Source organism: Sorangium sp. So ce1014, assembly GCF_051521505.1.
Lineage (GTDB): Bacteria > Myxococcota_A > Polyangia > Polyangiales > Polyangiaceae > Sorangium.
Genome location: NZ_CP150356.1, coordinates 6,325,585 through 6,440,927, shown reverse-complemented (window position 1 = coordinate 6,440,927; position 115,343 = coordinate 6,325,585). Strand labels below are relative to the sequence as shown.

At 72.1% G+C, this 115,343-nt stretch carries 87 protein-coding genes (1 of these 87 running past the window's edge); 34 read left to right on the top strand and 53 right to left on the bottom strand.

The genetic code is table 11. The annotated features are described in order from the left end of the window. Positions 1-402 precede the first annotated feature (402 nt). The 4 genes from WME75_RS24235 (at position 403) to ltrA (WME75_RS24220) (ending at position 5,538) form a co-directional block, all read left to right on the top strand. A complete protein-coding gene (locus tag WME75_RS24235; RefSeq protein WP_437475749.1) occupies positions 403-1,230 on the top strand; it encodes a reverse transcriptase domain-containing protein in 828 nt (275 codons plus the stop codon). A 506-nt stretch (positions 1,231-1,736) separates the two neighbouring features. Beyond that, the gene (gene ltrA, locus WME75_RS24230) at positions 1,737-2,990 is read left to right on the top strand and encodes a group II intron reverse transcriptase/maturase (RefSeq protein WP_437475748.1); all 1,254 of its coding nucleotides are present in this window, start codon (positions 1,737-1,739) and stop codon (positions 2,988-2,990) included. Between the two features lie 7 nt (positions 2,991-2,997). Further along, entirely contained in the window at positions 2,998-3,615 is a 618-nt protein-coding gene (locus WME75_RS24225) for a group II intron maturase-specific domain-containing protein (protein ID WP_437475747.1), read from the top strand. Between the two features lie 408 nt (positions 3,616-4,023). Further along, positions 4,024-5,538 (top strand): group II intron reverse transcriptase/maturase, encoded by a 1,515-nt coding sequence (gene ltrA / locus WME75_RS24220; RefSeq protein ID WP_437475746.1) that lies wholly within the window; start codon positions 4,024-4,026, stop codon positions 5,536-5,538. Positions 5,539-6,065: 527 nt separating this feature from the next. Here ltrA (WME75_RS24220) and WME75_RS24215 read toward each other — a convergent pair. Then, positions 6,066-7,145, bottom strand: coding sequence for a serine/threonine-protein kinase (locus tag WME75_RS24215; RefSeq protein ID WP_437475745.1), 1,080 nt, complete (start codon positions 7,143-7,145; stop codon positions 6,066-6,068). Positions 7,146-7,738: 593 nt separating this feature from the next. Beyond that, positions 7,739-8,356 carry a hypothetical protein gene (locus WME75_RS24210; protein WP_437475744.1) on the bottom strand — a complete coding sequence of 206 codons (618 nt, stop codon included), beginning with the start codon at positions 8,354-8,356 and terminating at the stop codon, positions 7,739-7,741. A gap of 411 nt (positions 8,357-8,767) precedes the next feature. Here WME75_RS24210 and WME75_RS24205 point away from each other — a divergent pair, with 411 nt between their 5' ends. After that, entirely contained in the window at positions 8,768-9,400 is a 633-nt protein-coding gene (locus WME75_RS24205; protein ID WP_437475743.1) for a hypothetical protein, read from the top strand. Positions 9,401-9,457: 57 nt separating this feature from the next. Then, a complete protein-coding gene (locus tag WME75_RS24200) occupies positions 9,458-13,084 on the top strand; it encodes an SNF2-related protein (protein WP_437475742.1) in 3,627 nt (1,208 codons plus the stop codon). Positions 13,085-13,090: 6 nt separating this feature from the next. Here the strand turns inward: WME75_RS24200 and WME75_RS24195 are convergent, their stop codons facing one another. The 3 genes from WME75_RS24195 to WME75_RS24185 all read right to left on the bottom strand — a co-directional run bounded on the left by WME75_RS24195 (position 13,091) and on the right by WME75_RS24185 (position 16,622). Beyond that, a complete protein-coding gene (locus WME75_RS24195) occupies positions 13,091-13,681 on the bottom strand; it encodes a Uma2 family endonuclease (protein ID WP_437475741.1) in 591 nt (196 codons plus the stop codon). A gap of 78 nt (positions 13,682-13,759) precedes the next feature. Beyond that, the gene (locus WME75_RS24190) at positions 13,760-15,190 is read right to left on the bottom strand and encodes an MATE family efflux transporter (RefSeq protein ID WP_437475740.1); all 1,431 of its coding nucleotides are present in this window, start codon (positions 15,188-15,190) and stop codon (positions 13,760-13,762) included. A 181-nt stretch (positions 15,191-15,371) separates the two neighbouring features. Beyond that, complete coding sequence (locus WME75_RS24185; protein WP_437475739.1) at positions 15,372-16,622, bottom strand: MFS transporter; 1,251 nt, start codon at positions 16,620-16,622, stop codon at positions 15,372-15,374. Between the two features lie 97 nt (positions 16,623-16,719). Between WME75_RS24185 and WME75_RS24180 the strand changes: the two genes are divergently transcribed. The 4 genes from WME75_RS24180 to WME75_RS24165 are packed head-to-tail and all read left to right on the top strand — an operon-like array spanning position 16,720 to position 22,134. Next, a complete protein-coding gene (locus WME75_RS24180) occupies positions 16,720-16,953 on the top strand; it encodes a hypothetical protein (protein ID WP_437475738.1) in 234 nt (77 codons plus the stop codon). Then, positions 16,946-17,440 (top strand): nucleotidyl transferase AbiEii/AbiGii toxin family protein, encoded by a 495-nt coding sequence (locus tag WME75_RS24175; protein WP_437475737.1) that lies wholly within the window; start codon positions 16,946-16,948, stop codon positions 17,438-17,440. The genes WME75_RS24180 and WME75_RS24175 overlap by 8 nt, the downstream gene beginning before the upstream one ends. Positions 17,441-17,497: 57 nt before the next feature. Continuing rightward, the gene (locus WME75_RS24170) at positions 17,498-19,900 is read left to right on the top strand and encodes a hypothetical protein (RefSeq protein WP_437475736.1); all 2,403 of its coding nucleotides are present in this window, start codon (positions 17,498-17,500) and stop codon (positions 19,898-19,900) included. Positions 19,901-19,947: 47 nt separating this feature from the next. Next, positions 19,948-22,134: a hybrid sensor histidine kinase/response regulator gene (locus tag WME75_RS24165; RefSeq protein ID WP_437475735.1), complete on the top strand. Its 2,187-nt coding sequence runs from the start codon at positions 19,948-19,950 to the stop codon at positions 22,132-22,134. Between the two features lie 26 nt (positions 22,135-22,160). On the opposite strand, the gene WME75_RS24160 is transcribed toward WME75_RS24165, so the two are convergent. The 7 genes from WME75_RS24160 to hisS form a co-directional block, all read right to left on the bottom strand. Then, entirely contained in the window at positions 22,161-22,451 is a 291-nt protein-coding gene (locus WME75_RS24160; RefSeq protein ID WP_437475734.1) for a hypothetical protein, read from the bottom strand. A gap of 191 nt (positions 22,452-22,642) precedes the next feature. Beyond that, on the bottom strand, positions 22,643-23,320 hold the full coding sequence (locus tag WME75_RS24155; RefSeq protein ID WP_437475733.1) for a trypsin-like peptidase domain-containing protein: 678 nt from the start codon (positions 23,318-23,320) through the stop codon (positions 22,643-22,645). A 340-nt stretch (positions 23,321-23,660) separates the two neighbouring features. Beyond that, positions 23,661-24,647, bottom strand: coding sequence for a hypothetical protein (locus tag WME75_RS24150; RefSeq protein WP_437475732.1), 987 nt, complete (start codon positions 24,645-24,647; stop codon positions 23,661-23,663). A 1-nt stretch (position 24,648) separates the two neighbouring features. Continuing rightward, positions 24,649-26,346 carry a MutS-related protein gene (locus WME75_RS24145; protein ID WP_437475731.1) on the bottom strand — a complete coding sequence of 566 codons (1,698 nt, stop codon included), beginning with the start codon at positions 26,344-26,346 and terminating at the stop codon, positions 24,649-24,651. Positions 26,347-26,594: 248 nt separating this feature from the next. After that, positions 26,595-27,227 carry a COMM domain-containing protein gene (locus tag WME75_RS24140; RefSeq protein WP_437475730.1) on the bottom strand — a complete coding sequence of 211 codons (633 nt, stop codon included), beginning with the start codon at positions 27,225-27,227 and terminating at the stop codon, positions 26,595-26,597. A gap of 103 nt (positions 27,228-27,330) precedes the next feature. Beyond that, complete coding sequence (locus WME75_RS24135) at positions 27,331-29,094, bottom strand: hypothetical protein (protein WP_437475729.1); 1,764 nt, start codon at positions 29,092-29,094, stop codon at positions 27,331-27,333. Positions 29,095-29,105: 11 nt separating this feature from the next. Continuing rightward, a complete protein-coding gene (gene hisS / locus WME75_RS24130; RefSeq protein ID WP_437475728.1) occupies positions 29,106-30,368 on the bottom strand; it encodes a histidine--tRNA ligase in 1,263 nt (420 codons plus the stop codon). Between the two features lie 137 nt (positions 30,369-30,505). Between hisS and ruvX the strand changes: the two genes are divergently transcribed. Next, positions 30,506-30,934 carry a Holliday junction resolvase RuvX gene (gene ruvX / locus WME75_RS24125; protein WP_437475727.1) on the top strand — a complete coding sequence of 143 codons (429 nt, stop codon included), beginning with the start codon at positions 30,506-30,508 and terminating at the stop codon, positions 30,932-30,934. Between the two features lie 46 nt (positions 30,935-30,980). Here the strand turns inward: ruvX and WME75_RS24120 are convergent, their stop codons facing one another. Then, a complete protein-coding gene (locus WME75_RS24120; protein WP_437475726.1) occupies positions 30,981-32,552 on the bottom strand; it encodes a serine/threonine-protein kinase in 1,572 nt (523 codons plus the stop codon). A gap of 386 nt (positions 32,553-32,938) precedes the next feature. Between WME75_RS24120 and rpsO the strand changes: the two genes are divergently transcribed. From rpsO to WME75_RS24095, 5 genes are all read left to right on the top strand, one after another. Continuing rightward, positions 32,939-33,205: a 30S ribosomal protein S15 gene (rpsO, locus tag WME75_RS24115; protein WP_437475725.1), complete on the top strand. Its 267-nt coding sequence runs from the start codon at positions 32,939-32,941 to the stop codon at positions 33,203-33,205. 521 nt (positions 33,206-33,726) lie between these two features. Then, positions 33,727-35,991 carry a polyribonucleotide nucleotidyltransferase gene (pnp, locus tag WME75_RS24110; RefSeq protein WP_437475723.1) on the top strand — a complete coding sequence of 755 codons (2,265 nt, stop codon included), beginning with the start codon at positions 33,727-33,729 and terminating at the stop codon, positions 35,989-35,991. Positions 35,992-36,269: 278 nt separating this feature from the next. Beyond that, positions 36,270-37,697 carry a pyruvate kinase gene (pyk, locus tag WME75_RS24105; protein WP_437475721.1) on the top strand — a complete coding sequence of 476 codons (1,428 nt, stop codon included), beginning with the start codon at positions 36,270-36,272 and terminating at the stop codon, positions 37,695-37,697. Then, positions 37,694-39,601 carry a protein kinase domain-containing protein gene (locus WME75_RS24100; protein ID WP_437475719.1) on the top strand — a complete coding sequence of 636 codons (1,908 nt, stop codon included), beginning with the start codon at positions 37,694-37,696 and terminating at the stop codon, positions 39,599-39,601. The genes pyk and WME75_RS24100 overlap by 4 nt, the downstream gene beginning before the upstream one ends. A gap of 84 nt (positions 39,602-39,685) precedes the next feature. Then, complete coding sequence (locus WME75_RS24095) at positions 39,686-40,744, top strand: hypothetical protein (protein WP_437475717.1); 1,059 nt, start codon at positions 39,686-39,688, stop codon at positions 40,742-40,744. 18 nt (positions 40,745-40,762) lie between these two features. Here the strand turns inward: WME75_RS24095 and WME75_RS24090 are convergent, their stop codons facing one another. Further along, complete coding sequence (locus tag WME75_RS24090; RefSeq protein WP_437475715.1) at positions 40,763-41,521, bottom strand: class I SAM-dependent methyltransferase; 759 nt, start codon at positions 41,519-41,521, stop codon at positions 40,763-40,765. 78 nt (positions 41,522-41,599) lie between these two features. Here WME75_RS24090 and WME75_RS24085 point away from each other — a divergent pair, with 78 nt between their 5' ends. After that, a complete protein-coding gene (locus tag WME75_RS24085) occupies positions 41,600-42,097 on the top strand; it encodes a hypothetical protein (protein ID WP_437475714.1) in 498 nt (165 codons plus the stop codon). Positions 42,098-42,120: 23 nt separating this feature from the next. Here WME75_RS24085 and WME75_RS24080 read toward each other — a convergent pair whose 3' ends face one another. Both WME75_RS24080 and WME75_RS24075 read right to left on the bottom strand, forming a co-directional pair. Then, positions 42,121-47,169, bottom strand: a complete 5,049-nt coding sequence (locus tag WME75_RS24080; RefSeq protein ID WP_437475712.1) for a translocation/assembly module TamB domain-containing protein — start codon at positions 47,167-47,169, stop codon at positions 42,121-42,123. 276 nt (positions 47,170-47,445) lie between these two features. After that, positions 47,446-49,152 (bottom strand): protein kinase domain-containing protein, encoded by a 1,707-nt coding sequence (locus WME75_RS24075; protein WP_437475710.1) that lies wholly within the window; start codon positions 49,150-49,152, stop codon positions 47,446-47,448. Positions 49,153-49,468: 316 nt separating this feature from the next. On the opposite strand from WME75_RS24075, the gene WME75_RS24070 reads away from it, so the two are divergent. Then, positions 49,469-51,019 (top strand): phytoene desaturase family protein, encoded by a 1,551-nt coding sequence (locus tag WME75_RS24070; RefSeq protein ID WP_437475708.1) that lies wholly within the window; start codon positions 49,469-49,471, stop codon positions 51,017-51,019. A gap of 59 nt (positions 51,020-51,078) precedes the next feature. Here WME75_RS24070 and WME75_RS24065 read toward each other — a convergent pair whose 3' ends face one another. After that, positions 51,079-52,272 (bottom strand): hypothetical protein, encoded by a 1,194-nt coding sequence (locus WME75_RS24065; protein ID WP_437475706.1) that lies wholly within the window; start codon positions 52,270-52,272, stop codon positions 51,079-51,081. 473 nt (positions 52,273-52,745) lie between these two features. After that, positions 52,746-53,339, bottom strand: coding sequence for a hypothetical protein (locus WME75_RS24060; RefSeq protein ID WP_437475705.1), 594 nt, complete (start codon positions 53,337-53,339; stop codon positions 52,746-52,748). Positions 53,340-53,876: 537 nt separating this feature from the next. On the opposite strand from WME75_RS24060, the gene WME75_RS24055 reads away from it, so the two are divergent. After that, the gene (locus WME75_RS24055) at positions 53,877-54,389 is read left to right on the top strand and encodes a GNAT family N-acetyltransferase (protein ID WP_437475703.1); all 513 of its coding nucleotides are present in this window, start codon (positions 53,877-53,879) and stop codon (positions 54,387-54,389) included. A gap of 68 nt (positions 54,390-54,457) precedes the next feature. Here WME75_RS24055 and WME75_RS24050 read toward each other — a convergent pair whose 3' ends face one another. The 14 genes from WME75_RS24050 to WME75_RS23985 form a co-directional block, all read right to left on the bottom strand. Next, entirely contained in the window at positions 54,458-55,285 is an 828-nt protein-coding gene (locus WME75_RS24050) for a ferritin-like domain-containing protein (RefSeq protein ID WP_437475702.1), read from the bottom strand. Positions 55,286-55,353: 68 nt separating this feature from the next. Continuing rightward, a complete protein-coding gene (locus tag WME75_RS24045; protein WP_437475700.1) occupies positions 55,354-56,325 on the bottom strand; it encodes a hypothetical protein in 972 nt (323 codons plus the stop codon). Positions 56,326-56,463: 138 nt separating this feature from the next. Then, the gene (locus tag WME75_RS24040; protein WP_437475698.1) at positions 56,464-56,802 is read right to left on the bottom strand and encodes a cytochrome C oxidase subunit IV family protein; all 339 of its coding nucleotides are present in this window, start codon (positions 56,800-56,802) and stop codon (positions 56,464-56,466) included. Between the two features lie 15 nt (positions 56,803-56,817). Continuing rightward, positions 56,818-57,483 (bottom strand): cytochrome c oxidase subunit 3, encoded by a 666-nt coding sequence (locus tag WME75_RS24035; protein ID WP_437475696.1) that lies wholly within the window; start codon positions 57,481-57,483, stop codon positions 56,818-56,820. Continuing rightward, entirely contained in the window at positions 57,458-59,116 is a 1,659-nt protein-coding gene (locus tag WME75_RS24030) for a cytochrome c oxidase subunit I (RefSeq protein WP_437475695.1), read from the bottom strand. Before WME75_RS24030 ends, WME75_RS24035 begins: the two co-directional genes overlap by 26 nt. Next, on the bottom strand, positions 59,113-60,198 hold the full coding sequence (coxB, locus tag WME75_RS24025) for a cytochrome c oxidase subunit II (protein ID WP_437475693.1): 1,086 nt from the start codon (positions 60,196-60,198) through the stop codon (positions 59,113-59,115). Before coxB ends, WME75_RS24030 begins: the two co-directional genes overlap by 4 nt. After that, positions 60,195-61,031, bottom strand: a complete 837-nt coding sequence (locus WME75_RS24020; RefSeq protein WP_437475691.1) for an SCO family protein — start codon at positions 61,029-61,031, stop codon at positions 60,195-60,197. Before WME75_RS24020 ends, coxB begins: the two co-directional genes overlap by 4 nt. Further along, positions 61,031-61,423, bottom strand: coding sequence for a hypothetical protein (locus tag WME75_RS24015; protein ID WP_437475689.1), 393 nt, complete (start codon positions 61,421-61,423; stop codon positions 61,031-61,033). Before WME75_RS24015 ends, WME75_RS24020 begins: the two co-directional genes overlap by 1 nt. Further along, on the bottom strand, positions 61,420-62,607 hold the full coding sequence (locus WME75_RS24010) for a hypothetical protein (protein WP_437475687.1): 1,188 nt from the start codon (positions 62,605-62,607) through the stop codon (positions 61,420-61,422). Before WME75_RS24010 ends, WME75_RS24015 begins: the two co-directional genes overlap by 4 nt. After that, complete coding sequence (locus tag WME75_RS24005) at positions 62,604-63,245, bottom strand: c-type cytochrome (RefSeq protein WP_437475685.1); 642 nt, start codon at positions 63,243-63,245, stop codon at positions 62,604-62,606. Before WME75_RS24005 ends, WME75_RS24010 begins: the two co-directional genes overlap by 4 nt. Continuing rightward, positions 63,242-63,775 (bottom strand): DUF3341 domain-containing protein, encoded by a 534-nt coding sequence (locus WME75_RS24000; protein ID WP_437475684.1) that lies wholly within the window; start codon positions 63,773-63,775, stop codon positions 63,242-63,244. Before WME75_RS24000 ends, WME75_RS24005 begins: the two co-directional genes overlap by 4 nt. Then, a complete protein-coding gene (nrfD, locus tag WME75_RS23995) occupies positions 63,775-65,118 on the bottom strand; it encodes an NrfD/PsrC family molybdoenzyme membrane anchor subunit (protein WP_437475682.1) in 1,344 nt (447 codons plus the stop codon). The genes WME75_RS24000 and nrfD overlap by 1 nt, the downstream gene beginning before the upstream one ends. Continuing rightward, a complete protein-coding gene (locus WME75_RS23990; protein ID WP_437475680.1) occupies positions 65,115-68,141 on the bottom strand; it encodes a TAT-variant-translocated molybdopterin oxidoreductase in 3,027 nt (1,008 codons plus the stop codon). Before WME75_RS23990 ends, nrfD begins: the two co-directional genes overlap by 4 nt. Positions 68,142-68,255: 114 nt before the next feature. After that, positions 68,256-68,906 carry a cytochrome c3 family protein gene (locus WME75_RS23985; RefSeq protein WP_437475678.1) on the bottom strand — a complete coding sequence of 217 codons (651 nt, stop codon included), beginning with the start codon at positions 68,904-68,906 and terminating at the stop codon, positions 68,256-68,258. A 290-nt stretch (positions 68,907-69,196) separates the two neighbouring features. Here WME75_RS23985 and WME75_RS23980 point away from each other — a divergent pair, with 290 nt between their 5' ends. Further along, on the top strand, positions 69,197-70,615 hold the full coding sequence (locus WME75_RS23980; protein WP_437475677.1) for a PQQ-dependent sugar dehydrogenase: 1,419 nt from the start codon (positions 69,197-69,199) through the stop codon (positions 70,613-70,615). A gap of 4 nt (positions 70,616-70,619) precedes the next feature. On the opposite strand, the gene WME75_RS23975 is transcribed toward WME75_RS23980, so the two are convergent. Together WME75_RS23975 and WME75_RS23970 are read right to left on the bottom strand one after the other, a co-directional pair. Continuing rightward, positions 70,620-71,732 (bottom strand): hypothetical protein, encoded by a 1,113-nt coding sequence (locus tag WME75_RS23975; protein ID WP_437475676.1) that lies wholly within the window; start codon positions 71,730-71,732, stop codon positions 70,620-70,622. 10 nt (positions 71,733-71,742) lie between these two features. After that, positions 71,743-73,239, bottom strand: a complete 1,497-nt coding sequence (locus WME75_RS23970; protein WP_437475675.1) for a serine/threonine-protein kinase — start codon at positions 73,237-73,239, stop codon at positions 71,743-71,745. Between the two features lie 274 nt (positions 73,240-73,513). Between WME75_RS23970 and WME75_RS23965 the strand changes: the two genes are divergently transcribed. Continuing rightward, on the top strand, positions 73,514-74,137 hold the full coding sequence (locus tag WME75_RS23965) for a TetR/AcrR family transcriptional regulator (protein WP_437475673.1): 624 nt from the start codon (positions 73,514-73,516) through the stop codon (positions 74,135-74,137). 131 nt (positions 74,138-74,268) lie between these two features. Then, entirely contained in the window at positions 74,269-79,587 is a 5,319-nt protein-coding gene (locus WME75_RS23960) for a trifunctional serine/threonine-protein kinase/ATP-binding protein/sensor histidine kinase (RefSeq protein WP_437475671.1), read from the top strand. A 90-nt stretch (positions 79,588-79,677) separates the two neighbouring features. Here the strand turns inward: WME75_RS23960 and WME75_RS23955 are convergent, their stop codons facing one another. The 10 genes from WME75_RS23955 to WME75_RS23910 all read right to left on the bottom strand — a co-directional run bounded on the left by WME75_RS23955 (position 79,678) and on the right by WME75_RS23910 (position 90,839). Further along, positions 79,678-80,838 (bottom strand): homogentisate 1,2-dioxygenase, encoded by a 1,161-nt coding sequence (locus WME75_RS23955; protein ID WP_437475669.1) that lies wholly within the window; start codon positions 80,836-80,838, stop codon positions 79,678-79,680. Beyond that, positions 80,838-82,001 (bottom strand): 4-hydroxyphenylpyruvate dioxygenase family protein, encoded by a 1,164-nt coding sequence (locus WME75_RS23950; protein ID WP_437475667.1) that lies wholly within the window; start codon positions 81,999-82,001, stop codon positions 80,838-80,840. Before WME75_RS23950 ends, WME75_RS23955 begins: the two co-directional genes overlap by 1 nt. Further along, complete coding sequence (locus WME75_RS23945; protein WP_437475665.1) at positions 81,998-82,975, bottom strand: fumarylacetoacetate hydrolase family protein; 978 nt, start codon at positions 82,973-82,975, stop codon at positions 81,998-82,000. Before WME75_RS23945 ends, WME75_RS23950 begins: the two co-directional genes overlap by 4 nt. Positions 82,976-83,254: 279 nt before the next feature. Next, positions 83,255-84,541, bottom strand: coding sequence for a hypothetical protein (locus tag WME75_RS23940; protein ID WP_437475663.1), 1,287 nt, complete (start codon positions 84,539-84,541; stop codon positions 83,255-83,257). Positions 84,542-84,720: 179 nt separating this feature from the next. Beyond that, positions 84,721-85,167 (bottom strand): DUF3237 family protein, encoded by a 447-nt coding sequence (locus tag WME75_RS23935; protein WP_437475661.1) that lies wholly within the window; start codon positions 85,165-85,167, stop codon positions 84,721-84,723. Next, complete coding sequence (locus WME75_RS23930) at positions 85,164-86,393, bottom strand: flavin-dependent oxidoreductase (protein ID WP_437475659.1); 1,230 nt, start codon at positions 86,391-86,393, stop codon at positions 85,164-85,166. Before WME75_RS23930 ends, WME75_RS23935 begins: the two co-directional genes overlap by 4 nt. Before the next feature lie 113 nt (positions 86,394-86,506). Beyond that, the gene (locus WME75_RS23925) at positions 86,507-87,706 is read right to left on the bottom strand and encodes an MFS transporter (RefSeq protein ID WP_437475658.1); all 1,200 of its coding nucleotides are present in this window, start codon (positions 87,704-87,706) and stop codon (positions 86,507-86,509) included. Positions 87,707-87,765: 59 nt separating this feature from the next. Then, the gene (locus tag WME75_RS23920) at positions 87,766-89,037 is read right to left on the bottom strand and encodes a DUF3237 family protein (protein WP_437475656.1); all 1,272 of its coding nucleotides are present in this window, start codon (positions 89,035-89,037) and stop codon (positions 87,766-87,768) included. A 76-nt stretch (positions 89,038-89,113) separates the two neighbouring features. After that, entirely contained in the window at positions 89,114-90,151 is a 1,038-nt protein-coding gene (locus tag WME75_RS23915) for an alpha/beta hydrolase family esterase (RefSeq protein WP_437475654.1), read from the bottom strand. A gap of 193 nt (positions 90,152-90,344) precedes the next feature. Continuing rightward, positions 90,345-90,839 carry a hypothetical protein gene (locus WME75_RS23910; RefSeq protein WP_437475652.1) on the bottom strand — a complete coding sequence of 165 codons (495 nt, stop codon included), beginning with the start codon at positions 90,837-90,839 and terminating at the stop codon, positions 90,345-90,347. Between the two features lie 477 nt (positions 90,840-91,316). On the opposite strand from WME75_RS23910, the gene WME75_RS23905 reads away from it, so the two are divergent. The 8 genes from WME75_RS23905 to WME75_RS23870 all read left to right on the top strand — a co-directional run bounded on the left by WME75_RS23905 (position 91,317) and on the right by WME75_RS23870 (position 101,302). Then, on the top strand, positions 91,317-91,919 hold the full coding sequence (locus tag WME75_RS23905) for an RNA polymerase sigma factor (protein ID WP_437475650.1): 603 nt from the start codon (positions 91,317-91,319) through the stop codon (positions 91,917-91,919). Next, on the top strand, positions 91,916-92,737 hold the full coding sequence (locus WME75_RS23900) for a hypothetical protein (protein ID WP_437475648.1): 822 nt from the start codon (positions 91,916-91,918) through the stop codon (positions 92,735-92,737). Before WME75_RS23905 ends, WME75_RS23900 begins: the two co-directional genes overlap by 4 nt. Before the next feature lie 49 nt (positions 92,738-92,786). Then, positions 92,787-94,604, top strand: coding sequence for an LA_2272 family surface repeat-containing protein (locus WME75_RS23895; RefSeq protein ID WP_437475646.1), 1,818 nt, complete (start codon positions 92,787-92,789; stop codon positions 94,602-94,604). A gap of 228 nt (positions 94,605-94,832) precedes the next feature. Then, positions 94,833-97,226 carry an endopeptidase La gene (lon, locus tag WME75_RS23890; RefSeq protein WP_437475644.1) on the top strand — a complete coding sequence of 798 codons (2,394 nt, stop codon included), beginning with the start codon at positions 94,833-94,835 and terminating at the stop codon, positions 97,224-97,226. A gap of 303 nt (positions 97,227-97,529) precedes the next feature. Next, a complete protein-coding gene (locus WME75_RS23885; RefSeq protein WP_437475643.1) occupies positions 97,530-98,834 on the top strand; it encodes a hypothetical protein in 1,305 nt (434 codons plus the stop codon). Continuing rightward, positions 98,831-99,415 carry a hypothetical protein gene (locus WME75_RS23880; RefSeq protein ID WP_437475641.1) on the top strand — a complete coding sequence of 195 codons (585 nt, stop codon included), beginning with the start codon at positions 98,831-98,833 and terminating at the stop codon, positions 99,413-99,415. The genes WME75_RS23885 and WME75_RS23880 overlap by 4 nt, the downstream gene beginning before the upstream one ends. Then, positions 99,405-100,013: a hypothetical protein gene (locus WME75_RS23875; protein WP_437475639.1), complete on the top strand. Its 609-nt coding sequence runs from the start codon at positions 99,405-99,407 to the stop codon at positions 100,011-100,013. Before WME75_RS23880 ends, WME75_RS23875 begins: the two co-directional genes overlap by 11 nt. 398 nt (positions 100,014-100,411) lie before the next feature. Further along, the gene (locus tag WME75_RS23870) at positions 100,412-101,302 is read left to right on the top strand and encodes a hypothetical protein (protein WP_437475637.1); all 891 of its coding nucleotides are present in this window, start codon (positions 100,412-100,414) and stop codon (positions 101,300-101,302) included. A gap of 21 nt (positions 101,303-101,323) precedes the next feature. Here WME75_RS23870 and WME75_RS23865 read toward each other — a convergent pair whose 3' ends face one another. From WME75_RS23865 to WME75_RS23855, 3 genes are all read right to left on the bottom strand, one after another. After that, on the bottom strand, positions 101,324-101,557 hold the full coding sequence (locus tag WME75_RS23865) for a hypothetical protein (RefSeq protein ID WP_437475635.1): 234 nt from the start codon (positions 101,555-101,557) through the stop codon (positions 101,324-101,326). After that, the gene (locus WME75_RS23860; RefSeq protein WP_437475634.1) at positions 101,554-101,757 is read right to left on the bottom strand and encodes a hypothetical protein; all 204 of its coding nucleotides are present in this window, start codon (positions 101,755-101,757) and stop codon (positions 101,554-101,556) included. The genes WME75_RS23865 and WME75_RS23860 overlap by 4 nt, the downstream gene beginning before the upstream one ends. 135 nt (positions 101,758-101,892) lie before the next feature. Next, positions 101,893-103,461 carry an aldehyde dehydrogenase family protein gene (locus WME75_RS23855; RefSeq protein ID WP_437475632.1) on the bottom strand — a complete coding sequence of 523 codons (1,569 nt, stop codon included), beginning with the start codon at positions 103,459-103,461 and terminating at the stop codon, positions 101,893-101,895. 338 nt (positions 103,462-103,799) lie between these two features. Here WME75_RS23855 and glgB point away from each other — a divergent pair, with 338 nt between their 5' ends. Both glgB and WME75_RS23845 read left to right on the top strand, forming a co-directional pair. After that, positions 103,800-106,046, top strand: coding sequence for a 1,4-alpha-glucan branching protein GlgB (glgB, locus tag WME75_RS23850; protein WP_437475631.1), 2,247 nt, complete (start codon positions 103,800-103,802; stop codon positions 106,044-106,046). Between the two features lie 337 nt (positions 106,047-106,383). Further along, the gene (locus WME75_RS23845; protein WP_437475629.1) at positions 106,384-106,953 is read left to right on the top strand and encodes a response regulator transcription factor; all 570 of its coding nucleotides are present in this window, start codon (positions 106,384-106,386) and stop codon (positions 106,951-106,953) included. 257 nt (positions 106,954-107,210) lie between these two features. Here WME75_RS23845 and WME75_RS23840 read toward each other — a convergent pair whose 3' ends face one another. The 6 genes from WME75_RS23840 to WME75_RS23815 form a co-directional block, all read right to left on the bottom strand. Further along, on the bottom strand, positions 107,211-107,834 hold the full coding sequence (locus WME75_RS23840) for a hypothetical protein (protein WP_437475627.1): 624 nt from the start codon (positions 107,832-107,834) through the stop codon (positions 107,211-107,213). After that, on the bottom strand, positions 107,831-108,394 hold the full coding sequence (locus tag WME75_RS23835) for an FMN-binding protein (protein WP_437475626.1): 564 nt from the start codon (positions 108,392-108,394) through the stop codon (positions 107,831-107,833). Before WME75_RS23835 ends, WME75_RS23840 begins: the two co-directional genes overlap by 4 nt. Before the next feature lie 117 nt (positions 108,395-108,511). Then, complete coding sequence (locus tag WME75_RS23830) at positions 108,512-109,885, bottom strand: protoporphyrinogen/coproporphyrinogen oxidase (protein ID WP_437475624.1); 1,374 nt, start codon at positions 109,883-109,885, stop codon at positions 108,512-108,514. 21 nt (positions 109,886-109,906) lie between these two features. After that, positions 109,907-111,244 carry a hypothetical protein gene (locus WME75_RS23825; RefSeq protein WP_437475622.1) on the bottom strand — a complete coding sequence of 446 codons (1,338 nt, stop codon included), beginning with the start codon at positions 111,242-111,244 and terminating at the stop codon, positions 109,907-109,909. Positions 111,245-111,341: 97 nt separating this feature from the next. Continuing rightward, positions 111,342-112,961 (bottom strand): hypothetical protein, encoded by a 1,620-nt coding sequence (locus WME75_RS23820; RefSeq protein WP_437475620.1) that lies wholly within the window; start codon positions 112,959-112,961, stop codon positions 111,342-111,344. Further along, the gene (locus WME75_RS23815; RefSeq protein ID WP_437475618.1) at positions 112,958-113,221 is read right to left on the bottom strand and encodes a hypothetical protein; all 264 of its coding nucleotides are present in this window, start codon (positions 113,219-113,221) and stop codon (positions 112,958-112,960) included. Before WME75_RS23815 ends, WME75_RS23820 begins: the two co-directional genes overlap by 4 nt. Positions 113,222-113,348: 127 nt before the next feature. On the opposite strand from WME75_RS23815, the gene WME75_RS23810 reads away from it, so the two are divergent. Continuing rightward, entirely contained in the window at positions 113,349-114,035 is a 687-nt protein-coding gene (locus tag WME75_RS23810) for an SMI1/KNR4 family protein (protein WP_437475616.1), read from the top strand. A gap of 161 nt (positions 114,036-114,196) precedes the next feature. After that, on the top strand, positions 114,197-115,343 hold the 5' portion of the coding sequence (locus WME75_RS23805; protein ID WP_437475614.1) for a serine/threonine protein kinase. Its footprint extends 413 nt past the window's final position; 1,147 of the gene's 1,560 nt are visible here — the first part of the coding sequence; its start codon is at positions 114,197-114,199; the stop codon falls past the right edge of the window.

The following is a 115,343-nucleotide window of genomic DNA, read 5'->3' as shown; positions in this document are numbered from 1 at the left end:
GGCAGACCCCGGGCTGCGAAGCGTAGACAGCGAGCGTGAAAGCCTTGTATTGAGCCTCGAAATGCAATGCTCGGCGGGTGCCCAAGCTGTCAAAGGAGCGGAAGGCAACACCGGCGCGCTGGAACGCCGCGCGCGGCGAAGGGCTCGGCGCGTTGGACCCCCCGGGGTCGGAGACCAGGGCGTGCACGCAAGGGTTCCCCAGGAACCTGGGAGGCCCCGTCGCCTCCGAGAAGAGCCCGCCGCAACGGCGGGTGCGGTACCGCCGAGCGAAGGGAACGAAGCGAGGCGGGAAGGGTGACGAGGCGTCCGAGCACCTCGTAGTACCGATGAAGCGGGGGAACCGTCCCGAGGGACCCCGTGGAGGGAAGGGGGTGCCGGGGCATGGGGCTGCTGGAGGGAAAGATGAAGGAGACACCGGGCTCCCAGAACATCTCCACGAAACTCGAGCAGATAGCGAAGCTGGCGAGGGAAGCGCCTGGTACGGCGTTCACGACGCTCGCGCACCACATCGATATCGAGTGGCTGCGCGAGGCGTACCGTCGCACGCGCAAGGACGGCGCTGTGGGCGTGGACGGGCAGACCGCGGACGAGTACGCGGCGCACCTGGAGGACAACCTCCGGTCGCTGCATGAACGCGCGAAGTCCGGCACGTACCGCGCGCCGCCCGTGAGGCGGGTCCTCATCCCGAAGGGGGACGGGTCGCAGACGCGGCCCATCGGCATCCCGACCTTCGAGGACAAGGTCCTGCAACGCGCGGTCGTCATGGTGCTGGAGGCGATCTACGAGCAGGACTTTCTACACGGCTCGTATGGCTTCCGGAGGGGGCGCTCGGCGCATCAAGCGCTGCACGCGCTCCGTGACCAGGTGATGCGCATGGGCGGCGGCTGGGTCCTGGAGGTCGACATCCGGAAGTTCTTCGACACCCTCGACCATGGCCACCTCCAGGAGATCCTTCGTCGAAGGGTGCGCGATGGGGTGCTGCTGCGGCTCATCGGCAAGTGGTTGCATGCGGGCGTGCTGGAATCCGGGGCCGTGTCCTTCCCGGAGTCTGGTTCGCCTCAAGGCGGCGTGATCTCGCCGCTGCTGTCGAACGTCTACCTGCACGAGGTGCTGGACGTGTGGTTCGAGCAGGAGGTGAAGCCGCGGCTGCAAGGCCGCGCGTTTCTCATCCGGTACGCGGACGATTGTGCGCCACGACGGCGCGGAAAGGAGGCCTTGATGGCCGCCTGAAGCAGCCTTGCTGCACGAGAGATGAGGGAGGACCCCTCGGGATCGGGTCGCAGGGCCAGGTCCCAAACCACCGGAAGCTGCTTGGGCCCAATGGCCCGGGTGGTGAGCGTTCACGGAAAAGGCGGGACAAACCCGTCAGGTGAGAGCCGGGAAGGCGAACGTGAGTGAACCGCTGACGACGTGTCGAAAGCGTAGGGACGTCATCGAAACCAGGCTCCAGTCGTTGGCCTGGGACAAAGCTCGGGGGATTCCTGCTTGCTGCCCGAGCGGTGACCGGCATGAAGGCGGCGCGAGCCCGGCTCAGGCTCTCGTGCGGAACGTGGGAACCTGTCGCTCCGATGCGAAGGGAGAACTCCGAGTGGTGGACCCACGAGGGGGAAGAGTACCGATGCGGGGCGCAGGGGCGGATGGGCTCGTAGTAGCGTTGAAGCCTGGTAACGCGGGCGGAGCGAAGGGGCCCAACGACCTGGCCGCGGGCATGGGTCAACCGGCAACGGGAGGAGCCCATGTCTGAGGCGAAGCCTTACGACATTCCGAAGCAGCTCGTCTGGGATGCGTACCAGCGGGTAAAGGCGAACCGAGGCGCAGCGGGCGTGGACGGCGAGTCGCTTGCGATGTTCGAGAAGGACCTGAAGGGCAACCTCTACAAGGTCTGGAACCGGATGTCGTCGGGCTCGTACTTTCCGCCGCCCGTGCGGCTCGTCGAGATTCCGAAGGGCAACGGAGGCACACGTCCCCTCGGCATCCCCACGGTGGGGGACCGCGTGGCGCAGACGGTCGTGAAGATGGTCCTCGATCCGGTCGTGGAGCCCATGTTCCATCCGGATTCGTACGGCTATCGGCCCGGTCGGTCGGCGCTCGACGCGGTGGCGGTGGCGAGGAGACGATGCTGGAGCGCCGACTGGATCATCGACCTTGACATCAAGGGCTTCTTTGATGCGCTGGTCCATGAGCTGGTCGAGCGCGCCGTGGCGCACCACACGGACAACCCCTGGATCCGGCTGTACATCGCCCGGTGGCTCCGCGCCCCCGTGCAGAAGCCGGATGGCACGGTGGAGCAGCGTACGAGGGGCACGCCGCAAGGCGGGGTCGTCAGTCCGCTGTTGGCCAATCTATTCCTGCATTATGCGTTCGATCACTGGATGCGGAGGACCTTCCCGAGCGTCCCGTTCGAGCGCTACGCGGACGATGCCATCGTCCACTGCAGGAGCGAGCGGCAGTCCCGCATGGTGCTGGAGGCCATCCGTCGTCGGTTCGAGCAGTGCGGTCTGGAGCTTCATCCGACGAAGACCCGGATCGTCTACTGCAAGGACGACGATCGGTGCGGGGAGTTCGAGCACGTCGCGTTCGACTTCCTGGGCTACACCTTCCAACCTCGACGGGCGAAGAATCGCTGGGGGAAGCACTTCGTGAGCTTCCTGCCAGCGATGAGCACCAAGGCAGCCAAGGCGGTCCGCGAGACCATCCGCAGATGGCGGATGGCGTCGACCAGGAACAACCAGCGCCTGGAAGATCTCGCGCAGCTCGTCAATCCGGTGGTGCGGGGTTGGATGAACTACTACGGGCGGTTCTACCGCTCGAAGTGCGTCCAGGTCCTTCGCCATCTCAACGAGGCCCTCGCAGCATGGGCGCGACGGAAGTACAAGCGGCTGCGACGTCGAGAGCGCGCGTCGATGCACTGGCTGGGGCGCATCGCGCAGCGGGATCCGAAGTTGTTCGTCCTGTGGCAGCTCGGCGTCCGGCCCGAGGCTGGGTCGTAGGAGCCGGATGAGGCGAGAGCTTCACGTCCGGTTCTGGGAGGGCCCGGGGGTGCGATTCCCCCGGGCTACTCGACTCGTCCTGGCGTTCTCGCACGAGGAAGACGCTCGTCGCGTTCTGGCCGTGCTCCCGAAGAGGTTCGGCAAGTACGGCCTTGCGCTCCACCCGGACAAGACCCGGCTCGTCGAATTCCGTCGGCCCGACCGTCGGCCTCCCCCGGAGGATCGATCGGATCGTGGACCCAACACGTTCGACCTGCTGGGCTTCACCCACTACTGGGGCTTGTCTCGTCGAGGCAGGTGGGTGGTCAAGCAGAAGACCGCCTCCGATCGCTTCCGCCGCGCGCTGAAGCGGATCGCGGAGTGGTGTCGGCAGCATCGGCACCAGGCGATCGGGGAGCAGCAGCGCTCGCTCTCGCAGAAGCTGCGAGGTCACTTCGGGTACTTCGGCATCACGGGGAACTCCGAGGCGATCAGCCGCTTCCGTGAGCGGGTCATCGGCATCTGGTGCAAGTGGCTCGGTCGTCGCTCCCAGAGAGCGCGGATCAACTGGGACCGCAGGCACATGCTGCTGGAACGCTACCCCCTCCCACTTGCCCGGGTCGCGAGGCCGTACTCACCCGCGTAGCGAATCCATGTCGCGAAGAGCCGGATGCGGTAGCCCCGCACGTCCGGATCTGGTGCGCCGGTGGAAAACCGGCATGAGAACGTAGGTGAGCACGATGAGAAGGAAACATCGACGAATCGAGCAAGTCCTACCCCAGGAGGAGTCCACCCCTGGGAAGTCCATTCCTTGCGCAGCGTGGGGCGACCCACGAGGCGAAGCGTAGGAGGGCACGTGAGCGAGCCGGGCGATCGAGCCTCGAAACGACTACATTTGGGGGAGCCAACGCATTCGGATCATGCGGATGGCCATGGCGAGGTTCCGAACAACGTGGACCTGGAACCGCCGCTCCCTCCGGGGTCAAAGAGTTCGGCACGGTCACATATGTCTCATGCACGGGAACCGGGAGACCTCGAAGGGGCTGGCGATCCGATGGTGGATCGGTGGCACGGGCGGGAAGGCAATGGCCGCAATCCGCAGCAGTCCTTCAAGGAGTCGGACGCGCGCACTGTACCAACCTGCAAGAAGTCGGCGAACTCGTGGGTAATGCCCGAGGAGTCGATGGAGGGAAAGCGCGCGGCCAACGGGAAACTCGCTCCACGAAACGCGCTCCGGGCTCAGGACCGGGCAGGCGCGCTCACGGCCACGGAGCGGGTCGGACAGCGAGCGAAGCAAGGAAAAGGGGAGCGGTTCACCAATCTGTTGAACCACCTCAAGGTGCCGCTGTTGAAGACGGCGTATGAACGCCTGAACAAGAATGCGGCGCCGGGCGTCGATGGGGTTACGTGGAGCAAGTACGGCGAGAATCTGGACGCACGACTGCGCGACCTTCAGGACCGCGTTCATCGCGGCAGCTATCATCCGCAACCGGTGCGGCGCGTGCACATCCCGAAAGGAGATGGTCGTACGCGGCCGCTCGGTATTCCCGCACTGGAGGATAAAATCGTCCAGCAAGCGGCGCGGATGATCCTGGAGCCCATCTATGAGCAAGAGTTTCTCGGGTTTTCGTACGGCTTCCGGCCTGGCCGGTCGCAGCACCGAGCCCTGGATGCTCTCGCGGTGGCAATCAGTAGGAAGGTGAGCTGGGTGCTCGATGCGGATATCCGTGCGTTCTACGACACCATCGAGCACGGATGGATGCAGAAGTTCTTCGAGCACAAGATCGCGGACCGACGCATGGTGCGGCTGCTGATGAAGTGGCTGCACGCGGGCGTCGTGGAGAAAGGCGAGCTGCGCGCGGTGGAGGAGGGAGCGCCGCAAGGGGGTGGGATCAGCCCCTTGATGTCGAATGTCTACCTGCATTACGCGCTCGATTTGTGGGTTCAGCAATGGCGCAAGCGGCACGCACGAGGTGAAGTCTACGTCGTGCGCTACGCCGATGACGTGGTGCTGGGCTTTCAGTTCGAACAGGACGCGCGCGCGATGCAGTCGGCCATGGCCGAACGCCTCGCGAAGTTCGGCCTGGAGCTACACCCGGAGAAGACCCGGGTGCTTCGGTTCGGGCGTTATGCCCGCAAGGACAGTGAGCGGGACGGGCACCCGCGGCCCGAGACGTTCGACTTTCTTGGATTCACCCACATTGCGACTGAGTCGCGATTGAGGCGTTTCATGCTGATGCGCCGCACTGCCAGGAAGAAACGCGCAGCGAAGATGATCTCGCTGCGCGAAGAGATGCGACGTCGGATGCACGAGCCCCTGAAGAAGCAGCATGGGTGGCTCTGCTCGGTGATCCGTGGGCACGACAATTACTACGGCGTGCCCACCAACCATCGAGCGCTTGCCTCGTTTCATCGAGAGGTGCAGCGGTGCTGGTACCGTCAGCTTCAACGACGGGACCAGCGCTCTCGATGGCCCGTCAGCAAGTTCAAGCACCTCGACGCTCGATACCCTCTTCCGCCTCCGCGCGTCGTGCACCCCTGGCCCGATCGAAGATTCGCTGGCCCGTAGACCGGAGGTGGGAGCCCGGTGCGGGAAATCTGCACGCCGGGCTCTGTCCGGGGGGCGACCCGAAAGGGTCGTCCCTACCGGGACTGGGGGCCCTGGGGGAGCAATCCCCCAGGGCTACCCGAGCGGCTTTGCGCCTTTGCGCCTTTGCGCCTTTGCGTTGAATTCTGGCTGCTCCGCAGAATATGCGCTGTGCGTACGAATAACGCCTGGGTCAGTTGGCGCCGAATCCGGATTTCCGGGCAGCGTGGCCGCGTGTCCGCTGTCGTGTGAGACAGGTCGCGCCATGCTCGCTGGACGGCCCCCCCCGGTTTCCTGGACGGCCCGGTCCATTTCCTGGACGGCCCCACCCGGTTCCTGGACGGCGCGCCTGGGTTCCTGGACGGCCCCACCCGGTTCCTGGACGGCCCCACCCGGTTCCTGGACGGCGCGCCTGGGTTCCTGGACGGCCCCACCCGGTTCCTGGACGGCGCGCCCGCTTCCTGGCGAGGCAGAAGCGGCGCGAGATCCACGATCAGGGCGTTTGTGCCCTAGCGTTCCAGGAGGCGCGCTGTCATCGCCTGCGCGGCGTCGGCGACCCGGGCGGCAGCGCGCGCCGCGTCGCTGACCACCTCGTCCACGCGGCGCGCGCCGTCGCTCCCGGCCCGCCCCCAGAGAAGCGCCGCGGGCACCGCGATCCCGAGCGCCACCGCCACCCCGGCCGCCGCGACGCGCCAGCGCCGCCCCCGCGCCGCGGCCGGCGGCGTCACCGGCGCCCCTGCCGCGGCCGCGAAGGCGGCGATCATCGCCTCCACGCTGGGGAACCGCTCCGACGGGCTGATGGCGAAGGCGCGCGCGAACCACGCCTCCAGGGCGGGCGGCGCGCCCGGGCACAAGGTGGCCAGCGGGGGGCGCCCGCTGACCAGGATGGCCGCGAGCACGGCGGCCAGGTTGCGCCCCGGGAACGGCTGCTGCCCGGTCAGCGCCTCGTGCGCGACGACCGCGAGCGACCACAGGTCGAGCTGCGGGCCCGCCTGCCCGTCGCACGTGTGCTCCGGGCTCAGGTACGCAGGCGTGCCGAGCACCACCCCGTCCGCGGTCCGGCGGCGGAAGTCGACAGGCCGATCCTGCCCGACCCACTTGGCGATCCCGAAATCGGCGATCTTGGCGCGGAGGTGCCCGTCGCTCCCCTCGATGAGCAGGATGTTCGCCGGCTTGATGTCCCGGTGCACGATGCCGAGGCCGTGCGCCACCGACAGCGCCTCTCCGAGCTGCCGGAGGAGCGCCGTCACCTCGACGGCCGGCATCGTTCCCCGCTCCTGGAGCAGCTGCCGCAGCGACCTGCCGCGCACGTACTCCATCACGAGGTACGGCCCCGCCGCCGGGTCCTCCCCCGCGTCGTGCACCGCGACGACGCCGCCGGTCTTCTGCCCGAGCTGCGCCGCGACCCGCGCCTCCAGGCGGAACCGCTCGATCGCGTCGAGGTTCCGGCCGCCCCGCGCGACAACGAGGAACTTCAGCGCGACGTCGCCGTGCCGGACGCTGTCGTGCGCGCGCCAGACCTCGCCCATGGCGCCGCGCCCGAGCGGGAGCTCGAGCCGGTAACGCCCGCCGACGAGGCGGCCTCGCATCCGTCCGGCGCGGCGCGAGGAGGCTGGGCGGGAGTCTGCGGGTCGATCAGCGAGCGCGGCCGCAGCGCGCGCGCCGTCTCTTCTCTGGGAATCGGGTTGTGGATCGAACGAGGATGGCTGGAACACGATCGAGCACCTCCGTGCCGCCTCTGTCTCCCAGACGCGTCGGTGTGCCTCTCGGGCGACGCGCTTGGGCCAGGGACCGGGGCATGCCCAGAGCGTATCCTCAAGACGGGACCCTGGGAATCCCGGACAGCGCTCCCGCAGAGCGCTTGTTGCGGCCTTGTGCTCACAAGGTCGCATGGCGGCGCTGTGCGTCGGCGTCTGCACCACATGGATCTCCCTCGGCGGTCGAAACCGAGCAGGGCGGAGGGCAAAGCGATCTTGCCGTGGATGACGGAGTGTAGAGAACGCGCGTGCGAGCGCGAAGCAGACCCATCCTGCCCGGCGGGGCATGGGGGCCTCGCGCCTCCACGCGTGGCGCGGCCGGCAAGCGGAGCGTACAGCACCGCCGTACACGGGCAGCGCGGCGAGGCGCTCGACCTTCGTGCTGTGTCAGAGCGGCTGTGGCGCGACCGGGGGCGCGCGCCGGATCAATGCGCCACGCAGATGCCGGCGCAGTCAGCGCTGCCGGTGGCCGTATCGCAGTCGTCGCCCGGGTCGTCGACGCACTCGAGCCCGTCGGGGCAGGGGAAGCCCGCGAAGCCGCCGCACATGACGGGCTTGGGCTCGACGCAGACGCCGGCGCAGTCAGCGCCGCCGTGCTCTGGGTCGCAGTCGTCGCCCGGGTCGTCGACGCACTCGAGCCCGTCGGGACAGGGGAAGCCCGCGAAGCCGCCGCACATGACGGGCTTGGGCTCGACGCAGACGCCGGCGCAGTCAGCGCCGCCGTGCTCTGGGTCGCAGTCGTCGCTCCGGTCGTCGACGCACTCGAGCCCGTCGGGGCAGGGGAAGCCCGCGAAGCCGCCGCACATGACGGGCTTGGGCTCGACGCAGACACCGGTGCAGTCAGCGCCGCCGTGCTCGGGGTCGCAATCGTCGGTCGGGTCGTCGACGCACTCGAGCCCGTCGGAACAGCTCGTCCCGAGGAAGCCGCCGCACTCCTGTGTTTTTTGCGGCTCCTGCGTCTCCCCGACGTCGCCGTCGCTCTCCGCCTGGCAGCCGACGAGTCCAATCATGATGAGCAAGAAAGCCAATCCTGTGTGGCGCATCAGAACCTCCGCATCGTGCTTGTTCGAGCCCTGATGCGGCCACCGGATCGGTGATCGCGCGGCAGCCTGGCGCGCAGGCGCCGCCAGGGGAGGACACCCCTGACGCCACCGCCCAGGCCACCTTCAGGGCTCCTGTCGTCTCTGCTCCCCGAGGCGCGTCCTTCGGGGAGCGGCGCGCCATCGTCGCGCCTGCCTTCGCCTGTCTTGAAGCAGCTTCGGTGCCAGCGGGATTTGGCACAGCTCGCGCGGAGATCGCGGCCTGCCGCGGGGGGGGCATCGCGGTTCGTTGTGTCTCACTTGTGTATCGACATGTCTCAGTGTGCCAACGGTGAGACAGTCGGCTCGTGAGCCTCGCACGGAGGCGACGGCGCCGCGGCCGGAGGACGCCTCCGCATCGAGACGTTCGAGGCGGTGCGGAACGCCTGGCCGGAGCGCCTGCCGCTCACCGTCCGGCTCTCGATCACGGACTGGGTGGATGGCGGGGTCACGGTCGAGGAGTCGATCGAGCTGACGAAACGGCTCAAGGCGTCCGGCCTCGATCTGCTCGACGCGAGCCACGGGGTCGTCGTCCCCGAGCTCTCCAGGGCCCCCTGGGGCCCGGCTTCCTGCTCCCGCACGCCGGGCGCGGCAGGTCGCGCAGGCGCTCTGCGCGGGAGAGGGCGGGGCGCGGATGGCGGCGGCGATCCGCTGCGCGCTGTCCACGACCACGACCACGACGACCACGACCACGACCGCGGAGGAGCCGTCGCTCGCTCCGGTAAGGAGCGCGAGGCGAAGCTCAGGGAGCAGGCTCGCCAGAACGCCGAGGCGCAGCAGAGGCACCAGGCGGCGAAGGTCGATCTCGAGCAGGACGTGCGCCGCGTCGCCGACCAGCTCACCCCCGGCGAGAAGAAGGCGCTTAACAGGCTGTATAAATCGAAGCACTTTCCCAGGGCAAAGCTCGATTCAACGTGGATGGGCTATCGCACCGACGACCAGAAGAAGGCGCGCCTGAAGGAGCTCCTCAAGGAAGCAGAGAAGAACGAGAACCCCAAGAAGAAATGAGGCGTAAAAATGCCCTTGAACCGGGCCCGCGCACCCACAACGTTACGCGGCCCGACCATGCCAGGAGACCCCCAGGCCGTCCCCCCCGCAGCCCCGGCGGCGCCGTTCGAGACCCGCGCGGCCCTCCTGTCCTGGCTCGCGCACCACGGCATCGCGCACGTCGCCCGGCTGAACCTCGAGGCGGCGGCCCCGCGCGTCGACCCCGCCCTCTGGCCCGAGCTGCGGATCCTCGGCGCGCGGCGGCGCCTCATCGACCTCGCGAGCGCCGACGAGCTCGCGTGCTCGCTCGACTGGCTCCCGCCCTCGCGCCTCCGCGACGCGCTGCCGCCCCTCGTCCTCCGCTTTCTCGAGGACGAGCGCGCCGGCGCGGCGCTCGCGCGCGCCGCCGTCCCCGCGCTGCTGCGGGCGCCCGACGAGCCGCGGGCCCTCCCGGCGCACGATCTGCTCTGCGCCCTGCGCGCCCGCGTCCCGGACGCCGTGGCCCCGCGCCCCGAGCGGGCGCTCCGGGCCGCCGCGCTGCGCTTCGACGCCGCGCTGCCCGGCTTTCGCCTCGACGACCCGCTGCCCTTCGAGTCGCAGCGCGTGGGCGCCGGCTTCGTCCGGCCCGAGGCGCGGCTGATCCTCGCGCCCGGGGCGCCCCGCGCCGAGTGCGGCTGCGGCGCGGTCGACTGCGTGCACGTGCTCGCGGCCATCGACGCGGCGCTGCTCTGGCTCCGCCAGCCCCCGGGCGACGCCTTCTCCCGGGCGCTCGACGAGCTCGGGCGCCCCGCCTGGGAGCGCACCTTGCTGGCGCTCGACAGGGCCCTCGACGACGGCCCCGGCGCGCGCGCCGGCGTCGAGCTCACCTTCCGGCTCGACGTCGTCGAGGGCGCCGGCGTCGCGGTCGCCCCCTGGATCCACCGGCTCGGCAAGAAGGGCCAGCGCGGCGCCGGCGCGCGGATCGGCCGGAAGCGCCTCCTCCTGGAGCACGGCGCGAAGCTCTCCTCCGACGACGCCCGCGTCGCCGCCCTCCTGCCCGACGGCGACGGGTTCGCGTCGCGGGCGCTGCTCGACGCGCTCATCGGCCACCCGCGCCTCTTCCTCGACGAGGCCCCCGACGTCGCGGTGCGCATCGAGCGCACGCCGGTGGGCCTCGTGGCCGAGGAGCGCCACGGCGCCGTGCGGGTGAGCGCCGGCGTCGAGGGCACCGCGCTGCCTCCGGCGCTGATCGAGCGCGTGCGCCGGGCCCGCCCCGAGGAGGTGGTGTTCCTCTGGGACTGGGACAAGGGCGCGCGCCGGCTCACGCTGCTCGACGTCAAGGCCGAGGTCCGGGCGCTCGTCGATGTGCTCCTGCGCGACGGCAACGTCTTCCCGCCCGAGAGCCACGCCGCCCTCCTCTCCGCGCTGTCGCGGTGGGCGCAGCGCGTGCCTGTCGCCATGCCGCGCAGCGTGATGGGCGAGTCGGTCCCGCCGGAGCTGCTCCCGGTGCTGCGGCTCACGGCCCAGCCCCGCGGCGCCGTGGAGGTCGAGCTGCGCATCCGGCCGCTCGCCGACGGCCCGGCCCTCGTGCCGGGCGCGGGCGCCCGCGACGTGCACGTGCGGCGCGGGGAGAAGGCCCTGCACGCGCTGCGCGACCTGCGCCGGGAAGAGGACTTCGCCGCCGCGCTCGCCGCCGCGCTCCCGCTCGCCGGCGCCGAGCCGTTCGAGGAGCGTCGCTTCCACTACCGCTTCGCCAGCGCGCACGGCGCGTTCGACCTGCTCGCGGCCTGCGCGGCGCGCGAGCCGCCGCCGGAGCTCGAGTGGGTGGGCGCGCCCCTGCGCGTCGTGGAGAGCCGCGGTCCCCACGCGCTCAAGGTCGCCCTCGAGCGGCGGCGCGAGTGGTTCGGCGTCCTCGGCGGCCTGCGCGTCGAGGGAGAGCGCGTGGAGCTGGCCCGGCTGCTCGATGCGGCGCGGCGCGGGGAGCGTTACGTGCAGGTCGAGGCGCAGACCTACGTCGAGCTGGGCGAGGCCCTGCGCCTCCACCTCGAGCGCCTGTCGGACCACGTGCACGCCACCCGGCACGGCCTCTCGGTGGGCCCCTCGGCCGCCGGCGTGCTGTGGGAGCTCGAGCGGGACGGCGCCGCGCTCGAGGCGGACGGCGCCTTCCGGCAGCTCGCCGAGCGCGTCGCCGCCGCCGGCGAGCTCTGCCCGGCCGTCCCTCCGGCGCTCGGGACCGAGCTTCGCCCGTACCAGCTCGACGGCTATCGCTGGCTCGTGCGGCTCGCGGCCTGGGGGGCCGGCGGCGTGCTCGCCGACGACATGGGGCTCGGCAAGACCGTGCAGGCGCTGGCCGTCCTGCTCGAGCGCAGCGCCCGCGGGCCGGCGCTCGTCCTCGCCCCGACCTCGGTGGCCTTCAACTGGAGGGACGAGGCGCAGCGCTTCGCGCCCTCCCTGCGCCTCACGCTCTACGCGGACGCGCCCGACCGCGACGACGCGCTCGCGCGGCTCGGCCCGGGCGACGTGCTGGTGCTCAGCTACGGCCTGCTCGTGCGCGACGCCGCGCGCCTCTCCGCCCGGCGCTTCGCCACCGTCGTCTTCGACGAGGCCCAGAACCTGAAGAACGCGACCACCCTGCGCGCGCGCGCCGCGAGGGCGCTCCAGGCGGACTTCAGGTTCGCGCTCTCGGGCACGCCGATCGAGAACCACCTCGGCGAGCTCTGGAGCCTCTTCGCGATCGTCTTTCCCGGCCTGCTGGGCGGCTGGGATTCGTTCCGCGACCGCTACGCCACGCCGATCGAGCGGCAGAGCGACCCGGCCGCGGCGCCCGCGCTCGCGCGCGTGCTCGCCCCCTTCCTCCTCCGGCGGACCAAGGCGCAGGTGGAGGCCGAGCTCCCGGCGCGCACCGAGGTGCGCGTGCCGGTCGTGCTCTCGGGCGCCGAGTGGCAGCTGTACGAGGACGCGCGCCTCGCGGCGCTGTCCGATCTCGAGACGCGCCGGTCGGTGCGGCGCGAGCAGGAGCGGCGCGTCGAGGTGCTCGCGGCGCTCACGCGCCTGCGGCTGCTCACCTCGCACCCGCGCCTCTACGACGAGCGCTCGGAGCTCGCCTCGTCGAAGCTCGCGCGCTTTCTGGAGCTCGTCGAGGAGCTGCGGGCCGAGGGGCAGCGCGCCCTCGTCTTCAGCCAGTTCACCTCGCACCTCGCGCTCGTGCGCGAGGCGCTCGAGGCGCGCGGCGTCGCGTACGTCTACCTCGACGGCGAGACGCCCCGGAAGGCGCGTGGCGAGCGGGTGCGCGAGTTCCAGGAGGGGGCGGCGCCGCTCTTCCTCATCTCGCTCAAGGCGGGCGGCTTCGGCATCAACCTCACGGCGGCGACCAACGTGATCCACCTCGATCCCTGGTGGAACCCCGCGGTCGAGGACCAGGCCTCGGATCGCGCGCACCGCCTGGGCCAGCGGCGGCCGGTCACCATCTACCGCCTCGTGGCGCTCGGGACGATCGAGGAGCAGATGCTGTCGCTGCACGAGCAGAAGCGGTCGCTCGTGGCCCAGGTCCTCGGCGGCAAGGACGCGGCGGGCAAGCTCTCGACGCAGGACCTCCTGGGGCTGCTCTCGGAGCGGCTTCCGGGGCCGGACGGCGGGGAGGGCGGCGAGGGCGGCGAGGGCGGCGAGGGGGAGGGCGCGATGGGGTTCGACGAGGACCACGGCGCCGGGGTGCCGGCGCCCGCCTGAGGGGCGCTACGTCGCCCAGAGCACGGCGAGCTCGATCTCGATCGCCTGGAAGGGCGCGGCGCGGACGCGCGCGGCGTCGCGGTGGGTGGCGACCGGGGTAAAGCCGCGGCCCGGGGCGAGCGAGAAGACCTCCAGGGTTCGCTGGAGGGGGTCGACAAGCCACGCGTGCTGCACGCCCGCGCGCGCGTAGAGGGGCATCTTCTCCTTGCGATCGTGCTGCTCGGTCGAGGGGCTCAGGACCTCGCAGATCCAGTCCGGAGCGAGCGAGAAATAGGGCGTGTCGGGCAGCTCGGGCATGCGCTGGCGCCGCCAGCCGGCGATGTCCGGCACGACCGCCTCCACGTCGCCCGGCGACTCCGGATCGGGGAAATGCAGCTCCGGCTCGTCCAGGATCCACCACCCGCCCGGTCCGTTCTTGCCGTGGTCGAAGGGACCACCGAGCTCGATGCCAAGGCTCGACGCCGCGCGCGCATGCCGCGGCGCCGGCCGCGGGAAGACGTGCAGCACGCCGCGGATGAGCTCTGCCACCTTGTTCGGCGGCACGGCCTCGAGGTCGGCGTAGGTGGCGCGGCGGGGCTTCTCGGCGGGGTGGCCCATGGGCTCAGCCTGCCTGCGGGAGCGCGGCCAGGCAAGCCGCCGCGCCGGGCGACCGGCCGGTGCGGCTGCCCGCCGTCCTCACGCCTCGCCGACCTCGTTCGCGAAGGTCTTTGCGGGGTCGGCCTGTCGTGTTGCGTCCTCCGGAGGGGCCGGCTGGACGAGGGACCGCTTCCATCGCCCCGAGAAATAGTAGGCCATGCTGGCGATCATCGACAGGAAGAAGCTCAGCGCGATGGCGTACCAGACGCCCTCCACGCTGTGCATCTCGCGGGAGAGCCAGTAGGCGAGCGGATTGCGGATCACCCAGAGGCTGAGCAGGGAGATCACGGTCGTGACCACGGTCGCGCCGGAGCCGTTGATGATGCCGTTGCTCACGAAGGAGAGGCCGAAGAAGAGATAGCACGCGCCCACGATATGCAGGTACGAGACGCCGAGCCCGATGACGACCGGATCGGTGATGAACACCCGGAGGAGCGCCTCGGGGAAGAGGATGGCCGCCGCCGAGATCAGGAGCGTCATCCCGCCGCTGAACACGCAGCCCCACGTGAAGACCTCGCGCACGCGGTCGTGGCGCCCGGCGCCCAGGTTCTGCCCGGCGAGCGTCGATATCGCCATCCCCAGGGTGATCGCGGGCAACACGGCGATCTGGTCGATCCGCGAGGCCGCGCCGAACGCCGCGGTCGCGACCTCCCCGAACCCGTTCACGATCCCCGTCACCACCACCATGCCCAGCGAGACCACCGACTGCTGGATGGACGCTGGTACGCCGATACGGCACGTCTTCCGGATCGTCGGACCGAGCTGGCGGAAGCGCGGCCACCTCGGCGCGATCGGCGATCTCCGGACGTGGAGATGGAGGTTGAGCGCCGCGAGCAGGAGGATCTGAGAGACGAGCGTGGCCCAGGCCGTCCCGTTCAGGCCGAGCTCGGGCAGCCCCAGCCGCCCGAAGATGAGCAGCGGATCGAGCACCGTCGTGAGCAGGACGGAGCCGAGCTGAAAATAGAGAGGCGTCTTCGAGTCTCCCGTCCCCTGGAGCATGCTCCGGAGCGCGAACATGCCGAAGCTGAAGGGCAGCGAGAGCAGGTAGATCCGGAGGTAGCTCACCGCCGGCTGGAGGACGTCTGGCGGCGTGTCCATCGCCCGGAGGATCTCGGGCGTGAAGACCTCTCCGAGGGCCGTCAGCACGATGCCGAGGCCGTAGATGAGCACCGTGGAGCCGTCCACCACGCGCCGCAGCTCGTCGAACCGCCTGGCGCCGAAGCTCTGCGAGACGAGGATGTTCGTCGCCAGGGTCATCCCCATCCCGACGCCGAAGATCGTGAAGATGACCGGAAAGCTCACGGTGACGGCCGCCAGGGCCCCGGTGCCCAGGAACTGACCCACCCAGATGGCGTTGATGAAGCTGTAGGCCGTCTGAAGGAAGCTCCCGAGGAGCATCGGGAGCGAGAACGTCACGAGGTGTCTGGGGATGCTGCCGGTCGTCAGATCGGTTCCGAACTTCGGTTTCATCGGGTTCCTCGCCCGCGGGGGGGCGGAAGGGGGAGCGTGGATGGCGGGTCGAGCGCGGCGTAACGTAGCCGACGCGCGGCGACAGTCCATTCCCGCTGGCCCGCGGCTCGCCGTCGGCGCCGGCGGCTGAGCGCGTCAGTCCTTTCTATGTGCGCGACGGCGAGAGGAGTGACTCGCGCGCTCACACCGCCCGCAGCCGCCACACCGCGGGGCGCAGCAGCAGGAGCGGCGCGGCGAAGCCGGCGATCACGCCGGCCCACACCGTCGCTTCCACGCCGATCCGGCCGGCGAGCCATCCGGCCGCCAGGGTGCCCGCCGGCAAGAGCGCGCCGGTGAGCACGTGGAGCGTGGCGTTGACCCGGCCGAGCACGTGCAGCGGCAGCATCGATTGCCGGACGCTCACCGCGTGGATCATGAACGCCACGAGGAACGCGTCCCCGAGGAGCTGGTGCAGCACGAGGGCAGGGACCGCGAGCGGCCCGAGCTGCACGGCCAGCGGGATGAGCGCCGTGCTGGCCTGACCCACGAGGAGGCTGAGGATCATCGCCGGCCCGGCGCCGAGGCGACGGCCCAGCCAGCCCGCGAGGACGCTGCCGCCCAGCGCGCCGACGCCGCCCACGCTGATGATCAGCCCGACCGCGGCGGGATCCAGCCGCAGGTGCTCCAGGAGATAGAGCATGTACAGCGCGAAGAACGCCCCTCCGCTCAGCAGGGCGTGCGCGCCCATGGCGAGGAACGTCGCCCCGATCACGGGGTGGCCGAGGCCGTGGCGCAACCCCACCCGGAGATCCTCGAGCAGCGAGGCGCCCCCCTCGGCCGCGTCGCCCCCGGCGGCGGCCGGCGCCTCGATCGCCCGGATGCGCCCGAGGAGCGCCGCCGACCCGAGATACGAGAGCGCGTCCGCCACCATCGTCAGCGGCGCGGTGAGCACCTGGATCAGGAGGCCCGCGGCGCCGGGGCCGGCGATCTCCGCGGCGGCCTCGGTCCCCTCCAGCCTGGCGTTCGCCTCGACGAGGCGGTCCTGCCCGACCAGCGCCGGCAAGTACGCGTTGTCGGCGATCTGGAACAGGGAGGTGGCCATGCCGACCAGCGCGGCCACCACGGAGAGGTGGAGGAGGGTGAGCGCGCCGGCCCAGGCCGCGATCGGCACCGAGAGGATCAGCGCGGCGCGCACGAGATCCGCGCCGATGAGCAACGGCCGCTTGCGCGACCGATCGACGAGCCCACCCGCGAAGAGCCCCACCAGGACGCCCGGCGCGGTGGACAGGGCCGAGAGCACCGCGACGCCACCCGCGTCGGCCCCGAGGCTCACGATGGCGATCACGGGCAGCGCCGTCCGGCTGACACGGCTGCCCAGCGCGCTCACCGCCTGCGCCGCCCAGAGACGCAGGAAATCGGGGTGGTGAGAGAGGCCGGCGGGGGGAGGGGACATCGCGGGGGGCGAGCAGAGCAGAGAAGAATGGAGACAAGAAGAATTGCGGTGGCTCACGAGCACCCGGCGGGCCCGGTGGGCATGCTACACGACAGGCATGGACCGCGACGATCGCACAGGCGAAGTCTTTCTCCGGGTCGTGGGTCGACGCACCGCACCGCCGCTCGGCGAGCCCCCACCCCCCGCGTCGCGCGACGCGCTCGCCGCCATGGCGCACTATCGAACACGGGCGCCCAAAGGGATCTTCGTGTACCGCAGCCACGCCGAGATGGAAGCCGACAGGCTGCGCTGGACCGTCGATGCCATGATCGATCGCGCGCGCCGTGGCTGAGTACACGCGCCCGGCCACGTGGGACGACGTCAAGCTGCTCGCCCGCTACCTCGATGAGGCAGGCGTACGCTGGGCGCTGATCGGTGGCTATGCGATCGCCGCGCACGGGTTCGTCAGGTTCTCGGAAGACGTCGACATCCTCGTCGATCCGTCCACCGAGAACGCGAAGCGCTGGATCGCGGCGCTCGCCCGGCTGCCCGACGGCGCGACGCGCGAGCTCGTCGGCGAGGAGGATGTCTTTGAACGCGAAGGTCCGTACGCCATCCGGGTCAACGACGAGTTCACCATCGACGTGATGCCTTCGGCCTGCGGCCACGGTTGGGCCGAGCTGGAGCCCTACGTGGAGGAGCGCTTCATCGACGGTGTCCGGCTGCGGATCCTCGGGCTCGAAGGATTGCTGAAGACCAAGGAAGGCATGCGCGACAAGGATCGCGCCGACGCCGCGGTGCTGCGCGCGGCCCTGGACGCGCTTCGCGCCGCGAAATGAGGGTCGCCTCTCCGGGCAGGCGCGGCTACTAAGGCAGCCCTGGAGGCTCCCGCGCCCATGCCCACGCTGCTCGGTTCACCGGCCGTAAGGCTCGGCGCAGCGCTCGTCGCGATCGCGATGGCGCTCGTCGGCTTCCTGCCCCTCTTCGACGGCCCCGGCTACGAGAGCGCGATCGCCGCGGGCCTCCTCGTGCCGAGCGTCGCGGCGATCACGACCGCCCTCGACGTCGCCGCCCACCGGCCCCTGCCGGTCGAGGCCTTCCGCCGGGGCGTCGCGAACGGCGCCCTGCTCGCGCTCGTCGCGTACGCCACCACGCTCGGGCACGGCCTCCGCGCCGGCTTCTGCGACGTGCTCGGCGGCTCCGCGCACTTCGCCCTCGGGCCCGTCCTCGGCGCGGCGCTCGGCGGCGCCTGGGGCGCGGTCGCGGGCGAGCTCGCCGCCGGCATCCGGCGCGAGGACGCCGCGCCCCCACCCCCGGCATGGCGGCGCCGGCTCGTCGCCGTCCTCGCCGCGCTCGCCGCCCCGCTCGCATCGATCGGCGTGAGCGCCGTCCGCTTCTACACGAGCCCGATCGTCTTCGCCTACGACCCCTTCGTCGGCTTCTTCAGCGGCACCCTCTACGACACGGTCGTCGACGCCTCCGGGCTGCTCACCTACCGCGCCGGGACGCTGGCCACCCTGTTCGCCGCGTCCGTGCTCGCGCAGCACCTCGTGCACGACGCGGGCGGCCGGATCTCGTTCCAGCCGCAAGGCCGCCCCGGGCTGCTCCTGCTCGGCGCGGCGAGCGCCGCGCTGAGCGCCGTGAACCTCCTCGGAGGCGCGCGCCTCGGCCACTTCCAGACCTCCGAGACCATCGCGGCCGAGCTCGGCGCGTTCTCGCAGGGCCAGCGCTGCGAGGTCGTCTACCCGCGCGGCATGCGCGAGGGCGACATCCAGCGCTTCGTGCGCGAGTGCGACGCCCACATCGAGGCCGGCGAGCGCTGGCTCGGCGCGCCCGCCGAGCGGGACGGCGAGCCGCTCCGGGTCCGCGCCTACCTGTTCGAGAGCGCGGCGCAGAAGGGCGCGCTCATGGGCGCGTCGCGCACGTACGTCGCGAAGCCGTGGCGCCGCGAGGTGTACCTGCAGGCCGCCGGCTTCCCGCACCCGACGCTCGGACACGAGATCATGCACGTGCTCGCCGGCGCCTTCGCCCGCGGCCCGTTCAAGGTCGCCGGGCGGCTCGGCGGGTGGCTCCCCGACCCGGGCCTCATCGAGGGGATCGCCGTCGCCGGCTCGCCCAGGGAAGGCGAGGACCTGAGCCCGCGCGAATGGGCCAAGGCCATGAGAGATCTCGGGATCTTGCCGCGGCTCTCGCGCCTCTTCGCGCTCGGCTTCCTGGCCGAGAACTCGTCGACCGCGTACACCGTGAGCGGCGCCTTCGTCGGCCACGTGCGCGCGACGTACGGCCCCGCCGCGGTGCGCGCCTGGTACGGCGGGGAGGCGCTGCCGGAGATCACCGGCGCCTCGTGGGAGCCGATGGAGCGCGCGTGGCACGCCGAGCTCGACGCGCTGTCGCTCCCCGACGCCGCGAGGGCGCAGGCGAAGGCCCGGTTCGATCGGCCCGCCGTCTTCGAGCGGCGCTGCCCGCACGTGGTCGACGCGTGCACGCAGGAGGCGGAGCAGCTGCGCGCGCGCGGCGACCACGAGGGCGCCATCGCCGAGTACCGGCGCGTCCTCGCGCTCGACCGGAGCCCCGCGGCGCGCGTCGCCATCGCGGAGACGCGGCTCGCCAGCGACGCGCCCGGCAGCCGGGGCGAGGGGGTCCGCGAGCTCTCGGCCCTCGCCGGCGACGCGTCGGTGCCGCGCCACCTGCGCGACCGCGCGGCGGAGCGGCTCGGCGACGTCGCGCTCTCGGCCGGCGACCGGGAGGGCGCGGTGGGCTGGTACCGCGAGGTCGCCGGCCGCCTCGTCGACGAGGACCGGCTCCGGACGCTCGACGTCAAGGTCGCCGCCGCGCACGACGAGCGGGCGCGCGCGGCCGTCGTCGAGCTGCTGATCGGGACCCGCGGCGGCGCGCCGGATCGGTTCCGGGCGGCGGAGCTCCTCGGCGCCTGGGCCGCGCAGGCCCCGGGCGACGGCCTGCCGAGCTACCTCCTCGGCCGCCACTACCTGAACGACGGCCGCTTCGACGAGGCGGCCGATCGCCTGGACCGGGCGCTCGGGGCCCACCTGCCCGTCCAGCGGGTCTGGATCGAGGCCAAGCGGCTGCGGCTCGTCGTCGCGTGCGGCGTCGACGACGCCGAGGTCGCCCGCCGGATGTTCGCCCAGTACGCCGCCCACGACGGGGCGGCCGGCGCCGGGCCCGCCGTGAGCGAGGAGCGCCGGGACGCCGCCCTTCGCCTGCTGGAGCGGTGCGACCGCGCGGCGCCCCGGCCCGCGCCCCCGGCGACCCCATCCGACCCGCCGGCCGGACAAAAATGAAGAATGCCTCTCGTCCCCGCGCGCTGACGTGGTGAGATGGCGTGGAAATGCACGATGCGCCTGCGAGCGAGAGGTACCGTCGCCTCGTCGCGCTGAACGCTGTCCTCACCGTCGTCGCCCGCCACTCGAACCTCCTCTTGCCGAGGCCGTTCGAGGAGCTCGCCGACGCCGTGGGCCGGTTCGCCGCGTTCCAGGTCCTGGCGATGCTGTTTCCGGAGCCCGAGGGCGAGCTCCGCGCGTACGCGGCCTTCCGCGGCGACACGCTCGCCGCCGCGCCGTTCAGCGCGCTGGTCCCCGCGCCCGGGGCGCTCTTCCGGCGGGTGTTCGGCGAGGGCAAGGCGTTCTCCTGCGTCGACACCCGCGCGGGCGACGCGCTCGAGGGGATGGGGGCCTCCGTGGGGTGCCTCTCGTACGTCGCCCTCCCGGTGCGGGCCACGCCGCCCGGCGGTGAGGCCTCCGCGCGCTCCGGGCCGTCCGGCGGCCCCGTCATCGCGGCGCTCGTCCTGGGCTACGCCGACGTCGCGGCGGGGGCCGCCGCGCCGATCGAGCTCCTGGAGCAGCTCGCCGACACGCTCGGCGCCGGCCTGGATCGCTCGCTGCGCGTCGTCGCCGGCGAGCGCGAGGCCGCCGAGCGGCTCCTCAGGATCCGCGAGCTCGAGGAGCAGCACAGGAACCTCCTCGACAACGCGCCGCTCATCATCTTCCGGCTGGATCCCGAGACCGGCGAGCTCTCGTTCCTGAACCGCCACGCCGAGCGGCTCCTCGGCGTGCCGGTGACCGAGGCGCTGAAGACGCCGGGCTTCCTCGGCGAGGCCCACGCCGATCCGGAGGGCGTGATGTGCTTCGAGGACGCGGTCGCGCGGGCCAAGCTCGGCGCCCCCTCGTCGTCCTACGAGGCGCGCCTGCGCCGGCGGGGCGGCGACGCGATCACCGCGCGCGGCACGGTGTATCCGCTCGTCTCGGATCGCGGCCGCGTCGTGGCGATCGAGGGCGTCCTCGCGGACGTGAGCACCGAGCACGCGGCGCGCACCCGGCTCATCCAGGTCGATCGCCTGTCGACGCTCGGCACGCTGGCGGCCGGCGTCGCGCACGAGATCAACAACCCCGCCGCGTTCATCCTGCTCGGCCTGGACATGCTCGATCGGCTGCTGCGCGGCCCGAACGTGCGCATGGAGGGCGCCGCCGCCTCGAGCGCGTCGGAGCTGCTCCGGGAGCTGCGCGACTCGATCAAGCGCATCGTCGACATCGTCCGCGATCTCAAGCTGTTCGCGAGCCCGCCGCAGCCCGAGGGGTCGCGGCGCGCGCTGACGGACGCGAACCGCACCGTCGAGTCGGCGCTGAGCCTCACGCGCGGCCAGATCATCGAGCGGGCGCAGATCGTGAAGAGCCTGTCGGAGGTGCCGCCGATCCTCATGGAGGACGGCCGGCTCGGGCAGGTCATCGTGAACCTCCTCGTCAACGCGGCGCAGGCGATCTCGAAGCCGGGCTCGAAGCACGAGGGGCGCGAGCAGACGGTGACGGTCGAGACGCGGAGCGACGGGGACACGGTCGAGATCGTGGTGACCGACACCGGCGCCGGGATCGCGGACGAGAACCTCCCGCGCATCTGGACGCCGTTCTTCACCACGAAGGGGCCCGAGGTCGGCACGGGGCTCGGGCTGTCGATCAGCCGCGAGATCATCGAGCGCGCGGGCGGGCAGATCACGGCGGAGAGCCCGGTCCCGGGGAGCGATCCGCCGGGCGGCGCGCGCTTCGTCATCTCGCTGCCCGCGGCGGGGCGCGCGGAGGAGGCGACGCCGAGCGTTGCGCCGGTGCCGCGGCTCGTGTCGACGCGGGCGCGGGTGCTCGTGGTGGAGGACGAGGCGTCGCTCGCGCGGGCGCTGTGCGAGCAGCTGGGCCGCGTGCACCAGGTGGCCGTCGCGCCGAGCGCGGACGCGGCGATGGGCATGCTCGCCGGCGGGCAGCGGTTCGACGTGGTGCTCTGCGATCTGCGGATGCCCGGCATGTCGGGCGACGTCTTCTACACGCGGATCCGCGAGAGCGATCCGGCGCTCGCGCAGGGGTTCATCTTCATGACCGGGGTCGGCTTCGGCGCCGACTTCGAGCGGTTCCTCGCGTCGTCGGGCCGCCCGCTCCTGGAGAAGCCGTTCTCCGCCGAGGACGCGCTGAGCGCGATCGCCGAGGTGGTCACGGCGAACCAGGCCGAGGAGCGGGAGAGCGCGAGATCGCGGTGACGCGCGCTCAGCGGTGACGCGCGGGGTCAGCCGAGGAGCTGCGCGCAGATCTGCTGGAGCTCCCGCAGCACGTCGGGGGTGGCCTGGAGGGTGATCCGGGCGTGGTGCTCGCCTCCAGCAGCGCTCGGCGCGCCCCAGCGGCCCCCGGCGCGTCGAAAAGCACGGTTGCGCCGCCGGGGAGCTGCACCAGCGCTCCCGGGACGCAGCCCGGCGGAGCCGGGGAACGGGACCAGCGGGCCGGGGAGCGCGGCCAGCGCGGCGGGGCAGCTGCACCAGCAGCTCGGAGGAGCGATATCAGCGCGGCGGGGCAGCTGCACCAGCAGCTCGGAGGAGCGAGACCAGCAGCTCGGGGAGCGCGGCCAGCAGCGCGGGGGAGCTGCACCAGCGGGTGCTGACAAGGGCTCCGGACGTGCTGGCGAGCGTCCATGACCTGCTGGCCGAGGCGCGGGCGCGCCGGCCGGAGGCCTTGGGGGTGCTCTCGATCACCCCGAGCGCAAGATCGCCTCCTCTACTCCGCCGCCGAGAGCCCTCTCATGAGGTGGGCGCGTAGGCTCTCCACAGGGTGGGCATTGCCCCACAGGACATCGCCGTCCGGACCGCCAGAGACCTGCAAGCCCACCACCTCGCCTCTGGCGTTCACCACCGGTGCTCCGCTTGTGGCGCGCAGCTCGAGGGTGGTGTCCTCGAACTGGTAGGCGAGCAGCATGGGTTTGGAATGGACCACGCGTGCCCGGTGCAGGTGCTGCCCCGCGGACGTTCCGCCGAGGACCTCGGCCACGAGCCACACGTCCTCGCCCGGCGCCGCGTTTCTGGGTGCGAGGCGCAGCGCGCGCGGGGAAAAGCTCGCGGGGGCGCGGAATGCCGCCACGTCGGTGGACCAATCCCCCGCCTCCTGGGAATGGCCGGCCGACGGCAGCACCACCATCGAGCCGGCCCGCTGCAGCCCCTCCTCGCCCGCGTCGATACCGGAGAAGTACACGGCGCGGACGAGCTGGCCGAGCTCCGTGGCGCTCACCTCCCGTTCGAGCCCTCCGGCCGTGCCGAACAGATGGTGGGCCGTGAGCCCGAGCGGACCGGCCTGCCCTGGGATGGCGGCGAAGAAGGCCGTCCCAGCGCTGATGCGCCCCTCTGCCGTGTCGAACTCGGGCCGCACGATGGCACCCCGGGGCAGCGACGGTGGTGTCACGGCCGCGGACAGGTTGCCGAGGGCCGACGTCAGGCCCGCATCGTTCTGCGCTGCCGGTAGGGATGAGTTACGGCACGCACCGAAGAAGGCAATCACGAGCAATGAGAGCCTGGGTGTGGGTCTCATGACGGTTCTTGCATCTCAAGGAACCGGGTGCGCGTCAATCGCGCGTCCTTGCCTGCCAAAGGCCGAGGCGTCCCGCGCGAAGGGTTTCCGGGTGCGGTCCGTCGTCGAGGACCGACAGGTCGAGATCGCGGAGCTGCTCTGGGCCGCCCATGACGTCGATCCGGGCGATTTTTCAGGCGCGCGCGCCGCGGATCGTGGACAGCGCAGAGCGATTCTACAGCTCCTCGACGCTGCGCCGCACCGCCAAGGCGAGGCCGCAACCCTCGATCTGCTCGCGATGGAGCACGCCCATCGGCGAGAGCCCTTGCTCGTCGACCCGCCGGCCCACGCGCAAAAGGACCTTCTTCGCCGCAAGATCCACGAGCGAGACGCGCGCCGAGCTCGCGAGCGTCTCGGTCTCGATCGGGCTCTCGACCACGACGATCAGGATCTCCGCGCCGGCCGCCTTCTTCGCCAGCTCGATCGGGGACTCCTCCAGCGCCTTGCGGAGCCGCCTCAGCGCCGAGAGCTCGGGGGCCGCCCGCACCGAGCCCTCGAACGCGGGGCCGAGCGCCGCGAGGCCGAGCCGCGCCTCGGCGAGCCGGCGGACGTTCGCGGTCTCCTCGTCGACCTTCGTCCCGCCGAAATACACGCCCCGCACCTTCGTGAGCCGATCGCGCTCCGAGGGGGAGGGCGGGGGCTTCATGAGGCACAGGAGGAACGCATCCTTGTCGGAGCCGCGCGCGGCGTCGTCGATCCCGCGAGCGTCGCGCAGCTCGGCGCGAGGAGCGCGCACGTACACCGCGGGCCGGCGGAGCAGGGCGTCGAGGGCCCCCGGAGCGCGGAGCGAGGGGTCGACGACGTCGGCGGGATCCCCGTCGCTGGCGGCCTCGCCGATCCAGCGATCCGTCGCCTCGACGAAGCTCTCGTGGCCCGCGGGGAGCCCCGCGCGGCGCTCGTCGAGCACGGTCAGCAGGGCGCGCCGTTCGGCCTCGACGGTGCGGCGATCGTGGACGTACATCGCGATCGCGAGGAGCCCGATGACCACCGCCGTCAGCAGCGTGAGCAGCCGTGCGCGCCCGAGCCGCTGCCCGCTCGCGAGCGTCCCCTCGATCCCGGATCGAGCCGCGTGATGGCGTGCGCGCGTCCCGTGGCTGACGGCCCGCTCCACGCGCGCGGTGAGCGCGGGGTTCATCCGCTCCGTCGTGAGGAACGTCGCCACGTCAGCTCTCCCCGGAGGGACCCGCGAACGCGGAGTCCCGATCCACGATGGAGAGCGCTCGGGAGGCGAGCAGGTTGCGATCGATGAGGCCCTCGAGCTCGCCGCGGGTCACGCCGAGCCGAGCCGCGGCCTGGGCCGCGAGCGAGGTCGCGGCCACGCCGGCGATGAACTGGTACGTGGGCTTCTGCGACGCGTCGAGCTCCACCTGGACGAACCGGAGGTTCCTGATCGCCTTCTCCCGCTCCAGCCGCGCCGCGAACGTCAGGAAATGCGTGGTGATGAACGCCTGCGGGCGGAGCTTCTCGAGCAGCGCGACGACGAGCTCGAAGATCTCCTCCCCCTCGGACGGGTTCGTCCCCGAGCAGAGCTCGTCGAGGATCACCATCGCTCCCGGGCCGAGCTCCTCGAAGAGCGCCCGGATCCGGAGGAGCTCCATGCCGAGCCGCCCCTCGCTCTGATCGAACTTCGTCTCCTGGATGAGCGACACGACGAGCCCCGGGACGCAGACGACGCTCGCCCTGCGCGCCGGCACGAACATGCCTGCCTGCGCGAGGAGCTGCGCCAGCGCCACCGACTGGAGCAGGCGAGTCTTTCCGCCCGAGTTCGGCCCCGTGACAAGGAGCGTCGTGTCGGCCCGATCGGTCACGACGTCGCACGGCACCGCCTTGCCTCCGTGGGCGACGAGGAGCGGATTGAAGAGGCCGAGGAGCACGCGCTCGCCCTCCGCGACGGACCGGAGCTCCGGCAGGCTGACCTCGAGCCCCGCCGCCGCGGTGAGATCCCGGAAGCCGAGCGCTCCCAGGTAGATCTCCATCTCTCCGACGAGCGGGACCAGCTTGACGACCTGATCCTCGATGCCCTCGAACACCGCGTCGATGAGCCTCGCCATGACCTCTCCGTCGCCAAAGCTGTACCCGCGGAAGAACATCTCGAGCTTCGCGAGCCAGCGCCGCACCGGCGACAGGACGAACGGGTTCTCCTGCCGCTCCCGGACGGTCACGACGTCGAAGCCGCGGATGCGTCCGTCGGCGCCGACGCGGATGTCCAGGCGGAGCGTCGCGAGGTGCTCGTCATAATCGAGGAGATCGGCCATCGATCGATATCCCTCGGTCGCCTGCACCGCCTGGCCGAAATCGCGCAGCCGGGAGAGGCCCGATCGAGCGCCCTCGAACGAAGCGCTCATCCGGTCGAAGACCTCTTTGACGATCGCGAGCACGTCGAGCTGCCGCCGCGTCGGATCGAACTTCTTCCCTGCCACCGCGCCCTCGAGCGCGCCCCGCAACCGGCACGAGGCCGTGTAGAGCTGCTCGAGCTGCCTGCGAAACGTGGGTGAGCTCGAGAGCTCGTGGAGGATCCCCCTCCGGAGCTCGGTCACGCGCGGGTCGCTCGGAGGCCGGGAGAGGACGCGGAGGATGAACCCTCGGTGGACGACGGCCTCGTGCCCCCCGACGCGGACGCGGAAGCACCGGGCCACGAACTCCTCCAGGAACAGGTCCGGCGCGAAGTTCTTCGGATCCCACGTGGAGGCCGCGATGGGCGCCCGATCGAGCGCCTGGCCGAAGAGCCCGCCGGAGACGCCGCTGGTGAACGCGAACGAGAGGGACTGTCGCAGCTCGTCGAGATCGGTCCGCGCGGGCGGATCCACGAAGAGCAGGCTGGGGATCCTGTCCGTGGACGGGAGCGCGGCCGCACAGGGCACGTCGGGCCTGTGGGGCGCGGGCGGACGGGCAATGCTCTCGGTGGGAATCTGCGCGTCGATCGGGTGCACGAGCAGACGACCCGCGCTCGCAGGAAAAGTTCCCCCGCGCAGGGAATACCCATGAAGATCGTCGCGAAACCGCGAGATTCCACGGCGGCTGGGGCGCTCCGGCGTCCCGGTGCTCCGAGGGGGTCACGGCCGACCGGGTCGAGGAGCGGGAGAGCGCGAGGTCGCGCTGACGCGCGCGGTCAGCCGAGGATCTGCGCGCAGAGCTGCTGGAGCTCCCGCAGCATGTCGGGGGTGGCCTGGAGGGTGATCCGGGAGCGGTGCTCGCCCTCCTGGTAGCTCAGCGTGAGCAGGACGACGGGCGACGCGATCTTCGCCCCGCGGCTCGCGGCCGCGATCGTGTCGATGCGCCAGTCGACGCCGGTGAGCAGCTTGCCGTGGTCGAGCAGCGCGCCGCGCACGATCTCCCGCCGCACGACCGCCCTGGCCTGGTCGTAGCCGGCGAGCAGGATCGCCTGGATCTCCTCGGCGCCCTCGCCGGGCGCGAGCGCCGCGAGGTCGGCCGCGAGCGCGGCGCGGTCGAGATCGCGCTTGCTCGCCTCGCGGACGAGGAAGCGGCACGCCTTGAGCACCCGCGCGAGCGCCTCGGCGTCGACCTCGTGCCGGCGGCAGAACGCGTCGAGGAGCCGCTCCACGGCGGCGGGCACCGGCTCGCCGAGGCTGGGCCCGAGCGCCTCCCAGAGGCGCTGCCGCGCGCCCTCGGGCAGCTCCAGGAGCCGGCGCAGGTCGGCGCCGAGCTCCGGGGGCGGCGGCGCGCCGTCGAGGCTCAGGAGCTCGGCGCGGGGGGAGGGTGCTTCGCGCGCGGGGGTGCTCATCGCGACCTCGCCCACGATTGCCGAGCTCCGCGGCGATGTCCATGGCCGCGCGCGCGCCGGCCGTACTGGCCCGCGAGCGCGGCCGGCGCGGCGCCCGCCCGGCTCACTTGCTCAGCTGGATCGGGACGTAGAGGGCGCGCATCTTCGACATCGTGCCCTCGCGCGTGTACCCGGCGAGCCCGTACAGGACGTTCCACCAGTGCCCCTGCGGCGTCTCGCCGTACGAGAACACAGGGAAGAAATGGAACTCCCACTCCTTGCCGGTGCGCACCCGCTGCTCGCGGTAGACCGTGTTGAGCGCGACCTGCGTCACCGAGTTCTGGTCCGCGAACCGGAAGAAGACCGGCAGGGCCATCGTGGTGCGCGACGTCGGCGACGCGAAGTCCCAGAGGAACGGCGCGACAACGAGGTGCGTGGAGCTGCGGTTTCGACCCGAGTAGAAGAACGGGTAGATGTCCGTCTCCCAGCCGGTGAGATCCTGCGTGTGCCGGACCAGCGGCGTGAGCCACGTTGTGTCGCTCAACCCGTGGCGCTTGAAGCGGCCATAGAACGGGAAGAGGACGAGATCATCGCTGCGCGGCGAGGTGTTCCGGTAATAGAACGGGAGCAGGAACGTCCGCTCGAGATCGATGTCCGGATCCCTGAATTGCCAGAAGAGCGGCGTGATCATGTCGAGCTCCGTCCGCCCTCGATAGCGAGCGTAGCCCCAGGTCGCGAAGGTGCTCTGCCCCTCCTCGCCGCGCGCCTTCACGAAGAGCGGCGTGACGAGCAGGTTCGAGTTGCCCTCGTATCCGTAATGGAAAAACGGGAACAGCGTGGTTCGATCGTGGTTCTTGCCCCAGCTGTGCCAGTAGAAGGGCATGATGTTGAACACGTCGCCCTCGCGCGAGTGCTGCCACATCAAGGGACCCCAGATGTTCGTCGAGCGGTCTCCGACGTCGCTGTAATGGTAGTAGTGCAGGAGCGGCGGGATGACCTCGTACTCGCTTGTCTCGTCACGACCGTAGAAGTAGAGCGGGGCCACGCCGAGATCGATCTTGTCGGCCGAGCGCGCGTCGCACGCGGGGCCGCCCTTCCAGCTGCAGAAGAGGGGGCCGACAAGGTTGAAGCCGCTCCGCGCGGTGTGGTGCGTGAAGGTGAGCAGGGGAGGGATGTGGAGGTAGCCGCTCCCATCGTCGCTCTTGCCCTCGAAGAAGAGCGGCGCGAGCCAGTTGTCGTGCCGGCCCGGCTCCGCCTTGCGGCCGGGGCTCGCGGGGCGGCCCTCGGACTCGCGGTGCATGAACGGGCCGACGATCGTCGTGTAGGTGTTCTGGTCCCGCAGCTTCCAGAAGAACGGGAAGAGGACGTCAGCGTCGACGTCCTTGCTCCGGCGGTTGTAATAGAGCGGCGTCACCATCGTGGCGCGGTCGCCGGGCATCTTGCGCTCCGCCCACAGGGGGAAGAGCGTCCGGAACTGGTAGCTGCCGCTCCGCTCGCCGTAATAGAGCCCGTACCAGTCGCGCTGGATCTCCTCGGCGCGCCCGACCTCCCACTCGCCGGGGTCGTTCGTGCCGATCTGCTTCTTGACCGACGGCGGCACGGCCAGCGGGTCCTCCGGCAGGGTCGGCTCCTGGGTCTGGATCGCGCTCTCCTCGGCGGTCGGCGCCGCGTGCGTCTCCGGCGTGCCGGGCGGCGGCTGCGGCGAGCTCGAGGGGGGCGGGCCCATGCCGGGCTGGCCGAAGCTGACCTGCGCCGCCGCGACGGACGGCGCGGCCAGCACGGCCAGCGCGGCGGCGAGCGAGAGCGCCGCGCCCGCGCGCCGCGCCCGGCCCTGTTCCTCGCCCGCCGGAGCGCCGCGCGCCCTTCGCGAGCGGCCCGGTGCTCCCATCGCCTCGGAGGTCAACGCGCTCCCCGCTGGCCGATGGGTGAAGCCTCGAGGGCCCGATCCGCGAGCACCCGCGCCGCCCCTTCGAGCGGGATCTCCTCCTGCACGTGCGCCACGAGATCCTTGATCTGGATGACGCCGCGCTCGACCTCCGAGTCGCCCAGGATCACGCAGAGCCGCGCGCCGAGGGCGTCCGCGCGCCGGATCATCGCCTTGAGCCGCCCGCCGCGCCCGTCCAGCTCGACCGAGACGCCGAGCGCGCGCAGCTGCTTCGCCAGGACGAGCGCCCGGTCCGCGCCTGCCTGGCCGAGCGGGGCGAGGAAGCAGCCGGGCCTGCGGCGCGAGGGGGCGTCGGGCATCACCGTGAGCAGCCGCTCCATCCCCATCGCGAAGCCGATCGCCGGCACGCTCGGCCCGCCGAGCCCGGCGACCATGTTGTCGTAGCGACCGCCGCCCGCGAGCGTGCTCTGGGCGCCGAGATCGCTCGAGGTCGCCTTCACCTCGAAGAGCGTGCGCGTGTAGTAGTCGAGCCCCCGCACGAGCGACCGGTCGATGACGTAGTTCACGCCGAGCACGTCGAGGCAGCGCAGCACGCCCTCCCAGTGGGCCCGGTCCGCGTCGTCGAGCAGGTCGATGATCGACGGGGCGTCGCGCGCCACCTCGTGGTCGCGCGGGTCCTTCGAGTCGAGGATGCGCAGGGGGTTCTTCTCGAGGCGGCGCTGCGAGTCCTCGCTGAGCTCGCCCTTGCGCGGTGTGAAGTGGGCGAGCAGCGCCTCGCGGTAGCGCTCGCGCGTGCCCGCGCTGCCGAGCGAGTTCACGTGGACGACGAAGTCGTCGACGCCGATGCGCTGCAGGAAGCCCGCGACGAGGTCGATCGTCTCGGCGTCGCAGAGCGGCCCGGGATCGCCGAAGAGCTCGCAGCCGGCCTGGTAGAACTGGCGGTAGCGCCCCTTGGCCGGCCGCTCGCCGCGGAACATCGCCCCGAGGTAGTACCAGCGGGTGACCGGCTCCTTGGCGTGCACGCCGTGCTCGACGTACGCGCGCGCGGCGCCCGCCGTGCCCTCGGGGCGAACGGTGAGCTGATCGCCGTGGCGCTCGAAGGAGTACATCTCCTTCTCGACCACGTCCGTCGTCTCGCCCATCTGGTGCCGGAAGAGCTCCGTCGGCTCGATCAGCGGCGTGCGCACCTCGGCATAACCGTGGAGCTCCGCGTGGAGGCGGAAGGCCCCCTCGAGCTTGTGCCAGCGCTCCACCTCTTCGGGGAGGATGTCGTTCATCCCCCGTACCGCACGCAGTTCCATCGCGCGGCGCTTATGGTCGGTGCTGGCGAGCGGGTCAAGCCGGTCGGATGCTTCCCGGTACGTTGGGTCTCGCCGCCTCACCGTCCGGGGGCTATGTGCTCTCTCCGAGAAGCATGGCGAAGGCGAAGACGCGCGCTGCGGCGATCGATCTTGGGAAGGCCCGCGTCGGCGTGGCCGTGACCGACGAGCTCGGGCTCTACGCGCACCCGCGGCCGCTGCTCGACGGGCGGAACCGGAAGGCGCTCCTGACGGCCCTCGCGGCGCTCGCCCGGGACGAAGGGATCACGCGGTTCGTGGTGGGGCTGCCGCTCGAGATGAACGGGGCCGAGGGGCCCGCCGCGCGGCGGGCGGTGGCCTTCGCGCAGGTGCTGGCCGACGCGGCCGGCGTCGAGGTGGAGCTCGTCGACGAGCGGCTGACGACGGTCGAGGCGGCACGGCGGCTGCGCGACGGGGGCGTCTCGGGACGAAAGAGCAAGGAGCGCGTCGACGGGGCGGCGGCGGCGCTGCTGCTCCAGGCCTGGCTCGACGGGCGGCGCGGTTAGCCGCGGCGTCTTCGGCGTTCGCTGGCGCTGGCGGCGCTCGCCGGCGCTAGCGGCTCTCGCTGCGGAGCAGCAGGTACGCGCCGGCGGCGCCGACCCCGCCGATCGCGAACAGCACGACATCCCACATGGGCCACGCGACGCCGGCCGCGCGCCGGAGGACGACGGCCTCGACGACCCGCACGAGCAGCGACGCGAAGCCGTACGCGCACAGCCCGACCACGATCGGCCGGCGGAGGTTGTCGGCCAGATCGACCGCCCTCATGCTGTTGTCCCACACGCTCCGGCGCACGTGGCGCGCGCCGATCAGCGCGGGGGTGATCAGCGCGAAGCCGATGCCGGACGCGAGCAGGACCGCCTCGAGGCCCGTCAGGTTGTCGGTCACGGTGCCGCCGCGCGAGAGGCGGATGATCGCGGTGACCAGCGTGATGAGGCCGCCGGCGATCCAGAAGATGCCGAGCACCGACAGCAGCAGGATGAGCGGCCTCGCCATGCTCACCTGCTGCGCCTGGCGGAGCTGCATCGTCATCGTCGGCGCGGCGCGCGGCGCCGACGGCAGCGAGTTGCGCGGCCCGGACTGGACGCCGGGGGAGCTCATCTCCTTCGGCTCGGCCTCGGTGCTGTCGTAGAGCGCGAGCTCCGCGTCGAGCTCCTCCATCGTCTGGTAGCGATGGACGGGCTCCTTCGCCATGGCCCGCTGGATGATCATCTCCAGCGGCTCGGGGATGCTCGGCTCGAGCGAGCGCGGGCGCGGCGGGTCCTCGGTGAGCACCGCGGTCAGCGTCGCGGTCGGGTCGTTGCGGTCGAACGGCCGGCTGCCGGTGAGGGCACAGTAGAGGATCGCGCCGACGGCGTAGATGTCCGCCCGGTGATCGACGCGCTCGCCGCGGGCCTGCTCCGGGGCCATGTACGACGGCGTGCCCATGATCATGCCCGTCTGCGTGAGCGCGGCGCCCGGCGCGTCGTCGACCTTGGAGATGCCGAAGTCGATCACCTTGGCGATGGGCATCGTGAGGTCGCCGGTGAGGAACACGTTCTCCGGCTTCATGTCGCGGTGCACCACGCCCTTCGCGTGGGCGGCGGTGAGCGCCTTGCAGATCTGCCGGACGATGCGCACGGCGGGGCCGATCTTCATCTTGCCGACCTCATTGAGGTAGTCGGCGAGCTCCCTGCCTTCGAGGAACTCGTTGACGAGGAACGGCCGCCCCTCCGCGGTGCGGTGGACGTCGAAGACGGTGACGACGTACGGGCTCTGCACCGCGGCGGCGGCCTCGGCCTCGCGCTGGAACCGCGAGATCACCTGCGGCTGCCGCGCGAACTCCGGGTGCAGCATCTTGATGGCGAAGCGCTTGCTCGCGATCCGGGTGTGGCGCGCCTCGTAGACGCGCCCCATGCCGCCCTCGCCGACGACGCGCATGACCGTGTACGTCTCGTTGATCGTCTTGCCGACGAGGTCGTCGCGGAGCGCGTCGTCCTCCGACTCGTCGAGCGTCGCGGCGTCGCGCGGGCAGACCCTGAACTCGGCCGGGTAGCGCACCCCGCAGGTGGGGCAGACCTTGGGGGTCGCGTTGTCGCTCCCGGAGGCCGGGAGCGCGGTGGCGGAGGTAGACAGGCTCGTCATCGCGTTCGCGATATGAAGGTCCGACTGCGAGCCCCGTGCGTTCGACTGCGGTCGGGAGCCGCGTGGGTCCGACTGGGGTCGGGAAGGGTCCGACTGCAGTCGGGGAGCGTCGTCAGGGGGCCGGAGGGTGCCGGGCATCGCGGACCGAGGGTAGCCAATCGGCCGTTCTGGGGGTGACAAATCGCGCGCCCATGTCGACCGCGTTGACGGACCGAGGCGTCTGCGTATACTCGCGCGCTCCTCAGCTCACTGGCCTGAACTTCGTGGGCTCCCGCCGCTACGGGCGCGAGGCTCGCCTTCAGGCGTCGCTTGGCCAGTCGCGGGCGTTGTAAGACGCCCCGGCCCGGACGCTCGGCAGCGCACCGGCAAGGCCATGGAGAGCCAGCATGCTGCACTCGATCCAGAAGACGGATATCATTCAGAAGTACGCGGTTCACGAGGGTGACACCGGGTCCCCCGAGGTCCAGATCGCGCTCCTCAGCGAGCGGATCAACCAGCTGCAGGATCACTTCCGCACGCACCAGAAGGACCACCACTCCCGCCGGGGTCTGCTGAAGCTGGTGAGCCAGCGCCGCAGGCAGCTCGACTACCTCAAGCGCATCAACATCGAGCGCTACCGCACCCTGATCGGTCGCCTCAACCTCCGCAAGTAGCGGATTTCTGGGCGGATCGCGCCGGCCCGCCGGCGTGATCCGCGGCGCGTCGAGCGGAGCGCCCGCGTGGCACGCCCGAGCGAGGCGCTCGACCCGCCGCCCCCACGTGACAGCGAGCAGGCGACGAGCCCTGGCGACAGCCCCCCGGGGTGGTCCGTTCCGCCGCGCCGCGCAGCTCCCTCCCACATCCGCGATCCATCGATCCAGCGACCGCGCCACGGACGACGGGCCGGCGTGCCGGTCCGTTCCGTTCGGGGGGTTGCGGCGCGCACCCCTGAACGCCTGCTTTTTGCGCTGGCGAGGGGGGAGCGAACGCTCTAAGGAGGTCATTCATTGACCACGGACCGGCGAGGCGATAGGGCTCGCCGTTTCCGAGCGCGGGCTCCGCGCGTCTTCGTCTTCGCTTCGTGCGCAGCAGCTCGGCTCCTGCGCAGGGACCGAGGAAGAAGAGCAGCCCCTCGCGCTCGGCGTAGCGCCGCACGCAGCGGCCCTCGCGATCGCGAGAGAGAGCTGAAATCCAAATGTTTGTTCGTGAATCCGTCATGGTGGGCGGCCGTGCCCTCACCCTCGAGACCGGCCGCCTGGCGAAGCAGGCTCACGGGGCCGTGCTCGTCACCTACGGCGACACCATGGTGCTCGTGACCGTCGTCTCGCAGGACGAGCGGCCGGGCCTCGACTTCTTCCCCCTCACCTGCGAGTTCGTCGAGAAGACGTACGCCGCCGGCAAGATCCCCGGCGGGTTCTTCAAGCGCGAGGCGCGCCAGCGCGAGGAGGAGATCCTCACGTGCCGCCTCATGGATCGCCCGCTCCGCCCGCTCTTCCCCGAGGGCTTCAAGCGGGACACGCAGATCATCGCCACGGTCCTCTCCAGCGACAAGCAGAACAAGGCCGACGTCCTCGCCCTGACGGGCGCGAGCGCCGCGCTGCACATCTCGGACGTCCCCTGGGAGGGGCCGATCGTCGGCGTGCGCGTGGGCCGGCTCGAGGGCGAGTTCGTCGCGTACCCGACGGCCGCCGACATCGAGAAGTGCGACATCGATCTCGTCGTCGCGTGCTCGCGCGACGCGATCGTGATGGTCGAGGGCGGCGCCGCGGAGGCGACCGAGGCCGAGATCATCGACGCGCTGATGTTCGCGCACGAGACGGCGCAGCCGGTCATCGATCTCATCGAGAAGATGCGCGCCGCGGTGGGCAAGCCGAAGCGCGAGTTCGTCGCCCCGTCGCTGCCGGAGGAGATCAAGCGGCGCGTCGCCCAGCTCGTCGACGAGGACCTCAAGGCCGCGACGCGGGTGACCGACAAGAAGGCGCGCTACGATGGCTACAGCTCGCTCAAGAAGAGGATGACCGAGACCCTGGCCGCCGAGCTCGGAGCCGAGAAGCTCCTGCCCATCCAGGGGCTCGTGAAGGCCGAGTTCGAGGAGCGCAAGGCGCACGTCGTCCGCACCTACGTCATCGAGGAGGGCCGGCGCATCGACGGGCGCGACGGCAAGAGCATCCGGCCGATCATGAGCGAGGTGGGCCTGCTCCCGCGCGTGCACGGCAGCGCCCTGTTCCAGCGCGGCGAGACGCAGGCGATCGTCACGACGACGCTCGGCACCTCGACCGACGAGCAGAAGATCGACGGCCTGATGGGGGAGACGTGGAAGCGCTTCTACCTCCACTACAACTTCCCGCCCTTCTCGACCGGCGAGACGAAGCCGATGCGCGGCCCCGGCCGGCGCGAGATCGGCCACGGCGCGCTCGCCGAGCGCGCGCTCTTGCGGATGATCCCGGCGCCGGATCAGTTCCCCTACACGATCCGGATCGTGTCCGAGACGCTCGAGTCGAACGGCTCGTCGTCGATGGCGGCGGTCTGCGGCGGCTGCCTCTCGCTGATGGACGCGGGCGTGCCGATCAAGTCGCCGGTCGCCGGCATCGCGATGGGGCTCATCATGGAGGGCCAGCGCTACGCGGTGCTCTCGGACATCCTCGGCGACGAGGACCACCTCGGCGACATGGACTTCAAGGTCTGCGGCACCGCGCGCGGCGTGACCGCGATCCAGATGGACATCAAGATCGCCGGCCTGAGCCGGCACATCCTGATGCAGGCGCTGGATCAGGCGCGCGAGGGGCGGATCCACATCCTGAACAAGATGCTCGAGACGCTGTCGACCACGCGGCCCGAGCTCAGCCAGTACGCGCCGCGGATCACCACGGTGCGCGTGAAGCCCGACCAGATCCGGCTCATCATCGGCCCCGGCGGCAAGACCATCAAGGGCATCGTCGACCAGACCGGCGTCGCGATCGACGTCGAGGACGACGGCACGGTGAACGTCGCGTCGGCCGACTCCGACGCGGTGAAGAGGGCGCTCGACATCATCAAGGGGCTGACGGCCGAGCCCGAGGTCGGGGCGACCTACGCGGGGACGGTCAAGCGCATCACCGACTTCGGCGCCTTCGTCGAGATCCTCCCGAACACCGACGGCCTGCTGCACATCTCGGAGATGGCCCACACGCGCGTCGAGCGCGTCGAGGACGTCCTCAAGGAGGGCGACGCGCTCGACGTGAAGGTGCTGAGCGTCGATCGCGACGGCAAGATCCGGCTGAGCCGGCGCGAGCTGTTGCCGCTGCCGGAGGGCGAGGAGGGCGATCGGGCGCGCGAGCGCATGGCGCAGGCGCGCGACGCCGGCCCGCCGCCGCGGCGCGATGGTCCGGGCGGAGGGCGCGGCGGCGACCGCGGATCGCGGCCCGGCATGGATCGCGATCGAGGCGGACCGCCGCGCGAGCGCCGCGAGCGACGCTCCTAAGTCACGCGACCCCACACGGGGAGGCCATGCCGCGCTGCGGCGCGCGCCGGCCTCCCCGACGCTCACGCTCCTCACAAAAATCCCCTGTTTTTCAGCGATCCGCGGCCTCGCGCGGCGATCGCTGCCCGCCGCGGGCCGGCGCGCTCGGCGGCTGCGTCGACGCGCGCGCTGCGTCCGGGCCCGTCGCCCCGGCCGGTTTGTTGGAATCCGGTGAAGTCAGCATGGCTCCTTCACAATCAGGGTAGTGTCGCGACCCCTGCTCGTGGCATGCTCCGCCCGTGCTCGTACGCAGAGCGAAAATCGTCTGTACCATTGGTCCTTCGTGTGACTCTCAAACGACGCTGGAGCAGTTGATCCGCGCCGGTATGGATGTCGCTCGACTCAACTTCTCTCACGGCTCGCATGAGGATCACGGCAAGGCAATTGCCACGGTCCGCGCGGCTGCGGAGGCCTGCGGAAAGCCAGTGGCGATCCTGCAGGATCTCTGCGGCCCGAAGATCCGAGCCGGTCGCTTCCCCGGCAACACCTTCGAGGTGGCTGACGGGGCTTCTGTCACACTGGTCGAGGCGAACAGGGACAGCCCCGTCGCCACGCCGGGCGAGATCCCGATCCTCTACGAGGGGCTCGCCTCCGACCTGCAGCCGGGCGACGTCGTCCTGATCGACGACGGCCGTGTCGTGGTCACCGTCACCAAGGTCGACGGCGAGCGCGTCCACGCCGGCGTGACGCAGGGCGGACGCTTGCGCGATCGCGTCGGTGTCCACCTGCCCGCCAGGCGCGTGCGCATCTCGGCCCTCACCGAGAAGGACAAGGCCGACCTGAGCTTCGGCCTCGCGCAGGGGGTCGATTACGTCGCCCTCTCGTTCGTGCGCAACGCGGACGAGGTCCGGCACGTCCGCGACATCTGCGACGCCTGGGGCCGCCCGACGCCGATCGTGTCCAAGATCGAGACGCCAGGCGCCATTGACAACCTCGAGTCGATCATCCTCGCCTCGGACGGGGTCATGGTGGCGCGCGGCGATCTCGGCGTGGAGTTCAACCCGGAGCGGGTGCCGATCATCCAGCGCGAGATCCTCGGTCTCGCCCGCGTGCACCAGAAGCCGGTCATCGTCGCCACCGAGATGCTCCAGTCGATGGTGACCGCGACGCGCCCGACGCGCGCCGAGGCGAGCGACGTGGCGACGGCCGTCTTCGAGGGCACCGACGCGGTCATGCTCTCGCAGGAGACCGCGACCGGCGCGCACCCGCCGCTCGTCGTGCGGATGATGGCCCGCATCGTCACCGAGGCCGAGCAGAGCTCGTTCTACCGCTATCTCTCGAGCGAGCAGCCCGGCCAGCGCGCGAACGTCCCCGAGGCGACCGCGCGCGCCGCGTGCGACATCGCGCGCGACATCGGGGCGAAGCTCATCATCGCGTTCACCGAGAGCGGCCTCACCGCGCGGTACGCGTCGAAGGCGCGCCCCGTGGTGCCGATCGTCGCCTTCTCCCCGAACGACACGACGCGCCGGCGGCTCGCGCTGCTCTGGGGCGTGGTGCCGTTCCCCGTCGACGCGCTCCGGAACTCGGATGAGATGGTCGAGCGCGCCACCGGTCAGCTGCTTGCGAACGGCGTCGTCTCGCCGGGCGACAAGCTCGTCACCATCTTCGGTGCTCCTGTCGGCGTCGCGGGGTCGACCAACACGATTCGGGTGAAGGTTGTTGAATGAGCCTGCCCGCCCGCGATAGGGGCTCGACGGGCGAGCAGGAATCCCTCTCCAGACACGCGGGCGCAGAAGGCCTCCCGAAGCTCGAGAAATACGAGCTGATCGAGGAGATCGGCCATGGCGGCATGGCCACGGTCTACCGCGCCCGCGACCCGCGGCTCCGCCGCGAGGTGGCGGTCAAGATCATTCACAAGCACCTCCGCGAGAACGCGGAGGTCGGCACCCGCTTCGTCGCCGAGGCGCGCGCAGCCGCGAAGCTGCGCCACCCCGGCATCGTCGAGGTGTACGACGTCTCGAGCGAGCAGGACCGCGAGCGCTACCTCGTGGTCGAGCTGGTCCGCGGCTCCACGCTGCGCAAGATCCTGGGCTCCCACCGCGAGTTGCCGGCCGAGATCAGCGCCGCCATGGCGCTCGAGCTCTGCGACGCGCTGGAGCACGCGCACGCGTCGGGGATCATCCACCGCGACGTGAAGCCGGAGAACGTGCTCGTCGAGCTGCCATCCGACCGCCCCGGCGTCAGCTGGGACGGCGCGAGCGTGGTCATCAAGCTCACCGACTTCGGCATCGCCAAGATCCTCGACGCCCAGGGCGTCACGTCGACCGGGCAGGTGCTCGGCTCGCCGGCGCACATGGCGCCGGAGCAGATCGAGGGGGGCGAGGTCGACGCGCGCACCGACGTCTTCGCGCTCGGGGTGCTCTTCTACGAGTGCCTCGTCGGGCACCTGCCGTTCGAGGGCAAGAACCCGGCGCAGGTGCTCCGCAAGGTGCTCGAGGGGGCCTACCCGGAGGCCGAGCGCGAGCGGCCCGCCGTGGGCGCGCGCTGGAGCCGGATCGTCGCGAGCGCCCTGGCGCACGACATCGCGGCCCGCGCGGCGAGCCCGCGCGCGCTCGCCGAGCAGATCCGGGCCGAGCTGACCGAGCTCGGCATCGCGGAGCCCCGCGTCGAGCTCGCCGCCTATTTCGCCGACCCGGCGGGTTACACCGAGCGGCACGTCGCGCGGCTCGTCCCGCGCCTCGTGGCGCGCGCGGAGGCCGGCCGCAAGCGCGGCGACGTGCCGGGCGCGGCCGCCGACTACAACCGGGCCCTCGCGCTCGCGCCGAACGATCTGACCATCCTCAAGCGGATCGCGAAGCTGAACGCGAGCCGCAGCCGGAGGCAGCTCGCGCGGCGGGCGCTGCTCGTCGCGCTCGGGTCGGCGGCGCTCGGCGTCGCCGCGTTCGGTGTCGCCCGCGCGCTCCGCGAGCCCCCGCCGTCGCCGGAGGCGGACGCGCCCGCCGCGGCCGAGCCGCCGCGGCCGGCGCCCCTCGAGGCCCTGATCCCGCCGCCGAACCTGCGCGTGGTCGCGCCCAGCGCGACGGAGCTCGCGCTCGCGCCGCGGGCCCGCCGGCGGCCTCAGCCGCCGTCGATCGCGCCGACGGCCGCGCCTCAGGGCGAGGCCCCGGCGGTCCGCGACGTCGTCTTCCAGATCGTCCCGAGCGGCGCCAAGCTGGTGCTCGACGGCGTCGAGATCAACTGGTTCGGCGCGAACAAGGTCACGCCGCTCAAGGTCGGCGCGCACAGCATCCACGTCAGCGTGCCCGGCTCGCGGTGCTGCAAGTCGCACTCGGGCGTCATCTCGGTCGTCGCGCCCAAGCCCGGCGTCACCGCGCCGCAGCGGATCGTGCACAAGCTGGAGATCCTGCCCAGCACGGTCGTCCTGAGCGGCGCGCCGCCGAGCGCGCAGTACGCGTGCCCGCAGATCGGCCTGATCGGCTACGCGGGCACCCCGCAGACGGTGACCTTGAACGACGTGTCCTGGAGCGGGCGCTGCCTCTTCACGCCCGCGACGCCGGACGCGGCGCCGCGCGTCGGCAACGTGACGCTCGTGGCCGGCGAATCGAACACCGTTTCCTGGCCGTCCGGCTGACGGCATCGACAGAATCAAGGCGTTGGCGCCTGAAATCTCAGCATCCCCGGCCAAACTCCGCTACATCACGGCGCACCCCTCCGCATGGCTGCGCGAACTCCAGGCGGGAAGTCTCCCGGCGCTCGCTTCCCATCGGTCGGGAGCCGCCGCGCCCTGCTCGCGCCGCGGCGCCTCGTTGCGGCCGCGGCGGGCGCCCTCGCGCTGCTCTTCACGGGCCCGGCGCGCGCCGACGACATGCAGCAGTTCGAGCTCGCCAAGACGCGCTTCGACGCCGGGCACTACGAGGAGGCCGTGGACCGCTTCGCGGCGATGCTCGACCCCGCGAACGCGCCCTGCGAGCGCGGCGCGACCGAGGGGGAGGGCAAGCCGTGCCGGATCGCGGAGCCGGTCCTTGTCGAGCGGGCGCGCGGGCTCGCCGTCGCGGCGCTCGTGGCGCTGCGGCGCACGGGCGAGGCGGACGCGTACATCGAGCAGATCCTCCTCGACAACCCGGTGTACTCGCCGAACCCGGCGGTGTTCCAGCCCGAGGTCATCGATCGGTTCACCGCGGTCCGGGCGCGCATCCGGGCGCGGATCGAGGAGATGACGCGGCAGAAGGCCGAGGTGCAGCGCGCGGAGCGGCTGCGGATCGAGCGGGGCCGCGAGGACGAGCGCCGCTGGGTCGCCGAGCTCCGCCGCCTCGCCGGGCGCGAGCGGGTCGTGGAGAGGAGCTCCCGATGGACCGCGATGCTGCCCTTCGGGGTGGGGCAGTTCCAGAACGGCGACGAGGGGATCGGCTGGTTCTTCCTGGTCAGCCAGGCCGTCGCCGGCGGGACCTCGATCGTGTCGGCGCTGGCGCTGTCCAGCTACGAGAACGTCGACGTCACGCCGAGGCCCTCGACGCCGGGCAGCCCCGCGCAGAACGTGGACATCGACGCGCTGAACCGCCGGATCGGCACCGCGGCCGCCGTCAACCGCGTGGCCTTCGGGGCGTTCGCGACGCTCGTCGCGGCCGGGATCGCCCACGCGCAGATCACGTTCGTCCCGGAGAGGGTCTCCTTCCGCACGCGCCGCGTGCCGCCGCCGCCGCCGAGCTTCAGCGCCGCGCCGACGATCTCGGTGCTCCCCGGCGGCCTCTACGCGGGGCTCCTCGGCCGGTTCTGACCGGGGCCGCCGCGCGGCTCACGCCTTCCGCGCGGCGGCGATCCAGAACCCGCCGAGCTGCGCGAGCGGCGTGTCGCACAGCGCCCACTCCGCCCGGTGCAGGAGCCGCCCGAGGCCGGGCACCCGCATCGCGGCGGCGAACGGCGTCACGATGCGCACGCCGCGCGAGGCGACGACGCGCACGCTCTCGGGCATCAGGGCGGCGGCGGCGCGCGGCGCGTCGAAGCGCGTGAAGACGGCGCTCTCCCGGGTCCTGTCGCTGATGGCGCCCGCCGGGCCGAGCTTCTTCACGAGCCCGCGCAGGCTGAGAGGGTTGTAGAACTCGGCGATCACGTGCCCGCCGGGCCGCACCACGCGCGCCATCTCGGACAGCGCGCGGCGCACGTCCTCGACGTGGGCGAGCACCTTGAACGAGCAGGCGACGTCGAAGCTCTCGTCGGCGAACGGCAGGGTGGTCGCGCTCCCCTCGACGACGTCGAGCCCGCGCTCGCGGGCGCGCTCGAGCATGCCGGGCGAGAGGTCGACCCCGCGCGCAGAGCGCGCGAACGCGCCGATCCGCGCGAGCAGGAGCCCGGTGCCGCACCCCACCTCGAGCACGTCGCGGCCCTCGCCGAAGCGCCGCACGAAGTCGACCTCGAGCGCGTCGACGAGGTCGTGGTAGCCCCCGCGATCGCGCCCCCCGCGCCGGGCCTCGTAGCGCGCGGAGAACTCGTCGTAGTACGCCCGCGTCGCGCGCAGGTGCTCGTCGGCCACGGCCTCGTCCGTCTGGGATCGCATGGGCTCGCTATAGTACGCCCCGGCGCGCGCGGCTTGCGCGGCGCCGCGCCGGGGCGCATCTCTCCTGCGAGGTGACCCATGAAGCCCGGCGACCATCCTGACTTCTTCCGGTTCGCGCCGCCCCCAGGGACGTCCCGCGAGAGCTCGATCCGGCTCGATCGCGAGGGCCGCTTCTGGCACGACGGCGCCCGCGTCGACCACCCGGCGCTCGAGCGCGGGCTCAGGTCGTGGATCGCGCGGCACCCGGACGACGGCCGTCCGATCCTCACGAACGGCTACGACTGGTGCTACTTCCAGGCCGACGACGCCCCGCTCTTCGTCGACGCGCTCCGGATCGGCGACGGCGGCGCGGTCACGCTGCTCCTCTTCGACGGCACCGAGGAGCCGCTCGATCCGGCGACGCTCTCGCTCGGCGACGACGGCGTCGTGTACGCGCGCGCCCGCGGCGGCGCGCTCGACGCGCGCTTCTCGCGCCACGCGCAGTCGCAGCTCGCCCCGCTGCTCGTCGAGGCCGAGCCGCCCACGCTCTGCGTCGGTGGGCGCGAGGTCCGGCTGCCCGCGCGGGCCGCGAGCTAGCTCCGCCCGCCCGCCCGCGCCGCTCAGTACCGGTACTGCCAGAGCAGGTCGAGCATGCCCGAGGTCGTCTGGCGCGCGTCGACGCCCACCGTGCCGCGGAGCGTCCAGTGCTCGTCGAAGCGCCAGTCGACGGTGACCTCGGTCCGCGTGCCGGGCTCGCTCGCCGTCCCCCCGGGCTCCGGCCCGCCCGCACTCGTCGAGGAGCCCTGCAGCGCGCCTTCCTGGAAGGTGGCCTTCGCCGTCAGGTCGTCGTTCAGCCGGTAGATGAGGCTCGTCCGCAGCGTCCCGTCCGAGGTCGTCCCGAACCGCGCCGACAGCCCGCGCAGCGGCGCGATGCCGCTCAGCAGCGCGTTGAACTGCGCCGCCGCGAGCTCGCCGCCGACCGACGCGACCATGCGGCCCGCGGCCAGCCGCGCGGGCGTCTCGGCGCCCGTCGCCCGCGCGCCCTCGGAGAAATCGGCGCCGAACAGGAGCCGCGCGAGGATGTCCTGCTGCGAGCTCGGCGGGCTCGAGGTGAAGCGCAGCGTCCTCTCGGTGATGGGCCGGAGGTTGCCGTTGAAGGCGACGTGGATGCGCGTGCCGTCCGGCGCGTCCCAGTGCGCCGTGGCGTTCAGGTGCGGGTTCGAGGTGTCCTCCTCGCGCAGGCGCACGCGCCCGCCCTCGATCTCGAACACCTTGCCGTAGATCTCGAGCTCGCCCCGCGCGAGCTCGATGCCGCCTGACACCTCCACGTCCTCGCCGATCAGGACCCGCGGCGGCGCGTCCTCGGCGCTCCTCAGCTGCAGCCGGAGCCCGGCGCCGCTGACCGCCGCGTCGCGCACGTCGAACGTCATCGTGTAGCGGAGCGCGTCCGCCGCGCGCTTCTGCTTCTCCGGCCCGAGCGGGTGGGAGACGGAGATGTCGGGGTTGTCGCCGAGCGGCTGCACGTCGCGGCTGCTCGTCGCCGGCAGCGAGAGGCGGAGCCTCGGGACCGTCGCGTAAAGCGCGAGCTCGCCCGGCTTCTTCTCGGCGATGAACGACAGCGTCCCCGAGGCGGTCCCGAGCGGCACCCCCTCGAGCGTGAGCGGGAGCGCCTGGTCGTCGGCGACGGTCAGCGCCCCGGCCCCGTCGCGTAGCGCGAGCCCGTCGAGCCGGAACAGCGCCCAGCCCTGCGCTTGCCCGGTGGTGCCTGCCGCGCGGAGGCCCTCGATCCGGACGACGCCGCTGTCGGCCGTGACGCGGGCGGCCACGTCGCGCAGCTCCTGCCCGAGCTCGGGGATGTGCACGACCCCGTCCCGGACCTCCAGCTGGGCGCGGACGCTGCCCCCGTCGGCCCCGGACGCGCCGCCGAGCTCGACGTGCAGGTCGCCGTCCAGGGTGCCGTCGAGCTTGCTCAGCAACCCGCCGACCAGCGGCTGCAGCGCGGCGAGCCGGAAGCGCTCCGCCGAGATGGCGAGGTCGGTGCGCTCGCCGTCGGGGATCGGGAGGAAGCCGTCGCGGAAGCGCACGCTGGCGTAGGCGTTCGCCCGGAGCTTGCCGCCGCGCCGGCCCTCGAGCGCGAGCTCGGTGACGTGGAGGTCCCCGCGCCCCGTCCTGCGCCTGGGGTCGATCCGCAGCGAGAGCACGCCGCGCTCGAAGGCGAGATCGCTCCCGATCGTGACGCCCGGCAGCGTGAAGTGCGCCGTGAGCGCCGGCGCGACGTTGAGATCGCGCATCTCGATCTCGCCGCTCAGGTGCCCGCCGATGCCGTTGTCGCCGAGCAGCGGGATCTCGCCGAGCGGGACGTCGCGCAAGGTCGCGCGGAAGCGGCCGGTCCACGCCGGGGGCGGAGGCGCGCCCCTCAGCGCGCGCGCCGAGGGGTTCCCGAGCAGGCGGTCGAGCGGCGCGATCACCTCGGCGCGCACGGTCGCGATCTCGTCGGCGCCGCGCGTGACGTGCGCGTCCAGCGTGGCCTTCTCGCTGTCGTACGTGAGCCACGCGTCGAGGTCGGTGGGGAACAGGAGATCCGTCGCGCGCTTCGCGCCCGGTGGCACGTACGTGAAGCCCCACCAGAGGGTGCGCGCCGTCAGGGATGGACGCGCGAGGGTGCCGCTGGCGTAGGCGTCGATCCGAAGCTCGCCGGCGAGCGGCGGGAGCGCGTCGCGCACGAACGAGGGGAGGGTGGTGAGCTCGTCCATCGCGCGCCGCGGCAGCGAGACCTGCGCGGCGATGGGCGAGCGCAGGAGCGACGACCACCGGCCCGCGGGCGGCCCCGCGAGCGCCGCGAGATCGAGCTCGATCGAGCCGGAGGCGTCGGCGAGCAGCCCGCCGTCGTACAGGGTCAGCGCGGCGTCGGCCTTGCCGGTCGTCCCGTCGAGCGAGCCCTTGAGCTGCGCGTCGATGAAGCGCGACTCCCAGGCCGGGCGCTCGGCGCCCAGGCGGTGAGGCCCGGCGAGCGCGAGGCCCTGCGTCCGCACGAGCACGTCGTGCAGCGAGGGGAACGGCTCGCCGGGCGCGCGCGAGACCTGGAAGCGGGTCGTGAGCTTGCCGCGCACCTCGCTCACGATGTGCCCGATCGGCATGAGCTGCGCGAGGCACCCGAGGTCCCAGTCGTCCGCGGCGACCTCGGCCTGCCCGACCAGAGCGGCCCACGTCTCCGCGCGCAGGAGAGGCCCCTTCAGCGTGCCCTCGGCGCCGGACAAGCGCACGCTCGCGAGGGTGCCGGCGCACCGCGGCTGCGCGCCGTCCCTCGCGCCGTTCCTCGCGCCGTTCCCCGCCGGTCCTCCGGCCGCCTGCGGCGTCCTCGCGTCGAGGCGCACGAGCCCGTCGGCCTTGAGCTCGTCGCGCTCGAAGGTCGCCGTGAGCTGCGCCGAGACGCCGGACAGGAACGCGACCTCGCCGCCCGTGAGAGCGAGCCGCACGTGGCCCGAGCGCCCGGTCTCGCGGTCGTGGTCGAGCGCGACGTCGACGTTCGCGCGCCCGCGCACGCGGAGCGGGAGCCCGAGCATCCGCGCGAGGCGGCCGACGTCGATGTCCTTGCCCTGCAGGCGCCCGGTCACGTCGTCGCCGCGCACCGCGAGCTGACCGTTCAGCGAGCCGAGCTCGGCGGAGGAGAGCTCGATCCCCTCGACGGCGAGTCCGCGGGCCGAGGGGTGGATCGCCGCGATCTTCCCCGCGACCTCCGCGCCGTCGCGCTTCAGCTGGAGCTCGACGTCGCGGAGCGCGCCGGTGGCGGAGCTCAGCCGGGCGGAGGCGTTCAGGGTGTCGTCGCCGTCGGTGACCGTCGCGCGGAGCTTCGGCGCGGCGAGCGGGCCGGAGATCTGCGCCGTGACCTCGTCGAACGTGTGGCCGCCGGCGAGCGCCTCCTGGCCGGAGAGCGAGCCGCTCACCGTGAGCGCGTCGACCGGCCCGGAGAGCCGCCCCGCGAAGCGCGCGCTCGCGAGCGCGACGTCCGCACCGATCCGGAGCCCGGCGAACGCGCCCTCGACCCGCGCGTCGAGCGCCCCATCGCGCAGGCTCCCCTCGACGCGCACGCGGCCGGCGCCGTCGACGGGCCCGGCGAGGCGCGGCGCCGCGGCGATGGCCGGGATGTCGGCCGTCGCCGCGAAGCGGATACCCTGGCCGCCCGGCAGGAGCGAGACGGCGGCGTCGATCGGCGCGCCCGGCTCGTGGAGATGCGCGCGCACGTGGAGCTCGCCGCGGTCGAGCACGAGGTGGACGTCCGCCGCCGGCACCCGCTCCCCGAGCAGCTCGGTCGGCTCCGTCCGCGCCTCGACGGCGAGCCGGAGCTCGTCGCCGAGCTCGACGCGCACCCGGCCCTCGGCGGTGATCGAGGGCGCCGCATCCGTCGGCTTGTGGCCGCTCTCCGGCGCGGCCTTCACGGCGGCTGCTGTCCGTGCGAGCGCCACGCCTGTCCGGATGGGCGCCACGCCTGTCCGGATGGGCGCCACGCCTGTCCGGATGGGCGCCACGCCTGTCCGGATGGGCGCCACGCCTGTCCGGATGGGCGCCACGCCTGTCCGGTCGGGCGCTGCGCCGCGCTCGCCGCCCGCCGCCGCGGGCGAGAGGTGCACGCCGAAGACCCGCAGATCGATGTCGCGCGCCTGCACATCGGCGTCGAGCCGGACGGGCCCCGTCACGTCGAGCCGCCCCGCGAGGGCGACGCTGCCCCCCGCCGGACCGGGAGGGTCCGCCGAGAACGAGGCCGCGACGTCGAGCTGGGGGAGATGGCCGTTCAGCGAGACGCGCACGGCCACCGGCTCGGTGAGGGGGTGATCCGGCAGGAGGCTCCGGAGCTGCTCCGGCGTCGCGCGCGGGACGCTCGCGTGCGCCTCGAGGTGCTCCTCGTCGAGCACGGCCCGGGCGGTGACCTCGACGTCGGCGACCCGACCGGCGAAGCTGCTCCACATCCGGACCTTCTCGCCGGCGCGGAGGTGGTAGTTCGCCGTGCCCGCGGTCCTGGCGGGCAGGAAGGCGCGATCCACGAGGCCGGTCTGGTCCACGTCGAGCGCCACCCCCTCCGGGCCGATGTGCAACGACCCGACGAGCCGGCTGACGTCGGCGTCGAGCGCGCGCGGCGGCGCGAGCTGCCCGTGGACCCACCCGCGCCCGATCTCGATGCGCGAGAGCGCGATGACGACCTCGCGCGGCGGGGCCTCGGGCGCAGGCGAGGGCGGGCGGCTCGGCGGCAGCGGCGTGAACGTGTCGCCGAGGGTGACGCCGCCCGCGCCGCTGTCCTGGACCAGCACCTCCATCTGCTCGACCCGGATGTACGGGACCTCGATGCGGAGCGCGCCCGCCCCGAGGAGCGCGCCGCGGAGCATCGAGAGCACGTCGGCGCGCGCCTCGATGCCGCCCGCGCGGATCACCTTGTTCCCCCGCGGATCGAGCGCGACCGCGGAGCGGATCCGCACGCCGCTCAGGCTGAGCGCGTCGATCTCGTCGGCGACGATCCGCCCCTGGAAGAGGGAACCGAGCAGCCGGTTGGTGGCGTCCCGGGCGACGCGGCGCGCGGCGGGCGTGTCGAGGTGGAGCGCGACACCGACGGCCGCGGCGCCGGTGAACACCAGAGCCAGCCCGAGCGTCGTCGCCGCGGCGGACGCGGCGCGGCGCATGCGGCCCGGCGCGCGCGGCAGAGGGCGCCGCGGCTCTGGTGCGGGGGCGGGCGTCACGGAGGGTAGCTTAGTACGCAAGAGGCGCGGCGACCGCGCTGGCGCGCGAAGTGACACCAGGCGACGGAGGGCGGCTGTGACGCCGGCGCGATCCCCGCCGCGGCGCGTCCGCGCTGGATCCACGGGCTCCGCGGGGGACGCCGGCGCCGGGAGGTCGCGGCCTGCTCGTCGCCGGGCGGCGCGTCGCCCGTCATCGCGTCGCGCGCCGGCGCCGAGCGCTCAGCCGGCGAGCCGCTCGAGCTCCACGAAGAGCGCGCCGAGCTCCGGCTTCGATCGGAGCGGCGCGCAGAACCGGCTGGCCAGGTGGAGCAGCTCCGCGTCGAGCTGATCGGCCCTGCGCCCCATCTCGGCGATGCGCTCCTGGGACTCCCGGCGCCGCGCCTCGAGCTGCCGATCGAGCTCCTCGAGCCGCTCGCGCAGCTTCTTGATCTGCGCGTCCACCTCGGCCACCTCGTGCTCGCGGGCGATCGCCTCGCTCTCCGCCTCGTAATCCGCCTTCCGCGACGCGTACCAGCCCTCGACGAGCTCGGCCAGCCGGCGGTAGCCGGCGGCGAGCTCGAGGTAGGGCTCGGCGAACCCGCTCCGACCCTCCCAGCGCACGGCCTCCTTGTGCGCGCTCAGCACCGCCGGGATGAACGCCTGCGTCGCCGCGTTCAGCGGCGCCACCCTGGCGCGGAAGGAGCGCGCCTCGTCGCGCGTGAGCGAGGCGTCCACCGTGAGCGCGTCCATCGCCCGCCCGATCTGCAGCCGGCCGTCGCGCCACTCCTCGGCGACGCCCTCGAGGCGCCGCTGCTCGTCGAGCGCCCTCGAGCGGAGCTCGGCGTGCTCCCGCACGAGGCCGCGCAGCCCCTCGAGCTGCCGCTGGATGTCCGCCGGCGCGGACGCGCCGAACGCGCGGGCCGTCATCTTCTCGAACAGATCGAGCCGGTTGACCCAGGGATCGCGCCCGGTGCCGCGCGACCGCACGGCCGAGTCGCGCGGCATCGCCTCGGGCGGCGGGGGGAGCGCGATCCGGTTCGCCGCCGCGATCTCCTCGAGCTCCGCGAGCACGCGGTACGCGTCGACGGGGCGCTCCGAGGGCGCCTTCGCCATCAGGGCGCTGACCAGCCGGTCGAGCGCGTCGGGCATCTCGGGGGCGAGATCCTTGAGGGCCGGCGGTTGCTCGTTCATGTGCTTCAGGATCCAGCTCGCCGGATCGGGCGCGTCGAACGGCAGCCGCTGCGTGATCATCTCGAACATGATGACCCCGAGCGAGTAGAGGTCGGCCGGGGGGCCCGCGTCGATCGTCGTGCTGCGCTCGGGCGCCATGTACTGCGGCGTGCCGAAGATCTCGCCGAGGTTCGTGAGCCGCGCGTCCTGCGCGCACCGGGCGATGCCGAAGTCGAGCAGCTTCACCCAGTCGCCCTTCAGCAGGAACACGTTCTCGGGCTTGAGATCGCGGTGCACGACGTCGAAGTCGTGGGCTCGGCCGAGGGCGCGCGCCATCTGCACCCAGATGGGCAGCGCCCGCGCGAGCGGCACCCGGCTGCGCTCCACGACGTCGGCGAGGCTCGTCCCCTGGAGCAGCTCCATCACGAGGAAGGGCAGCCCCTCGTCGGTGTCGCCCTGATCGAAGATCTCGATGATGTTCGGGTGCGCGAGCCGCTGCGCGTGCCGCGCCTCGCGCCGGAAGCGCTCCCGCGTCGTCGTGTCCTGCGCGAACTCGCGGCTCAGGATCTTGATGGCGCACGGCGTCCCGATGAGCTTGTTGTAGGCCCGGTAGACCGTGGCCATCCCGCCGATCCCGAGCGCCTGCTCGATGACGTACCGGCCCGCGATCGACATCCCGATGCGGGGATCCTTCTCGGAGACGAGCGACGAGCCGTCGATGAAGCAGAAGGCGCTGTCGGCCGGATAACGCTGATGGCACTGCGGGCAGGTCTTCATGGCGGGCACGTCGGCTGCAAGGCTACACTCTACGAGGGGCCACTCTCGAGGGTCAACGCTCGGCGCGCGCCTCGACGCTTTGTTGGCTTGCGCTGCTGCGTGGTAGTTCGCGGGCGCCGCTCGCCTGGCGCGTCCAGCGGTGCTTACGCTCCGCCGCTCTGCTCGTTGCGCTTCTGGTGTTTCTTGCGCGTCTTGCGCGTCTTGCGCGTCTTGCGCCTCCGGTGCTCCTTGCGCACGTGGCGTGATTCCTGCGACGTCGGACGGTGCTGCACGACATGCCGCGCACGGGCTCGCCGCGTTATGTTCTCGCAACGTCATGGACGAGGTCCCCTTGCGCGCGGTGGTGATCGGTTCGGGTGTCGGCGGCGCTGCCGCGGCGCTCCTCCTGGCGCACGCCGGTATCCCGACCCTCCTCGCCGAGAAGGGGCGCCGTCTGGGCGGCTCCGCTGCGGCTTACGAGAGGGACAGCTTCCGTGTCGATACAGGCACGCACATGCTCTGCCGCGGCGAGGAGGGCCCCCTCGGCGATGTGCTCCGCCGCGTGGGTCAGGGTGACGCGATCGCCTTCCGGCAGAGCAGCGAGCCCGCCGCGCTCAGCTTCGCGGGCCCCGCGCGCGGCGGCCGCGACGCTGAGCGCGGCGGCCGCGTTGTCTTGCCGGCGGATCACCGGCGGCTGGCCGCGTCCGCGCTGGAGCTCGCGCGCGCCCTCGAGCTCACGCCCCTGGAGGCCGCGCGCGCCGCGCGCCTCCTCGCGCACGCGACGGCGATGCGCGACGTGGATCTGGCCGCGTGCGATGACGTGACGGCCGAGGCGTACGCGGCCCGCTTCCTCCCCCGCACCGCGGCCGCAGCGCGGCTCGGCGGGCTGCTCGGCCTGCCGCTGCTGCTTCCCGGATCCGAGGCGTCGGCCGGCGAGGCGCTCTTCTCCTTGCGCCGGCTCGCCCGCTCCGGACGGCAGAGCTACCCCGAGGGCGGCGCGGCTCGGGTCCCCGACGTCTTCTGCCGTCTGGCCCGCGAGCACGGCGCCGTCGTGCGGACGGACACGACCGTGCGCCGCGTGCTGGTGCAGGCTCGGCGTGTGCGCGGCGTGGAGCTCGAGGACGGGACGACGCTGCCTGCGCGCGTCGTGGTGAGCACGGCCGGCCTCCTGCCCACCGTCGCGGGCCTCGTGGGCGAGCCGCACTTCCCGGAGGCGTACGTGGCGCGCGCCCGCGCGCTGACGCCGCAGCCGAGGCAGGCCCAGGTGAAGATCGGGCTGCGCAGGCGGCTCGTCGCGGCGGGCGCCCTCGCCGGCCTCGGCGGCGGCGGCGGCGACGGCGCGCCAGCGTTGCCGTTCTACTGCCTCGCGCCGACGCGCTTCGATCCGTCGCTCGCGCCGCCCGGGCATGAGCTCCTCTGCGCGTGCGCCGTCTCCGGCGCGAGCGGCGGCGCCTCGCCCGGCGCGCCCGCCGCGACGGCCGACGAGCTCCTGCGCGCGCTCGCCGGCGCGGTGCCCGGCCTGCTCTCCGCGGCGCTCTTCGTCGACGGCGTCGACGGCTCGCCCGGGAACGGGCGCGGGGAAGCGCGCGTCCCGGGCGGCGAGCTCGCCGCGGGGACGGCGCAGACGCCTGGCCAGGTCGGACGCGCGCGGCCGGCGGTGCACACGCCCGTGCGAGGGCTCTACCTCGCGGGGCGCGCCGCCGGCGGACGGGGCGCGGGCATGGAGCTCGCCGCCTCGAGCGCGATGGAGTGCGTCGACCGCATCCTCGTCGACCTGGGCCGCGATCTCGGCGTGCCCGCGCCTCCTGCGCTGAGCGACATCGCCGGCGATCTGCTCGGGCGCGCTGCGGCCTCCACCGTGTCGTGGATCACGCGCCCCCGCGGATAGGCGCCGCCGTCCGACGAGCTACAGCGTTCGCCGGACAGCGCCGCAGAGGCCCCCGCGCTTCAGCGCGTCGTCGTGCCCCCCCGGTTGCCGAGCGCGAGCGCGTCGAGCGGCAGCTTCTGATCCTCGAACACGGCGTCGAGCTCCTCGCTGCCCCGCTCCCGTACGCCCGAGCGCGGCGACAGCTCGGGGCGAACCGAGGACGGCGGGGCCAGGCGCGCCGACAGCGGACCCATCGTCCGGATCGACGGCGGGGGCTCGGTGCCCGGGAGCCGGCCGGGCGGGGTGGAGCGGACCGAGGGGGGCGAGGTCGCCATGCCGCGCATGGAGGGCGGGCTCGGCAGGCTCCGCGTGGAGGGAGGCGGCCCCGCCTGCGCGCTCGACGGCGGCATCGGCGTCGGCCGCCGCGCCGCCGGGCCTCCCGGCAGCGCGCGCGACGACGGCGGCGACGCGTTCGGCTGGGCGCGCATCGAAGGGGGCGGGCTCGACCGCAGCTCCGCGCGCACCGAGGCGGCCGCCGCGCGCGTGGACGGGGGCGGGACCGACAGCGGGGCGCCGGCGGCGACCGCCGGATGGGCCGGCGGGAGGCCCGAGAGCGGGCGCGAGGCGGGCGGTGGAACCGAGCGGGGTACGCCCGTGGCGTACGCGCTCGGCTGCGCGGAGCGCACCGAGGGCGGGGAGCGGAACGACGGCGGCGCGCTGGACGGAGGCACCGGGGTGAGCGGGCGGCTCGGCAGCGGCAGCCGGACCGAGGGCGGGGAGCCGGCGCGCGACGACGGCGGCGGCATCGTGCTGTGGCTCGGCGACGACTCGCGGTGACGCTGCGCGAGCCGGGGATCGGCGCTCGCGCCCGGCCTCGGCGCCGCGCGCGGGTCCGCGCCCTTCGCGCCGACGGCCTCGCTGAGCTGCGCGCCGATCAGCGTGTAGCGCCCGCTGCCCTCGTCGCGCCGCCCCGCGTTCATCTCGCGCGTCTCGCGCGTCTCGCGCAGCGCGCCGCTCAGCATCGCCTCCAGCTCTCGCTCGCTGACCTCCTCGTCGAGCCGCAGCAGCGTCGAGCGGACGTCGCGGGCGAGCGCGTCGAACTCGGCCGGCTCCATCGCGTAGACGCTGTTGGACAGGATGATCGCGAGCGGCCGCCGCTCGGCGGCGATCGTCGCGGCGGTGGCCGCGTCGCAGCGGTGCAGCAGCACCCCGCAGCCCGGCGCCACCGTGAGGCACAGGCTGAAGAGCGCCGGCCACGCCGGATCAAGGACCACAAGAATGCTGGGTACATGAAGCGGGGTTGCAGTGATCTGCGCGCGGCGGTCCATAGCAACCTGAGGATAACTGAAGCTGACGGCTTGATCGTAGTTCTCTTTCACGGAGTCGGTCATTTTTGCTCTGCTTGTGCGTGCTGCGATGTGGCCAAAGGCGTAGATCTCCTACAGCTGATTGCCTGTGCGCCGTTCGTCGCGGGTTCAGTGCTGCATCATTCCGCTGCTGCCGCGTGACGGTGCCGCGGCGTTGCGGCGCCGCCGCGTCATGGCGCCGCCGCGTCATGGGCGCCGCCGCGTCAGGGCGTCGTCGCGAGGCCGCTCGCCTGCTGGTCCGCCCGCTGAGCCGGCTCCTGCGCTGGGCGGGCGCGGCGGCGCCGGTGGTGCGGTGGGCGCTCCGGGCTCGGTGGTCGCCGAGCGACGACGTCGTGCGACGTTCGCGCTGCGCGCCGCCGCCTCGCCCGGCGCCGCGGCCGTCACAGCCCGGTGTAGATGGTGGCGAAGGAGGCCGCCTCGCCGCGGAGCAGCAGGCTGAGCCGCGGGTTCGGCACCTTGAAGGTGTGAATCTTGGCGTTCCGCACGTCGAGCACCGCGAAGGCGCCGCCCGGCGTGCTCTCGGCGAGGCCGTTCATCAGGAGGTTCAGCACGACCGACACCCGCTTGGACGACAGGGGCTCCCCGCGGAAATACATCTTGATCACGTGCGGCGTCCCATCGATGAGGAGCCCGAGCTCCGGATTGACGTTGATCTCGAGATCGCCGAGGCGGTACGTCGACGCCGGCGGCTCGAACCACGTCATCTTCGTCGAGGCGAGGAACTTGCGGTATCCATTCACCACCGACGGGTAGATGCGGCGGCGCCGCTCGTCGTGCTGGGCGGCGAGGAAGCCGTCGAGCACGCTGGTGGGCTTTCCGCTCCTGTGCATGTCGACGATCGCCTCGCGGACCTGCCTGTAAAAGTCCGTGTGGAGCTCATCCTTCCGCTCCTTGAACTCCCTGACGCCGGTCAGCTTGGGCGTCCCGGCCTTGAGAACGAAGTCGACAAAGTACGTGAGCGAGATCTTTTCCATGAAGTCTCCTCCAAAACGAAGCATTCCGGCGCGCGCTTTACGCGCGTTTCCGCGCGTCGTGCGAGAGACACGTCGTCGCGCCGTGTTTTTGATGTCTACCATGGATAGCCACCTTCGACCCGTCCGGAAAGGGATCGATCGGACGGACATTGTCCCAACCTGTCAGGGTCGGACGGCGGGGCCTCTTGCGCATGAAAATGTAACAATTACGTATGGTTGCATGCGCGGCGCGAATGCCGGCTCGCCCGCCCGCGCTCGGTTCGGCTAGGCTCTGCGGGAGCCATGACGACAGGAGGCGCGCGCCGCGATGGTAATCGACAGAATCCAGCTGTTGCACCGGGGGCTTTCCTGTGGAGAACGCCTGTGGAGAACTGGAGTCCTCGGGACGCTCTCCACGCGTGGACGCGGTCGGACGTGGTCTGTCACATCCAGGCGCGCCTTGGCGCTTGACGCTGACCGCGGGCGAGGGATCGCGCCGGAGGCCGCCGGCGGATCGGGCGGATCGGTGGAGACGCGCCGTCGTGGCGAGGTGGGTCGATGATGAACCTCCGGTCCGAGCGGGCGGGGGACGAGGCCGGGATCCGCGCCGTGCACATCGCCGCGTTTCCTTCGGCGCTCGAGGCGGAGCTCGTGGGCAGGCTACGGGACGCGGGGCGCTCCACGGTCTCGCTGGTCGCGGAGATGGAGAGTGCCATCGTCGGACATGTCCTGTTCAGCCCCGTGACGATCGCCGGCGACGGCGCGCCCGGCGGGGGCCTCGGCCTCGCGCCGCTCGCGGTGCTGCCGGAGCTCCATGGCCGCGGCGTGGGCTCCGCGCTGGCGCGACGAGGGCTCGCGGCGTGCAGGGACGCCGGCCATGCGTTCGCCGTCGTGCTCGGCGAGCCGGGGTACTACGCCCGGTTCGGGTTCAAGAAGGCCAGCCTGTACGGCCTCGGCAACGAGTACGCGGTCGACGAGGCGTTCATGGCGATGGAGCTCGCCGAGCGCGCGCTGCAGCGCGCCCGGGGCGTCGTGATCTACAGCCCCGAGTTCGACCTCTTCAAGACCTGACCTCCCGCCATCCCCGGAAGGACGCCGGCCCGCCTCGCGGCGCTGTGTCGAGGGCGGGCGGGGCCGTCTCAGGGGGGCGCGGCGGCCCTGTCGGGCGCGCTCGCCGAGCGGCGCCACGCGGCGACCGCGTCGAGGCCGTGCTCGCCGAAGCGAGGCACGTAATCCCGCTCGATGGCACGCTCGAGGATCTCGCCGTATCGGGCCACCGGCATCAGGCCCCAGGCGCGGTCGTCGTCCGAGATCGCCGCGCGCCGCGCGCCGCCGGGAGGCATGTAGCTCCTGCGCAGCCGCGTAAACATGGCGTGGAGCTCGCGGTCGACGAGCTGCCTCACCGCCGGCGCGCACGGCAGCTCGAGCAGGTGGCTGAGCAGCGTCCAGCCGAAGTCGCGGTGCCGCACCTCGTCGCGCAGGATGCGATCGAGCGCCCGGCGCGCGACAGGGACGGTGCACCCCTCGCGGAGCACCTTGAAGAGCGGGACAGCGACCGTCTCTCCGAGACAGAACACCTCGACGCCCGCCCGGGCGACAGCCATCTCGAGCGGATCGTCGCCGCTGCTCTTCAGGCCGAGGGTCTCGCGGCGCAGCGCCGGCAAGGCCCCGCCGCCCGCGAGGGCGTGGACGCGATGGCTCAGGCGCGCGTGCGCGAGCTCGTCCTTGACGATGCGCAGGCCGTCGTCGATGAGATCCGGCGACGCGCCCATCTGGATGAGCCAGAGCGTGAGGTGCTGTGTGATCGCCGCCGAGCGGTACTCGGCCTCGACGCGCCGCCCCCACTCGGCGCGCACCGCGTCGCTCGCGGGGGGGAGGGGAGCGCGAGCGACGGGCGATGGCTGCTCGAGCGGCGCCTGCTCCGCGGCCGCGGTGCCGTCTTGCTTTGCGTCGGGGGCGTCCGTCATGGGGTCACGCTAGGCGCGGGGTCTGGGAGCGGCAAGACGGGAGGCGGAGCGCGCCGCCGCGGAGGAGCTCACCCCTTCGGGGCGGTCGCCCCCGGGGTGGTCGCCGCGGAGGGCGGCGCGCAGACGTTCTTTGTCGACCCGCACGCGGCGCAGGTCACCCCGCCCGGAGACGAGGCGACGCAGGGGTTGACGACGACCTCCTGGCAGAGCGTTCCGGCCGGACACGACGCGTCGGCCTCGCACGGCAGGCTCGGGAAGCAGCCCTCCGCGGACAGCGCCGGGGTCCCTGAGCCCTCTGCGCAGCCTGGCACGAGCCACTGACATGCCGGTCCCAGGCCCGCGCACTCGTTCGCGGTGCCGGCCGTGAGGCACAGGTCCGGCGGCGGCGGGTTGCAGAAGATCTCGTGCACCTGCCAGCGCCAGGTGTCGTCTTTCAGGACGCACGCCGCGTCGATCGGCATCGGACCGCAGCCGGTCATCATCTCGTAGCCGCAGGTCCCGCTCCCGCCGTCGCACGGAGCCCCGTTGGCCGGCTTCTCCTCGGGGCACACCGGCGGCGGCGGCGGGTTGCAGGAGACCGCGACCGTCACGGACCACGCGCCGTCCTCGCCGCAGGTCACGATGGTCGGCTCCGGGCAATCGGGGGGGCTGGCATAGGCGCAGCTCGCCCCGAGCTGCCAGCACGCGCTGCCGGTCGCCGGCAGGTCGTCCGGGCACTCCGGCGGCGGCGGCGGGTTGCAGGCGGCCTCGTCGGGGCACTCCGGCGGCGGCGGCGGGTTGCAGGACATCTCGGCCTCCACCTGCCACGCCCCGTCCACGCACCCGTACTCGATGGGGTGGTCGCAGGAGTCGAGATAGTCGCAGGACAGGGCGTCCGCGTCGCAGCTCGAGCCCCTTTCCGGAATCACCTCGGGACAGCCGCCGCCCTGCACGGTGGGGAGGCATCCCGGCAGGGCCACGGCGCCCGCGAGCGAGGCCGCCGCGGCGACGGTCACGATGAAGGGAGCCCGGAGCACCTTGCGCTTTTTCTGAATGGCCATGACTCGCTAAGTCCTTTCTGCGGCACAACATGGCGCAAGATCTCGTCCTTGCGCGCTCTGCGGCTGGAGCAAGCAAGCGAGGGGCCAGGCCGAGCGGCTGGCGGTGATCGAGCGCGCCCGGCGAGCGCTTCCCCCGGATCACCGGGGCGGGGCGGTGGCCTCGGGCGGCGGAGCCGGCGGGACCGGGCCGCGCGAGATCGTCTCGCGCGTCGCCACGTCGGCGATCATCAGCGTGAGCAGCAGGCCGAGGAGGAGGGCCGACACGATCATGGGCAGGGCGTTCGCGAAGCGCTGCTCGATGAGGTGCATGAAGAAGAGGAGCACGAGCACCGTCTTCGCCATGGCGATGAGCAGCGCCGCGACGACGTCGGCCCGGCCGAGGTGGGCCAGCGAGAGGAGGTACGAGGCCAGCGTGAGCGCCATCAGGACGAGCCAGACGATCACGTAGGTCCGCGAGGAGAGGTGCTTGACGATCATGAGCGCCACATGCCGTTATCGGTGCATCAGGTAGAGCATCGGCCAGAGGAAGATCCAGATCACGTCGACGAGGTGCCAGTAGAGCCCGCCGAGCTCGACGTGCGTCTCGTTGCCCGCGCCGTACCGGCGCCGGAAGCACCCCCACGCGAGCCAGCCGAGGACCACGAGCCCCGCCGTGACGTGGATGGCGTGGAGCCCGGTCGTCAGGTAATAGAGCGTGAAGAACATCTTCGCGCCCGGCTGCGGGAGCGCCTCGAAGCGGTAGGCGGCGCCGGGGAAGATGCCCTCGTGGAAGTGGTGCGTGTACTCGACGCCCTTCAGCGCGAGGAAGGCGAGGCCGAGCGCGATGGCGCCGAGCAGGAGGCGACCGGCCCTCACCGGCTGAGCGAGGCGCACGGCATAGACGCTCAGCGCGACGAGGAGGCTGCTCGTCAGGAGGATCGCCGTGTTCGCCGTGCCGATGGTGGCGTTGTTGTGCGCGACGCCGGCGGTGAAGTCGGCGCCGAAGACCGTGCGGTAGGCGGCATACAGGGCGAAGAGCCCGCCGAAGAGGAGGATCTCGCTGGCGAGGAAGATCCACATCCCGAAGTGCGCGGCGTGGGTCTGCTTCTCGAGATCCTCGAACTGCATGGCGAGCCGCGCCGGGGCGAGCGGCTCAGCGGGCGGTTGAGATTCGGGCATGGGCCTCCTCGTCGGTCAGGTGGTAGTCGTACGGGCCGCGCTCGATGATCGGGGTCACAGGGAAGTTGTGCGCCGGTGGGATGGGCGGCGTCTCCCACTCGTAGCTGCGGGACCTCCATGGATTGGCCGTAGCGCGCGGCCCCCAGCGCAGGGCGATGAGGAGGTTCACCAGCGAGAGCACGAGCGCGCCCGCGAGCAGGTAGGCGCCGCCGGTCGAGAGGACGTTCAGCCACTGGTACTCCTGCGGGTAGCTGTAATAACGGCGCGGCATCCCGGCGTTGCCCAGCAAGAACTGCGGGAGGAACGTCAGGATGAACCCCAGAAACATGCCGAATGAGCTGAGCATCCCCATCGGCTCGGAGTACATGCGGCCGAACATCTTGGGGAACCAGTAGTGCGCGGCCGCGAGGAACGCGGTGACCGTGCCGCCCACCATGATGAAATGGAAATGGGCCACGACGAAGTAGGTGTCGTGCCAGTGGACGTCGAGCGACTGCGTCGCGACGGCGACGCCGGTCATGCCGCCGAAGACGAAGAGGAACAGAAACCAGAAGAAATAGAGCATCGGGGTGTTGAAATAGATGGCCCCCTTCTGCAGCGTGGCCACCCAGGTGAAGACCTTGATGGCGGAGAAGATCGCGACGAACATCGAGAGCGCGCCGAAGATCCCGGCGTCGAGCTCGCTCATCCCGGCCACGAACATGTGGTGTCCCCAGCCGGTGAACCCGATGAAGGCGATGCCGAGCGACGAGATGGCGATCGCCCAGTAGGACGCCGGGTGCCGCTGCGAGAAGGTGCAGACAACTTCGCTGATGACCCCGAGCGCCGGGAGCACCATGATGTAGACGGCCGGGTGGGAGTAGAACCAGAACAGGTGCTGGAACAGCACGGGATCTCCGCCCAGCGTCGGGTCGAAGATGCCGAAATGATAGATGTGGTCCAGCCCGACGAGCAGGATCGTCAGGCCGAGGACGGGCGTCGCGAGCAGGATGATGATGCTCGTGCTGTAGATGGCCCACGTGAAGAGCGGCAGGCGGCCCCAGCCGATCCCTCTGGCGCGCATCGTGTGCGTCGTGGCGATGAAGTTCACCGCCGTCATCATCGACGAGATGCCGAGGATGAAGATGCCGATCACGACCGGCATGACGGCCGTGGGCGTGGTCGTGCTGTACGGCGGGTAGAACGTCCACCCGGTGTCCGCGCCCCCGAAGATCGCCGCCGCCAGCGTGACCACGCCGCCGATCGCGTAGAAGTAGAGGCTCGCCAGGTTGAGGCGCGGGAAGGCGAGGTCCTTCGCGCCGATCTGGAGCGGGAGGACGAAGTTCCCGAAGATGTTCGGGATCGACGGGATCATGAAGAGCCAGACCATGACCACGCCGTGGAGCGTGAACATGCGGTTGTAGGTCGACGCGTCGATCACGGTGGGCCCGGGGGTCAGGAGCTCTGTCCGGAGGACGAGCGCGAAGGCGCCGCCGAGCATGAGCATCGGCACCACGAGCGCGTAGAACATGAGCCCGATGCGCTTGTGATCGGTCGTGAGCAGCCACGACCGCACGCCGACGCCGGCGCGGAGGTAATCGAGCTCGTGCGAGCCGTGAGCGGGCGCTGTCCCCTCGATCTCATGGGCCATCATCGCGTCATCCCTCCCGGCGCGGGGGCGCCGCCCCCGCTGACTCCGCCGTCCCACGGCACCACGGCACCCCGGGGCACGTCGCGGATCGATTTGATGAGCTCGATCATCGCGGCGATGTCGGGCGGCGTGATCTGCCCCAGATACGACGGCATGACCGGCGAGAAGCCGCGGTGCATGACGGCGAGCGGATCCATGATCGACTCGGTGATGTAGGCCTCGTCGGCGATGCGCTCGCCGCCGTCCTCGAGCGGCACGACGGCGCGGTAGAGCCCGGCCCAGGTGGGGCCGACGTGCGGCGTGCCGTCGAGGGTGTGGCAGCGGAGGCAGCCGTGCCGCGCGGCGGCGCGCTCGCCGCGGACGGGCATCGCCGGCTCCGCCGCGGCGAGCTCGGCGTCGTCGGCGGCCGCCTGCGCGAACCCCGGGGTGCTCGCCGCGCCGCCCGCGAGCCAGCGCTCGTAGTCGTCCGGCTCGAGCGCGATCACCTGGCCGCGCATCTCCGAGTGGCTCGTGCCGCAGTACTCGGTGCAGAGGATGGGGTACGCGCCGGGCGCGGTCGCCTCGAACCAGGCCGTTGTATACCGGCCCGGGAGGACGTCCTGCTTGATGCGGAACGCGGGCACGAAGAAGCTGTGGATGACGTCGCGCGACGTCATGACGAGCCTCACCGGCCTGCGCGCAGGGACGTAGAGCACCGAGATCATGCTCTCTCCCTCCGGCGTGCTGAACTTCCACATCCACTGCTTGGCCGTGACATAGACGTCGAGCGCGTCGTCCGGCGGCGTGCGCAGGTCGACGAACTGGCGCGTGCCGATGTTCCAGAAGGTGAGGAACACGAAGCCGAGGCCGAAGAGCCCCGCCGTCTCCAGGAGGAGCGCCGGCCGCGCGAGGACCCCGGCGTACGGCCGCGAGGTGTCCTGGACCCGCCGGCGATAACGGATGAGGAAATACCCGCCGATCAGCGTGATCAGGGCGGCGCCGCCCATCGTCACGAGGATGACGAAGTAGTGCAGCCCGTCGATCTCGCGGGCCAGCGAGGAGCGCTGCTCGGGCAGGAAGAGCAGCTGGCGCAGGAGCTCGTTCATCGCGCGCCCTCCCGCCGCCTGCGCCGCCACCCTTGCCACCCGAAGAAGGCGAGCAGCGTGGCGACCCAGGTCAGGATGGCGGCCGCGCCGATCCGCAGGAAGCCGGCCACGTAAGGGCCGTAGCGGCGGCTCGCGGGGTCGTAGCGATAACACGTCATGAGGACGCGATCGAAGGAGGTGCCGACCTGCCCGCGGCTGGCCTCGAGGAGCGCGAGCCGGAGGTCGAGGGCGGAGAACTCGATGCCATAGAGATAGCGGGAGATGCGGCCCTCCGGCGTGAGCACGAAGACCGCCGCGGGGTGCGCGTACTGCTCGGTCCGCGGGTCGTACGCGAACCGGAAGCCGAGATCGCCGGCGAGCGCGCGGATCTCGGGCAGGTCGCCGGTGAGGAACGGCCAGGTCTCCCGCTCCGGCGCGCCCGCCATGCCCAGCGCCGACAGGGCGGCGCCGCGCTTCCGCGCCGCGGACTCCTGGGTATCCCGCGGATCGAAGCTCACCGTGACGGCGCGGTACTGGTCGCCGAGCCGGTAATCGAGCTTCGCCATGCCGGCGACGAGGCCGCGCAGCACGAGGCCGCAGAGCGTCGGGCAGCGGTAATAGGCGAGGACGACGAGGACCGGCCGCCGCCCGTCGAAGTGCTCGGCGAGCGGCGCGCGCCGCCCGTCCATGTCCGTGAACTGGAGCGCCTTGTCGACCGCGCCCCCGAGGCGCTCCTCGATGTCGGCCTCGCGCGCGGCGGGCGGGAGCGACGGCGGATCCGCGGCGGCGGCGAGCGGCGCGCCCGTGAACACGAGCGAGAGGAGCGCGGCGGCGGACACGGGGTGCATCCTCATCAGCGGCTCTCCTCGACGACGAGGTTCATCGCGTCCTCGATCGGGATCTGCACGATCCCGCGGCCCTGATCGGCCCAGCCGAAGCGGCCGAGCTCCTCGCGCTTCCTGCGGTTCAGCATCGTGCCGAGCCCCTCCTCGCCGACGGCCCGGCGCTGGAAGAGCCGCTGATCCACCCCGGCCACCACGCCGCGCGGCGTGAAGCCCTCCCGGGCGCGCTCCAGGGTCCTGCCCGCGGGGCGGAGCTCCGCCTCGCGCTCGCGCAGGATCATCCTCGACCAGATGCCCAGGATGAAGAAGATCACGACGACGGCGAACGCGACGGCGAGGATCCCCCGCCAGGGGAGGAGATCCTCTTCCTGGCGTACGTCGGGACGGCGGTAGTGGGACGTCATAGGCTCTCGTATCGGAAGGCGGCCGGCAGGGCCGGGTCGTTGATGGGGGCGAGCGGCTTGCCGCGCAGGCGCAGCGCGGTGAACGCGACGCACGGGCCGACCACGGCGAGGAGCGCCGCGAGATCGAGCCAGTGGAGCGGCGCGCGCGCGCCGGGGGCCTCGGGCACGACGAGCCAGTGCATGTCGAGGTAATGCGCGACGACGATCCAGAGGGCGACGGCCGACAGCCAGGCTGGCCGCCGCTTGATCCCGTAATTGAGCAGGATCGCGAACGGGATCACGAACCGCGCGAGCACGAGGACGAGGGTCGCGGTCCCCCACGCGCCGTGCGAGCGGAGCAGGTAGAACTCCACCTCTTCGGGCTTGTTCGCGATCCAGATCAGCATGAACTGGAAGAAGGCGGCGTAGGCCCAGAAGATGGTGAACGCGAGCAGCAGCCGGCCGAGGGCGTAGTAGTGCGACGTGCGGAGCCCGGGCAGGAACCCGGCGCGCTCGGCGGCGAACGCGAGCACCGTGAGCAGCGCTATCGCCGCGACGAAGCCGCCGGCGAACACGTAGACAGGGAACATCGTCGAGACCCACGTCGGCGCGAGGGACATGAGCCAGTCGAACGAGGCGAACGAGAGCGTGAGCGCGACGAGCGGGAGGCCGGCGATGCTGATCGTGCGGAGCCGCCCGCTGCTCGCGAGCGCCGGGCTCGCGTCGCCCCGGAGCGAGCCGCGCCGGAGCAGCGCGCCGAAGGCGAGCCACACGGCGAAGTAGACCCCCGTCCTGATGAGGAAGAAGGGGAGGTTCAGGTAGGGTTGCTTGTGGACCACCACCGCCCGGACGTGCTCGTCGTCGATCGACTCGGGGTGGAGCCACTCGCCGTACAGCGCGTCCAGCCCGAACAGGAGCGGGATGAACAGGACGGCGAGCAGCGGCAAAGCCCCGACGATCGCCTCGGCGAGGCGGCGGACGGCCACTGGCCACGTCGCGCTCATGGCGTGGCAGATCATGAGAAAGAGGAGCGCGCCGACCACCGTGGTCACGGCGTAGGTGTACGCCGCGAGGTACGCGTAGAAGAGCCGCTCGCGGTCCACGAACGCGCCGACGACGAGCAGCGCGGCGCCGACGAGCGCGAGGCCGACGGACCGCGTCACGATCGCGCGGCCGCCCCGGTAGACCGGGATACGAAACGTCACGGGAGCTCCTTCCGGGCGCGCTCGCGGAGGGGTGGAGGGAGCGCGTCGAGCGCGGCGGCGCGGCTCCTCCCGAGCGCCTTCACATAGGCCACGATCGCCCAGCGCTCGCGGAGCGGGATGTTCGCCTCGTAAGAGCGCATGAGCCCGTAGCCCTCGACGATGACCTGGTAGACGCGGCCCGGCGGGAACGCCTGCACGCGCGGGTCGACGAGCGACGGCGGGCGGCGCTGCGTCATGTTGCGCGCGACCTCCGACTCGCCGTCTCCGGCGATCCCGTGGCAGGCGGCGCAGAAGATCTCGTAACGCCCCTGGCCGTACCGGAGCAGCTCGATCGTCACCGGGACCGGGACGCGCGCCACGTACGCTCCGCCCGCGGCGCCCGTGACACCCCGCGTGAGCCCGGGATCGCCGGTCACGCGGTCGTTCGGCACGGTGCCCTCGGGCGGGCGGCGCATGACCGCGCCGTCGTGGAAGATCTCCGATGCCTGGTAGGGGACGTAGCGCGCCTGGCGGAGCATGCGCTCGAGGTCCAGCGCGTCGGCGTCCCCGGGCTCGCGATCGCTCGGGGCCGCCGGGGTGCACGACAGGCAGACCGCCGCGGCCAGGCAGGAGAGCGGGAGGAGGCGGCCGTGCTTCATGTGCGCTCCTCCCCGGCCCAGGCGACGGCGAGCGCGCCGAGGTCGGTGAGGTCGCGCTCGGCGAGGGGGCTGATGAGCGCCGGGTCGCGGGCGTCGATGCCTATCCAGAATCGATCGATGGTGGCGCGCTCGAAGCCCGGGACGTCGAAGATCGGACTCCAGAGCTCGGGCAGCCGCATGAGGACGAGCAGCGCGACGAACCCCGCGAGGGCGGACGCGAGCACCGTCATCTCGAAGGTGATCGGCACGAACGCGGGGGCCGCGTGCTGCGGCCGGCCGCCGACGTTGAGGGGATAGTCGTACGCGTTGTTGTACCACTGGACGAGGTAGCCTCCGGCGGCGCCCGCCAGCGCGAACGGCAGGACGATCCAGTTGAGCGGCGAGCGGCGCAGGCCGAGCGCCTCGTCAACGCCGTGCACCGGGTACGGCGTGAACGCGTCGAGCCTGCGGTACCCGCGGCTCCTGAGCTCCGTGATCGCCCGGAGCATCGCCTCCGGCGTCTCGAACTCGGCGAGCAGACCTCTTCGCATCAGTGCTCCTCCTTGCCGAGCTCGCGATTCAGCTCCTTGACCTCGGCCACCGGGATGAACGGCAAGAGGCGCAGGAAGATCAGGAAGAGGAACAGGAAGAAGCAGAATGTCCCGGCGAACATCGAGAGATCGACCCACGTCGGGCTGTAGGCGTGCCACCCCGACGGGATGAACTCGCGTTGCAGCGACAGGACGATGATCACGAACCGCTCGGACCACATACCGACGTTCACGAGGATCGAGATGATCCAGAGCAAGACCATGTTGCTCCGGACCCGCGAGAACCAGAGCAGCTGCGGGACGGCGACGTTGCAGATCATCTGCGCCCAGAAGACGGAGGCGTTCGGTCCGCTCGGGCGCGCGACGAAGAACTGGTAGATCTCGTACTCCGAGCCGCTGTACCAGGCGGCGAAGAACTCGATGATGTACGAGTAGATGACGATCCAGGCCGTGACGAGCGTCAGCTTGCTGAGGTTGTCGAGGTGCCGCTGGGTGACGACGCTCTTCAGATGGAAGATCCGGCGCGCCGGGATGAGGAGCGTCAGCACCATCGCGAAGCCGGAGAAGATGGCGCCGGCGACGAAGAACGGGGGAAAAATGGTCGAGTGCCAGCCCGGGACGAGCGCTATCGCGAAGTCGCTGCTCACGATCGAGTGCACCGAGAGCACGAGCGGCGTCGCGAGACCGGCGAGGAGCCCGTAGAGGAGGCGGTAATGGCGGTAGCCTTGCGCGGAGCCGCGCCAGCCGAGCGACAGGATCCCGTAGATCACCCGCCGGCGGCGATCGGGGGCCCGGTCGCGGAGGGACGCGAAGTCGGGGACGAGCCCGACGTACCAGAACACGAGAGAGACCGTGAAGTACGTGAAGATGGCCGCCGCGTCCCAGGGCAGCGCGCTCTTGAACTGAGGCCAGACCCTCAGCGTGGAAGGGTAGGGGATGAGCCAGTACGCGAACCACGGCCGCCCGAGGTGCAGGAGCGGGTAGAGGCCCGCCTGGACGACCGCGAAGAGGGTCATCGCCTCGGCGAACCGGTTGATGCTCGTGCGCCAGCGTTGTTCGAAGAGGAGCAGGATCGCCGAGATGAACGTCCCGGCGTGCCCGATGCCGATCCAGAACACGAAGTTGATGATCCCGAACGCCCAGCCGACCGGGATGTTGTTGCCCCAGACGCCGATCCCGCTCGTGATGGTGTAGGTGACGGCCATCGCGAGCACGAGCGTCCCTGCGCCGGTGAGCGCGAACGCCACCCACCAGAGCCGCGATCGCGGCTTCCAGACGACGGACAGCAGCTCTTCCGAGAGGGCCTCGTCGGTGGGCCGCCCGAGGATGAGGGGTTGTGTCACGGCTCGTCGAGCTCCGGGTTCCTGTTGTCGATGCGCGCGAGGTACATCGTCCTCGGCCGGGTCCCCTGGTCGTGCAGCACCACATAGCTCCGCGGCTCGCTCCGCCACGCGACCATCGGCGTCTCCTCGTGATCGAGCGACCCGAACTGGATCGCCCGCGTGGGACAGGCCTGCTGGCAGGCGGTGACGACCTCCCCCGGGCGGATCCCGCGCTGCTCGACGCGTGCCGCGATCTCCGCGCGGCGGATCCGCTGGACGCAGTACGTGCACTTCTCCATGACGCCGCGCTCCCGCACGGTCACGTCGGGGTTGCGCTGGAGCTTCGCGAGCCCGGTGTTGTAGGCGTGGAGCTCGGTATAATCGAACCAGTTGAAGCGGCGGACCTTGTAGGGGCAGTTGTTCGAGCAGAACCGCGTCCCGACGCATCGGTTGTAGGTCATCTCGTTGAGGCCGTCGGGGCTGTGCGTCGTCGCGTTGACGGGGCACACGTACTCACACGGCGCCTTCTCGCAGTGCTGGCACAGCATGGGCTGGTGGACGACGCCCGGGTCGCGCGCGTCGCCCGCGTAATAGGTGTCGATGCGGAGCCAGTGCATCTCGCGGCTGTTCAGGACCTCGTCCTTGCCCACCACGAGGACGTTGTTCTCCGCCTGGCACGCGACGACGCACGCGCTGCAGCCGGTGCAGATCGTGAGATCGATCGTCATGGCCCATTGCCCGAGCGGCGCCCCGGGGGCGGGCACCTCGGGCAGGAGCGACGGCAGCGGCCCTTTGAGCGCCTCCGTGAAGCCGGGGTGCTCGCGGTAGACGGCGAGCGGGACCGAGAGCGCGATCGGGCGCCCCTGCAGGCGAAAGTGCGTCTGCGTCAGGGCGAGCCGGTGCTTCTGATCCGGCCGCTTCCGCACCGAGACGCCCGCCGCGAAGAACGGCGCGTCCGCGGTGCGGAGCCGGTACGCGTCGGTCCCCACCCCGGCGGCGATCGACTCGGCGCCGCTCCGCCCATAGCCGAGCGAGAGCGACACCGTCCCGTCGGCGTGCCCCGGCGCGACGAGGACCGGTATCGAGATCGTTCGCCCCCCGAGGACGAGATCGACAACGTCCTCGCTCTCGACGCCGAGCGCCCTGGCCGTCTCCGGGCTGAGCAGCGCGGCGTTGTCCCAGGTGAGCTTGGTGATGGGATCGGGCAGCTCGAGCAGCCACGGGTTGTTGGCGAACCGGCCGTCATAGACGTTCGAGTCGGTCGAGAAGGCGACCTCGATGGCCTCCGCCGGCGCCGGGACCGCCGCGGCGAGCTGCCCGAGCGCCGCGATCACCCCGTCGACCCGCAGCGCGGCGCTCTCGCGCGGGGCCGCGGTGCCCTCGACGAGCCCGCGCCGGAGCGCCTCCTCCCAGAACGCCTCGAAATCGGCGCCGCCCCGCCGCGCCGTCCAGGCGTCGCGCAGGAGCTCGCGCGCGCCCCGGCGCGGCTCGCCGGCGAACACCGCGAGCACCTCGGAGGCGGTCCTGCCGTTGAAGAGCGGCTCGATGAGCGGCTGGACCAGCGAGATCGTGCCGTCGTAGGCGCGGGCGTCTCCCCAGGCCTCGAGCTCGTGCGCGGCGGGCACGAACCAGTCGCAGGCGGCCGCGGTCTCGTCCTCGTAGAGCCCGAGATAGACGCGGTTCGGGACGGCGCGGAGCAGCGACGCGAGCTCGAGATCCGCGGGGGCCGTATAGGCCACGTTGTTCTCGAGGATCACCACCGTATCGACGCCGCCGCGCCGGATCTCGTCGGCGAGCGCGGCGAGCTCCTGCTCCGCGGCGCCGGCCGAGATCAAGGTCGCCCCGGTGACCCACGCCGCGCGGTCGTTGCGGAGCGCCGTGTTCATGACGTGCGCGAGCGCGTGGACCGAGGGCGGCTGTCGCTCCCCCACGACGACGACGCTCGACGCGGCGCCGCGCGCGAGGTCGCGCGCGAGCGCCCGGACGAACGGCCTCTCCTCCTCGCGCACGTGCGCCCGCAGCGGCTCGAGCGCGCCGAGCGTCTGAGGTGGGACGGCCCCGGGGCGCGCGCCCTGCGCGAGGAGCAGCTCCGCCGCGATCGCCGCGGCGAGCGCCGGCATCTCGCTCGGGCGCTTGCGCAGGCGGTGATCGGCCATGCTCCCGGTCGGGCTCAGCCCGGGCTCGACGACGTAGAGACGGTTCATGGTGCCCGTCGGCGAGCCGAGGCGCCGGCGCTCCGAGAACTGGCGCGCATACGGCACGCTGAACGGCATCGACGCGAGGAAGTCGGCGTCGAGCGCGAGGATGACGTCCGCCGTCCGGAAGTCGTACTGCGCCTGGAGCGGCGCGCCGAAGGCGAGCTCGGCCCCGCGCGCCGGGTGCGAGGACCGGGCGGGCGCGTAGAACGTGAACCGCGCGGCCGGATGGCGCGCCTGGATGCGGCCGATGAGGTCGAGGACGAGCGGGGAGCCGGTCGGCCGGAGGACGAACCGCAGCCCGGCGCCGCGGTCGCTCCGCTCGCCCCCGAGCTGCTCGACGAACGCCTGCCACGTCGCCGGGGCGGCGCCGCGCCGCGCCGCGCGCGCCCGGTGCTGATCGTAGAGGCCGAGCACCGACGCCTGCTCGTAGACGCCGGTCGAGCCGAGGCTCGCCGGGTGCTCCGGGTTGCCCTCGACCTTCGTCGGCCGCCCCTCGTGGTTCTCGACGAGGATGCCTGTGGCGAACCCGTCGAGCTCCAGGCTTGTGGCGTAGTACCGGAGGACGCCCGGCGTCACCTCCGGCGGCGTCGTCACATAGGGGACGATCCTGTCCGCGGGCCTCGAGTTGCACCCGGAGACGCCTGCGAGCGCCATGCTCGCGCCGAGGAGCTTGAGCCAGCCCCGCCGGCTCACCGCGCCCGGGCCGCCCTCGCCTCCGGGGAGCTCCCGCGCGGCGGCCTCGCGGAGCTCCGGCGACTCGAGGAGCTCCGCGAGGCCGCGCCAGTACGCCTTGCCCGTCTTGCCGTCGAGCGCCGCGCTCCAGGGGGTCTGTCTCTGATCAGCCATCATCCCTCTTCAGGTCATCGGTGGATCGGCGCCGCCGCCTCGACCGCTCTCCGCGGTTCGCCGCACGCCCGTCGTCGTCTTCTTGTCCCCGTCCTCGCCTGCTCCTTCGCGCGCTCACCTGTGGCAGGTCGAGCAGTGCAGGAGGCTCCGCACACCGAGCTCCTGCGCGATCTGCCGGCCGATCCGCTCCGCGTCGGGGCCGGCGTCCCAGTCCATGTCCGCGATCGCGGAGAGCGGGCGGAGGTGCCGCTCCGGCGCCCTGTGGCAGTCGAGACACCAGCCCATCGTCATCGGAGTCACCTTGTAGACATCGGCCATCTGGTCCACGCGGCCGTGGCACGTCACGCAGCCGACCCCCTTGTTCACGTGGATCGCGTGGTTGAAGTAGACGAAATCGGGGACGTCGGTGACGCGGTTCCAGTGGATGGGCGTGTTCGAGAAATAGCTGCTCCGGACGAGCTCGAGCTTGGGGCTCTGATTCCAGATCTGGCTGTGGCACCCCATGCAGAGCGCCGTCGACGGCATGCCCGCCGTGCCGGCGCGCTCGACCGTGTCATGGCAGAACCGGCAATCGATGGCGTCGTCCTGCACATGGTGCCTGTGGTCGAACTGCACCGGCTGCTGCACGGGCAGGTTCTGCCCGGTGTTCCACTCGGTTCGCACGTAGATCATCGGCGCTGCCACGGCCGCCGCGCCGCCGAGGAGGACGGCGGCGATGGCGAGCCGGAAGGCGGTGTTGCTCCATCGCGGAAAAACGGATGCCATGATCGCATGTGGCCGGCCTCGCTCGATGTGCGGCGATACGGCCATCTCCATCGATGCGGGGATCGCTGGCGTCGTTTCGCGATCTCGCCATCTCGCGCGCGGCGGGAGCAGCGCGCTAGGGCGATCCCGGAGCGGCGCCGTCCAGCGTGCTTGTCCCGCGCTCGCTCGATTGCGCTCGATTGCGCTCGATTGCGTTCGATTGCGTTCGATTGCGCTCGATTGCGCTCGGCGCCGGCCACGAACACCCGTTCTTCGCCTCCCGGGACGGAGATCTGCGATATCCTTCTGCGATGAGGCAATCGAGCTCTGCCCTGTCACCCCTCCTGCTCATCGCGCTTCCCGTCGCGGCCGGGCTCGCCTTCGTCGCGTGCTCGCGCGACGAATCGCTCTCCCCGCTGTCGCTCGGCGGCGGGGCCTCGTCGGTCTCCTCGACCGGCGGGCCGGGCGGGAGCGGCCTCGAGGGGGGCAGCGCCGGCGGAAGCGGCGATGCCGGGGGGAGCGCCGGCTGGGGCGGAGCCGGTCAGGGCGGCGCCGGCGGGAGCGGCGAGGGCGGCGGCGGCGCGCCTGTCGCGCGACTGAGCTGCTCGCCGCCGACCGAGGACGAGGGCTCGCTGAAGCTCACCCCGGTCGTCACCGGCCTCCGGTCACCGCTCCTCGTGAAATCTGCGCCGGGCGACCCCACGCGGCTCTTCATCGTGACGCAGCCCGGCCAGATCCTCGTGCTCGACGAGGGAGCGACCGCGCCGACGACGTTCCTCGACCTTCAGGACCTCGTCCTCTTCGCGGGCGAGCGCGGCCTCCTCGGGCTCGCCTTCCACCCGGAATACGAGAGCAACGGCCGCTTCTTCGTTCACTACTCGGACAGGGCGACGGGCGGCGACACGCGCGTCGTCGAGCTCGCGCGGGGCGACCGCCCGGACGTGGCCAATCCGGCGCCGGTGGCCACGGTCCTCGAGCAGGCGCAGCCGGATCGAAACCACAACGGCGGCTCGCTGGAGTTCAGCCCGGTCGACGGCTTTCTCTATCTCGGCCTCGGCGACGGCGGGAACAGCAACGATTTCGGCCCCGGCCACGCGCCCATCGGCAACGGCCAGGAGCTCGCGACGCTGCTCGGGAAGATCCTTCGCTTCGACGTCTCGACGCACCCGTACCGCATCCCGCAAGGGAACATGACCGGTGAGGGCGTCCTGCCCGAGATCTGGGACTACGGCTTGCGGAACCCGTACCGCTTCAGCTTCGACGTGTGCACGGGCGATCTCTACATCGCAGACGTCGGACAGCGTTTGTGGGAGGAGATCAACATCGAGCCGGCGGGGCAGGGCCGGAAGAACTATGGCTGGCGCCTCATGGAGGGCGCGCACTGCTTCGCGCCCGCGGAAAACTGCGATCCTGACGGCATCACCACGCCCCCCGCCGCCGAGTACGCCCACGCCGGGCGGGTCATCGAGGACTGCTCGGTCACGGGCGGCTACGTCTACCGGGGCAGCAGGATCCCGTGGCTCCGGGGGAGCTACTTCTTCGGCGATTACTGCAGCGGCCGGATCTGGACGCTGACGTACGAGGGCGGGGTGGCGTCCGCGCCCGTCGACCGGACGGACGATCTCGGGTCGTTGGGGTTCAAGCTCGCCAGCTTCGGGCAAGACGGCGTGGGCGAGGTCTACGTCACGGATTTCGGCAGCGGCGCCGTGTACCGCGTCGATCCGGAGTGACGGCTCACATGGACCAGCGGAGCCCGGCGTAGCGCGGGCCGATGACGAGCTCGGGCGGCGGCGCCGGCGCGGAGGCGGCCTTCCTCTCCGGCTGAACCGGCACCTTGCGGCCGCCGATGATGGCGAGCGGGATGCCGACGCCGGCGAAGACGAGGCCGCCGATGACGAGCGCGTACCCGGCGTCCATCTCGCTGTCCTCCTCCGCGTAGCCAAACTCTTCCTCGAACGGGTCGATCGCCTCCCCGGAGTCGCAGCCCGGGCCCGTGCACGCCGAGGCGATCGCCAGGGCCCCGCCGATGAGGGCGACGGTGCCGATGCTCGTCAGGACGATGCCCGTGACCATCATCCCCTTGCTGCGGCGCCGGGTCAGCGGCTCGGCCGGGGGGGCCGGCGCGCGTCCGGCGACCGGCGCGAACGCGGCGCCGCTGGCCGGCGGCGCGGCGGTGTGCGGCGGCGGCGGCGCGGCGGCGCTCACCGGCGGCGCGGCGGTGCCGCTGGCGGGCGGCGTGGCGGCGCGCGCCGGCGCGCCCGCGGGCAGCGGCGGGATGGCCACCGTCTCCGAGGCGCCCGCCCGGGTGAGCTCGACGGCCTTCACGAACGGCGTTCGGCCGGCGGCGGAGGCCTCGATCGTGTGCTTTCCGGGATCCAGGGGCACCGGCGTGCCCCACTGCGCGCGCCCCACGGGGGCGCCGTCGCGCTTCACCTGGAGGTCGGCCGGGGCGTCGGCCGGCGCCGTGATCGTCAGCCGGATGAGCCTCGGCTCCAGCGCCGTGGCGCGCTGCCGCGCGACCTTCTCGCGCTCCGCCTGGCCGGCGGCCTTCGCCGCGCCGGCCACGTCGAGGAACGTCGACCAGGCGCTCGCCGTCCGGCCGATCTGCTCGTAGCAGGCCGCGAGGTTGAACTGCGTGCCGATCCCCGGGTCGAGCCGCTGGCTCTCCTCGAGCTTGGGGCACGCGTCGGCGTACTTGCCCTGGGCCATCAGCTGCCTGGCCGCGTCGAACAGCGCCTGCGCGGCCGCCGTATCGGCCCTGGCGTCGCGGCCGCCGCCCACGAGGGCGGCGAGGAACATCGCGAGCACCAGCAGGCGCCCGAGGTGCTGCATGGGCAGGCTCGTCATGGTCGTGTCCTCACTTGCGATCGTCGAACAGGTTGCCGCTGGTCGGCGCGGCGGCCGGCCGGGCGGCCCGGATCTGCGGCGCGGTCGCGGCGACCGCGGGTCGGGGAGCGGCGCTCGCCGGTCGCGCCGCCGCGGGCCTGGCGCTGGTCGGCGCCGCCGAGGCCGCCCGGGCCGGACCCGGCGCCGCGCGCTCGTCCGCGGGCGCGGGCGCCTCGATGCCGCCCGGCGTGACGGCCGGCGAGAGCGCCGCGGGCATGTCCGGCGGCGCCGCGGAGCCCGCCGGCGACGGCGCCGCGGGCGCCTCCGGCAGCGCCGCCGAGCTCGCCGGGGACGACGCCGCCAAGGCGCTGCCGGACGGCTCGGTCGGGGCGCCGCCGCCGCCCGCGCGGGCGCTCAGGAAGCCGAAGACCGCGAGCGCGGCGACAAGCGACAGGCCGATGCCGGCCAGCGCGACGGCGAGCCCCACCGGCCGCTTCCGCGGCACCACCGTATCGGTCCACGCCGGGGAGGTGTTCACCATGGTCGGGGAGGTCGCCCCGCTCCGCGCCGGGGTGTCCGGCCGCGAGGGCGCCGAGCTCCGCGAGATCCCGCTGATCCGGTCGACGGACAGCCGCGCCCGCCCGGTCACGAACGGCGCGAGCGCCTCGGCCAGCGCGCCCACGTCGCGGAAGCGCCGCTCCGGCAGCTTCTCCAGGCACCGGAGGATCACCGCCACGAGCGCCGGGGGCACGTCGGGGCGGAGCGAGGCGAGCGGGCGGGGGATCCCCTGCATGATCGCCACGCAGAGCTGCGGCATGGTGGCGCCGTCGAACGGCGGCGCGCCCGCGAGCAGCTCGAACAGGATGACGCCGAGCGACCAGAGGTCGGTGCGCGCGTCGACGTCGCGGGACGACTTGAGCTGCTCCGGCGACATGTAGAGCGGCGAGCCCATGACGGCCGTCGTGTCGGTGATCCGCGGATCGGAGCCGCCGGTCGCCACCTTCGAGATCCCGAAATCGAGCACCTTCACGCACGGGGAGCCGTCGGCGCGCCGCGTCAGGAACAGGTTCGCCGGCTTGAGGTCGCGGTGGATGATGCCCGCGGCGTGCGCCTCGGCGAGCGCCTCGCAGGCCTGGAGCACGTACTCCACCGCGGCCTGCGGGGGCATGGGCCCGCCCGCGCGGAGCGCCTCGGCGAGATCGCTGCCCGACAGGTACTCCATCACCATGTACGGCGTGCCCGACTCGAGCGTCCCGACGTCGGTCACGCGCGCCACGTGCTCGCTCTTGACCTTCACCGCGGCGCGCGCCTCGCGCACGAAGCGCTCGGCGAGCGTGCGCGAGTGGGCCGCGCTGGGCAGCAGCAGCTTGATCGCGACCTGCTCCTCCAGCTGGAGGTGGGTCGCGGCGACGACGACGCCCATCCCGCCGATGCCGATCACCCGCTCGACGCGGTATTTGCCGGCGATCACCTGCCCCTGTCGAACCAGCCCTTCGGCTTCGTCGTGTGTCGGCGCGGTGCTCGTCATGGATCGGTCCCTTCGGCGCGCCGGATCGCGGATCTCGTGAACCGCGCGATCTTCGCGGAAAATCCGGCGCAAAGCCAGCCCACGATAGCCGCCGGGCGGACGGCGATCAATCTCGAGGCACGGCTCCGACGCGCCGCGACCGCGCGCCCCGCGCGGCCCGCGCGCCTCCCGCGCAGCCGGCGCCGTCGCGCTGCCCGCGCCCCCGTCGGCTCCCTCCCGCTGTTCGCCGGGCCACTTCCCCCGGGCGTGAATCCGAGAGAACATCGCTCACGTCATGGAGCACGGTCACCCCGGCAGCGCGAGCGAGCGGCGCCAGCGTATCCTCGAGGCGACCGAGCGGCTCCTCCGCCGGTATGGGCCCGCCAAGACCACCGTCGCCGACATCGCGCGCGAGGCCGAGATCGCGGTCGGCGCCGTGTACCTGGAGTTCGCCTCGAAGGACGCCATCGTCGAGGAGCTGTCCCAGGGCCAGCACCGCGCCGTCATGGCCGCCATGCGCGCCGCGGCGGCCGGGGACGACCTGCCCTTCTGCGACCGGCTGCGCGCGGTCTTCGACACCCGCGCGCGCTCGTTCCTGGAGCTCGCCGGCTCGGGCGCGCACGCGTGCGATCTCGTGCATTGCCAGAGCCGCGCCGTGAAGGCGGCCCACGCCCGCTTCCTCGACGAGGAGCGCGCGCTCCTCCGCGACCTCATCGCGCGCGGCGCCCGCGCGGGCGAGCTCGACGTCGAGGACCCCGAGCTCGCCGCGCGCGCGCTCCTGCGCGTCTATGCGAGCTTCTCCCCTCCGTGGCTGTTCCAGAGCTCCCGCGAGGAGGTGGAAGCGATGCTGTCCGCCGTCCACCGGATCGTCCTTTACGGCCTCGCCGGCCGTGAGCCCGCCCGCAAGCCGAAGTGTTGACTCCGGCGACGCGTATGTGACAGGCGCGAATCGCCGGCTTATCCTCCGAGCCTCGCCGGGGGTCAGCCGGCGCGTCGCCAGATCGGAGCAGAGCCTTGCAAGCAGCTGTGGGCTATCGAAACGAAGAGGTGTTGCAAACGACAAATGAGCGATGGAGCATCGTGCGCGCCGTGCGCGAGAGCGACGAGCGGCGCGTGCTGCTCAAGGGCCACCTCGACTCACCTCGTCATACGAACGCTCCGGCCGCCGGCGCGCTCCTCAACGAATTCCAGATCACCCGCTCGCTCGACGCCGCGCGGGTGCTGAGCCCCACGCTGATGGAGCTCTGCGGCGAGACACCGGTCCTCGTCTTCGAGGACGAGGATCTCGTGCCCCTCGACCGGCTCCTCGCGCGCTCACCGCTCCGGATAGAGCAGCTCCTCGCGTGGGCCGCGAGCATGGCCGGCGCGCTCGCCGAGGTGCACGGCGGCGGCGTGATCCACAAGCACATCCAGCCGCAGAGCTTCTTCGTCGACCCCGGGACCGGCGCGGTCCGGCTGACCCATTTCATGTTCTCGACGCGGCTCCGCAAGGAGCACCCGCAGGCGCAGAGCACGGTCGAGGAGGGCAGGCTCCCCTACATGTCCCCGGAGCAGACGGGCCGGATGAACCGGACCCTCGACTGGCGCACGGACCTCTACTCGCTCGGGGTCGTGTACTACGTGATGCTCGCCGGGCGCCTGCCGTTCGACGCCTCGGGGCCGCTCGAGTGGATGCACTCTCACCTCGCCCGACCCCCCGCGCCGCTGCCCGAGGACTCCGTACCTCCGGCCGTGTCGGCCGTCGTCATGAAGCTCCTCGCGAAGGACGCGGAGGAGCGGTACCAGAGCGCAGAAGGCCTCTCGAGAGACCTGCTCAGGTGCCAGCGCTCGCTCCGGGACGACGGTCGTATCGACCCGTTCCCGCTCGGCGAGCACGACGTCTCCGCGCGCTTCCGCATCCCGCACCGCCTGTACGGGCGCGAGGGGGAGGCGCAGCAGTACCTGTCGATCTTCGAGCGGGTGCTCGCCGGCAGCCGCGAGATGATCATGATCACGGGCTATTCCGGGATCGGCAAGACGTCGCTCGTGCACGAGATCTACAAGCCGCTCACGCGGGAGCACGGCTATTTCATCTCGGGCAAGCTCGACCGGCTCCACCGCGGGATCCCGTACTCCGCCGTGATCCAGGCGCTCCGGAGCCTGCTCCAGCAGGTGCTCGCGGAGAGCGCGGAGCGCGTCGGAGCGGCGCGGCAGTCGTTGCAAAGGTGCCTCGGGAGGAACGCGTCGCTGCTCGCCGACGTGCTGCCCGAGCTCGGGATCGTCCTTGGCGCCGGGAACGTCCCGCCTGCGCCGGCCGAGCTCGGCCCGGCGGAGGCCCAGCACCGCCTTCTGCTCGCCTTCCGGGGGGTCCTCCAGGCGTTCTGCGGCCGCGAGCAGCCGCTCGTCCTTTTCCTGGACGACCTCCAGTGGGCGGACGCCGGCACGCTCTGGCTCCTCGAGGGGCTCCTCGGCGGCGAGGAGCTCGGGCCCTTGCTCCTCGTCGGGGCCTACCGCGACAACGAGGTGAACGAGAGCCACCCGCTGCTCATGACGCTGAGGTCCGTGCAGGCGAGCTCGGTGACGGTGAACACCCTCCAGCTGTTCCCGCTCCCGTTCGCGGCGCTGACCCGGCTCGTGGCCGACACCCTGAGGCAGGCGCCGAACGCCGTGGAGCCGCTCGCCCGCCTCGTCATGCACAAGACGGAGGGGAACCCGTTCTTCGCGCGGCAGTTCCTGCAGGCGCTCGACGCCGACGGGCTCGTCACCTTCTCCCCGGAGGAGCGCCGCTTCCGCTGGGACATCGAGAAGATCGAGGCGCGCGGGTTCACCGAGAACGTCGTCGAGCTCATGAGCGGCCGGGTGCGCAGCCTCGAGGCCGGCACGGTCGACCTCCTGACGATCGCGGCGTGCATCGGGAGCACCTTCGATCGGGAGACCCTCGCCGTCATCGCCGGCCTCGGCCCGATCGAGATCGCGCGCCGCCTCGAGCCGGCGATCCGCAACGAGTACCTCCTCGAGACCGCGGGCGAGCTCTCGGGCGCGCGCGGCGAGGCGGCAGGCGCGCGCCGCTTCCGCTTCCTCCACGACCGCGTGCACCAGGCGGTCTACGGGCTCATCGAGAGGCCGCAGCGCGAGGCGGTCCACCTCCGGATCGGCCGCCGGCTCCTCGCGGCCACGACGCCGGAGGAGCGGTCCGAGCGCATCTTCGAGATCGTCGAGCAGCTCGACGAGGGGCTCGGGCTCGTGCGCGACGCCGCGGAGCGGCTCGTGATCGCGGGGCTCAACCTGGAGGCGGCCGTCCGGGCGAAGCAGGCGACCGCCTACGCCGCCGCCCGGCGCTACCTCGAGGCGGGCCGCCGCCTGCTCCCGGCCGGCGCGTTCGCGTCGCACTACGCGCTCGCGTTCGCCCTGCTCCGGCAGCTGGCCGAGGTGGAGTACCTCCTCGGCGCGATGGACGCGGCCGAGGCGCGGGTCACCGAGGCGCTCGGCCACGCCAGGACGCCGGTCGAGAAGGCCGATCTCCTGAAGCTCCGGATGGTGCAGTACACGATGCGCGGGCGCTTCACCGACACCGTGGAGGCCGGGCGGGAGGCGCTCGCCCTCGTCGGCGTCGCGCTCCCCTCCCGCGCGAGCGCGGCGGAGCTCGACGCGCTCGTCGAGGCCGAGGCCGCGCGGGTGAAGGCGCTGCTCGCCGGGCGGGCGCTCGCCTCCCTCATCGACGCCGAGGAGATCGCCGACGGGAGCCAGAAGCTCGCCGTCGGCGTGCTCAACGAGCTGATGGCGCCGCTCTACATGCTCAAGCTCGAGAAGCTGAACTTCTTCGCGTGCTGCAGCATCGTGCGGATCTCGCTCGAGCACGGCCTGACGCCCGAGGCGTCGTACGGCTTCGCCATGTACGGCGGCCTGATCGGCCACTTTCACGGCGACTACCAGCGGGGCTACGAGCTCGGCCGGCTCGCCGCCGACATCGGCCTCCGGTTCCGCATGCAGGGCGACTTCTGCCGCGCCTGCTACATCCTCGGCAACAACATCCAGTCGTGGGTGCGGCCGCTCTCCGAGACGGACGCGCTGTTCCGGGACGGCTACCGCGCCGGCATGGACGCGGGCGACCTGCAGTTCGCGGGCTACTTCCTCATCTACCTGCTCCTCAACCCGCTCTTCCGCGGCGCCAGCGCGCGCGGGCTGCTCGACGAGCTGCCGGCCTCGCTCCGCTTCGCGAAGCGGACCAAGCACACGGTCGCCACGCACAGCCTCCTCGGCCTCCTGCTCGCGCTCCGGGACCTCACGGGCGACGCCTCCGCCGTGCCCGAGGAGGCGCTGACCGAGGAGCGGTTCCTCAGGGACTGCGAGGCGCACCAGACGCGCTACGCGCTCTGCCACCACCAGATCCTCAAGGCGATGTGCCTGTACCTGCACGGCCGCCCCGCGGACGCGCTGCGGGTCGCCGACGAGGCGGAGGAGAACCTCGGCTTCCTCGCCGGGAAGTTCCAGACCGCGGCGCTCCGGTTCTACCGCGCGCTCGCGATCGCGGCGCTCCTGCCGGAGGCGGCGGAGGGGGAGCGGGCGCGGCTGCGGGCCGATCTCGACGCGTGCCGCGAGCGGCTGCGCGGCTTCACCGAGAGCTGCCCCGCGAACTTCTCCCACAAGCACGCGCTCGTCGAGGCGGAGACGGCGCGCGTCGACGGGCGCCTGGACGACGCCGCGAGGCTCTACGAGCAGGCCATCGCGCTCGGCCGCCAGCACGCGTTCGTCAACATCGAGGCCCTCGCGTGCGAGCTCGCCGGCCGCTTCTGGATGTCGCGCGGCAGGACGCGCGCCGCGCTCGACTTCCTGACCGACGCGCTCCAGGCCTACGGCCGCTGGGGCGTCGATCGCAAGATCGCGCTCCTCACCGAGGAGTTCCCGCTCATCAAGCCGGGGCGCGACCGCGGCGCGCCGGCGGCCGCGCGGGCGGACGTCTTCGACGTGGAGACGCTGCTCAAGGCGGCGCGCGTGCTCTCCCAGGAGCTCGTCGTCGAGCGGCTGCTCAGCAGCATGGTGCAGGTGCTCGTCGAGAACGCCGGCGCCGAGCGGGGGGCGCTGCTCCTCGCCCGCGGCGACGGCCTCGTGCTCGTCGCGCAGGGCGTGGCGCACCCGCCGGAGTCGCGGGCGCTGCCGTCGATCCCGCTCGAGGACCAGAGCGACGAGGTCTGCGCCTCGGTGGTGCGGCTCGCCGTGCGCACGCGGGAGAGCGTGATCCACGCCGACGCCTCCCGGGACCCGGCGCTGCGGGACGACCCGTACGTGAGCTCCCGCAGGGTCCGGTCGATGCTCTGCGCGCCGCTCCTGTTCAAGGGGCGGGTGCTCGGCGCGATCTACCTGGAGAACAACCTGTTCGAGGGGCTCTTCGGGCCCGAGCGGCTGGAGATCCTCCACCTGCTCGCCGCGCAGGCGGCCGTCTCGTTCAACAACGCGCTCGTCTACGAGAGCCTCGAGCGCATGGTGGAGGAGCGCACGCACGAGCTCCGGAGCACGCAGCAGAAGCTCGTCGACGCCGCGCGCAAGGCGGGGATGGCCGAGGTCGCGGGCAGCGCCATCCACAACGTCGGCAACGCGCTGAACAGCGTCATGGCGTTGCGGATGCAGCTCTCGGAGCGGATCGCGGGCTCGCGCGTCCCGCGGCTCGGCCAGGTGGCGCAGCTCCTGAAGACGCACAGGGACGACCTCGCGGGGTTCCTCGCGGCGGACCCCCGCGGCCAGCGGCTGATCGAGTACATCGACGAGCTGGCCCGGCACCTCGCGGCCGAGCAGGAGGCCGCGGCCGGCGAGCTCTCGGAGCTCGGCGAGTGCGCGAGCCGCATCCGCGACATCGTGTCCGATCAGCTGCGCAACGCCGGGATGAAGATCATCGTCGAGCCGGTCACGGTCTCCTCCGTGATCGAGGACGCCCTGCGCGTCGGGCTGAACCGCGCCGAGCGCGCGCACCACGGCATCGAGGTCGTCTGCGAGCTCTCGGACGACGCGCGGGTCGAGACGGACCGGCACCGGCTGCTGCAGATCGTCACGAACCTCATCACCAACGCGCGGCGGGCGGTGTGCCACGCGGCGGGCCCGGATCGCCGCGTCCTCGTCCGGTGCGCGCCGCGGGAGGGGGGTGGCTGCTCGGTGGAGGTCGAGGACACCGGCGTGGGCATCGCGCCGGACCACCTCGCGCGGCTGTTCCAGCAGGGGTTCACCACGTGGCCCGAGGGCACGGGGCTCGGCCTGCACGCGAGCGCGCTGGAGGCCCGCCTGCTCGGCGCGGTCCTCCGCGCGGAGAGCCAGGGCCCCGGCCTCGGCGCGAGGTTCACGCTCGAGCTCCCGGCCACCGCGCCCCGGCGCGGGAGGATCCAGGCCGAGGCGCTCGCTTGAGACGGCGGTTGCGCCAAGCGGCCTCGGGGAGAAGGAGCTCAGCGAGTCCCTGAACCGCTGCTTCTCGATGCGCCGAGCGCCTGATCCCGATCATGGGCCCGCGATGAAGCTGTCCTGGTAGCCGGGGTCCTCCACCGCGAGCGCGGCCGGGGTGGCCGCGAGCGGGCGGATCGTGTCGAGCATGACGGCGAGCTCGCTCGTCTCGCGGCTCCCGAGGCTCGCCTCGTACGCGCCGGGGTGCGGCCCGTGCGGGACGCCGGCCGGGTGGTGCGAGATGCTGCCGGGGCCGACGCCGCGGCGCGAGGTGAAGTTGCCGCGGCAGTAAAACAGGAGCTCGTCGCAGTCGACGGACGAGTGGGGGTAGGGGCAGGGGATCGCCTCCGGGTGGAAGTCGACAGGGCGCGGCACGAAGCTGCAGATGAGGGCGCCCCGCGCCGCGAACGTCCCGTGCCAGTCCGGCGGCAGGTGTACGAGCCCGACGCGCGCCTGGAAGCTCTGGATCGGGAACGCGAACGGGTACACCGTCCCGTCCCAGCCGACGACGTCGAGCGGCGAGCGCTCGCAGGCGAAGCCGTGGAACGCGCCGCTGCGCTTCACGACGAGCGCGCGGATGCCCTCGTCGAGGGGGCCGATGAACGTGGGCCGCCGGAAATCGCGGTGGGAGTAGGGCGCGTCCATCCGCAGCTGGCCGACCTCGTTGCGCCACCTGCGCGGGAGGTGGATGTCCGCCGCCTCGATCGAGAGCCACAGCTGGGGCGCGGCGTCCGGGAGGAAGCGGTGGAAGAGCCCCTTCGGGACGACGACGTAGTCGTCCCGCTCGAAGCGGAGATCGCCGAGCATCGTGCGCAGGACGCCGCCGCCGCGGAAGACGAAGAGCAGCTCGTCGGCGTCCGCGTTCGCGAAGTACACCGGATCGTCGTCGTCCGGCTGGGCGATCCCGATCACCACGTCGTCGTTGAAGAGCAGCGGCACGCGGCAGTCGATCGCGGGCCCGCCGCGCCGCGGCAGGTCCTGCGACCGGTAGTGCCGCTTCGCGAGCGGGCGCGCCGGCGCGGCGACCGGCAGCGCGAAGCCGTGCGCGGCGCGCGCGACCCGGTGCTCGTGCGGCCGGCGCTCGTGGTAGGCGATCGTGTAGGGGCCGTCGAAGCCCTCCCGCGTCAGGCACTCCTCGTAGCGGAGCTCCCCCGCCTCGCTCTGGAGGGCGATGTGGTGCTTGCGCGGGACGCTCCCGGCGACGACGCGATCGAGCATCAGCCGCTCCCTTCCCCTTTCTGCTGCCGCTCGATGCTCTCGAACAGCGCCCGGAAGTTGCCGGCGCCGAAGCCGCGGTCCCCCTTGCGCTGGATGAGCTCGAAGAAGAACGGCCCCGCGTCGGGATCGCGGTGCGTGCCGGCCGACTCCTTGAGGAAGATCTGGAGGAGGTAGGACTTCGCGCCGTCGCCGTCGACAAGCACCTCGAGCTCCCGCAGCGTCGTCACGTCCTCGTCGAGCTGCCCGACGCCGAGCTGCTGCAGGCGCTCGGGCAGCAGGTCGTAGTAGGCGGCCGGGGTCGGCATGAACTCCACCCCTCGGCCGCGCATCCCGCGCACGGCCGCGAGGAGGTCGTCCGCGGCGAGCGCCACGTGCTGCACCCCGTCGCCGCGGTGCTCCTCGTTGAAGACGTTGATCTGCGAGCTCTTGAAGTAGGGCCGATAAGGCTCGTTGTTCGCGAACTTCACGCCCGAGCCCGGGTCCCACATCACGGCCGAGCGCAGGCCCGAGCCGTGATCGGCGTCCTTCGCGACGTCGTTCGTGTGAAACGCGATCTTCCAGAACGGCTCGAGCCCGAGCACGTGTTCCATCCAGAGCAGGGCGGGCGCCATCGTCTGGAAGTTCGAGGTGATGTGATCGAACCGGGCGATCCCGAAGCGGTTCTCGCCGCCGCGCGGCGCGTCGTGGGCCACGCAGCCGGGGAACAGCGCCCGGTAGCCGCGCCGCTCCACGAAGCGGAAGGTGGTGTCGCCGAACGGCGTCGTGATCGAGAACGACGCGAACGTGCCGCCCTCGTCCGTCGCTCGGTGGATCTCGTCGATCGGCGTGCCCCCGCGGCCTTCGAGCAGCCGGAAGGCGCGGTCCACGTCCTCCACCTCGAAGATGATGGTGCCCACCCCGTCGGGGTGCTTGCGCAGGTAGCGCCACGCCCGCCCGCCCTCGCCGAGCGGCTGCGAGCAGACGATGGCGCACTCGCCGGCCTGGAAGACGACCGACCGCTGCGCCGCCGCCGCCGTGAGCTCCGGCGAGCTCGCGGCGATCTCCTGGAAGTCGAGCTTGTCCGTGTAGAACCTGCGGCTCCGCTCCAGATCGCGCACGTAGTAGTGCAGCGCCTCCACCCGCTTGATGCCGATCGACTCCGGCCGCTTCGCCGGGGCGCTCATCCGGAGACCACCCGCTGCGCGATGCGCCCGAACAGGCTCTCGCCCGAGCGACTCAGCATCTCGATCATGATCGTGTCTCCTGGCTTCATGAGGGGCGTCCTCGCCGCGCCGTGCGAGAGGATCTCGAGCATGCGCTTCTCGGCCAGGCACGACACGCCGCGCGCCGGATCCCGGTTCGAGACGGTGCCGCTGCCGAGGACGGTCCCGGCCGTGAAGCTGCGGGTCCGGGCGACGTGCTCGACAAGATCGAAGAACGAGAAGTGCATCTCCGGGCCGGCCTCGGGATCGCCGATGAGCGCGCCGTTGTAGGTCGAGCGGAGCCGCAGGTGGACGCGCCCGTCGCGGAGGGCGTCGCCGAGCTCGTCCGGCGTGATCGCGAACGGGGAGAACGCCGTGGCCGGCTTCGAGCAGAAGAACCCGAACCCCTTCGCGAGCTCGGCGGGCACGAGGTTGCGCAGCGTCACGTCGTTGGCCAGCAGGAAGAGGCGGATGTGCCGCTCGGCCTCGTCACGGCGCGTGCCCTGCGGGGTGTCGCCGAGGACGACGCAGACCTCGGCCTCGAAATCGAGGCCCCACGCCTCGTCGCGCAGGACGATGTCGTCGGTCGGCCCGAGGAGGACGCCGGAGCCGCCCTGGTACACGAGCGGATCGGTCGTGAGCGTCTCGGGGGGCTCGGCGCCGCGCGCCTTGCGCACGAGCTCGATGTGGTGGACGTAGGCGGATCCGTCGATCCACTCGTACGCGCGGGGCAGGGGCGCAGCGAGCTCTTCCATGACGAGCGGGGCCACCGCCGCGTCGCCGCGCTCGATGTCGTCGGCGATGCGGCGGAGCGCGGGCTCGGCGCGCTCCCAGTCGTCGAGCGCGGCCTGGAGCGTCGGGAAGGCGGCGCCGGCCGGCGCGCAGGCGAGGCCGTCGCGGCGGACGACGACGAGCGTACCATCGCGGCCGGGGCCGCGGAGAGAGGCGAGCTTCATATCGGGTAACCGGTTGATCGGATCCGCATGAACACCGGATTGGATGTTTTCACGACGCTCCACGATCCTGTGCTGCGCGCCATGGAGGTGACTGCAACGATTTCGTAACCGATCCCTCGGGCTCGCGGCATAGGCATACTCGCCTATGCCGCGATGCGAGACTCACGCCCACATCGGTAACGTCGACTTGCCGACGGGGACGACGGGGCCGCTCCCGTGCTGCGCATGACCAGCTCCTCGTGAGCGGGTCGTGGACGCGGGGCTCCCGAGCTCCGGGGATCACTTCTGCAGCTGGACGCCGAGGAACAGGGCATTCCCCTTCGCCCCCGACAGATCGCTCCTTTGATAGCCGAGCGCCACACGCGCAGCATGCCCTTCGATGATGTAGCCCATCTGGGCATCGATGAGCAGATAGGGGTCGGCGTTCTTCGGCTTCGCTTGTTGCAGTCGGACCAGAGGCTGCAACTTCCCGACGCCGAGGTTGCTCGGCGCGAGGTAGCTCGCGAGGGCAAAAAAGGAGTAGTTGAAGCTCTCAAAATCTCCAAAGTACTTGTAAAATGCGCCTTCGAGCGTGATCGTGCCCGCCGCGCCGAGGTTCTTTTCGAACAGGATGTCGGCGTTGGCCTCCATGAAGGTGTCCTTGCGCGGGACGCCTGGGGGCATGCCCATCGCAGGGGGCGGCAACGATTCGACCGAGCCTTCCCTCTGCACTTCGCCCGCCACGCCGAGCGCGAGGATGCTCTTCTCTCCGAGGTACGTGGACCTCTGGTAATAGGCCGGCTCCGGGTCGAGCAAGCTCAAGTTGAGCCTCGCCGTGTAGAGCGGGCTCACCGAAGAGTCATGCAGGTTGAACGCGCCGGCGTAATACTTGAACAGGCCGCCCGCTATCTTGCCCCAGGCGGTCACTCCATCGTTGCGCCCGAAAGGCCCCTGCCTGGGCCCGATCGGCGGCGCATAGGGCTGGAAGAATCCGGGATAGTTCCACGGCCCCATCGACCACGGCCCGGAGAAGCCGGAGCGATCCGACGGCACGATCATTCGACCGATCCAGACGTTCAGCAGATCATGAAATTTGATCTTGGCGATGGCGTCACGGAGGGTCGCGCTGCCCGCTATGTTGCCCCCCGTCGGGGTCGGCCCAAACTGAGCGATGATCGCGCCCTGCACCCCGATGAACCGGTTGATCTCGCCTGAAAACGCCAGATCCAGCTCACCGTCCGCGAGCAGTCGGTCCATCTTCTCGCGCGCGCCGGGGTTCTGCAAGCGACCTCCGACGCGGACCCAGGCCGCGACGCTGAGCGGCTTCTTCCATGGCTCCTCCTCCGCCGGAGGCGGTGGCGCCGGCGGAGCTGGGCCGGGCCCGGCGGCGCTTTGCAGTGCCGGCGCGCCCGCGTGGGCCTCCGCAGACGGCGCTCGCGCCGCGTTCGCGTCTGCAGGAGGGCTCTCGGGCTCGGTCGCGGGAGCCGCGATCGGCGGGTCTCCGCCCGCGGGCGCCGGCGGTGCTTCGGGCTGCGCTTGCGCCTGTGCTGTGCGGTTGATGCAAGTGATGCCGAGGATGACGGCCAAGAACCGTGCGCCAACATCGCCCCGGCGTCTCGACGCTCTCGTCTGTGTGCTCATGCGTTCGACGCTCTCGTCTGTGTGCTCATGCGTTCGACGTTCTCGTCTGTGTGCTCATGCGTTCGACGTTCTCGTCTGTGTGCTCATGCGTTCTCCGTGGTGTGCTCGCAGCCACGCTCGCGCCCCTAGCCGATCTCGTATACCGTGAGCCGCACCCGGTCGGCCAGTCGCTCGCCCACGGCCAGGGCCAGCACGGCGTTCAGCCGCAGGAGCCCTGGCGCCGAGGTGCGCATACGGATGGCGGTGCGGAAATAGTAGAGCCTGGGGTCCACGGCCTCGCCGCGCCCGAGCGCCGACAGCACCTCCGGCGGCCCGGCGCGGACGCCTTCGGAGAGGATCTCCACCGTCCCATGGCCGGCGATGTCGAGGATGTAATGGGCGGAGAGGTCCATCCGCCCGTCGGCCCAGATCGTCTGCCAGTCGCCGCCCGGCAGCACCCGGCCCTCGAGGCCGCCGGCCACCGTGCCGCCGACAATGGGGATGAAGCGCCGGCCGGGCGGGCTCGAATTGACGGTGACCGGCGGGTCCACCGTCACCTCGAGCGTCATCAGGCGGACGAGGGGCGGGCTCACGCGCGGGGCTCCGAGGCGCGCTTCAGGCCGGTGAGCACCTTGTAGCGGGCGGCGATGGCCGAGAGCTCGCCGGGGGCGAAGACGTCCTCGATACGGTCGAAGCCGTCGGGCGCGCGGTCCTGGGCGATCTGCATGCACTGCTCCGGGCCGTTGCCGCGATTGGCCGCGACGATGGCGGCGGTGGCGGGCAGGCGCTCGGCCTCGTAGGCGGCCAGCGCCTCCACCGGATCGGCGTGGGCGGCGAGCGCGCCGACCAGGGCGCGGGCGTCCAGGATGGCCTGGCTCGCCCCGTTGGAGCCGATCGGATACATGGGGTGGGCGGCGTCGCCCAGCAGCGTCATGCGCCCATGGCTCCAGCGCGGCAGGGGATCGCGGTCGACAAGGGGGAACTCGTAGATCGCCTCGGCGCCCCGGATCAGGCCGGGCACATCCAGCCAGTCGAAGCGCCAGGCCTCGAACCTGGGCAGGAAGTCGGCGGGATCGCCCGTCCGGTTCCAGTCCTCCCGTCGCAGGCTCTCGGCGACGGTGAGCTCGGCGATCCAGTTGACCCTCTGGCGGCCGTCCGGCCCCGGTGGGGAAATGGGATAGGCGACGAACTTCTGGTCCTGATGCCCGGCCATGATCATGCTGGCGCCGGTGAGGAAGGGCGCCGCCAGGCTGGTCGCCCGCCACAGGATGCGGCCGCCATAGACCGGCGGCCCCTCGTCCGGATAGAGGCCGGCGCGCGCCGCCGAATGGATGCCGTCGGCGCAGATCAGGAGGTCGGCGGGAACCTTCGAGGCCGCACCCTCGCGATTGAAGAAGCGCGCCACGATGCGGCCTCCGCCCTCTTCATGATGGTCCGAGAGGCGCCGGTCGCAGATCACCCGGCCTTGGCCCAGCCGCTCGACGGCGGCGTCGAACAGCACGCCCTGCAAGGCGCCGCGGTGCAGGGAGATCTGCGGCGCGGCATGCCCGGCGAAGCGGCCGCGCGGCTCGCCCCAGATGCGCTGGCCGAAGCGGTTGAAATAGACAAGCTCGCGGGTCGCCACCCCCTGGGCCAGCAGGGCCTCGACGAGGCCCAGCTCGTCCAGCACCTCGGCGGCGTGGGGCAGGAGGTTGATGCCGACCCCGAGCGGCAGGATGGTTGGCGCGGCCTCGAACACCGTCACCTCATGGCCCGAGGCGTGCAGCGCCAGAGCCGCGGCCAGGCCGCCGATCCCGGCGCCTGCGACGATCACCTGCATAAAGTCCTCCCGCAGACATGCGGCTTGAAGCCGCCTATTGTTCCAGGCGTTGATGGTGGTTGGGTCCCGACGTCGACCGCCGGGGCCCGGCGCTGATCGCCGCCGCCCATTCCTCAATCACCCGCATAGCGGCCGCGGAGGGTCATCACCGCGGCCGCCACCCCGGCCGCCAGCACCACCGGCACCATGGCCATGGCCACGGCGGCGGGGCCCCAGCCCTGGCCCAGCAGGAGGCCCGCCATCAGCGGCCCGCCGATGGAACCCAGCCGGCCGGCGGCGATGGAGGCGCCGGTGGCCAGCCCGCGCGCCGGCGCCGGGTAATAGAGCGGGATGACGCCATAGAGCGAATACTGCGCGCCCAGCAGGAAGAAGCCCGCCAGCCCGGCCAGCAGCAGCACCGGCGGCAGCCTGTCGGCCCACGCCAGCCCGAACAGCGACAGGGCCAGCGCGGGATAGGCCGCGATGATGGGAAGGCGCGGCCCGAGCCGGTCCACCAGCATGCCGATGATCCAGCAGCCGAGGACGCTGCCGACATTGAAGGCGAAGGCGGCTCCAGCGCCCCCGACCCCGCCCAGGCCCTTGGCCGCCACGAGCGACGGCAGCCAGTTCAGCAGCAGATACAGCACCAGCAGCGTCAGGCCGAAGGTGAACCAGGCCAGCAGCGTGACGAGCAGCCGGCCCTGGCCGAACAGCGCCTGCGCGCCGCCCGGCCGCCGGGCGCCGCCGGCCGCCGCCGCGCGGCTGTCGGGCATCCGCCACGCCATGGCCGGCAGCAGGAAGAGCGGCAGCACGCCGCCGGCCAGGAAGATGCTGTGCCAGCCGAACCGTCCCAGGAAACCGGCCGCGAACAGCGCCGCCAGCGCCCCGCCGGCCGGCATGCCGCTGAACATCATGGTGGTGGTGCGGGTCCGCCGGTCGGGCGGGGCGATCTCCAGGGCGACGGCCACCAGGGTGGGCATCGCCGCCCCCAGGCCGACCCCAGCCAGGAGCCGGTAGAGGCCCAGCGACAGCGGTCCGCCCGCCACAACGGTGGCCAGCGTGAACAGGCCGAAGACGCCGACAGCCATCATCAGCAGCGGCTTGCGGCCCATGCGGTCGGCCATCCAGCCGCCGGCCAGCGCGCCGCAGACAAGCCCGGCCATGCCGGCCCCGAACACGACGCCCGCCTGTTCGGGCGAGAGGCCGAGGGCGGGGATCAGCAGGGGGGCGGCCACGCCGATGGCCTGGATGTCGAACCCCTCCAGCAGGGCGATCAGGAAGCACAGCGACAGCGTGACCGCGTCGCGTGGCGCGTGAGGGGGCGATGCGCCCATGGGGAAACCTCTCGTTCTCGTCCCGTTACCCGGGATGGTTGCAGCTGGCCGCACTGGAGCTATTTGCGTTCGTAGAAGGTGAGGCTCACCCCGCCCGCCGCGCCTCCCGGGTCGGAGCTCACATATTGCTTCGTGTTGAGGATCGCGTAGGGGCCGTCCGCGCGCGTCTCGAAGACCGGGATGAGCGCGCCGAACGGTCCACAGTTCCTCACCACGATGACCTCGCCGTCCTTCGAGGACAGCGCGTACCTGGCGTCCAGGACCGTGCTCGCTCCGATGAGCTGGTAGTCCGCGCCTCCGGGGAGCACCGAGCCCGACAGGCCGCTGAGCAGCGTTCCACCGGTGACCGTGCCCCCGGTGATGGGAATGATGTTGCGCGTGCCGCGCTTGCTCGCGCCGACGGAGATGGAAGCACCGAGCGTGACGGACTCGGTGAACACGCTCGAGCCCCTCGCCCCGGTCGCCGTCGAGCACTCCCACGATTGATGGGGAACGCCCTCGGGATCCTTGAGCTGGATCTTCGGCTCTCCGGCGGCCACGTCGGCGATGTCGTAGACGTCGAGCTGGACCGTGCCCGCCGTGGCGTCGACGACACGGGTGCCCACGAACTTCCCCGTGTTGAGCCAGGCGAGCGAGCTCGATGTCGCGACCTCGAAGTCCGGGACGATCCGGACGACCGCATCGCCGGCGGGCGCGACGCCGCAGCTCCGCAGGTAGATGAGGGAGCCGTCGCTCGCTCTCAGGATGTTGATCTCCTCGAGCTCGACGGATCCGTTCGACAGCGTGAGCTCGAGCTCCATGCCGCCCGTGAGGAACGTGGCCTGGACCTTGTCGCCCGTGAGCGTGCCCCCCTTCACGTCGAGGAGGCGGCGGTGTCCGAACTGGGTGGTCCCGACGTCGTGGGTCTCGCCGAGCTGGAGCGTCGCCCGAAAGACGAGCTCGCCGAGCGTGGGGAGCGGGATGCCGCCGGGCATGCCGCAGGTCCACGATGGATCGGGGACGATCGTCGCCTCGCCGCCGCCGTTGCTCTCGCCGCCAGCGCCGGCGCTCCCGCCTGCGCTCCCGCTGCTGCCGCCGGTTTCCTCAGCGCCACCGGCTCCGGCGATCCCGCCACCCGCGCCGACCATGCCGGCGTCGCCGCCGGTGCCGGTCGTTTCACCAGAGCCGCTCGACGCCGCGCCGCCAGAGCCGCTGCTCGTCGTGGGTCCGCTGCCATCCTCGCTCGACTGACCACACCCTCCAGAGCAGATGCCAAGGATTCCAACCATCAAGGCCTTCGTCGGCCAATTCCCCATCTTCATCGTCGGATCCATCCATTCAGTGAAGAGCATGTCGTCCATTGGCAGCGGTGGCGCCAAGAGTCGTCCATGAACGTTGCGGAGGGCGCTCCTGCGAGCGAGACCCGACTCAGAACTGCGAGAAGAAGCTCCAGATCGACTCGCCGGAGTTGTTCTGTGGGGCGTGGCCCCCGCTGAACTCACACCAGACGACGGGATAGCCCGCGTCGCAGCCTTCGTAGCTGACGCAGGGGCTCGGCTCGGCCGGTGTGGTCTGCTGGTCGCAGTGGTTTCGTTCGAGGAAGACATCGCGAGCGGACCGACCATTTTCGACTGGAACCACGTCGTCGGCGTCGCCGTGGGCGCCCCACATGGCCACAGGGCTGTCGCCGTCCTCGCAGCCGCTGTAGAGCGCGCCGGACATGGAGGCGATGGCGCGGAAGGTGTCGCCCATCGCGCAGCCGATCGCGTACGACATCATGCCGCCGTAGCTGAATCCCGTCGAAAAGATCTTGCTCTCGTCGATGCAGAGGTCGGCGCCGAGGCGGTCGAGCATGGCGCGGAGGAACGCGATGTCGCGGCCGCCCTTGTTCTCCCAGCCCTGGTCGATGCCCTCGGGCGAGACGAAGATCGCCGAGCCGTCGGCGCGACCCAGGAGGCCGTAGTAGCCGCCGCCGAACCCGGTCGCGACCTGCTCGGCCGAGCCGCCGCGGGGATGCCAGGCGAAGATCAGCCGGTAAGGACGACTCGAATCATAGTCGTCCGGCACGGCGAGGATGTACTCGCGCGTCGTGCCCCCGACATCGATGCTGAAACGGCCGCTCGTTGGCTCCGTCGTGCTGCCGCAGCCCGCGCTCCGCGTCTCTCCCCCGGAGCCGCTCGAGCTGGAGCCGACGGCGCCCGCGCCGGTTCCCCCCGAGGTCGGCTGCCCGCCGCTGCCGCCGGCGCCACTGACAGCGCCCGACGAGCCAGCCGTCGCCGACGAGCCACCCGTGGCACCGGAGCCGCTGGTGCTGGGCTCAGCGAGCCCTCCGGCGCCGCCGCTGCCGGGCGGTGCCTCGGTCGTCCCGTCTCCCTGGCTGGAGCAGGCCATCGCCGCGAACGCCGCGAACGCCGCGAGCGCGACGACCCCGGGAACCGTCGTGCCGAAATTGCGGAGCGTTTTCATGGGTCCTCGCCTCGTCCAAGATCGCCGTCCGTCCTCGCATCTTCCGATGCAGGTGCCTGCGACGAACTTGTACCCGAGCCCGCAGGATCGAGGCATAGGCATACTCGCCTATGCCTCGACGCGAGGCGTCACGACCCCATCGAGACAGCGTTTCGTGTTCAGCGCGCTTTGCCGCGGGGGAGCGCGGCGCGGCTCAGGTGCAGAGGCCTTCGACGCACGCGCCGCCGCTCGGGCAGTCGCAGTCCGCCTCGCAGGAGATCGCCGGCTCGGGCGGCGGCTCGCAATAGCCGGCCTCGCAGGACTCGCCCTCGGGGCAATCGCACGAGGCCGCGCACGGGAGCTTGCAGGCCCCCGCGACGCACTCGCTGCCGCTCGGGCAGTCGCAGTCCGCCTCGCAGGCGCCCGGGTTCTCCGAGGAGATCCCGCCCCCGCCGGTGCTGCTCGAGCCGCCGTCGTCGTCGTCGTCGCGGTCCGGGCGCTCCGCGCGGGGGGCGTCGGGAGCGTCGAGAGCGTCGGGAGCGTCGGGAGCGTCGGGAGCGTCGGGGGCGTCGGGGGCGTCGTCCCAGGAGCACTCCTCCTCGTCGTCGTCCCAGCCGCAGTGGGTATTGATGTGGCAACCGATCATCGTCGTGGAGAAGAAGCACAGAGAGAGACCAAGACCCCACTCGAAAGCCGTGCGCATGCTCATAGCGTCATCACTCCTTATCTGCGATGGACCCGTGACAGCGGCGCCGCGCGTCGCGGCGGCGCCCTCTGACCACTCGATGCTGCGTGCCCGCTGCCGCGCGCTTCGTTCAACGGTCGCGCGCCTGCGCACGATTCCGACGCCCACCCGCCCGGAACCCGCCCGGCGGCGGGGGGGGACCTCCTGGGGGTGTCGATTTCGCCCGCCGCGGTTGAACGTTCCCGACCGGTCCGGGCACGAAATGGACGGCCCCCCCATGAACGGTCCCCTCCCTTCCGGGCACGAAGCCCTGTGCCCCAGGTCGCCCCGAGCCCTCCGACGCCTGCTGACGGCAAAAGGGCAGCGCCGCGGGGCCCGTTCGGATGTAACGATGACAACGCAGGCATGGACCGAGATGGGACGGAGCGATCGGCGGGCTTTCCGCCGCAACAGACGCCGGGCGCCGTTCACCCCGAGCGCGCGGTGGAGAGGTCGCGGCCGATGAGGGCGATCGCGCTCGTCATGCCGTTCCTCTTCTCCCGCGGCGCCGAGCGCCCGCAGGACGAGGAGGAAGCGCTCGTCGAGCGGCTGCGGCGCGGGGACGCCGCGGCGGTGGGCGAGGCGTACGACAAGCATTACGCGGCGGTGCGCGGGTTCGCCCGCCGCCTCACCGGCGACGACGCCGCCGCCGAGGACCTGGCGCACGACGTCTTCGTCAGCTTGCCGCAGGCCGCGCAGCGGTTCCGCGGCGGCTCGTCGCTGAAGACGTTCCTCATCTCGATCGCGGTCAACCATTCCCGCCACCACCTCCGCGGCGCGGCGCGGCGCCGCGCGGCCATGGAGCGGCTCGCCCTGGAGCCCGAGGAGCACGACGCGCCGAGCCCCGAGCGGGAGGCCGGCCGCGCCGCGCTCGCCCAGGCCCTGAACCGCGCCCTCGACGCGCTGCCCGACGCGCAGCGCGCGACGTTCGTGCTCTGCGAGGTCGAGGAGCGCAGCGCGCGCGAGGTGTCCGAGATCCTGGGCGTGCCCGAGGCGACGGTGCGCACGCGGCTGTTCCACGCCAAGCAGAAGCTCCGGACGCTGCTGGAAGAGAGGACCCCATGAAGGACGACGTGCTCCGCGAGGCCGCGCGCGCGCTGCGCGAGGGGGCAGACGCGTCGCGCGCCCGTCGTGACGAGACGCGCGCCCGCGTGATGAGGAGCCTCAAGGCGCAGCGCGCCCGCCGGCTCACCACCGTCCGCGTGGTGGTCCCGCTGGCCGCCGTGCTCGTCGGATCTGTCGCGTGGGCCTCGGCCGCGCGCTGGTTCCCGGGCGGCTGGAACGACATCGCGTCCCAGCTCGGCCTGAGCGCGGCCGAGGCGCCGATCGAGCCGCCCGCGCCGCCGTCGCCGCGCGCGCTGTCCGGACCGCGGCGCGCGGCCGAGGCGCCCGCGCCGCCGGAGGCCGAGGCGCCCGCGGATCCGCTCGCGCCGGTCCAGCCGTCGATGCCGCTGCCCGGCCCGGACCCCGCGCCGCCGCGCGCCCCGGTGATGGCGGTCGCGCCGCCCGCGCGCAAGGCCGTCGCGCCGAGCGCCGCGCGCGTCCCGCCCGCCCCGCGAAAGGCGGCGGGCGATCCCCAGGCCATCCAGCGCCCGCCGGCCGGGCCCGACGCGGACGCGCTCTATCAAGCGGCGCACCGCGCGCACTTCGTCGAGCGCGACCCCGCGTCCGCGCTCGCCGCCTGGGACGCTTACCTGGCCGCTGCCCCGCGCGGCCGCTTCGCCGTCGAGGCCCAGTACAACCGCGCCCTCTGCCTCGTTCGCCTCGGCCGCAAGGACGAGGCGCAGCGGGCGCTCGAGCCGTTTGCGCAGGGCACCTTCGGCGGTTACCGCCAGACCGAGTCGCGCTCGCTGATCGAGGCGATGCGCAGCGCGAACGAGTGAACGTCACGGCGCGTGAACGAACGCGCCGCGAGCGGGCACAGCACGGTTGATGAACACACCCGACATCGCTCTCCTCCCCGCGCCTCTGCGGGGCTCGCCGCGCCGCGACCGGAGCACGTCCGCGCGCGGCGCAGGCCTCCGCGCGGGCGTCCTCCTCCTGCGCTCCCTCGCGGCGGCGGGGGCCTTCGTCGCGGTCACCGCGCCTCCTGCGCGCGCCCTCGCCGAGGCGCCGAGCGCCGCCGGCGTCGAGCTCGTCGTCGATGGCGCGCCGTGGACGCTCGACCCCGACGCGGTGCGCGCCGCCGTCGGCCGCGAGCTCGGCACCAGCGTCACGCTGGCCGCCGCGGCGACCGCCGGGCGCCCCACGCTGGTCCTCCGCGGCGAGCCCGACGGCCGCGTCACGCTGAGCTACAGCGCCGCGGACGACCGCCGCATCGAGCGCACCATCGACGTCCCCGAGGATCCCGATCGCGCTGCCGAGGCGATCGCCCTGCTCGCGGGCAACCTCGTTCGCGACGAGGCGGCGGAGCTCGCGGCGGCGTTCGGCAAGCGCCCGCGCGAGACGACGCCGCCGCCGCCGCCGCCGGCGCAGCCGGAGCCCGCCGCGCTCCCTGCAGGCGCGAAGGCCGCGCCGCCGCGCGCCGCGCGCCCCGCGCCGTCCGCGCAGGCCAGGCGAGCCGCGCGCACCGCGCCCCCGGAGCCTCCTCGGTGCGAGCTCCCCGGCGCGAAGACCGTCCGCCTCGGCGCCGACGTCTTCCCGTTCGTCGGCACCTCGACCATCGACGGCGCGAACGTCGTCCGCCGCTACTCGCTGAACCTCGCCGGCGGGTACACGGCGGGCGTCACGGGCCTCGAGCTCGGCGTCGGCGTCAACATCGTCTCGTCGTTCTTGTGCGGCGCCCAGTTCTCGGGCGGCGCCAACCTCGTGCTCGCTCCGGCGCGCGGCGCGCAGCTCTCGGCCGGCCTCAACCTCGCCCGGGGGCTCTGGGGCGCGCAGGTCGGCTCGATCAACGTCGTCGCCGGCCCGGTCACGGGCGCGCAGGGCGGCGTGTTCAACCTCGCCGCCGGCGCCGTGGACGGCGCGCAGCTCGGCGGGATCAACGTCGCGGCGGGCGCCTCGACCGACCTGCAGATCGGCGTGGCCAACGTCGCCGTGAGCGACGCGACCGACGTGCAGGTCGGCCTCGTCAACCTCGGCGTGGGCGCGGCGACCGGCGTGCAGGTCGGCCTGACCAACGTGGCCGCCAGCCAATCGACGGGCGCGCAGTTCAGCCTCGCCAACCTCGCCGCGGGCGAGTCGACGGGCGTGCAGATCGGGCTCGTCAACGTGGCCACCGGCAAGGTGGAGGGGATGCAGATCGGGCTCGTCAACTACGCCGACGAGTCGCCGTTCTCGTTCGGGCTGCTCAACGTCGTCCGCAACGGCCGCCTCCACCTCGACGTGTGGGGGCTCGAGTCCGGCATCGTCATGGCCGGCCTCAAGAACGGGAGCGACCACTTCCACAACATCTACGGGATCGGCATCCGCATGACGGGCGACCGCCCCCGCATGGTCCTCTCGCTCGGCCTGGGCGGCCGCATCACCCTCGGCGAGCGCCTCTACGCCGACATGGACCTGCTCGCGTACTCGCTCCACGAGCCCTCGTCGATCAACACCTCGGCCGCGCTGATGCAGGCGCGCGCGGTCCTCGGCGTCCGCGTCTTCCCGGAGCTCGCGGTCTTCGGCGGCCCCAGCTACAACGTCGCGTTCGGCGACACCGCCGAGGACGCCCGGCTGAGCCCCTACGGCAGCGTCCCCCTCGGCATCGGCGACTCGGACGCCCAGCGCCGCTGGCCCGGCGTCGTGCTCGGCGTCCAGGCGTTCTGAGCCAACCGCTGCGCTCGCTCGCGGGGTGGGTTGACGGACGCGTGAACGAATTTACTTTCCGTTCATCGATTCATGGAGCTCGCCCGAGCGGTTGCTCGCGGCGGTCTACGTGAGCGTTCGATCCGCGTGCCGCGCGCTGCCTGACCGGCAGGGGCGCGACGCGCCGTACTACCCGTCCACCGAACCGGCAGGGATGGCGCGAGCCGACCGCTGCCCACAGGAGTTCGCATGAGCCAGCTTCGCAGCGGCGCCAGCGCGCCTCGTTCTCCGTTCCCTCTGCTCCCGCTCCGCACGGGCGTGCTCTTCCCGGGCACCGTGCTCACGCTTCCGGTGGGCCGCGCCCGCTCGGTGGCGTTGCTCGCCGCGGTGCACCCCGGCGACGTCATCGGCGTGATCGCGCAGCGCGATCCGAAGCGCGAGGATCCCCGGCGCGAGGACCTCCACGACATCGGCACGTTCGCCCGGATCGTCGACGTCACGCGCGTCTCGAACGGCTACCGGCTGGTGATCGAGGGGCTCGATCGCTTCGCCCTCACCTCCCTTGTCGAGGCCGAGCCGACCTGGCGCGCCGAGGGGACCCTCGCGCCCGAGTTCCCCGGCGACGCCGAGGAGGCGCGCCTGCTCGCCGCGTCGCTGCGCGAGCGTGCCCGCGAGCTCGGCCCGAGGACCGCGACGAACCTCGCCGAGATCGCCGCCGCGAGCCGGGCCGAGCCGGGCCTGTTCGCCGATCAGGTGGCCGGCGCGCTGGGCCTCCCGACCGACAAGGAGATGGAGGTGCTCGCCGAGCTCCGCGTCGTCCCGCGGCTCCGGCAGGTCGCCGGCCTGCTCTCCGAGGCGGCGGCGCTCGCGGATCTGAAGAAGAAGATCGACAGCGACGTGCGTCGCGAGCTCGGCAAGGGCCAGCGCGAGGTGATCCTCCGCGAGCAGCTCCGGGCCATCCAGAAGGAGCTCGCGGGCGGCGAGCAGGGCGAGGACGAGCTGTCGCTCCTCCGGCGGCGCCTCGACGAGGCCGGGCTCTCCGAGGAGGCGCGCGCCGTCGCCGACCGGGAGCTCCGGCGGCTCGAGTCGATCGGCCCGCAGGGCGCGGAGCACAACGTGATCCGCACCTACCTCGAGTGGATCGCCGATCTGCCGTGGAGCGCGACGGCGGAGGTCAAGGACGACCTCGACGCCGTTCAGGCGAAGCTCGACGAGGATCACCGCGGCCTCGACGACGTGAAGCGCCGCATCCTGGAGCACATGGCGGTGCTCAAGCTGACCGGGAAGGCGCGCGCCACGATCCTGTGCTTCGCGGGCCCGCCCGGCGTGGGCAAGACCTCGCTCGGCCAGTCGATCGCCGACGCCACGGGCCGCCCGTTCGTGCGCATCTCGCTCGGCGGCGTGCATGACGAGGCGGAGCTGCGCGGCCACCGGCGGACGTACGTCGGCGCGCTGCCTGGCCGCATCGTGCACGCGCTGAAGAAGGCCAAGGTGAGGAACCCGATCGTGCTCCTCGACGAGGTCGACAAGCTCGGCGCGGGCTTCCGCGGCTCGCCCGAGGCGGCGCTGCTGGAGGTGCTCGATCCGGAGCAGAACCGGACGTTCGTCGATCATTACATGGAGCTCCCGTTCGATCTGTCGGAGGTCGTCTTCCTCTGCACGGTGAACGATCTTGGCGCGCTCTCGGCGCCGCTCCGGGACCGGCTCGAGGTCATCGAGCTGTCCGGCTACACGCCGGACGAGAAGATCGCGATCGCGCGGTCGCACCTCGTCCCGAAGCAGCTCAAGGAGCACGCCATCGATCCGGGGTCGCTCTCGATCACGGACGAGGCGCTCGCGGCGATCGTGCGTGACTACACGCGCGAGGCCGGGGTGCGGCAGCTCGGCCGCGAGATCAAGAAGCTCTGCCGGGCGGTCGCGCTGGAGATCGCCCGCGCGGCGGACGGCAAGGTGTCGCGCCGGGTGATCGAGGCGCGCGATCTCGGCGCGTACCTCGGCAAGGTGCGGTTCTTCAGCGACGTCGCGGAGCGGACGAGCGTGCCTGGGGTCGCGACCGGGCTTGCCTGGACGCCGGTGGGCGGGGACATCCTGTTCATCGAGACCTCGCGGATGCCGGGGAAGGGGAGGGTCGAGATCACGGGCCAGCTCGGCGACGTGATGAAGGAGTCGGTGAAGGCGGCGCTCACCTATGTGCGCAGCCACGCCGGCGAGCTCGGCGTCGACACGGCGAAGCTCGAGACGGAGGACCTGCACATCCACGTCCCGGCGGGCGGCGTGCCCAAGGACGGTCCGTCGGCGGGCGTGACGATGTTCACGGCGCTCACCTCGCTCCTCTCCGGCCGGCGCGTGCGTCCGGACACGGCGATGACGGGCGAGTGCACGTTGCGCGGCCGGGTGCTGCCGGTCGGCGGGATCAAGTCCAAGGTGCTCGCGGCGCACCGCGCCGGGATCACGCGGGTCATCCTGCCGCAGAAGAACGCGCGCGACGCCGAGGAGATCCCGAAGGAGGTGCGGTCCGAGCTCGAGCTCATCTTCGTCGAGGACATGAGCCAGGTCATCGCCGCCGCGCTGGAGGAGGCCCCGCTCGTTGCCACGGGCGCCCCGGCGAACGTGACGGCGGCCGAGCCGGCGGCGGCCGCGTAGGGTAGGGGAAGGGGGCTGCGCCGAGCCGCGCGCGCCGGGGGGGGCGCGCGCCGCCGCGCACAGCCCCCCCGACGGCGCTCCCGTTGTGCCGTGGGCGTCGTTGCTTCGTGGCCCGGCTTGATGAGCCGCTGGGCGCCTAGCCGAGTGCCCGGGCCAGGGATCGTCGTGGATGGCGAGCGGAACATTCACGGCTTTCTGTGCCGATGCCACCTTGTCCAGGATCCGCGACAGTAGCCGGGTACGGAGAGGTCGCCTGCACCCCGGTCGCTGCCGAACTACGCACCCGTGTGATAGAACCGTCTCATGGCCACCGACCGAACAACCAGCTTTCGCGAGGATCCGCCCGAGCCGAGCCCGCCGCAAGAGCCGCGTCCTGTGGCCACTGATCGAAGAACCCGCTTTCGCGAGTACATGCGCCGGCTCGACCCCACCGGCGATCCCGCGCAGGCGGTCGCGAGCGGATTCTATGTGAGACCCCCCAACGCGGTGAGCCGACGCATCGCGACCCGCATCGAGCTTCTCCCCGCCAGCAGCCACCTCCTGGTCGGCGGTATCGGCTCGGGCAAGACCACGGAGATGATCGTCATCGAGCGCGAACTCGCCGAGATTGACGTTGATAACCTGCTTCCGGTCCGCGTCGATGTGCCCAGCCGTCATCGGATAGACAAGCTCGAGCCTGGCGTGCTGGTGGCGATTGCCGCCGCGGAGGCGTGCACGGAGCTCTCGCTGGAACGCGAACAGGGGCTCACGGTGGAAGCCCAGGTCGTCGAGCAGGCTCACCAGATCTCGATGATCATCAAGGGGTACTGGACCGATGATCCGCACGAAGACCACAATCCCTACATCGATACCTGGATCAAGGGCATCCTGGAAGCGCCTCAGCCCTCCGAGGATGTGAAGACGGTGACCGAGGCGCTCCGTGTGGTCCATGGGGCGCTCAGGAGAAAGCTGGTGATCCTCTTCGACGGGTTGGATCGCGTCACCGATGTCGCGCGCGTTGCGTCCGTGCTCGCAGAGGACGTACCCGCGATGGGCCGCGCAGGCATCGGGCTCGTGGTCGTCGGCCACCAGCATCTTCGCTTCGGCCCCCAGCGATTCGTCGAGCAGCAGTTCGAAACGGTGCACCTGCACGGGGCCGCGAGCGTTGACACGCCCGAGGGAGAGACCTTCCTGAAAGAGGTGCTCCGCACCCGCGTCGGCGGGGACGTCCTCCCACTGGAGTCGGCGGATGCACTCACCCGCTGGTCAGGCGGGCTCATGCGGGATCTGGTGGCGCTCGGTCGAGCAGCCTGCGCCGAAGCTTACGCGGACGGATCGGACACGATCCGGCCGGATCACATCAACATTGCTGCCGATCGTTTTGGTCGAGATCTCCTCCTGGGTTGTACCAGCGAAATGGCCTCTCGTCTCAGAGAGCTCCTTCCCAGGAAGTCTCTAATCTCGAAGGTCGCGCCGCGCTCCGGCGGCCTGCCGGCTTTCACTGTCGCGACGGATCTGGATCAAAAGCTCCTCTTGGAGCGCCTGATCATCGAGATTCCCGGGACTCCGATCCGTTACATACTCCATCCAACCATCGTGCCCTTGATTCCGGGGCTGGGTTCCACATGAGCGCGCTCGGGGTGGCAGAGCTCGCCGATCGAACCTTGCTGGAGCCAGGGGGCTGGTCTGTGGTGGTGGTTGAAGAAGCGCGCATCGACGCGACCACGCGGATGCTGGAAGAGGAGTTGATCTTCGGAATCGAGGAAGAGGGGGTTGGAAGCGTTCGCGTCTTTTCGGAGCGCTACACCGCGCCGGCGCTCGTCGAAGCGCTCGCCTGCATGACGCCTGAGGATGTCGCCTTGTTGCCGTTGTCCGCGGACGTCATCGTGCCCGTGTCCCGCGCTCTGGATTACGAGCGCGCGCGGCTTTCTGGGCGCCCGCGAGGCGTGATCATCACCTCCGAAGCAGGGTTGCGGCTGCTCGCAGCCGAGGCCCCCAGCTTGTGGAGCTGGGTGGGACCCCGGGTGTGGCACATCGATCCGCTCGCTGGGCAGCTCGACGTCGAGGCTCGGCTTTCCTCCCTCCGCCAAGGCAGGGGACTAACCGATGCAGAGGTGCTGCAGCGCGCCGAGGCCGGGACGCTCACGCTGGATCCTGTATTTGCAGAGTGGCTGGTTCTGCTTGGAAGGGGGGAGCTCCTTGGCCGTTGACGTGTCGCCCGCGGGCGCCTTGCAGCGCCGGGTGGATTTGCAGGCCCGGCTCTGGCAGGCTGCCCACACCACCTGTCGCGGTACCGGGAAAGATGCTTGTGGCAGACAGCTTCACCGCGATATTCTGAGCTATCTTCTCAAGGCGAGTGATCAGCGGATCCTCCGTGAATCGCCGGATGTGATTCGCAAGCACCTCCGCTTCATGGGCCCGGATGCTGACGGCTACTTTGGCGTCACCGTCGGCACGGTTCGCAACTTCAACCGCACGAGAGATCTCCCGCATTTCACTCGCCGGGACGGCGGCTGGTTCGACTTCCAGCTCCAGGTGAACGGCCAGGCCGAAATCATTGCCTACGACTTCGAGCTGCGCCTCCCGACCGACAGTGGATTCGATTTCCTGCGTTTCGATCTGAACCCGCACGGCCGGGGGCAGGATGACGACGGTCTTCGCTCCCACCTGCACCTCAACTCCGATGACGACGGCCTCGCCGCTCCTGCACCCGTGATGAGCCCCTTTGAAATCCTCGACCTCTTCTTGCATGGTCTCCGCAGGGGCGAGCGCGTCCGCCGGAGCCCCGTGGCGAGTGCCGGGCGGTGAGCGGGGAGGCGTGACAGCAGCTCATGGACGCTCGCCAGCACGTCCGGAGCCCGTGTCAGCACCCGCTGGTGCAGCTCCCCCGCGCTGCTGGCCGGGCTCCCCGAGCTGCTGGCATCGCTCCCCCGACCCGCTTGTGCACCCGCCCCGCCGCGCTGACCTGCTCCTCCGAGCTGCTTGTGCACCCGCCCCGCCGCGCTGGCCGCGCCCCCCGGCCCGCTGGTCCCGTTCCCCGGCTCCGCCGGGCCGCGTCCCGGGAGCGCTGGTGCAGCTCCCCGGCGACGCAACCGTGCTTTCCAGAGGTCGAGGGCCCGCTGGGCCGCGCCGAGCTCTGCTGTCGTGCTACGACCGCCCACTGGCCACGACGTTCACACTGGCCGCCACCCCACTGGAGGTAGGTTATGGGAATCGAACTCTCACAAGAGCAGCACACCGTCCTGAAGGAGACCCGCGCGGTCGGCACCCCCGCGGAGTTTCAGGCCCTCCTCGAACAGGCGCGCCCCGAGCTGGACCGCATCGTCCGCGAGGTCATGGAGCCGAGCCAGCCCATCTCGACCACCCTCACGGAGCTCCGGGACCTCTATCTGTCAGTCGTCCAGTACGAGGCGCCGCTCGCGAGCAAGGCGTACGGCCCCGAGCGCCGCGCGCTGCTCCGCGGCGCCATCCAGCTCCTCGACACGGCGAACCTCTGGTTCGGCGAGGGCAAGCGCACCGGCGCCTACCAGGTGCGCTCGATCGAGCAGGTGCTCAAGGCGAGCCGGCCCTGGCGCGCGCGGCTCAAGGCGTTCGCCGACCAGGCGTTCGTCTTCGAGCCGGACGTCGCGGAGCAGTTCGCCGACGTGAACTCGAGCGGCACCCTCGACGAGGAGGTCAGCGACCTCGGCATGCTCCTCCGGCTCACCAGGCAGCACCAGGCCCGCTTGGCTCAGGTCGGCCTCACCGACGACTTCCTGCGCGAAGGGAGCGTCCTGCTCGACGAGGTGAGCGGCCGCGATCTGCTCGGCATTCTCGGCCTGCGGAACCGTGAAGAGGCGATGGCGCTCCGCAACTCCATCGTGACCTACGCCACGCTGCTCGGGTACGAGGCGCGCGCCGCCGGCGTCAACGCCTGCTGGGAGATCCCCGAGGCGAAGCGCCGCTTCAGCGCCGCCTCGTTCCGCAACGCCCTGCGGAGACTCCGCCCGAAGCGCCGGGGCAGCGCCGCCGCGGAGCCCGACGCCGCGCCCGCCGAGGCCGCGCCCGCCGAGCCCAGGCCCGCCGAGCCCAGGCCGGTCGAGCCCGCGCCGGTCTGAAGCGACTCGTCTCTGGAGCGCTCAGCGAACGCGATAGATGCGGAGCACGGTGATCGCCCGCGCCTCACGATCGATCGCGAGCACCACGTCGTGGAAGCCCGCGCTGAGGAGGTGGTGAGGCGCCTCCCAGGCGAGCTCGCCCTCGCCCGTCTCCGCGAAGCGAACGACCGCCCGGTCGATCATGAAGGCCGAGTGCATCGGCAGGCGGTAAAACGTGACCAGGGCGGGGAAGTTCCAGACGACGCGGAAGCTCATTCGTCCTGCGCGCCGGCCAGCTCCTCCAGGGCCCGCGGCAGATCCTCGTGAGCGACGAGGCGCGCCCGCCCCGCCGTGATGTCGGCGAGGTCCTGCTCGAGCTCGGCGCGCTGCTCCGGCGTGAGCCTCTGTACACGCGGCGCGCGGTCGATGGCCGCGAGGATGGGGTCGCTCGGCGAGGCACCGGGGCGGGTGGGCATGGGTTCAGCCTGGATCGGAAGGGGGCAGGGGAGCAAGCGGCACGAAGCCAAAGGGCGGCCATCCCCCCTGGTGGCCGTCCCCCCCGGCGGCCGTCCCCCCTGGCACCGGGCCGCGCCGCGCCCGCGTTCCCCGCTCTAGAACAGCTCGCCGATGCGCCGGAGGAAGCTGCCGCTCGAGTAGAGCGCGCGCATGCCGCGCTTGAACCAGCCGTAGGACGACTCGGTGTACGGGAACCACGTCGGATCCTTCGACCCGAGCGCGATGCGGTCCGCGTTGATGTGCTTGACGTCGCACATCTGCCGGAGCCCGTCCTCGCCCATCACCCGGCCGAAGCCGCTCTGCTTGACGCCGCCGAACGGCGCCTCGGGGAGGGCGCCGTTCATGAGCACGTCGTTCACCAGCACGCTGCCGGCCTGCAGGCGCTCGGCGAGCCGGCGGGCGTGATCGGTGTCCGCCGAGAAGACGTACGCGTTCAGGCCGAGGTGCGACTCGTTCGCGAGCCGGATCGCCTCCTCCTCGGTCGCGACCTGCATGAACGGCACGACCGGCCCGAAGATCTCCTCGCTCATCACCGTCATCCCGTGATCGCAGCCGGCGAGGATCGTCGGCTCGAAGAACTGGCCCTGACCAGGCGCGCGCTTGCCGCCGGCCTTCACGCTCGCCCCCTTGTCGACCGCGTCCTTGATGTGCCGCTCGGCCACGTCGATCTGCGGCGGGAAGATGATCGCCCCCACGTCGACGAACTCCTTGCCCGGATCGCCCTGGTTCAGCCCCTTCGTGATCTCGACGGTGCGCTCGAGCAGGCGGTCGTGGATCTCGCGGTGCGCGTAGACCCGCTCCACCGCGACGCAGACCTGCCCCGCGTTCGCGAAGCCGCCGAACACGATCGCCTGCGCCGTGCGCTCGATGTCGGCGTCCGCGCACGCGATGAGCGGGGCCTTGCCGCCGAGCTCCATCACGCACGGGATGAGGCGCTCCCCGCACGCGGCGGCGACCTTCCTGCCGGTGCTCACGCTGCCGGTGAACAGGAGCATCTGGATGCCGCTGTCGATGAGCGCCGCGCCGGTCGGCCCGTAGCCGGTGACGACCTGGAAGAGATCCTCCGGCATGCCCGCGCCGTCCCAGATCTCCTTCTGCTTGAGCGCGATGAGCGGCGTCACCTCGCTCGGCTTGAGCACGGCCGCGTTGCCCGCGACGACCGCCGCGAGCACGTCGCGCAGCGCCAGCTGGAACGGGAAGTTCCACGGCGAGATCACGCCGATCACGCCGCGCGGGGCGTAGTGGACCCAGCTGCGCCGGTGCTTGAAGAGATGGAGCTTGATCTCGCGCGGCTCGAGCGCCTTCGCGGCGATGCCGGCGAAGTACGTCGCCATGTCGGCCGCGACGAGCACCTCGTGCAGGAGCGCCTCGTGCCGCGGCTTGCCGCACTCGCGCGAGAGCAGGTCGACGATCTCGTCGGTCCGGTCGACGATGGCGTCGCGGAAGCGGAGGATGCGCTGGCAGCGCTCCTCCACGGGCAGCGCGCCCCACGCCTCCTGCGCGCGCCGCGCCCTGGCCACCGCGGCCCGCACCTCCTCGGCGCTCGTGTTCGGGGCCTCCCCAAGGAGGTCCCCGGTCGCCGGCGCGTAGCTGCGGATCGTCGCACCCCCGTGCCCGTTCATGCCCGGACCGCTGCCGTTGCCCCCGATCGAGCGTTCGCTCACCACCTGACCCATGTTCGATCCCTCCGCCTGTCGAGCCCGCGTTGCTGCCGGATCGTCTCCGTGTCTCGCTGCTCGGCGCCCGGACCGTACCCTCCCAGCGAACGTACAGCAAATGAGCATTTGCGATGTTTCCCGATGATTCCCGACAAAATTGCGCGCGATCCGGCCCACGGCGCCCGCTGTTGCGTCGCGGACAAATGGTGAGCACACCGCGGCGGCGCCAGGGGGGGACCGGGCGGCGCGGGGCGCGCCGATGCGTCGGGCCGACCCTGGTTGGCGTCTGGGGCGGACTCTCGGCATGACGTCGGCGAGAGGAGCCGGTATACGCGGACCCTGACATGTTGGAACAACGAGAAGTCGATCTCATCGCGGCTGTCGAGCATCCGGATCCGCACCACGTGCTCGGCGCGCACGAGGAGGAAGGCGACCTGGTGGTCCGCGTCTTTCGCCCGGACGCCACCGAGATCGCGGTGCTCCCGGCCGATCCCTCGCTCCGGAGGCGGTCGATGGAGCGCGTCCACCCCGCGGGGCTCTTCGAGGCGCGCTTCCCCGGCGTCTCCTACCCGGAGGACGGCCGCTTCCGTTACCGGCTCGAGCTGCGCTTCCCGGACGGGAACGCCGCGGTGGAGCCGGATCCGTACGGCATGCCGCCCACGCTCGGGGACGTCGACCTCCACCTCCTCGCCGAGGGGAGGCACTGGGAGCTCTACCGCATCCTCGGCGCGCACGTGCGCGAGGTGGACGGCGTCTCCGGAACGGCGTTCGCCGTCTGGGCCCCGAACGCGCGCCGCGTGAGCGTCGTCGGCGATTTCAACCAGTGGGACGGCCGCCGCCACGCGATGCGCCGGATGGGCGAGGGCTTCTGGGAGCTCTTCGTCCCCGGCGTCGGCGAGGGCGCGCTCTACAAGTACGAGATCAAGACCCCGGCGGGGCACATCACCGCGAAGAGCGATCCGCTCGGCCAGGCGATGGAGCTCCGGCCGGCCACCGCCTCGCGGGTCACCACGAGCCGCTACACGTTCCAGGACGGCGCGTGGATGCGGGCGCGCGGCGAGGCCGACTCGCGCAAGAAGCCGATGTCCATCTACGAGGTCCACGCCGGCTCGTGGCGGCGCGTGCCCGGCGAGGGCCCGCCGTACGAGCACGGGATGCGCTGGATGACGTACCGCGAGCTCGCCGACCACCTCGTCGAGTACGTGGCCGAGCTCGGCTTCACGCACGTCGAGCTCATGCCGGTCATGGAGCACCCCTTCGACGGCTCGTGGGGCTACCAGGTCGCGGGCTACTTCGCCCCGACCAGCCGCTACGGCGATCCCGACGATCTCCGCTACCTCATCGACCGGTTCCACCAGAAGGGCATCGGCGTGCTCCTCGACTGGACCCCGGCGCACTTCCCGAAGGACGCGTGGGCGCTCGGGCGGTTCGACGGGACGGCGCTCTATGAGCACCTCGACCCGCGCCTCGGCGAGCACCGCGAGTGGAACACGTACATCTTCAACTACGGCCGGCACGAGGTGCGGAACTTCCTTGTCGCCAACGCCCTCTACTGGCTCGACGAGTTCCACATCGACGGCCTGCGGGTCGACGCGGTCGCCTCGATGCTCTACCTCGACTACGCCGCGGAGGGCCACGACTGGGTGCCGAACCGGTACGGCGGCCGCGAGAACATCGAGGCGATCGAGTTCATCCGGGAGCTGTCGAACCGGGTGCACGAGCGCTTCCCGGGCGCGGTGCTGTGCGCCGAGGAGTCCACCGCCTGGCCGTCGGTGACGCACGCGACGTACGTCGGCGGGCTCGGCTTCGACTTCAAGTGGAACATGGGGTGGATGCACGACACGCTCGACTTCTTCAAGCACGAGCCCGTCCACCGCGCCTTCCACTACCACCAGCTCACGTTCGGGCTCATCTACGCCTTCTCCGAGAAGTTCCTCCTGCCGCTGAGCCACGACGAGGTCGTTCACCTCAAGCGGTCGCTGCTCTCGAAGATGCCGGGCGACTACTGGCAGATGCTGGCCAACCTGCGCGCGCTCTACGGGTTCATGTGGGCGCACCCGGGCAAGAAGCTGCTGTTCATGGGCGGCGAGATCGGCCAGTTCGCCGAGTGGAGCGAGAAGACGGAGCTCGACTGGGGCCTGCTCTCGGTGCCTGCCCACGCCGGGCTCAAGCGGCTCGTGACGGACATCAACGCGCTCTACAAGAAGTACCCGGCGATGTACGAGCTCGACGACGAGCACCACGGCTTCCGGTGGATCGACTGCACCGACCACATGCAGACCGTGATCTCGTTCATCCGCTACGGGGACGGCGCGGGAGACCAGATGTCGCCCTCGGGCGTGCACGTGGTGTTCATCGGCAACTTCACGCCGGTCCCGCGCCACAACTACCGCATCGGCGTCCCGCGCCGCGGCGCCTACCTGGAGGTGCTCAACACCGACGCGACCGTGTACGGCGGCAGCGGCGTGGGCAACATGGGCCGTGTCGAGGTCGAGGACGTCCCCTGCCACGGGTTCCCGCAGTCGATCGTGCTGACGCTCCCGCCGCTCGGGGTGCTCTGGCTCGTCCCCGAGCACGACGCGCAGCCCTGACGCCTCCCCCGACGCGCTGCGAGGCGCCGGCCGTCGCCTCGCCGTCGGCCCCGCTCGAGGCCGGCCGCCTCGTCCCCATTGCGCCAAGCAGCTCGGCGCCGCGACCACGAGGCGAGCACGAGGTCATGTCCGTCCAGGTTGAAGCACTTCGCTGTGATTGCGCTTGTGCGCCGTTCTTCCTCGTCACGCACCCGGCCTGGTGGGCCGATATCGGAACCCCTGCCTGGTGCTCTCCTGGTCCTCCGACGTACGATGGGATGGGCAGGCTCGGATCGAGCAAAGGTGGAATGCTTCAATGGTGAGTGGCAACGGTGAGCTCCCTGGTCAGACGTGGGCGATGATGAGTCAAGGAGGTCCGTCGCGCTTCCGTTCGCAGATGCCGCCCGCGGCGTCGACCGGGCCTGAGTCCGTGCGGGGAGGCGAGATCCGCAGGGTCCTCGTCATCGACGACAACCCCGCGATCCACCGCGATTTCCAGAAGCTCCTCTGTCCCGACTCGGGGGCGTCGGCGGATCTCGACGCCCTCGACGCGGTGATCTTCGGGGGGGCGGCGGCCACCCCGAGGAGCACGTTCCAGGTGGACGGCGCCTGCCAGGGTCAGGAAGGCCTGGAGAAGATCCGGCGAATGCAGCGGAGCGGCCGCCCCTATGCGTTGATGTTCGTGGACATGCGGATGCCGCCGGGCTGGGACGGTATCGAGACGATCGAGCGGATCTGGTCCGAGTGTCCGGACATCGAGGCCGTGATCTGCAGCGCGTACTCGGACTACTCGTGGCACGACGTGATCCGGCGCCTGAAGCGGCCGGAGCTCCGGTTGCTGAGCAAACCGTTCGAGAGCAAGGACGTGCTGGAGCTCGCCTGGTCGCTCACCTCCCGGTGGCTCAAGCGGAGCGCGGCGAGGCGGTGAGAGGACCGCGCTGCGGGGGCGTTGACGCCCCGGGAGCGGTGTTTATATCCCTGGCGTGGGTTCGGCAGGGGTCCTGAGCCAGCGCCTCCACCTCGACACCGGTTCAACGGTACAGAGGGGGTGAGCTCCCCCTTACAGGCTCTGTCCGACGGCCTTGGCGCGTCCGACAGGGCCCCGCCTGGAGCTCCTCTGTCCGCCGGTAACTCCTGATCTGGCGCCCTCCGGCTCGGGGGCCCCTCCGAACCTGCTCCTGCGTCTCACTGCGCCTCGTCGAGCGGCGCCGTGTCACCCCGCCGCGACCGCCTGGGCAGCCACATGTCCACCGTCGAGACGACCGCCATGGCGCCGAGTGACAGCAGCATGGCCACGCCGGAGATCGGCATCAGCGCCGCGGCGCCGGGGGCGCTCCGGATGAGCCACGGCGCCGCCATGTGCAGCCCGCTCGTGACGACGGCCGCCACGACGCCCGCGGTGTGCAGCCACGACGGCAGCCGCGCGAGCAGCCAGAGGTGCGCGAGGATCAGCACGTAGACGGGCACGGAGAAGAGGTGGAAGTGGGTCACCTCGAGCAGCTTCCGCTCGGAGATCTGCTCGACAAGGACCCGCGGCGCCTCCGGCGCGCCGGGGAGCTCGAGCTCCGGGCCCAGATCGAGCGCCGGCCCCTCGGCCGCGGCGGGCGCCTGGGTCGGGGCGGGCGGCGGCGCGGCGACCGGGGCGCCCGCGTAGTACGCGGCCGCCCCCGCGTCCTGCACCATCGCCCCGTAGAGGCGCCACGACACGAGCAAACCGAGGAGCGACGCGAGCGTGAACGCCGAGTACAGGAGCTTCGCGCCGAGCGAGAGCGACCTCAGCCGCCCCGCCGCCGCGGTGAAATCTCTCACAGCGCGCCGCGCTTCAGCGCGAGCTGGAGGACGAGCGCGTCGCGCTTGACGCCGAGCGCGACGGAGCGGGACGAGATGGACGCGCCCGACACGATGTCGATGTCCTTGCCCGCGGTGATCGGGTCGCTCGCCGTCTTGCCGTGGAACTGGGCGCGGAAGCGATCGCCGCGGACCTCGTCGCCGTACGCCTCGCGGTACTCGAGGATCTCGATCCGCTCCACCGCGCCGGCCGTCGAGAACTTCACGGCGAAGTCGATCGGCTCGTGCATTCCCTTCTCTTCGTCCTTGATCGCGTAGCCGTCGGTCTTGCCGCCCGACTCCGCGACGTACACAACCCACTCGCGCTTGACCGGCGCGCCGAGCTTCTTGCCGACGTCCCGCGCCTCCACGTCGCTGAGGACGACCTTGCGATAACCGACCTTCTTCGAGCTCGCGAAGAAGCTCTTCAGGACGGCAGGGATCGTCCAGTACGTCGCGCCGTGGGCGGGGAGCGCCGCGAGGACGAACGCGAGCGCCGTGGCTGCGGCGAAGTGGGCAGCGCGGAGACCGGAAGGATGCATCAAGGCTCCAGCGAAACTGTCACTCATGAAAGTCAACGTCAACAGCGTTTGGCGCCTGGGTTTCGGTGCGTGCGGGCGCGCGCCTCAGTAGTCGCGCTCAGTTGCGCTCAGTTGCGCTCAGTCGCGTACCTGTACGTCCAGGTAGTTTTCGGCGTTCAGCACCCACGCCTCCGGGCTGCGGCCGGCCTCGACGTGGGCCACCGCGTCGGCCGCGATCGCGGCGCAGTGATCCAGGTTGCAGTGCAGGAAGAGCGCCTGCCGCCCGAAGGGGAGCGCGCCGAGCGCGGCGGCGCGGCGCATCGCCGCGCGCCAGCTCTCCAGCCAGCCGCGCCGGTAGAGCGGGTACACGCCCGGCACGAAGCGCTGGCGGGCCTCGATGGGGGCCACGCCGCGCGGGGCGATGCCCGCGCGCACGAGCTGGTCGAGCAGCACCTCGAGCGGCCGGCCCGAGGCGAAGTCGCGCCCGCGCCCCCAGGCGCCCTCGGGGATCTCGACGCACAGCACGGTCTCGCCCGGGCGGCGGAGATCGGGCGCGTAGTTCTGCAGCTCGGAGACGCGGCCGAACCAGAAGCGCGGGTCGGGGCAGTAGTACGTCTCCGGCGCGCCGAGCCGCGCGCGCGGGTAGGCGAGGTAGACAAGATAGAGGCCGCGGTGCTCGAGGCGCGCGTCGGGCACGAGATCCGCGAGGTCGCCCGCGAACAGGACCGGCGCCGCGCCGGCGCGCGCGGCCATCCCGGCCGGGCCGAAGGCGGTGCCGCACTCGGCCTGGACGCCGGCCTCCGCGAGCCGCGCCTCGAGGTACGCGATCAGCGACGAGATGCCCGCCGGCGGGTAGACGAACCGCGCGAGGTCCGCCGCGGCGCCGCCGCGGGCGCGGGCGAGGCCCTTGAACAGCGCGAGCGGGCTCGTGGTGCTGATCCGCTTCTTCGCGACGGTCTGCGAGAGCTCGGACGGCGGGATGCCCCAGACCTTCTCGGCGTAGGGCCGGTAGAACGACGCGTAGGCCGCGGCGCCGACGCGCTCGCGCACGAACCGCTCGAAGCCGACGTCCTCGCCGGCGATCGCGCGGTCGTGCTCCCAGCGGGTAAAGGCCGCGCGGCGGCCGCGCTGCGCCAAGAAGCCGAGGCCCATCGCGGCGCCGGCGCGGAGGCCGAGCGCGCGCAGCATCGAGGGGACGCTCGGGGGGTAGGGGACGTGGCGCTCGCCGAGCACGAGCACCCCGCGGCGCGGGCGCGACAGGAACGGGGAGCGCGCGTGCACCTCCCGGAAGAGCGGCTGCTCGAGCGCGGCGGGGTGGAGCCGGTGCGAGCCGAGGTCGCACGGCAGCCCGCGGAACAGCTCGGCGCCAGCGAGGCCGCCGGGGCGCGCGGCGCGCTCCAGGAGGCGCACGCGACGGCCGGCCCGCGCGAGCAGCAGGGCAGCGTACAGGCCGGAGATGCCGGCGCCGACGACGAGGCGCTCGGGCCCCGCGTCGTCTGGGCGGAGTGACATGGGGAGCCTCGGACGGCGCGCTCAGTACATGAACCCGAGCCCGAAGTTGAGCTGCGTCTGGTCGAACCCGAGGGTGCGGTCGCGCAGCTGGTAGTCGGCCTTCAGCACGACCCCCTGGGTCGGCCGGTACGAGGCCCCGAGCGTGATCTCGCGGACCCCGTACGAGGCGTTCGCCTTGTAGCCCTCCGGCACCGCCGACTGCGTGTCGTACGCCTCGAGGCGCGCGAACGGCAGGAGCTCGTGGCTCAGGCCGAGCGGGCGGAGCACGTCGTAGGCGGCCTCGACGTAGCCGCCGCGGATCCGGGTGGCGACGGGGCTCGTGGGATCGATGAAGTTGGGCGCGCCGCTCTCGTTGAACGAGACCATGAGGGCGCGCGCCTCGGGCAGGTGCCACTCGGCGAACAGGACCCGCGTCTCCAGGCCTCTCCTGCGCCAGCGCGCGTCGAGCGACCAGCCGAGGACCGGGATCGTGAGATCCACCGGCGTGCCGTCGCGGAGGAAGAATTTGCCGTCGCCGTTCGAGCCGGCGTCGCTCGCGTACACCGACGCGCCGGCGACGACCCCGAGGAGCGGCTCGGCCTCGACGCGCGCGACGCCGGCCCACGCGTTGGCGCGGGCGAGCCCGCCGCTCTGCCGGCCGCCGGCGAGGCCGCCGGCGCGGAAGGCGAGCGGATCGAGGCCGGTCATCGCGTAGGCCTCGAAGCGCAGCCAGTCGAGCGGCTGCCCGAAGGCGCCGACGGCGATCTCGCGCCACGTCGAGGGGATGACGACGGTCTCCACCTTCGGCCGGACCACGCCGTGGAACACAGGCGGCTCGTGCCACTGGTTGATGATCCCCATCGGGACGAGCACGAGGCCCGCGCGCAGCCCGAGCGCGCGGCCTGCTGCGTTCCATTCGAGGTAGGCCTGCTCCAGCTCCGCGGCGCCGGGGCAGCTCGCGCAGGAGAGCGAGTGCTCCACCTCGAGCTCGACATAGGACCGGATGTCGGTCGTGAACTCGTGCGCCACGAAGAGCACGAGCCGGGGGATGTCGGCGACCCACGCGCGCTCGCCCTCGCGGCCGGTCGTCGTGCCGCGGACGTGCACCTCGCCGTAGCCGCCGACGGAGGTGTTGCTCGCGCTCGCGCCGGCGCTCCGGAACCGCTGCTCGGTCAGTCCGCGCACGAGCTCGTGCTCCGGCGCCTGCCCGGCGCCGAGGCCGATGGCGGGCTCCCGGGGAGCCGGCGGCGGCGCGGCATGCTCGGGCGGGAGGTCGAGGACCGGGCCGTCCGGCGCGGGCTGCGCGGCGGGCGCGGGCTGCGCGGCGGCAGCGAAGGGCAGCAGCGCGCTGAGGACGACGCCCGCAGAGCGAGGCCACAAGGACGAGATTGCTTTCATGACGAGGACCGAGGGCCCGGCGAGGCGCTCGGCAGGGCGGGAGTCTTCGCGCCCTTGAAAACGGGGGTCAACCTCGTTTTCAGCGGGAGAGCGCGCTGCGCGGCGAGCGCGGGAGCGCTCGAGCCACCTCAGATCCACCGGGCAGCGCCTCGAGCAGGGCGAGGTCGCTCCAGAGCGCGTCGACGTAACGCGAGCGCGGGCGCGCGAAGCGGATCGAGATCGCATGACCGCGGCCGGCGAGCGCGTCGCGCGCCTCGGGCGAGAGCGCCTCGCTCGTGATGAGCGCGCCGCCCGGACCGGCCTGCTCGACGGCGCGGACGAGCTCGGCGTCGCTGCGGACGCGCACCGGCCGCCGGCCCGGCGCGCCCTCCTGGATCATCCGGTCGAGGTCGCGCGTGAGCACCGGGCGCTGCTCGGCGTGGGCGTCGCGGAGGAAGCCGACGATCGCGGCCGCGGGCGAGGGCGCCTGGTGCTCGCGCGCGAGGGCGATCGCGTCGACGAGCCATTGCGCCGCGAGCGCCGCGACCAGGGCGGCGGGCGCGGCCGAGCGGCGGGCGCGGTCGCGCGGCGCGCTCGCCGCCGGCGAGAGCGCACGCGAGAGCGCCGCCGCGCCGGCGGCCAGGGCGACGAGCAAGGGCGGGACGAGCGGGAGCCAGTGCCGCGGCTTGTAGGCGATGTTCTGCCCGAGGAGCGCCCAGACGAAATAGGCGAGCGCCGAGGCCCAGAGCTCGGGCTGGTCTCGCGCCGCGCGCGCGGCGCGCCGGAGAGGCGCGACGCGGAGCGCGGCGGCGGCGAGGAGCGCGATAAGGATCGGCGCGCCCAGCCAGCGCGCCGCCGGCGCGTCCGGCCACGCGCCGCCGAGGCCGTTGGCCCAGATCCCCCAGAGCACGCCGTGGAGCCGATCGGCCGGCGACGAGACGGTGATCGCCGTCCCTCCCCAGCGGGTGAAGTGCCCGAGCCCCTGGACCCACGTCGTCGCGACGAGGTCGCGCGGCGTCGCGATCAGCACGAGCGGGACGAGCCACGCGAGCGCGCCGGTCGCGAGGTCGCGGCCGCGCGCGAGCCACGCGAGGCGGCCGCCCTCGCTGCGGGCGATGACGGCGAGGCAGGCGAGCGCGAACGGGAAGTACGAGAGCCGCACGCCGAGCCCGACGCCGAGCAACACGAGCGCGCACGTGCGCGAGCGCGCGGCGCGCGCCTCGCGGGCGGCGATCTCGGGCGGCGCCGCCAGGGCGGCCTCAGGCGCGCGACGGAGGCCCCGCGCGCGGGCGCAGAGCCAGAGCGCCGCGGTCGTCACCGCGGCGCCGGCCATGTCGCTGAGGAGCTTCTCGGACGACAGCCACAGGAACGGCGAGGCGAGCGCGAGCACCCCGGCGAACACCGCGGCGCGCCGCCCGGCGACCGCGCGGGCGAGGAGGGCGGTGAAGGCGACGGTGGCCGCGCCCGCCGCGGCGCTGACGAGGGCGAGCGCGGCGCGCGGCGCGGCGCCGAGCAGCGCGAGCCCCTTCGCCGCGGCGATGAACACGGGATAGTACGGCGCGTGCGGGCGGAGCGCGGCCACGTCGAAGCGCTCCACGCCGAGCGCGAACCGGAGCGCGTCGATGTCCTCGTCGTGGTCGATGCGGAAGAGCAGGCGGGAGGCGAGCGCGGCGGCGGTGAGCGCGGCGAGCGCGACGACGTCGCGCCGCTCCTCCCTCACGAGCCCGAGCCGGAGCCCGAGCCTGGCGCGTGCGTCGGCGCGCCGCAGTCCGGCGGATCCGCGCTGGCCGCCCCGGTGCCGGTGGTCGCGCCCGAGCCGGAGCCCGAGCCGGGGAGCGGCGCCGCCGGCGTGTCGCACTGGTCGAACAGCTCTTCGCCCGCGTAGTCGAGGCACGCGGTCGCGAGCGACGCCAAGACGAACGTGACGCCCGCCGCCACGAAGGCGGTGCGCAGTGATGCCCAGGAGTCCAAGCCGATCACGCAAGCACCGTGCCGCCAGCGCAAATGCCTGTCAAGCGCGCGCGCTCCGCGGGCCGACCCGGTGTGGTGGTGTCGGGCATCGCGCGTTTTTTGCTCCTGCCGGCGCCGGGCGCGTAGGGTCGCGCGCATGGAGTGGCTCGAGTCGATGCACCGCATCCGCGCGCTCAAGCTGGAGCTCGCGCGGATGGACCCGCGGCGGGGAATGCCGATCGCGCCGCCGTCCGGGGCCTCCGCGGCGGAGATCGCCGGCGTCGAGCGCCGCCTCGGGATGCCGCTGCCGCCGAGCTACCGCGAGCTGCTCTCGCGGCACGACGGCTGGCCGCGGCTGTTCGCCGGCGCCAGCCTGCTCGGGGTGCGCGCGCTCGCGCGCGGCTCGTACATGGACATCGGGCGGATGGTGCTCGAGCACTGCGAGGACCAGGAGGCGCGCGGCGCATGCGAGCGCGACGCCGCGCCAAGGACCGTGCGCGGCCGCTGCGGTGCGCGGAGCGCGCTCGTCCCGTTCGGCATCGACGCGGCGGCCGAGACGGTCTTCGCCTGGGATCCGGAGGCGAGGGCGCCCGACGGCGAGCTCGAGATCATCCTCTGGACGAACGACCTCGGGCTGCGCCTGGCGGGCTTCGCGGAGCTCCTCGACATGGTGAAGGAGATGCTCGCCGCGGAGCTCGACGATCGACGGCAGCGCGCTGCCGCGCAGCGCGATCTGACGCCGCGCCCGCGCGCGGTGGTCGCGCCGAGGAGCCGCGCGCGCGCGGTGGCGGTGCCGCTCACACCCGCGCCTCGCGCGTTCGCGAGGAGCGCGCTCACCGGCTGAGCCGGCGCCGTCCCCGAGCCCGGCCGCGGCGCTGCCCACGTGAGCTCGCGCCCGAAAGGGCATGGAACGCGCTCGTCACAGACCACGCGAGCGCGCGTGGGACCCCGGGTCCAGCCGGTTGTTTCCGCGCACAGCGTGGGACGTGATGTACTAGTCGGAGCATGACGGAAGCCCACCAGCAGCAGCGCTACCGGGTCGTCGAGCGGCTCGCTTCGGGCGGCATGGCCGAGGTCTTCCTCGCCGAGAGCGCGGGGATCGAGGGGTTCAAGAAGCAGGTCGCGATCAAGCGCGTGCTCCCGCACCTGAGCGAGAAGAAGCGCTTCATCGCGATGTTCCTCGACGAGGCGCGGCTGTCCGCGCACCTCTCCCACTCCAACGTCGCGCAGGTGTTCGACATCGGGGTCGGCGACAATGCGTACTTCATCGTGATGGAGTACGTGGACGGCGCCGACCTGAAGGCCGTCCTCGAGTCGATGCGCAAGGCTGGGCGCATCCTCCCGGTCGAGTCCGCCGTGTTCATCACGGGCAAGCTCTGCGAGGGGCTCACGTACGCCCACGAGCTCAGGGGGGCCGACGGGCACCCGCTCAAGATCGTGCACCGGGACATGTCGCCTCCGAACGTGCTCATCACCAAGTACGGCGAGGTGAAGATCGTCGACTTTGGCCTCGCCAAGGCGACGAGCCAGCTCGAGAAGAGCGAGGCGGGGATCATCAAGGGCAAGTTCAGCTATCTCTCGCCCGAGGCCGCGCAGGGCCTCGAGGTCGATCCCCGCACCGACATCTTCGCGGTCGGCGCCATCCTCTGGGAGATGCTCTCGGGCAAGCGGCTCTTCCTCGGCGAGACCGACTACCAGACCGTCAAGCTCGTGCAGCAGGCGCAGATCCCGCCGCTCTCCGAGATCAACAAGGCGATTCCCCCCGAGCTCGATCGCATCATCGCCCGCTCGCTGGCCCGCGACCCCGGTGATCGCTACGGCTCCGCGCGCGAGCTCGGCCGGGATCTCACGACCTTCCTGTACAGGTTCGGCCGGCCGGTCAGCGCCTACGACATCGCCGAGCACGTCCGCAGCGCGATGGCGCTGCGGAAGCGCGCCCCCGCGTCGGACAAGGCGTCGTTCATCGACAGGCTCATCGAGGAGACGCTGCTCGAGTTCACGTCGCTCCCGGACGACAAGGCGGCGCCAAGCGCTGCGCGGCTGAGCGAGCCGCTCAAGATCTCGGCCTTCGAGGACATCGGCAAGTGGGCCGACGAGCTCAAGATCTCGGCGCCCGGCGAGGACCTCATGCGGCGGTCCCTCGCCGCGGTCT

Bases quoted from the DNA above. Each gene is read 5' to 3' on its own strand.
- WME75_RS24195 (WP_437475741.1), bottom strand. From the start codon at position 13,681: ATGGGCCACCCCGCCGAGAAGCCCCGCCGCGCCACCTACGCCGACCTC.
- hisS (WP_437475728.1), bottom strand. From the start codon at position 30,368: ATGAACGACATCCTCCCCGAAGAGGTGGAGCGCTGGCACAAGCTCGAG.
- ltrA (WP_437475746.1), top strand. From the start codon at position 4,024: ATGGTGGATCGGTGGCACGGGCGGGAAGGCAATGGCCGCAATCCGCAG.
- rpsO (WP_437475725.1), top strand. From the start codon at position 32,939: ATGCTGCACTCGATCCAGAAGACGGATATCATTCAGAAGTACGCGGTT.
- WME75_RS24100 (WP_437475719.1), top strand. From the start codon at position 37,694: ATGAGCCTGCCCGCCCGCGATAGGGGCTCGACGGGCGAGCAGGAATCC.
- WME75_RS24090 (WP_437475715.1), bottom strand. From the start codon at position 41,521: ATGCGATCCCAGACGGACGAGGCCGTGGCCGACGAGCACCTGCGCGCG.
- WME75_RS24140 (WP_437475730.1), bottom strand. From the start codon at position 27,227: ATGAGCACCCCCGCGCGCGAAGCACCCTCCCCCCGCGCCGAGCTCCTG.
- WME75_RS24225 (WP_437475747.1), top strand. From the start codon at position 2,998: ATGAGGCGAGAGCTTCACGTCCGGTTCTGGGAGGGCCCGGGGGTGCGA.
- WME75_RS24080 (WP_437475712.1), bottom strand. From the start codon at position 47,169: ATGCGCCGCGCCGCGTCCGCCGCGGCGACGACGCTCGGGCTGGCTCTG.
- WME75_RS24235 (WP_437475749.1), top strand. From the start codon at position 403: ATGAAGGAGACACCGGGCTCCCAGAACATCTCCACGAAACTCGAGCAG.
- WME75_RS24075 (WP_437475710.1), bottom strand. From the start codon at position 49,152: ATGAAGACCTGCCCGCAGTGCCATCAGCGTTATCCGGCCGACAGCGCC.
- ltrA (WP_437475748.1), top strand. From the start codon at position 1,737: ATGTCTGAGGCGAAGCCTTACGACATTCCGAAGCAGCTCGTCTGGGAT.
- WME75_RS23950 (WP_437475667.1), bottom strand. From the start codon at position 82,001: ATGAGCGCCCCGGCGAAGCGGCCGGAGTCGATCGGCATCAAGCGGGTG.
- WME75_RS23810 (WP_437475616.1), top strand. From the start codon at position 113,349: ATGGAGTGGCTCGAGTCGATGCACCGCATCCGCGCGCTCAAGCTGGAG.
- WME75_RS24200 (WP_437475742.1), top strand. From the start codon at position 9,458: ATGCCAGGAGACCCCCAGGCCGTCCCCCCCGCAGCCCCGGCGGCGCCG.
- WME75_RS23905 (WP_437475650.1), top strand. From the start codon at position 91,317: ATGAGGGCGATCGCGCTCGTCATGCCGTTCCTCTTCTCCCGCGGCGCC.
- WME75_RS24215 (WP_437475745.1), bottom strand. From the start codon at position 7,145: ATGCGAGGCCGCCTCGTCGGCGGGCGTTACCGGCTCGAGCTCCCGCTC.
- WME75_RS23985 (WP_437475678.1), bottom strand. From the start codon at position 68,906: ATGGCATCCGTTTTTCCGCGATGGAGCAACACCGCCTTCCGGCTCGCC.
- WME75_RS23915 (WP_437475654.1), bottom strand. From the start codon at position 90,151: ATGAAAACGCTCCGCAATTTCGGCACGACGGTTCCCGGGGTCGTCGCG.
- WME75_RS24050 (WP_437475702.1), bottom strand. From the start codon at position 55,285: ATGACGGACGCCCCCGACGCAAAGCAAGACGGCACCGCGGCCGCGGAG.
- WME75_RS24055 (WP_437475703.1), top strand. From the start codon at position 53,877: ATGATGAACCTCCGGTCCGAGCGGGCGGGGGACGAGGCCGGGATCCGC.
- WME75_RS24040 (WP_437475698.1), bottom strand. From the start codon at position 56,802: ATGATCGTCAAGCACCTCTCCTCGCGGACCTACGTGATCGTCTGGCTC.
- WME75_RS23860 (WP_437475634.1), bottom strand. From the start codon at position 101,757: ATGCCCACCCGCCCCGGTGCCTCGCCGAGCGACCCCATCCTCGCGGCC.
- glgB (WP_437475631.1), top strand. From the start codon at position 103,800: ATGTTGGAACAACGAGAAGTCGATCTCATCGCGGCTGTCGAGCATCCG.
- WME75_RS24135 (WP_437475729.1), bottom strand. From the start codon at position 29,094: ATGGGAGCACCGGGCCGCTCGCGAAGGGCGCGCGGCGCTCCGGCGGGC.
- WME75_RS23885 (WP_437475643.1), top strand. From the start codon at position 97,530: ATGGCCACCGACCGAACAACCAGCTTTCGCGAGGATCCGCCCGAGCCG.
- WME75_RS24015 (WP_437475689.1), bottom strand. From the start codon at position 61,423: ATGACGTCCCACTACCGCCGTCCCGACGTACGCCAGGAAGAGGATCTC.
- WME75_RS23970 (WP_437475675.1), bottom strand. From the start codon at position 73,239: ATGACGAGCACCGCGCCGACACACGACGAAGCCGAAGGGCTGGTTCGA.
- WME75_RS24005 (WP_437475685.1), bottom strand. From the start codon at position 63,245: ATGAAGCACGGCCGCCTCCTCCCGCTCTCCTGCCTGGCCGCGGCGGTC.
- WME75_RS24000 (WP_437475684.1), bottom strand. From the start codon at position 63,775: ATGCGAAGAGGTCTGCTCGCCGAGTTCGAGACGCCGGAGGCGATGCTC.
- WME75_RS23900 (WP_437475648.1), top strand. From the start codon at position 91,916: ATGAAGGACGACGTGCTCCGCGAGGCCGCGCGCGCGCTGCGCGAGGGG.
- WME75_RS24190 (WP_437475740.1), bottom strand. From the start codon at position 15,190: ATGAAACCGAAGTTCGGAACCGATCTGACGACCGGCAGCATCCCCAGA.
- WME75_RS24045 (WP_437475700.1), bottom strand. From the start codon at position 56,325: ATGGCCATTCAGAAAAAGCGCAAGGTGCTCCGGGCTCCCTTCATCGTG.
- WME75_RS23870 (WP_437475637.1), top strand. From the start codon at position 100,412: ATGGGAATCGAACTCTCACAAGAGCAGCACACCGTCCTGAAGGAGACC.
- WME75_RS23990 (WP_437475680.1), bottom strand. From the start codon at position 68,141: ATGGCTGATCAGAGACAGACCCCCTGGAGCGCGGCGCTCGACGGCAAG.
- WME75_RS23945 (WP_437475665.1), bottom strand. From the start codon at position 82,975: ATGAAGCTCGCCTCTCTCCGCGGCCCCGGCCGCGATGGTACGCTCGTC.
- lon (WP_437475644.1), top strand. From the start codon at position 94,833: ATGAGCCAGCTTCGCAGCGGCGCCAGCGCGCCTCGTTCTCCGTTCCCT.
- pnp (WP_437475723.1), top strand. From the start codon at position 33,727: ATGTTTGTTCGTGAATCCGTCATGGTGGGCGGCCGTGCCCTCACCCTC.
- WME75_RS24095 (WP_437475717.1), top strand. From the start codon at position 39,686: ATGGCTGCGCGAACTCCAGGCGGGAAGTCTCCCGGCGCTCGCTTCCCA.
- WME75_RS24070 (WP_437475708.1), top strand. From the start codon at position 49,469: ATGGACGAGGTCCCCTTGCGCGCGGTGGTGATCGGTTCGGGTGTCGGC.
- WME75_RS23925 (WP_437475658.1), bottom strand. From the start codon at position 87,706: ATGGGCGCATCGCCCCCTCACGCGCCACGCGACGCGGTCACGCTGTCG.
- WME75_RS24165 (WP_437475735.1), top strand. From the start codon at position 19,948: ATGCACGATGCGCCTGCGAGCGAGAGGTACCGTCGCCTCGTCGCGCTG.
- WME75_RS23965 (WP_437475673.1), top strand. From the start codon at position 73,514: ATGGAGCACGGTCACCCCGGCAGCGCGAGCGAGCGGCGCCAGCGTATC.
- WME75_RS24020 (WP_437475691.1), bottom strand. From the start codon at position 61,031: ATGAGGATGCACCCCGTGTCCGCCGCCGCGCTCCTCTCGCTCGTGTTC.
- WME75_RS24170 (WP_437475736.1), top strand. From the start codon at position 17,498: ATGCCCACGCTGCTCGGTTCACCGGCCGTAAGGCTCGGCGCAGCGCTC.
- WME75_RS23920 (WP_437475656.1), bottom strand. From the start codon at position 89,037: ATGCTCTTCACTGAATGGATGGATCCGACGATGAAGATGGGGAATTGG.
- coxB (WP_437475693.1), bottom strand. From the start codon at position 60,198: ATGAACGAGCTCCTGCGCCAGCTGCTCTTCCTGCCCGAGCAGCGCTCC.
- WME75_RS23910 (WP_437475652.1), bottom strand. From the start codon at position 90,839: ATGAGCATGCGCACGGCTTTCGAGTGGGGTCTTGGTCTCTCTCTGTGC.
- WME75_RS23930 (WP_437475659.1), bottom strand. From the start codon at position 86,393: ATGCAGGTGATCGTCGCAGGCGCCGGGATCGGCGGCCTGGCCGCGGCT.
- WME75_RS24210 (WP_437475744.1), bottom strand. From the start codon at position 8,356: ATGCGCCACACAGGATTGGCTTTCTTGCTCATCATGATTGGACTCGTC.
- WME75_RS24120 (WP_437475726.1), bottom strand. From the start codon at position 32,552: ATGACGAGCCTGTCTACCTCCGCCACCGCGCTCCCGGCCTCCGGGAGC.
- WME75_RS23955 (WP_437475669.1), bottom strand. From the start codon at position 80,838: ATGCTCGATCGCGTCGTCGCCGGGAGCGTCCCGCGCAAGCACCACATC.
- WME75_RS24185 (WP_437475739.1), bottom strand. From the start codon at position 16,622: ATGTCCCCTCCCCCCGCCGGCCTCTCTCACCACCCCGATTTCCTGCGT.
- WME75_RS23895 (WP_437475646.1), top strand. From the start codon at position 92,787: ATGAACACACCCGACATCGCTCTCCTCCCCGCGCCTCTGCGGGGCTCG.
- WME75_RS23835 (WP_437475626.1), bottom strand. From the start codon at position 108,394: ATGCATCCTTCCGGTCTCCGCGCTGCCCACTTCGCCGCAGCCACGGCG.
- ruvX (WP_437475727.1), top strand. From the start codon at position 30,506: ATGGCGAAGGCGAAGACGCGCGCTGCGGCGATCGATCTTGGGAAGGCC.
- WME75_RS24060 (WP_437475705.1), bottom strand. From the start codon at position 53,339: ATGGAAAAGATCTCGCTCACGTACTTTGTCGACTTCGTTCTCAAGGCC.
- WME75_RS23980 (WP_437475677.1), top strand. From the start codon at position 69,197: ATGAGGCAATCGAGCTCTGCCCTGTCACCCCTCCTGCTCATCGCGCTT.
- WME75_RS24035 (WP_437475696.1), bottom strand. From the start codon at position 57,483: ATGCCCGAATCTCAACCGCCCGCTGAGCCGCTCGCCCCGGCGCGGCTC.
- WME75_RS23975 (WP_437475676.1), bottom strand. From the start codon at position 71,732: ATGACGAGCCTGCCCATGCAGCACCTCGGGCGCCTGCTGGTGCTCGCG.
- WME75_RS24085 (WP_437475714.1), top strand. From the start codon at position 41,600: ATGAAGCCCGGCGACCATCCTGACTTCTTCCGGTTCGCGCCGCCCCCA.
- WME75_RS23865 (WP_437475635.1), bottom strand. From the start codon at position 101,557: ATGAGCTTCCGCGTCGTCTGGAACTTCCCCGCCCTGGTCACGTTTTAC.
- WME75_RS23845 (WP_437475629.1), top strand. From the start codon at position 106,384: ATGATGAGTCAAGGAGGTCCGTCGCGCTTCCGTTCGCAGATGCCGCCC.
- WME75_RS23830 (WP_437475624.1), bottom strand. From the start codon at position 109,885: ATGTCACTCCGCCCAGACGACGCGGGGCCCGAGCGCCTCGTCGTCGGC.
- WME75_RS24180 (WP_437475738.1), top strand. From the start codon at position 16,720: ATGGACCGCGACGATCGCACAGGCGAAGTCTTTCTCCGGGTCGTGGGT.
- WME75_RS24030 (WP_437475695.1), bottom strand. From the start codon at position 59,116: ATGATGGCCCATGAGATCGAGGGGACAGCGCCCGCTCACGGCTCGCAC.
- WME75_RS23880 (WP_437475641.1), top strand. From the start codon at position 98,831: ATGAGCGCGCTCGGGGTGGCAGAGCTCGCCGATCGAACCTTGCTGGAG.